The 115,343-nt window shown below is 50.4% G+C and carries 93 protein-coding genes, 1 tRNA gene and 1 other RNA gene (1 of these 95 running past the window's edge); 52 read left to right on the top strand and 43 right to left on the bottom strand.

Features of this window, described 5'->3' with window-relative positions:
- Both FEK66_RS14200 and FEK66_RS14195 read left to right on the top strand, forming a co-directional pair.
- Positions 1 to 531: the 3' portion of an oxidative stress defense protein gene (locus tag FEK66_RS14200; protein WP_064529765.1), read on the top strand. It extends 210 nt beyond the left edge of the window; only the last 531 of its 741 coding nucleotides appear in the window; its start codon lies beyond the left edge, outside the window; it ends in the stop codon at positions 529 to 531.
- Between the two features lie 170 nt (positions 532 to 701).
- Entirely contained in the window at positions 702 to 1,598 is an 897-nt protein-coding gene (locus FEK66_RS14195) for a LysR family transcriptional regulator (RefSeq protein ID WP_130207863.1), read from the top strand.
- On the opposite strand, the gene scpC is transcribed toward FEK66_RS14195, so the two are convergent.
- The 5 genes from scpC to argP form a co-directional block, all read right to left on the bottom strand.
- Positions 1,595 to 3,073, bottom strand: coding sequence for a propionyl-CoA:succinate CoA transferase (gene scpC / locus FEK66_RS14190; protein ID WP_130207861.1), 1,479 nt, complete (start codon positions 3,071 to 3,073; stop codon positions 1,595 to 1,597). The two genes, FEK66_RS14195 and scpC, sit on opposite strands and share 4 nt — an antisense overlap.
- A 25-nt stretch (positions 3,074 to 3,098) precedes the next feature.
- Entirely contained in the window at positions 3,099 to 3,884 is a 786-nt protein-coding gene (gene scpB, locus FEK66_RS14185) for a methylmalonyl-CoA decarboxylase (RefSeq protein ID WP_130207859.1), read from the bottom strand.
- A gap of 10 nt (positions 3,885 to 3,894) precedes the next feature.
- Entirely contained in the window at positions 3,895 to 4,890 is a 996-nt protein-coding gene (gene meaB, locus FEK66_RS14180; RefSeq protein WP_131161975.1) for a methylmalonyl Co-A mutase-associated GTPase MeaB, read from the bottom strand.
- A complete protein-coding gene (gene scpA / locus FEK66_RS14175; protein WP_130207855.1) occupies positions 4,883 to 7,027 on the bottom strand; it encodes a methylmalonyl-CoA mutase in 2,145 nt (714 codons plus the stop codon). Before scpA ends, meaB begins: the two co-directional genes overlap by 8 nt.
- 203 nt (positions 7,028 to 7,230) lie before the next feature.
- Positions 7,231 to 8,124, bottom strand: coding sequence for a DNA-binding transcriptional regulator ArgP (argP, locus tag FEK66_RS14170; RefSeq protein WP_000828349.1), 894 nt, complete (start codon positions 8,122 to 8,124; stop codon positions 7,231 to 7,233).
- A gap of 329 nt (positions 8,125 to 8,453) precedes the next feature.
- Between argP and rpiA the strand changes: the two genes are divergently transcribed.
- From rpiA to ibsC, 3 genes are all read left to right on the top strand, one after another.
- Complete coding sequence (gene rpiA, locus FEK66_RS14165; RefSeq protein WP_130207853.1) at positions 8,454 to 9,113, top strand: ribose-5-phosphate isomerase RpiA; 660 nt, start codon at positions 8,454 to 8,456, stop codon at positions 9,111 to 9,113.
- 254 nt (positions 9,114 to 9,367) lie between these two features.
- Positions 9,368 to 10,600 carry a phosphoglycerate dehydrogenase gene (serA, locus tag FEK66_RS14160; RefSeq protein WP_130217979.1) on the top strand — a complete coding sequence of 411 codons (1,233 nt, stop codon included), beginning with the start codon at positions 9,368 to 9,370 and terminating at the stop codon, positions 10,598 to 10,600.
- A 239-nt stretch (positions 10,601 to 10,839) separates the two neighbouring features.
- The gene (gene ibsC / locus FEK66_RS14155) at positions 10,840 to 10,899 is read left to right on the top strand and encodes a type I toxin-antitoxin system toxin IbsC (RefSeq protein WP_071525914.1); all 60 of its coding nucleotides are present in this window, start codon (positions 10,840 to 10,842) and stop codon (positions 10,897 to 10,899) included.
- A gap of 100 nt (positions 10,900 to 10,999) precedes the next feature.
- Here ibsC and FEK66_RS14150 read toward each other — a convergent pair whose 3' ends face one another.
- The 3 genes from FEK66_RS14150 to zapA all read right to left on the bottom strand — a co-directional run bounded on the left by FEK66_RS14150 (position 11,000) and on the right by zapA (position 12,177).
- Entirely contained in the window at positions 11,000 to 11,602 is a 603-nt protein-coding gene (locus tag FEK66_RS14150) for a 5-formyltetrahydrofolate cyclo-ligase (protein ID WP_130207850.1), read from the bottom strand.
- Positions 11,603 to 11,622: 20 nt separating this feature from the next.
- A non-coding RNA gene (gene ssrS / locus FEK66_RS14145) (6S RNA) lies at positions 11,623 to 11,806 on the bottom strand.
- A gap of 41 nt (positions 11,807 to 11,847) precedes the next feature.
- Positions 11,848 to 12,177, bottom strand: coding sequence for a cell division protein ZapA (gene zapA, locus FEK66_RS14140; RefSeq protein ID WP_001276008.1), 330 nt, complete (start codon positions 12,175 to 12,177; stop codon positions 11,848 to 11,850).
- A 167-nt stretch (positions 12,178 to 12,344) separates the two neighbouring features.
- On the opposite strand from zapA, the gene ygfB reads away from it, so the two are divergent.
- From ygfB to FEK66_RS14090, 8 genes are all read left to right on the top strand, one after another.
- On the top strand, positions 12,345 to 12,923 hold the full coding sequence (gene ygfB / locus FEK66_RS14135) for a UPF0149 family protein YgfB (RefSeq protein WP_135383206.1): 579 nt from the start codon (positions 12,345 to 12,347) through the stop codon (positions 12,921 to 12,923).
- A 25-nt stretch (positions 12,924 to 12,948) separates the two neighbouring features.
- A complete protein-coding gene (gene pepP, locus FEK66_RS14130) occupies positions 12,949 to 14,274 on the top strand; it encodes a Xaa-Pro aminopeptidase (protein ID WP_135495032.1) in 1,326 nt (441 codons plus the stop codon).
- Entirely contained in the window at positions 14,271 to 15,449 is a 1,179-nt protein-coding gene (gene ubiH / locus FEK66_RS14125) for a 2-octaprenyl-6-methoxyphenyl hydroxylase (protein WP_135495031.1), read from the top strand. The genes pepP and ubiH overlap by 4 nt, the downstream gene beginning before the upstream one ends.
- Positions 15,450 to 15,471: 22 nt before the next feature.
- Positions 15,472 to 16,674, top strand: a complete 1,203-nt coding sequence (gene ubiI / locus FEK66_RS14120; RefSeq protein WP_135492965.1) for an FAD-dependent 2-octaprenylphenol hydroxylase — start codon at positions 15,472 to 15,474, stop codon at positions 16,672 to 16,674.
- 444 nt (positions 16,675 to 17,118) lie between these two features.
- Positions 17,119 to 18,213: a glycine cleavage system aminomethyltransferase GcvT gene (gene gcvT, locus FEK66_RS14110; RefSeq protein WP_135495030.1), complete on the top strand. Its 1,095-nt coding sequence runs from the start codon at positions 17,119 to 17,121 to the stop codon at positions 18,211 to 18,213.
- 23 nt (positions 18,214 to 18,236) lie between these two features.
- A complete protein-coding gene (gene gcvH, locus FEK66_RS14105; RefSeq protein WP_001295377.1) occupies positions 18,237 to 18,626 on the top strand; it encodes a glycine cleavage system protein GcvH in 390 nt (129 codons plus the stop codon).
- 118 nt (positions 18,627 to 18,744) lie between these two features.
- Positions 18,745 to 21,618 carry an aminomethyl-transferring glycine dehydrogenase gene (gene gcvP / locus FEK66_RS14100; RefSeq protein WP_131161978.1) on the top strand — a complete coding sequence of 958 codons (2,874 nt, stop codon included), beginning with the start codon at positions 18,745 to 18,747 and terminating at the stop codon, positions 21,616 to 21,618.
- Between the two features lie 458 nt (positions 21,619 to 22,076).
- Entirely contained in the window at positions 22,077 to 22,970 is an 894-nt protein-coding gene (locus FEK66_RS14090) for a transporter (protein ID WP_135405620.1), read from the top strand.
- Positions 22,971 to 23,017: 47 nt separating this feature from the next.
- Here FEK66_RS14090 and bglA read toward each other — a convergent pair whose 3' ends face one another.
- Positions 23,018 to 24,451 carry a 6-phospho-beta-glucosidase BglA gene (gene bglA, locus FEK66_RS14085; RefSeq protein ID WP_138211484.1) on the bottom strand — a complete coding sequence of 478 codons (1,434 nt, stop codon included), beginning with the start codon at positions 24,449 to 24,451 and terminating at the stop codon, positions 23,018 to 23,020.
- A gap of 44 nt (positions 24,452 to 24,495) precedes the next feature.
- Between bglA and yqfB the strand changes: the two genes are divergently transcribed.
- Complete coding sequence (yqfB, locus tag FEK66_RS14080) at positions 24,496 to 24,807, top strand: N(4)-acetylcytidine aminohydrolase (RefSeq protein ID WP_135490304.1); 312 nt, start codon at positions 24,496 to 24,498, stop codon at positions 24,805 to 24,807.
- Between the two features lie 163 nt (positions 24,808 to 24,970).
- On the top strand, positions 24,971 to 25,630 hold the full coding sequence (locus FEK66_RS14075) for a hemolysin III family protein (protein ID WP_130217956.1): 660 nt from the start codon (positions 24,971 to 24,973) through the stop codon (positions 25,628 to 25,630).
- A 314-nt stretch (positions 25,631 to 25,944) separates the two neighbouring features.
- Here FEK66_RS14075 and ygfZ read toward each other — a convergent pair whose 3' ends face one another.
- The gene (gene ygfZ / locus FEK66_RS14070) at positions 25,945 to 26,925 is read right to left on the bottom strand and encodes a tRNA-modifying protein YgfZ (protein ID WP_130207830.1); all 981 of its coding nucleotides are present in this window, start codon (positions 26,923 to 26,925) and stop codon (positions 25,945 to 25,947) included.
- A gap of 251 nt (positions 26,926 to 27,176) precedes the next feature.
- Between ygfZ and sdhE the strand changes: the two genes are divergently transcribed.
- Together sdhE and FEK66_RS14060 are read left to right on the top strand one after the other, a co-directional pair.
- On the top strand, positions 27,177 to 27,443 hold the full coding sequence (sdhE, locus tag FEK66_RS14065) for an FAD assembly factor SdhE (protein ID WP_000354046.1): 267 nt from the start codon (positions 27,177 to 27,179) through the stop codon (positions 27,441 to 27,443).
- Complete coding sequence (locus FEK66_RS14060; RefSeq protein WP_064529790.1) at positions 27,424 to 27,831, top strand: protein YgfX; 408 nt, start codon at positions 27,424 to 27,426, stop codon at positions 27,829 to 27,831. The genes sdhE and FEK66_RS14060 overlap by 20 nt, the downstream gene beginning before the upstream one ends.
- A 39-nt stretch (positions 27,832 to 27,870) precedes the next feature.
- Here the strand turns inward: FEK66_RS14060 and fldB are convergent, their stop codons facing one another.
- Entirely contained in the window at positions 27,871 to 28,392 is a 522-nt protein-coding gene (gene fldB, locus FEK66_RS14055; protein WP_130207828.1) for a flavodoxin FldB, read from the bottom strand.
- 111 nt (positions 28,393 to 28,503) lie between these two features.
- On the opposite strand from fldB, the gene xerD reads away from it, so the two are divergent.
- From xerD to lysS, 5 genes are all read left to right on the top strand, one after another.
- Entirely contained in the window at positions 28,504 to 29,400 is an 897-nt protein-coding gene (xerD, locus tag FEK66_RS14050; protein WP_064529792.1) for a site-specific tyrosine recombinase XerD, read from the top strand.
- Between the two features lie 24 nt (positions 29,401 to 29,424).
- Entirely contained in the window at positions 29,425 to 30,135 is a 711-nt protein-coding gene (gene dsbC, locus FEK66_RS14045) for a bifunctional protein-disulfide isomerase/oxidoreductase DsbC (protein WP_130207826.1), read from the top strand.
- Between the two features lie 5 nt (positions 30,136 to 30,140).
- Positions 30,141 to 31,874: a single-stranded-DNA-specific exonuclease RecJ gene (gene recJ / locus FEK66_RS14040; RefSeq protein WP_135490301.1), complete on the top strand. Its 1,734-nt coding sequence runs from the start codon at positions 30,141 to 30,143 to the stop codon at positions 31,872 to 31,874.
- A 91-nt stretch (positions 31,875 to 31,965) separates the two neighbouring features.
- Positions 31,966 to 33,064, top strand: a protein-coding gene (gene prfB / locus FEK66_RS14035; protein WP_096179399.1) for a peptide chain release factor 2 whose coding sequence is annotated in 2 segments (ribosomal slippage) — positions 31,966 to 32,040 and positions 32,042 to 33,064 — 1,098 coding nt in all. Because the reading frame shifts where the segments join, the coding sequence is not laid out codon by codon here.
- A gap of 9 nt (positions 33,065 to 33,073) precedes the next feature.
- A complete protein-coding gene (lysS, locus tag FEK66_RS14030) occupies positions 33,074 to 34,591 on the top strand; it encodes a lysine--tRNA ligase (protein ID WP_021529652.1) in 1,518 nt (505 codons plus the stop codon).
- A gap of 43 nt (positions 34,592 to 34,634) precedes the next feature.
- Here the strand turns inward: lysS and idi are convergent, their stop codons facing one another.
- Complete coding sequence (gene idi, locus FEK66_RS14025; RefSeq protein ID WP_130207820.1) at positions 34,635 to 35,183, bottom strand: isopentenyl-diphosphate Delta-isomerase; 549 nt, start codon at positions 35,181 to 35,183, stop codon at positions 34,635 to 34,637.
- A gap of 54 nt (positions 35,184 to 35,237) precedes the next feature.
- On the opposite strand from idi, the gene FEK66_RS14020 reads away from it, so the two are divergent.
- Positions 35,238 to 35,291: a hypothetical protein gene (locus tag FEK66_RS14020; RefSeq protein WP_123057966.1), complete on the top strand. Its 54-nt coding sequence runs from the start codon at positions 35,238 to 35,240 to the stop codon at positions 35,289 to 35,291.
- 14 nt (positions 35,292 to 35,305) lie between these two features.
- Here the strand turns inward: FEK66_RS14020 and FEK66_RS14015 are convergent, their stop codons facing one another.
- Positions 35,306 to 35,431: a hypothetical protein gene (locus FEK66_RS14015; protein ID WP_130207818.1), complete on the bottom strand. Its 126-nt coding sequence runs from the start codon at positions 35,429 to 35,431 to the stop codon at positions 35,306 to 35,308.
- Position 35,432: 1 nt separating this feature from the next.
- Entirely contained in the window at positions 35,433 to 36,881 is a 1,449-nt protein-coding gene (gene uacT, locus FEK66_RS14010; protein ID WP_130207816.1) for a urate/proton symporter UacT, read from the bottom strand.
- A 436-nt stretch (positions 36,882 to 37,317) separates the two neighbouring features.
- Here uacT and ygfT point away from each other — a divergent pair, with 436 nt between their 5' ends.
- A complete protein-coding gene (gene ygfT / locus FEK66_RS14005) occupies positions 37,318 to 39,237 on the top strand; it encodes a formate-dependent uric acid utilization protein YgfT (RefSeq protein WP_135495028.1) in 1,920 nt (639 codons plus the stop codon).
- A complete protein-coding gene (locus FEK66_RS14000) occupies positions 39,237 to 39,725 on the top strand; it encodes a 4Fe-4S dicluster domain-containing protein (protein ID WP_130259394.1) in 489 nt (162 codons plus the stop codon). The genes ygfT and FEK66_RS14000 overlap by 1 nt, the downstream gene beginning before the upstream one ends.
- Positions 39,726 to 39,758: 33 nt before the next feature.
- Here the strand turns inward: FEK66_RS14000 and ghxQ are convergent, their stop codons facing one another.
- The 8 genes from ghxQ to mocA all read right to left on the bottom strand — a co-directional run bounded on the left by ghxQ (position 39,759) and on the right by mocA (position 53,090).
- On the bottom strand, positions 39,759 to 41,126 hold the full coding sequence (ghxQ, locus tag FEK66_RS13995) for a guanine/hypoxanthine transporter GhxQ (protein WP_130207810.1): 1,368 nt from the start codon (positions 41,124 to 41,126) through the stop codon (positions 39,759 to 39,761).
- Positions 41,127 to 41,161: 35 nt separating this feature from the next.
- Positions 41,162 to 42,478: a guanine deaminase gene (gene guaD, locus FEK66_RS13990; RefSeq protein WP_135488891.1), complete on the bottom strand. Its 1,317-nt coding sequence runs from the start codon at positions 42,476 to 42,478 to the stop codon at positions 41,162 to 41,164.
- A 17-nt stretch (positions 42,479 to 42,495) separates the two neighbouring features.
- A complete protein-coding gene (gene xanQ, locus FEK66_RS13985) occupies positions 42,496 to 43,896 on the bottom strand; it encodes a xanthine/proton symporter XanQ (protein WP_138211483.1) in 1,401 nt (466 codons plus the stop codon).
- 166 nt (positions 43,897 to 44,062) lie between these two features.
- On the bottom strand, positions 44,063 to 46,933 hold the full coding sequence (locus tag FEK66_RS13980) for a molybdopterin-dependent oxidoreductase Mo/Fe-S-binding subunit (RefSeq protein WP_135495027.1): 2,871 nt from the start codon (positions 46,931 to 46,933) through the stop codon (positions 44,063 to 44,065).
- Positions 46,930 to 47,709 (bottom strand): molybdopterin-dependent oxidoreductase FAD-binding subunit, encoded by a 780-nt coding sequence (gene ygfM, locus FEK66_RS13975; RefSeq protein ID WP_135495026.1) that lies wholly within the window; start codon positions 47,707 to 47,709, stop codon positions 46,930 to 46,932. The genes FEK66_RS13980 and ygfM overlap by 4 nt, the downstream gene beginning before the upstream one ends.
- A 50-nt stretch (positions 47,710 to 47,759) precedes the next feature.
- Positions 47,760 to 49,088: a putative aminohydrolase SsnA gene (gene ssnA / locus FEK66_RS13970; protein WP_130207802.1), complete on the bottom strand. Its 1,329-nt coding sequence runs from the start codon at positions 49,086 to 49,088 to the stop codon at positions 47,760 to 47,762.
- Positions 49,089 to 49,090: 2 nt separating this feature from the next.
- Positions 49,091 to 52,189 (bottom strand): putative selenate reductase subunit YgfK, encoded by a 3,099-nt coding sequence (gene ygfK / locus FEK66_RS13965; RefSeq protein WP_135495025.1) that lies wholly within the window; start codon positions 52,187 to 52,189, stop codon positions 49,091 to 49,093.
- Between the two features lie 322 nt (positions 52,190 to 52,511).
- The gene (mocA, locus tag FEK66_RS13960) at positions 52,512 to 53,090 is read right to left on the bottom strand and encodes a molybdenum cofactor cytidylyltransferase (protein WP_135495024.1); all 579 of its coding nucleotides are present in this window, start codon (positions 53,088 to 53,090) and stop codon (positions 52,512 to 52,514) included.
- A 92-nt stretch (positions 53,091 to 53,182) separates the two neighbouring features.
- On the opposite strand from mocA, the gene yqeC reads away from it, so the two are divergent.
- Positions 53,183 to 53,953, top strand: coding sequence for a selenium cofactor biosynthesis protein YqeC (yqeC, locus tag FEK66_RS13955; RefSeq protein WP_135495023.1), 771 nt, complete (start codon positions 53,183 to 53,185; stop codon positions 53,951 to 53,953).
- 47 nt (positions 53,954 to 54,000) lie between these two features.
- A complete protein-coding gene (gene yqeB / locus FEK66_RS13950) occupies positions 54,001 to 55,626 on the top strand; it encodes a selenium-dependent molybdenum cofactor biosynthesis protein YqeB (RefSeq protein WP_135495022.1) in 1,626 nt (541 codons plus the stop codon).
- Positions 55,627 to 55,845: 219 nt separating this feature from the next.
- On the opposite strand, the gene arcC is transcribed toward yqeB, so the two are convergent.
- From arcC to ygeW, 5 genes are read right to left on the bottom strand one after another with little or no spacing between them, the layout of a single operon-like run.
- A complete protein-coding gene (gene arcC, locus FEK66_RS13945) occupies positions 55,846 to 56,778 on the bottom strand; it encodes a carbamate kinase (RefSeq protein WP_130207792.1) in 933 nt (310 codons plus the stop codon).
- A gap of 47 nt (positions 56,779 to 56,825) precedes the next feature.
- Entirely contained in the window at positions 56,826 to 58,211 is a 1,386-nt protein-coding gene (gene hyuA / locus FEK66_RS13940; RefSeq protein WP_130258070.1) for a D-phenylhydantoinase, read from the bottom strand.
- Positions 58,212 to 58,264: 53 nt separating this feature from the next.
- Entirely contained in the window at positions 58,265 to 59,476 is a 1,212-nt protein-coding gene (locus tag FEK66_RS13935) for a YgeY family selenium metabolism-linked hydrolase (RefSeq protein WP_064529812.1), read from the bottom strand.
- 57 nt (positions 59,477 to 59,533) lie between these two features.
- Positions 59,534 to 60,730, bottom strand: a complete 1,197-nt coding sequence (dpaL, locus tag FEK66_RS13930) for a diaminopropionate ammonia-lyase (protein ID WP_130258072.1) — start codon at positions 60,728 to 60,730, stop codon at positions 59,534 to 59,536.
- A gap of 58 nt (positions 60,731 to 60,788) precedes the next feature.
- On the bottom strand, positions 60,789 to 61,976 hold the full coding sequence (gene ygeW, locus FEK66_RS13925) for a knotted carbamoyltransferase YgeW (protein WP_001360948.1): 1,188 nt from the start codon (positions 61,974 to 61,976) through the stop codon (positions 60,789 to 60,791).
- Positions 61,977 to 62,454: 478 nt separating this feature from the next.
- Between ygeW and FEK66_RS13920 the strand changes: the two genes are divergently transcribed.
- A complete protein-coding gene (locus tag FEK66_RS13920; protein ID WP_130258073.1) occupies positions 62,455 to 64,233 on the top strand; it encodes a sigma-54-dependent Fis family transcriptional regulator in 1,779 nt (592 codons plus the stop codon).
- 40 nt (positions 64,234 to 64,273) lie between these two features.
- On the opposite strand, the gene xdhC is transcribed toward FEK66_RS13920, so the two are convergent.
- The 3 genes from xdhC to xdhA are packed head-to-tail and all read right to left on the bottom strand — an operon-like array spanning position 64,274 to position 67,936.
- Positions 64,274 to 64,753: a xanthine dehydrogenase iron sulfur-binding subunit XdhC gene (xdhC, locus tag FEK66_RS13915; RefSeq protein WP_130207784.1), complete on the bottom strand. Its 480-nt coding sequence runs from the start codon at positions 64,751 to 64,753 to the stop codon at positions 64,274 to 64,276.
- Entirely contained in the window at positions 64,750 to 65,628 is an 879-nt protein-coding gene (gene xdhB / locus FEK66_RS13910) for a xanthine dehydrogenase FAD-binding subunit XdhB (RefSeq protein WP_135495021.1), read from the bottom strand. The genes xdhC and xdhB overlap by 4 nt, the downstream gene beginning before the upstream one ends.
- Before the next feature lie 10 nt (positions 65,629 to 65,638).
- Positions 65,639 to 67,936: a xanthine dehydrogenase molybdenum-binding subunit XdhA gene (gene xdhA / locus FEK66_RS13905; RefSeq protein WP_135495020.1), complete on the bottom strand. Its 2,298-nt coding sequence runs from the start codon at positions 67,934 to 67,936 to the stop codon at positions 65,639 to 65,641.
- A 367-nt stretch (positions 67,937 to 68,303) separates the two neighbouring features.
- Between xdhA and actS the strand changes: the two genes are divergently transcribed.
- Both actS and FEK66_RS13895 read left to right on the top strand, forming a co-directional pair.
- Entirely contained in the window at positions 68,304 to 69,062 is a 759-nt protein-coding gene (actS, locus tag FEK66_RS13900; protein ID WP_130217906.1) for an amidase activator ActS, read from the top strand.
- A 78-nt stretch (positions 69,063 to 69,140) separates the two neighbouring features.
- Positions 69,141 to 69,214 (top strand) — tRNA-Gly (locus FEK66_RS13895).
- 164 nt (positions 69,215 to 69,378) lie between these two features.
- On the opposite strand, the gene FEK66_RS13890 is transcribed toward FEK66_RS13895, so the two are convergent.
- The 5 genes from FEK66_RS13890 to FEK66_RS13870 form a co-directional block, all read right to left on the bottom strand.
- On the bottom strand, positions 69,379 to 70,785 hold the full coding sequence (locus FEK66_RS13890) for a winged helix-turn-helix domain-containing protein (RefSeq protein ID WP_138211482.1): 1,407 nt from the start codon (positions 70,783 to 70,785) through the stop codon (positions 69,379 to 69,381).
- Positions 70,786 to 71,387: 602 nt separating this feature from the next.
- The gene (locus FEK66_RS13885) at positions 71,388 to 71,870 is read right to left on the bottom strand and encodes a hypothetical protein (RefSeq protein WP_130217902.1); all 483 of its coding nucleotides are present in this window, start codon (positions 71,868 to 71,870) and stop codon (positions 71,388 to 71,390) included.
- A complete protein-coding gene (locus FEK66_RS13880; protein WP_130207772.1) occupies positions 71,857 to 72,672 on the bottom strand; it encodes a transcriptional regulator in 816 nt (271 codons plus the stop codon). The genes FEK66_RS13885 and FEK66_RS13880 overlap by 14 nt, the downstream gene beginning before the upstream one ends.
- Before the next feature lie 342 nt (positions 72,673 to 73,014).
- A complete protein-coding gene (locus tag FEK66_RS13875; RefSeq protein WP_130207770.1) occupies positions 73,015 to 73,647 on the bottom strand; it encodes a helix-turn-helix transcriptional regulator in 633 nt (210 codons plus the stop codon).
- 460 nt (positions 73,648 to 74,107) lie between these two features.
- Positions 74,108 to 75,337, bottom strand: a complete 1,230-nt coding sequence (locus tag FEK66_RS13870; protein ID WP_135490292.1) for an amino acid permease — start codon at positions 75,335 to 75,337, stop codon at positions 74,108 to 74,110.
- Between the two features lie 254 nt (positions 75,338 to 75,591).
- Here FEK66_RS13870 and FEK66_RS13865 point away from each other — a divergent pair, with 254 nt between their 5' ends.
- The 5 genes from FEK66_RS13865 to FEK66_RS13845 all read left to right on the top strand — a co-directional run bounded on the left by FEK66_RS13865 (position 75,592) and on the right by FEK66_RS13845 (position 81,228).
- The gene (locus tag FEK66_RS13865; RefSeq protein ID WP_130207766.1) at positions 75,592 to 76,779 is read left to right on the top strand and encodes an acetyl-CoA C-acetyltransferase; all 1,188 of its coding nucleotides are present in this window, start codon (positions 75,592 to 75,594) and stop codon (positions 76,777 to 76,779) included.
- A gap of 278 nt (positions 76,780 to 77,057) precedes the next feature.
- Complete coding sequence (gene kduI, locus FEK66_RS13860) at positions 77,058 to 77,894, top strand: 5-dehydro-4-deoxy-D-glucuronate isomerase (protein WP_130207764.1); 837 nt, start codon at positions 77,058 to 77,060, stop codon at positions 77,892 to 77,894.
- A gap of 28 nt (positions 77,895 to 77,922) precedes the next feature.
- Positions 77,923 to 78,684 (top strand): 2-dehydro-3-deoxy-D-gluconate 5-dehydrogenase KduD, encoded by a 762-nt coding sequence (kduD, locus tag FEK66_RS13855; protein WP_130207762.1) that lies wholly within the window; start codon positions 77,923 to 77,925, stop codon positions 78,682 to 78,684.
- A gap of 314 nt (positions 78,685 to 78,998) precedes the next feature.
- Positions 78,999 to 80,417, top strand: coding sequence for an arabinose-proton symporter AraE (araE, locus tag FEK66_RS13850; RefSeq protein WP_130207760.1), 1,419 nt, complete (start codon positions 78,999 to 79,001; stop codon positions 80,415 to 80,417).
- Between the two features lie 118 nt (positions 80,418 to 80,535).
- Complete coding sequence (locus FEK66_RS13845; protein ID WP_135495019.1) at positions 80,536 to 81,228, top strand: aspartate/glutamate racemase; 693 nt, start codon at positions 80,536 to 80,538, stop codon at positions 81,226 to 81,228.
- 4 nt (positions 81,229 to 81,232) lie between these two features.
- Here FEK66_RS13845 and lysR read toward each other — a convergent pair whose 3' ends face one another.
- Positions 81,233 to 82,150, bottom strand: a complete 918-nt coding sequence (gene lysR / locus FEK66_RS13840; protein ID WP_130217894.1) for a DNA-binding transcriptional regulator LysR — start codon at positions 82,148 to 82,150, stop codon at positions 81,233 to 81,235.
- Positions 82,151 to 82,271: 121 nt separating this feature from the next.
- On the opposite strand from lysR, the gene lysA reads away from it, so the two are divergent.
- Positions 82,272 to 83,534 carry a diaminopimelate decarboxylase gene (gene lysA / locus FEK66_RS13835; protein ID WP_135407737.1) on the top strand — a complete coding sequence of 421 codons (1,263 nt, stop codon included), beginning with the start codon at positions 82,272 to 82,274 and terminating at the stop codon, positions 83,532 to 83,534.
- A 6-nt stretch (positions 83,535 to 83,540) separates the two neighbouring features.
- Here lysA and galR read toward each other — a convergent pair whose 3' ends face one another.
- A complete protein-coding gene (galR, locus tag FEK66_RS13830; RefSeq protein WP_130207752.1) occupies positions 83,541 to 84,572 on the bottom strand; it encodes an HTH-type transcriptional regulator GalR in 1,032 nt (343 codons plus the stop codon).
- Positions 84,573 to 85,157: 585 nt separating this feature from the next.
- Between galR and aas the strand changes: the two genes are divergently transcribed.
- The gene (aas, locus tag FEK66_RS13825) at positions 85,158 to 87,317 is read left to right on the top strand and encodes a bifunctional acyl-ACP--phospholipid O-acyltransferase/long-chain-fatty-acid--ACP ligase (protein WP_135495017.1); all 2,160 of its coding nucleotides are present in this window, start codon (positions 85,158 to 85,160) and stop codon (positions 87,315 to 87,317) included.
- Complete coding sequence (lplT, locus tag FEK66_RS13820; RefSeq protein WP_130221486.1) at positions 87,310 to 88,503, top strand: lysophospholipid transporter LplT; 1,194 nt, start codon at positions 87,310 to 87,312, stop codon at positions 88,501 to 88,503. Before aas ends, lplT begins: the two co-directional genes overlap by 8 nt.
- A 38-nt stretch (positions 88,504 to 88,541) precedes the next feature.
- Here lplT and FEK66_RS13815 read toward each other — a convergent pair whose 3' ends face one another.
- The 5 genes from FEK66_RS13815 to mutH all read right to left on the bottom strand — a co-directional run bounded on the left by FEK66_RS13815 (position 88,542) and on the right by mutH (position 93,327).
- Entirely contained in the window at positions 88,542 to 90,197 is a 1,656-nt protein-coding gene (locus FEK66_RS13815; protein ID WP_135495016.1) for a DUF4139 domain-containing protein, read from the bottom strand.
- A gap of 149 nt (positions 90,198 to 90,346) precedes the next feature.
- Positions 90,347 to 91,387: an NADP(H)-dependent aldo-keto reductase gene (locus tag FEK66_RS13810; RefSeq protein ID WP_130207742.1), complete on the bottom strand. Its 1,041-nt coding sequence runs from the start codon at positions 91,385 to 91,387 to the stop codon at positions 90,347 to 90,349.
- Between the two features lie 107 nt (positions 91,388 to 91,494).
- Positions 91,495 to 91,713 (bottom strand): lipoprotein YgdR, encoded by a 219-nt coding sequence (gene ygdR, locus FEK66_RS13805; protein WP_000758660.1) that lies wholly within the window; start codon positions 91,711 to 91,713, stop codon positions 91,495 to 91,497.
- 141 nt (positions 91,714 to 91,854) lie between these two features.
- A complete protein-coding gene (locus FEK66_RS13800) occupies positions 91,855 to 92,568 on the bottom strand; it encodes a TerC family protein (RefSeq protein WP_064529833.1) in 714 nt (237 codons plus the stop codon).
- Between the two features lie 57 nt (positions 92,569 to 92,625).
- Positions 92,626 to 93,327: a DNA mismatch repair endonuclease MutH gene (gene mutH, locus FEK66_RS13795; RefSeq protein WP_130207740.1), complete on the bottom strand. Its 702-nt coding sequence runs from the start codon at positions 93,325 to 93,327 to the stop codon at positions 92,626 to 92,628.
- A 185-nt stretch (positions 93,328 to 93,512) separates the two neighbouring features.
- Here mutH and FEK66_RS26220 point away from each other — a divergent pair, with 185 nt between their 5' ends.
- From FEK66_RS26220 to recD, 13 genes are all read left to right on the top strand, one after another.
- Positions 93,513 to 93,659 carry a hypothetical protein gene (locus tag FEK66_RS26220; RefSeq protein WP_276319965.1) on the top strand — a complete coding sequence of 49 codons (147 nt, stop codon included), beginning with the start codon at positions 93,513 to 93,515 and terminating at the stop codon, positions 93,657 to 93,659.
- A 352-nt stretch (positions 93,660 to 94,011) separates the two neighbouring features.
- Positions 94,012 to 94,542, top strand: a complete 531-nt coding sequence (gene rppH, locus FEK66_RS13785; protein ID WP_130207736.1) for an RNA pyrophosphohydrolase — start codon at positions 94,012 to 94,014, stop codon at positions 94,540 to 94,542.
- Between the two features lie 12 nt (positions 94,543 to 94,554).
- On the top strand, positions 94,555 to 96,801 hold the full coding sequence (gene ptsP, locus FEK66_RS13780; RefSeq protein ID WP_130207734.1) for a phosphoenolpyruvate--protein phosphotransferase: 2,247 nt from the start codon (positions 94,555 to 94,557) through the stop codon (positions 96,799 to 96,801).
- Positions 96,802 to 96,951: 150 nt separating this feature from the next.
- Positions 96,952 to 97,827 (top strand): prolipoprotein diacylglyceryl transferase, encoded by an 876-nt coding sequence (gene lgt / locus FEK66_RS13775; RefSeq protein WP_032239304.1) that lies wholly within the window; start codon positions 96,952 to 96,954, stop codon positions 97,825 to 97,827.
- Between the two features lie 6 nt (positions 97,828 to 97,833).
- Positions 97,834 to 98,628, top strand: a complete 795-nt coding sequence (gene thyA, locus FEK66_RS13770; protein ID WP_000816232.1) for a thymidylate synthase — start codon at positions 97,834 to 97,836, stop codon at positions 98,626 to 98,628.
- 184 nt (positions 98,629 to 98,812) lie between these two features.
- Positions 98,813 to 99,283: a prepilin peptidase-dependent protein gene (locus FEK66_RS13765; RefSeq protein ID WP_138158379.1), complete on the top strand. Its 471-nt coding sequence runs from the start codon at positions 98,813 to 98,815 to the stop codon at positions 99,281 to 99,283.
- Positions 99,274 to 99,837, top strand: coding sequence for a prepilin peptidase-dependent protein (locus tag FEK66_RS13760; protein ID WP_135492950.1), 564 nt, complete (start codon positions 99,274 to 99,276; stop codon positions 99,835 to 99,837). Before FEK66_RS13765 ends, FEK66_RS13760 begins: the two co-directional genes overlap by 10 nt.
- Positions 99,834 to 100,241, top strand: coding sequence for a DUF2509 family protein (locus FEK66_RS13755; protein WP_135495015.1), 408 nt, complete (start codon positions 99,834 to 99,836; stop codon positions 100,239 to 100,241). The genes FEK66_RS13760 and FEK66_RS13755 overlap by 4 nt, the downstream gene beginning before the upstream one ends.
- The gene (locus tag FEK66_RS13750) at positions 100,226 to 100,549 is read left to right on the top strand and encodes a prepilin-type N-terminal cleavage/methylation domain-containing protein (RefSeq protein WP_130207726.1); all 324 of its coding nucleotides are present in this window, start codon (positions 100,226 to 100,228) and stop codon (positions 100,547 to 100,549) included. The genes FEK66_RS13755 and FEK66_RS13750 overlap by 16 nt, the downstream gene beginning before the upstream one ends.
- Before the next feature lie 12 nt (positions 100,550 to 100,561).
- Positions 100,562 to 103,930, top strand: a complete 3,369-nt coding sequence (gene recC, locus FEK66_RS13745) for an exodeoxyribonuclease V subunit gamma (RefSeq protein ID WP_135495014.1) — start codon at positions 100,562 to 100,564, stop codon at positions 103,928 to 103,930.
- 175 nt (positions 103,931 to 104,105) lie between these two features.
- Entirely contained in the window at positions 104,106 to 106,994 is a 2,889-nt protein-coding gene (ptrA, locus tag FEK66_RS13740) for a pitrilysin (protein WP_135495013.1), read from the top strand.
- Complete coding sequence (gene recB, locus FEK66_RS13735) at positions 106,987 to 110,529, top strand: exodeoxyribonuclease V subunit beta (RefSeq protein ID WP_135495012.1); 3,543 nt, start codon at positions 106,987 to 106,989, stop codon at positions 110,527 to 110,529. The genes ptrA and recB overlap by 8 nt, the downstream gene beginning before the upstream one ends.
- Positions 110,529 to 112,355 (top strand): exodeoxyribonuclease V subunit alpha, encoded by a 1,827-nt coding sequence (gene recD, locus FEK66_RS13730; protein ID WP_131162008.1) that lies wholly within the window; start codon positions 110,529 to 110,531, stop codon positions 112,353 to 112,355. The genes recB and recD overlap by 1 nt, the downstream gene beginning before the upstream one ends.
- Positions 112,356 to 112,436: 81 nt before the next feature.
- Here the strand turns inward: recD and argA are convergent, their stop codons facing one another.
- Positions 112,437 to 113,768, bottom strand: a complete 1,332-nt coding sequence (gene argA, locus FEK66_RS13725) for an amino-acid N-acetyltransferase (RefSeq protein ID WP_130207716.1) — start codon at positions 113,766 to 113,768, stop codon at positions 112,437 to 112,439.
- A gap of 231 nt (positions 113,769 to 113,999) precedes the next feature.
- On the opposite strand from argA, the gene amiC reads away from it, so the two are divergent.
- Positions 114,000 to 115,253 carry an N-acetylmuramoyl-L-alanine amidase AmiC gene (amiC, locus tag FEK66_RS13720; RefSeq protein ID WP_135495011.1) on the top strand — a complete coding sequence of 418 codons (1,254 nt, stop codon included), beginning with the start codon at positions 114,000 to 114,002 and terminating at the stop codon, positions 115,251 to 115,253.
- The last annotated feature ends 90 nt before the right edge of the window (positions 115,254 to 115,343 follow it).

The raw sequence follows: 115,343 nt of genomic DNA, 5'->3' as shown, positions 1-115,343 counted from the left end.
CAATATATCTCTTTCCTTGAACTCAATCAGATCGCGAAAAAAGATATCAGTTCCGCGAATTTGCGTACCCAGCCAGACTACGATTACCAGGATGGTAAAAGTATCCTGAAAGGCTATCGTGCCGTGAGAACGGTGGAAGTCACGCTTCGTCAGTTAGACAAACTGAATTCCTTGCTGGATGGCGCGCTGAAGGCCGGGCTCAACGAAATTCGTTCTGTGTCGTTGGGCGTGGCACAGCCAGATGCCTATAAAGACAAAGCGCGTAAGGCTGCAATTGATAACGCGATTCATCAGGCTCAGGAGCTGGCGAACGGCTTTAATCGCAAACTGGGGCCGGTATATAGCGTGCGCTACCATGTTTCCAATTATCAGCCCAGCCCAATGGTACGCATGATGAAAGCCGATGCCGCGCCGGTTTCCGCCCAGGAAACTTACGAGCAGGCCGCTATTCAGTTTGATGATCAGGTCGATGTGGTCTTCCAGTTAGAACCAGTGGATCAACAACCCGCTAAAACACCTGCCGCACAATAATACCTGTAGCCCGACTCATTTGTCGGGCTAATGTCTTTATCTGATATCGCCTCTTTTTTCTGTAATTTTCTGTAAAACCATGACGTAAACACCTATCTTTGCTTGCGATTTCATTAAGGATTAACTTACTGAAACGGTTAAGCGGACAGGGATGTTTGGAGGAAGCGGCGATGGATATTTTTATTTCGAAAAAGATGCGCAATTTTATTTTATTAGCGCAAACCAATAATATTGCCCGAGCGGCAGAAAAGTTACATATGACTGCTTCACCGTTCGGCAAAAGTATTGCCGCGCTAGAGGAGCAAATTGGTTATACATTATTTACCCGTAAAGATAATAACATCAGCCTTAATAAAGCCGGGCAGGAGCTTTATCAAAAGCTTTTCCCGGTTTACCAACGGCTTTCTGCGATCGATAATGAAATTCATAATTCTGGACGTCGTTCTCGTGAAATTGTGATAGGTATCGATAATACCTATCCGACGATTATTTTTGATCAGTTAATTAGCCTGGGTGATAAGTATGAAGGCGTGACGGCCCAGCCGGTTGAATTCAGCGAAAATGAGGTTATCGACAATCTCTTCTATCGTCAGCTTGATTTTATTATCTCTCCGCAGCATGTTTCCGCTCGTGTACACGGGTTGGATAATCTAACAATGAGTGAACTGCCGCCGCTGCGACTGGGGTTTCTCGTTTCTCGCCGTTATGAAGAGCGTCAGGAGCAGGAGTTGTTACAGGAGTTGCCCTGGTTACAGATGCGCTTTCAAAACCGTGCTAATTATGAAGCGATGATTGATGCGAACATGCGCCCTTGTGGGATCAATCCAACAATTATTTATCGCCCATACAGTTTTATGGCCAAAATCAGCGCCGTTGAGCACGGACATTTTCTTACGGTGATCCCACATTTTGCATGGCGGCTGGTGAACCCAGCTACGTTGAAATATTTTGATGCACCGCATACGCCAATGTATATGCAGGAATACCTTTATTCACTGAAAAATCATCGCTATACCGCCACGCTGCTACAGCAAATTGCTGAAGATCGTGACGGTACGAGCGATTAACCTAGCATTGAGCCCGTTTCGATCAAATTGCGATGCAGATCGAAAACGTGGCTAAGATCGTGGTGAATATGCCCGCCGGGTGCATTCTCCAGATAGCGATGCAGATAGTCACGGTACATCGGATGTGCGCAGTTATCGATGATAGTGCGCGCGCGCTGAAGTGGGGAGAGGCCACGTAAGTCGGCGATCCCTTGTTCTGTGATGATCACTTTCACGCTGTGTTCGCTGTGATCAACATGGCTGCACATAGGCACGATGGTTGAGATCTTGCCTTCTTTAGCAATCGACGGTGCCATAAAGATCGACAGATACGCGTTGCGTTCAAAATCACCGCTACCGCCGATACCATTCATTAAATTAACGCCGACGACGTGCGTGGAGTTGGCGTGTCCGTAAATATCAAACTCGAGGCCGACATTCAGAGCGATAACACCAAGGCGGCGGATAATTTCTGGGTTATTGGAAATTTCTTGCGGACGTAACACAATGCGACTGGCGAAGTAATCCATATTGGCGTAAATCTTGCGCAGTGAATCGGCAGAAATTGTCAGACTGGAGGCGCTGGCCCCGGTAATTTTGCCGGTTTCCAGAAGATGAACCACAGACTCCTGTAGCACTTCCGAATACATCATAAACGGAGGAATTTCCGGGTTTTCCCCCAGACGCGCCATTACCGCATTATTGATGTTGCCTACCCCGCTTTGCAGTGGCAGAAATTCCCGTGGAATACGCCCCTGCGCCATTTCACGCAACAAGAAGGTGACCACATTGTCGGCGATTTGCTGGCACACAGGATTTTGTTTATCCAGCGAGTTACCTGCATCAGGTAAGTTAGTTTCCACGACGGCGACAATTTTTTTCGGATCGATTTGTACATAGCGGGTACCGACGCGATCCATCGCATGGAAGATCGACACGCTATTGCGCCGCGGTGGTGCGCCAGGAGTCACAATATCTGCCAGTTCTGCAACGCGCGGATCGTGATAATGATTGAGTTCAATGATCACTTTCTTTGCGTGCAGCAACCAGGTCGGGGCATTACCGATCCCACTGGTTAACCAGACGCGACCATCCGGAGCGAGGGCTGAGGCTTCAATTACCGCAACATCGATGTCGCCGAAAAAGCCGTAGTTGACCATTTGCGCAACTTCGCTCAAATGCAGATCAACAAAACTAACCGATCCCTGATTGATCTTTTTACGCAATCCCAATGATGTCTGGTATGGCGCGCGCCATGAAACGGCGTCAGCTTCAGAGAGTATGTCATCGGCGGCGGCGCTAATCGACGCTCCGGTCAGCAGGCGAATTTGATACGGTTTTTTCGCCTCATGTTGTTCATTGGCGCGACGGGCAATGGCAACAGGAAGAGCCTTGGGCGAACCCGCAGGGGTAAAACCACTGAATGCCACCATATCGTTGTGCTGGATAATTTCCGCCGCTTCATCGGCGGTCATCCTTGTCCGGGTAATATTCATCCTTTGCTCCTTAGTTCGTGGATCATTAATGACCGACGAAATTAGGTTTACGTTTTTCCAGGAAGGCGTTCATACCTTCCTGATAATCTTCGCTGTCATAAACCGCCCGGCGCATCCCTTGAATACGCTCAAATTCATCTGAATTCATAGTGTGCGCTTCACCCAACACGCGCAGCTCTTCCTTGATTACTGCAATGGCTAACGGTGCTTTTTCGGAAATGTGGTGAGCCGTTTGTAAGGTGAAATCTTCAAGTTCATCGGCCTCAACAACGTGGTTAAGAATGCCAACAGCCAGCGCGCGTTGGGCGGTGATTGGCGAAGCGGTAAAAATCAGCTCTTTGACAATGTGGAAGCCCGCGTCGCGAGTCAGGTTGTGGATCCCCACCAGGTTATACGGTACGCCCAGGTTGACTGGCGTCATTGAGAAGGTAGAGGTACTGGCGGCGATGATCAGATCAGAGCTCATGATCATTTCAAATGCGCCACCCCAGACGCTACCTTCGACCATCGAAATTACTGGTTTAGGGCATTTTTGGATCACGCGGGTAATTTGACGTAGCGGATCATCGTAAGAGAGCGGATCGCGACCTCCTGACGGTAACTCATGAATGTCGTGACCTGCGGAAAAGACTTTGGAACCACTTGGGGCGCGCAGAATGATGCAGCGGATTTCTGGACGATTGAGATCGTTTAATGCCTGAATAAGGTCATCAATAAAGACTTTACTTAACGCATTGAGTTTGCGGGCATAGTTAAACTCAATGACCGCCACTTTGTTGATGATGGCTACATTAACATACTGATAAGACATAAAAATTCCCTTAATTAAAATATTGAGTCTGGATAAAATCACTGAGCTGCCGCAAACCTGTGCGCGGCGAGAGCATATTATTTTTGACCGCTAATAGCGTTTGGCTGTAATAGCGATCGAAATCTTTATTAGTGAACAGGTGGTGCAGTACCTCTTCTTCGGTCTGTTTACGCAGCCATTCCACCGACTGTTGTTGCCGCACCTGTTGTAAACGACCGCTGGTAGTCAGTGCGGTTTTGAAATCGATAATTGCGCGCCAAATTTCATCGATGCCGCATTTTTCCAGTGCACTACAGGTGAGGACCTGTGGCTGCCATTCGTCATATTTGCGGCGCAAAATATGCAGAGCGCTTTCGTACATATGGCGGGTAATGGCGACATTGGTGTGGTTATCACCATCATCTTTGTTGATGACAATCAGATCCGCCATCTCCATCAAACCCTTTTTAATGCCCTGGAGATCATCGCCACCACCGGCAATTTGCAGCGAGATAAAGCAGTCCACCATGCGGGCGACTTCCGTTTCTGACTGTCCGACACCGACGGTTTCAACGATCACCACGTCATAACCCGCCGCTTCACATAACAGCATTAACTCCCGCGCTCGCTGGCTGGCGCCGCCAAGGTGACCAGATGACGGAACCGGGCGAATAAACGCTGCATCGGCACGCGCCAGTTCGGTCATGCGAGTCTTATCCCCAAGGATGCTGCCACCGGTTACTGGACTGCTGGGATCGACGGCAATCACCGCGACTTTCAGCCCCTGGCGAATCAGTAACATGCCAAAGGCTTCAAGAAAGGTACTTTTTCCTGCTCCTGGCGTGCCGGTAACGCCCAGTCGCAGGGCGTTACCACAAAACGGCATGATGGCATCAAGCAGTTGAGTGCTGAGTGCCTGATGGCGAGGGTGACGGCTCTCAACCAGCGTCATGGCCTGGGCGAGCGTGGCTCGCTCACCCAGACGTAGGCGTCGAATGCTGTCTGCCAGCGTGGCTTCGTTAATCATGATGTTGGCTAATCCGGTTCAGCACATCACGCACGCTGTCGAGCATGGGAGTACCAGGACCATAAATCGCCGCCACGCCACGCTCTTGCAGGAAGGCATAATCTTGCGGCGGAATAACGCCACCGGCGACCACGCAAATATCTTCGCGCCCCCATTTTTTCAGGGCTTCAACCAGTTCCGGGATCAGCGTTTTATGTCCTGCTGCAAGCGAGGATGCGCCCACCACATGAACGTCGTTTTCCACTGCCAGGCGGGCGATCTCTTCCGGCGTGGAGAACATGGGACTCAAATCAACGTCGAAACCAAGATCGGAATAGGCGCTGGCAATGACTTTCGCTCCGCGATCGTGTCCATCTTGTCCCATTTTGGCGATCAGAATGCGCGGGCGACGACCATTGTCGGCAAGGAACAGCTCCGTTTGCGCAACAATGGCATCAAACTCGAAGGCTGATTTTTCCGACTGATGATAGCTTTGCGCAATGACACCGGTAACACACTGGCTCGGTACCAGATAACGGTCAAAAGCGGCTTCCAGCGCATCGGATATTTCACCCAGCGTCGCGCGAACGCGAGCCGCATTAACAGCGGCAGCCAGCAGGTTTTCGTTATGCTGTGCAGCGTGAGTCAGAGCGTTCAACGCGGCGGTTACGGCGGCATCATCACGGGTGGCGCGAATGCGTTCCAGCGAAGCAATTTGCTCGTTACGCACCATCACGTTGTCGATTTCAAGGACATCAGTTTCATCTTCGTGATCCAGTTTGTACTTGTTGACGCCGACGATCACGCGTTTGCCCTGGTCGATCAACGACTGTTCACGAGCAGACGCTTCTTCGATCATCCTTTTTGGCAGACCTGCTTCGATCGCCTTCGCCATGCCTCCGGCTTCGTCGATCTGATCAATGATGGCTCTGGCCTGTTTCACGATCTGATCGGTTAGTGACTCAACGTAATAAGAACCGGCCAGCGGATCGACGGTGCGACAGAGTTCTGACTCTTCCTGAATAATGATCTGGGTGTTACGGGCAATACGTGCCGAAAAATCGGTCGGCAAACCAAGCGCTTCATCAAAGGCATTTGTATGCAGCGACTGGGTTCCGCCAAGGGTAGCTGCCAACGCTTCAATGGTGGTGCGGATAACGTTGTTATACGGATCCTGTTCGGTGAGACTCCAGCCGGAGGTTTGACAGTGGGTGCGTAGCGCCAGCGATTTCGGATCTTTAGCACCAAACCCGCTTACTGCTTCGCTCCAGAGATAGCGTGCGGCGCGCAGCATGGCGACGTTCATAAACAGGTCCATGCCGATACCAAAGAAGAACGACAGGCGCGGGGCGAAGTCATCAATTTTTAAGCCAGCAGAGAGAGCTGCTTTGATGTACTCAATCCCATCGGCGAGAGTAAACGCCACCTGTTGCACACAGTTCGCACCGGCTTCGCCCATGTGGTAGCCGCTGATGCTAATGGTATTGAAGCGCGGCATATTGCCGGAACACCAGGCGATAATGTCAGCGATAATGCGCATAGAAGGTTTCGGTGGGTAAATATAGGTATTGCGGCAGAGGTACTCTTTGAGGATATCGTTCTGAATTGTACCCGTCAGTTTATCGGGGGGAACGCCTTGCTCTTCTGCCGCCACGATATAAAAGGCCAGCACTGGCAGGACTGCGCCGTTCATGGTCATCGAAACCGACATTTTATCCAGCGGGATTTGGTCGAAGAGCACTTTCATATCTTCTACGGTGTCGATAGCGACGCCCGCTTTGCCAACATCGCCCGCCACGCGCGGGTTATCGGAGTCGTAGCCACGGTGGGTGGCAAGGTCAAACGCCACGGAAAGACCTTTTTGCCCGGCAGCCAGGTTACGGCGATAAAAAGCGTTGGACTCTTTGGCTGTCGAGAAACCGGCATACTGACGGATGGTCCACGGTTGGGCGGTATACATGGTGGCGCGGGGACCACGAACGTAAGGCGGCAAGCCAGGAAGGGTACCGGTCACTTCCAGATTGTCGAGATCGGCTTCGGTATACAGTGGCTTGATGGCGATCCCTTCCGCCGTTTGCTGAACCAGTGAGTCGACGGTTTTCTCCCGACGGCTCAACTCCTTGTTGGCAAGCTGTTGCCACTCTTGCACGTTTGACATTATTTGCTCCATAAAACGCAATAAAAATGAGGGTGTTTGCGCTTACGGTGAGCTTTTTATACGGGTTTGTCGCCAGCAAAAAAAATGGAATGGGGCGTCGTTTTTTGCCGTGTGAGATTTGTCTGTTTTGTGACGTTATTCAAAGAATAAAAAAGAAAAAAAGAAAAACGCCTGATATGTGCTATCAGGCGTTAACTGATTGATTAATCCTGACGAAGCACTTTGTGACCATAGTCGAGCAAAGCATCAGTGACTTTACGCATCATGCGGCTTTCAGGGGCAAAGCGATGCCAGTAGAGCATTCGCCGTTGGAATAGCCCGGGCGTCAGATCAATCAACTCTCCGCTGGCCAATTCTTTTTCAATTTGCAGGTGTGGGATCATACAGCAGGTTGTACCCTGGCGAGCGAGCTGCACGAAGGCTTCGGACGAGTTAACGATATGGCACGGTACGCTACCAGGCGGCAGATCGAAGTTTTGCTGCAAAAATGCCTGGTGCATATCGTCAAGATGGTCAAACGCGACTACTGGTGCTTTGAGCAGCGCAGAACGACTTACTCCGTTGGGGAAGTATTTCTCGGCAAACGGTTTGGAGCTGACGAACAGATAGTCGAGCGCGCCAAGTTTATCGACCAGGCAACTGGGCAGCGCCTGATGTTGAATACTCACCGCGCCGACCACTTCACCTCGACGCAGACGCTCCTGGGTGCGAGTTTCATCTTCCACCTGTAAGTTCAGGCGAATAGGTGAATCAGCCAGTACAGGAGCCAGTGCCGGAAGCAACCAGGTTGCCAGACTGTCGGCGTTGACTGCCAGCGAGAGCAGTAGTGGGGTGGAACCGGTTTGTTCATCGCCCAGCCACTCTTCTTCCAGCAGCTCGACCTGGCGAAGCAGTGCCAGTAATTTTTGCCCTTGTTCCGTCGGGCGCGGGGGAACCGTTCGCACCAACAGCGGCTGCCCGAACATATTTTCCAGCTGCTTAATGCGCTGTGAGACGGCTGATTGCGTAATGCACAATTTCTGTGCCGCGCGCTCAAATCCTCGTTCACGTATCACCGCATCCAGTGCCTGTAATGTCCTGTAGTCCGGGCGTTTCATTGCTTTAACCTGCTCCTCAAATTTTCTTATGCCGAACTATGACATAATTTTGCTTTGGGTACAGAGCATTTAACGTATGCAAAAGCAGTCATAATGGAAATTTTGGTTGGCTTTATCGTGCTTTTTTAGTCTTTGTGAGGCGCGAAACCCGCAATGGATATTATTCATATTCGTCATATTATCAAGCCTCTGGCTTACTAGGGCAAAAGAGGATGTCCGGTGTTACCTGTTATTTCATGGATAAATGCGTCGCCGACTTGCTGACGGGGTCCGGGTCGCTTTTTTTGTATATAATGCGTGTGAAATTTCATACCACAGGCGAAACGATCATGACGCAGGATGAATTGAAAAAAGCAGTAGGATGGGCGGCACTTCAGTATGTTCAGCCCGGTACCATTGTTGGCGTAGGTACAGGTTCCACCGCCGCACACTTTATTGATGCGCTCGGCACGATGAAAGATCAGATTGAAGGGGCAGTTTCCAGCTCGGATGCATCCACTGAAAAACTGAAGAGCCTCGGCATTCACGTTTTTGATCTCAATGAAGTAGACAGCCTCGGCATCTACGTTGATGGCGCAGATGAAATCAACGGCCACATGCAAATGATCAAAGGCGGCGGCGCGGCTCTGACCCGTGAAAAAATCATTGCTTCGGTTGCGGAAAAATTTATCTGTATTGCAGACGCTTCCAAGCAGGTTGATATTCTGGGCAAATTCCCGCTGCCAGTAGAAGTTATTCCGATGGCACGTAGTGCAGTGGCGCGCCAGCTGGTGAAACTGGGCGGTCGTCCGGAATACCGTCAGGGTGTGGTGACCGATAATGGCAACGTGATCCTCGACGTCCATGGCATGGAAATCCTTGACCCGATCGCGATGGAAAACGCTATAAATGCGATTCCTGGCGTGGTGACCGTTGGCTTGTTTGCTAACCGTGGCGCGGACGTTGCGCTGATTGGCACACCTGACGGTGTCAAAACCATTGTGAAATGATCTGACGGGGGAACCTCCCCCGTTAAAAAAATTCTCTTCATTAAATTTAGTGACATGTGTCACGTTTTTACCAGGCTATTGTCGATTGCTCTGAATAAATCCTCTAAACCAGCATATTCATCCAAGAAATACCTTTGCGTGATATTTCCTCAACATCGCGACGCAAACGTTCATATTGCCGCAATATTATTTTTTGATATGTTGAAAGGCGGACGCAAATCCGCACACAACATTTCAAAGACAGGATTGGGTAAATGGCAAAGGTATCGCTGGAGAAAGACAAGATTAAGTTTCTGCTGGTAGAAGGCGTGCATCAAAAGGCGCTCGAAAGCCTTCGTGCGGCAGGTTATACCAACATCGAATTTCACAAAGGCGCGCTGGATGATGAACAATTAAAAGAATCCATCCGCGATGCCCACTTCATCGGCTTGCGATCCCGTACCCATCTGACCGAAGACGTGATCAACGCTGCTGAAAAACTGGTCGCTATTGGCTGTTTCTGCATTGGGACCAACCAGGTTGATTTGAATGCTGCGGCAAAACGCGGGATCCCGGTATTTAATGCCCCGTTTTCAAATACGCGTTCCGTTGCTGAGCTGGTGATTGGCGAACTTCTGCTGCTATTACGCGGAGTGCCGGAAGCCAACGCCAAAGCGCACCGTGGCGTATGGAACAAGCTGGCCGCAGGTTCTTTTGAAGCGCGCGGCAAAAAGCTGGGCATTATTGGTTATGGTCATATTGGTACACAACTGGGCATTCTGGCGGAATCGCTGGGGATGTATGTTTACTTCTATGATATTGAAAACAAACTGCCGTTGGGCAACGCCACTCAGGTGCAACATCTTTCCGACCTGCTGAATATGAGCGATGTAGTGAGTCTGCATGTGCCAGAGAATGCGTCTACCAAAAATATGATGGGCGCGAAAGAGATCTCGCTGATGAAGCCCGGCTCGCTACTGATTAACGCTTCGCGCGGAACGGTGGTTGATATTCCGGCGCTGTGTGACGCTCTGGCGAGCAAACATCTGGCAGGGGCCGCAATCGACGTGTTCCCGACGGAACCGGCGACTAACAGCGATCCATTTACCTCTCCGTTGTGCGAATTCGACAATGTTCTGCTGACGCCACACATTGGCGGTTCGACTCAGGAAGCACAGGAGAATATCGGCCTGGAAGTTGCGGGCAAATTAATCAAGTACTCTGACAATGGCTCAACGCTCTCTGCGGTGAACTTCCCGGAAGTCTCTCTGCCACTGCACGGTGGGCGTCGTCTGATGCACATCCACGAAAACCGTCCGGGCGTGCTGACTGCGCTGAACAAAATATTTGCCGAGCAGGGCGTCAACATTGCCGCGCAATATCTGCAAACTTCTGCCCAGATGGGTTACGTCGTTATTGATATTGAAGCTGACGAAGACGTTGCTGAAAAAGCGTTACAGGCCATGAAAGCTATTCCGGGTACTGTTCGCGCCCGTCTGCTGTACTAATCCCCCTTCTCTGATAATCAACGGGCAGGTCACTGACTTGCCCGTTTTTTTATCTCTTTTACCGCGCTAATTACGGCATTTGCATCGCTGTGTAATCGCCTTTGCGAGCCTGCTCGAAGAAATAAATTAAAGCCAGATCAATGCGTTGTGTTTATTCAAAGAGGATTTACGATGGCGGGGCAGCACAGGGCTGTAACGGTAAAGCCCTCACCGAAGCGAGGGCTTAAAGGAGAAGGGTTATGATGCGACTTGTCATCATACTGATTGTACTGTTACTCATAAGTTTCCCAGCTTATTAACAGTCAGTCTCAGGGGAGGAGCAATCCTCCCTTACCCTTACTCACTAAATTAGGTTAAAGAATCAACTATGTCAATCAGGGCGATGCAGGCGCGTCGCTCTCACCACTCCCAGATTTTCGATGGCGTAACCACCGCAGGCAGCGGGACGTCCCATTCTTCTACGGGGAGTTTTTCCACCAACTGGCAATCATGGGCATAACCTACTGGCTGCATGTTGTAGTGCTGCCAGTTTTGCAATGTCCGATCATAAAATCCACCGCCCATTCCCAGCCGTTGACCGAACTCATCAAAGGCGACCAGCGGCGTTATCAGGACGTCTAATCGGGAAAGGGGTAGCACGTCACGCACGTCCAGTTTTGGCTCGTGGATCTTCAACCTGTTCATCACCAGTTCACTCTTAGGGTGGTAATTCAGGAACAGTAAATTACCGGCACTAAAGGGATGCAAAACGGGAAGATACACGCGCTTACCTGCGCGCCAGAGTTGCTCTATGAGCGGCTGGGTGTCGAGTTCGCCATCAAAAGAGAGGAATACAGCGACCGTATGCGCCATCACAACAGGGGGATAACTCATCATCCGCATGGCAGCCTGCTGGCCCATTTCACGTTGTTGCTCCGGCGTTAACGCACGACGACGCTGCCGAATCATTTTACGGATTTCTTGTCGGGATAATGTCAGTGGGAGTTCTGGTAGTTGCGTCATGGCTGGTGCCAGATAAGAAGGGAATCTCCGAGATGCCGCCGCAGGCTGTAACCCTTGAACCCTTGGTTCAAGGTGAATGTGTCGTCGCAGTTTTAAGGCTTCTCGGACGGACCGAGCATGCTCACCAACCACGGAGCGCCACATTCTTGTGGTATGAAATATCGGCTCAGGGGACTGGCCCGCTTGCGAACATCTCAGAGAAATTTTGTCTTCACGGTTACTCTACCACAGTAAACCGGAAAGTGTCATTCAAAGTTTTGGTTCGTTTTTTCGGTGATGCGACCTTGTTCAAGTAACGCTTGTTCTATGGTCTGTTGCAGCATCCGAATACGCTGTTCCATACTTGCCGCGTAGTCACGAGTCTTCGCTTTTTCTTGCGCTAACTCGTAGCTGATATTCAATGCGGCAATGAAAACCAACTGTTCAGTATTTGTGACTCTAGTGCGTTCTTTCAGATCTTGCAACCGTTGGTTCAGATCGTCCGCAGCCTGATTCAACGCATCCCTTTGGTCAGGCGGGCAGTTCACACGTAGTGAACGGCCAAAAATTTGGATATCGACGGGTTGTGCAGACATGCCACCTTCCTGCTGATTGACTGCGCTGCCTTCGCCTTCAGACCTTTGGTCTGCGAAGGGGCGAAACTATAGCTACCCTGGTGCAATGAGACAAGCCCTTTTCTGGTCCACCAGGGTCCAAAGTGATAGCATATCATGAATCTTCCTCCCTTTGATGCCGAATGCTTATGTCAATACAGAACGAAATGCCTGGTTACAATGAAATGAACCAGTATCTGAACCAACAAGGGACAGGTCTGACCCCTGCTGAGATGCATGGTTTAATCAGTGGGATGATATGTGGCGGTAATGATGACAGCTCCTGGCTGCCGCTGCTTCACGACCTGACGAACGAAGGTATGGCTTTCGGGCATGAACTTGCCCAAGCATTGCGCAAAATGCACTCTGCCACCAGTGATGCCTTGCAGGATGACGGCTTCCTTTTTCAGCTTTATCTGCCTGATGGCGATGGCGTCAGCGTTTTCGATCGCGCTGATGCGTTGGCAGGCTGGGTAAATCACTTCCTGCTCGGTCTTGGCGTCACTCAGCCGAAGCTGGATAAAGTGACTGGCGAAACTGGTGAAGCCATTGACGATCTGCGTAACATCGCGCAACTGGGCTACGACGAAGACGAAGATCAAGAAGAGCTGGAAATGTCGCTTGAAGAGATCATCGAGTACGTCCGTGTTGCTGCGCTGTTATGCCATGACACCTTTACTCATCCGCAACCGACCGCACCAGAAGTACAAAAACCGACTCTACACTAAAAACAAAAAACGTAAGGAGAGTGTTATGAGTGAGATATCTCAGCAGGAATTTCAGCGCCGCCGTCAGGCCCTGGTGGAGCAAATGCAACCCGGCAGCGCCGCGCTGATTTTTGCGGCACCAGAAGTGACCCGAAGCGCCGACAGCGAATACCCCTATCGTCAGAACAGCGACTTCTGGTACTTCACCGGCTTTAATGAACCGGAAGCGGTGCTGGTGCTGATTAAAAGCGATGACACTCATAACCACAGCGTTTTGTTTAACCGCGTGCGCGACCTGACGGCGGAGATCTGGTTTGGCCGTCGTTTAGGTCAGGATGCCGCGCCAGAGAAACTGGGCGTTGATCGCGCTCTGGCGTTCAGTGAAATTAATCAGCAACTTTATCAACTGCTTAATGGTCTGGATGTGGTTTACCACGCCCAGGGCGAATATGCATATGCTGATGAAATCGTGAATAGTGCGCTGGAAAAACTGCGTAAAGGCTCGCGGCAAAATCTCACCGCGCCAGCAACGATGATCGACTGGCGTCCCATTGTTCATGAAATGCGCCTGTTCAAATCGCCGGAAGAGATTGCCGTACTTCGCCGCGCGGGTGAAATCAGCGCACTGGCGCATACCCGGGCGATGGAAAAATGTCGTCCGGGGATGTTCGAGTACCATCTAGAAGGCGAAATTCACCACGAATTCAACCGCCACGGTGCGCGCTATCCTTCCTATAACACTATTGTCGGCAGCGGTGAAAACGGCTGCATTCTTCATTACACCGAAAACGAGTGTGAATTGCGCGACGGCGACCTGGTGTTGATTGACGCAGGTTGTGAATATAAAGGTTACGCGGGCGATATCACCCGTACCTTCCCGGTCAATGGCAAATTCACCCAGGCCCAGCGCGAAATCTACGACATTGTGCTGGAATCTCTCGAAACCAGCTTGCGCCTGTATCGTCCGGGAACATCCATTCAGGAAGTCACCGGTGAAGTGGTGCGCATCATGATTAGCGGCCTGGTAAAACTCGGCATCTTGAAAGGTGATGTTGATGAACTGATCGCTCAGAACGCACATCGTCCTTTCTTTATGCATGGCCTTAGCCACTGGTTAGGACTGGATGTCCATGACGTTGGCGTTTATGGCCAGGAGCGCTCGCGCATTCTGGAACCGGGCATGGTACTGACCGTAGAGCCAGGGCTGTATATTGCGCCGGATGCAGAAGTGCCAGAACAATATCGCGGTATCGGCATTCGTATTGAAGACGACATTGTGATTACCGAAAACGGCAACGAAAACCTCACCGCCAGCGTGGTGAAAAAGCCGGAAGAAATCGAAGCATTGATGGCAGCTGCGAGAAAGCAATGAGCGTAATCATCGTCGGTGGCGGCATGGCTGGCGCGACGCTGGCGCTGGCTATTTCCCGGTTAAGTCACGGGACGCTGCCGGTACATTTGATTGAAGCGACCGCGCCAGAGTCTCATGCTCATCCGGGCTTTGATGGACGGGCTATTGCGCTGGCGGCGGGCACCTGTCAGCAGCTGGCGCGCATCGGTGTCTGGCAATCTCTGGCTGATTGCGCAACCGCCATCACCACCGTGCATGTCAGCGATCGTGGTCATGCCGGATTCGTCACCCTCGCCGCAGAAGATTACCAACTGGCGGCGCTGGGGCAGGTTGTCGAATTGCACAATGTCGGGCAACGGCTGTTTGCGCTGTTGCGCAAAGCGCCTGGCGTAACGCTGCATTGCCCGGATCGCATTGCTAATGTTGTTCGTACCCCAGCTAACGTTGAAGTGACGCTGGAGAGTGGCGAGACGCTGACGGGCCGCGTGCTGGTGGCGGCTGACGGTACGCATTCCTCGTTAGCTACTACCTGTGGCGTTGACTGGCAGCAGGAGCCCTACGAACAACTGGCTGTGATTGCGAACGTTGCGACTTCCGTTGCGCACGAAGGCCGCGCTTTTGAACGCTTTACGCAACATGGTCCACTGGCGATGTTGCCGATGTCTGAAGGACGCTGTTCGCTGGTCTGGTGTCATCCACTGGAACGGCGCGAAGAAGTGTTGGCGTGGAGCGACGAGAAGTTTTGCCGTGAACTCCAGTCAGCCTTTGGCTGGCGACTGGGGCAAATTACCCACGCCGGTAAACGCAGTGCTTATCCGCTGGCGTTAACCCGCGCCGCCAGACCGATTACCCATCGCACCGTGCTGGTGGGCAATGCGGCGCAAACCCTGCACCCGATTGCCGGGCAAGGATTTAACCTCGGTATGCGTGATGTGATGAGCCTTGCGGAAACCCTGACCCAGGCGCAGGAGCGCGCAGAAGACATTGGTGATTACGGCGTATTGTGCCGTTATCAGCAGCGTCGACAGAGCGATCGCGAAGCAACCATCGGCGTCACGGACAGTCTGGTACATCTTTTTGCCAACCGTTGGGCGCCGTTGGTTGTCGGGCGCAACATCGGGCTGATGACGATGGAATTATTCACCCCGGCACGCGATGTGCTGGCGCAGCGCACCCTCGGTTGGGTGGCGCGTTGAAGGCGGTTTTAAGGAATAAACAATGCAAAGTGTTGATGTAGCCATTGTTGGCGGCGGCATGGTGGGGCTGGCGGTTGCCTGCGGCTTACAGGGGAGCGGCTTACGCGTTGCCGTACTGGAGCAGCGCATACCGGAACCTCTGGCGGCGGATGCACCACCACAACTGCGCGTTTCGGCTATCAATGCCGCCAGCGAAAAATTACTCACCCGTCTTGGCGTCTGGCAGGACATCCTCTCTCGCAGAGCCAGCTGTTATCACGGTATGGAAGTGTGGGATAAAGACAGTTTTGGTCACATCTCGTTTGACGATCAAAGCATGGGTTATAGCCATCTTGGGCATATCGTTGAAAACTCAGTGATTCACTACGCGCTGTGGAACAAAGCGCTGCAGTCGTCAGATATCACCCTGCTGGCCCCCGCAGAATTACAACAGGTCGCCTGGGGGGAAAACGAAACCTTCCTGACGCTGAAAGATGGCAGCATGTTAACGGCGCGTCTGGTAATTGGTGCGGACGGCGCTAATTCCTGGTTGCGCAACAAAGCCGATATCCCGCTGACTTTCTGGGATTATCAGCATCACGCGCTGGTGGCGACCATTCGCACGGAAGAACCGCATGATGCGGTGGCGCGCCAGGTTTTCCATGGCGAAGGCATTCTGGCCTTTTTACCGCTTAGCGATCCGCATCTTTGCTCGATTGTCTGGTCACTGTCGCCAGAGGAAGCGCAGCGGATGCAGCAGGCAGGGGAAGACGAATTTAATCGCGCGTTAAATATCGCTTTTGATAATCGACTGGGCTTATGCAAGGTTGAGAGCGAGCGTCAGGTGTTCCCGCTGACGGGGCGTTATGCGCGCCAGTTTGCCGCGCACCGTCTGGCGCTGGTGGGCGACGCCGCGCATACCATCCACCCGCTGGCGGGGCAGGGGGTAAATCTCGGCTTTATGGATGCTGCAGAGCTGATTGCTGAACTGAAACGACTGCATCGTCAGGGTAAAGACATCGGGCAGTACATTTACCTGCGTCGCTATGAGCGTAGCCGCAAGCACAGCGCGGCACTGATGCTGGCAGGTATGCAAGGATTCCGCGATCTGTTTTCTGGAGCTAATCCAGCGAAAAAACTGCTGCGTGATATTGGTCTGAAACTGGCCGATACGCTTCCTGGCGTTAAACCGCAACTTATTCGTCAGGCAATGGGATTAAACGATTTGCCTGAATGGCTGCGTTAAAAATTTCTCCTCTTTTGTTTATTTGATACCCATCACACTTTCATCTCCCGGTTTTTCGCCGGGAGATTTTCCTCATTTGAAATAAACTAATTTCACCCGTAATTTCGCATTATATTTTCTAATGCCGTGAATTTTTGATTTAGCGATTTTTGACAATTTTTTAGTTCTTAATATCGCTTTATTCAAAACTGTTTTATTAACTCGTTATGTTTGTTTGCGTGTATCGCGTTATTTGGTTTTTTGTCCTGTTGTCATTTTTGAGATTTTTAACCATAAGCTAATGTGATGATCAATTTTTCCTTATGGTTAACCGTCTGTTTCGGTGGTAAGTTCAGGGAAAAGAGAACGATTGCGTTGGGGACCGGGAGTGGCTCCAGTGCTGGGTTTCGTGGTGACAATTTCACCACGAAAAGTTGTCAGCCCCGCTTATTCAATGAGGACAAGATGGCACAACAGACTCCTTTGTACGAACAACACACGCTTTGCGGCGCTCGCATGGTGGATTTCCACGGCTGGATGATGCCGCTGCATTACGGTTCGCAAATCGACGAACATCATGCGGTACGTACCGATGCCGGAATGTTTGATGTGTCGCATATGACCATCGTCGATCTCCGCGGCAGCCGCACCCGGGAGTTTCTGCGTTATCTGCTGGCGAACGATGTGGCGAAGCTCACCAAAAGCGGCAAAGCCCTTTACTCGGGGATGTTGAATGCCTCTGGCGGTGTGATAGATGACCTCATCGTCTACTACTTTACTGAAGATTTCTTCCGCCTCGTTGTTAACTCCGCCACCCGCGAAAAAGACCTCTCCTGGATTACCCAACACGCTGAACCTTTCGGCATCGAAATTACCGTTCGTGATGACCTTTCCATGATTGCCGTACAAGGGCCGAATGCTCAGGCAAAAGCTGCCACACTGTTTAATGACGCCCAGCGTCAGGCGGTGGAAGGGATGAAACCGTTCTTTGGCGTGCAGGCGGGCGATCTGTTTATTGCCACCACCGGTTACACCGGTGAAGCGGGCTACGAAATTGCGCTGCCCAATGAAAAAGCGGCCGATTTCTGGCGCGCGCTGGTGGAAGCGGGCGTTAAGCCATGTGGCCTGGGCGCGCGTGACACGCTGCGTCTGGAAGCGGGTATGAATCTTTATGGTCAGGAGATGGACGAAACCATCTCTCCTTTAGCCGCCAACATGGGCTGGACTATCGCCTGGGAACCGTCAGATCGTGACTTTATCGGTCGTGAAGCCCTGGAAGTGCAGCGTGAACATGGCACAGAAAAATTAGTTGGCCTGGTGATGACCGAAAAAGGCGTGCTGCGTAATGAACTGCCGGTACGTTTTACCGACGCACAGGGCAACCAGCAAGAAGGCATTATCACCAGCGGTACTTTTTCCCCGACGCTGGGCTACAGCATTGCGCTGGCGCGTGTGCCGGAGGGCATTGGCGAAACAGCGATTGTGCAAATTCGCAACCGTGAAATGCCGGTAAAAGTGACGAAACCTGTTTTTGTGCGTAACGGCAAAGCCGTCGCGTGATTTACTTTTTTGGAGATTGATTGATGAGCAACGTACCAGCAGAACTGAAATACAGCAAAGAACACGAATGGCTGCGTAAAGAAGCCGACGGCACTTACACCGTTGGCATCACCGAACACGCTCAGGAGCTGTTAGGCGATATGGTGTTTGTTGACCTGCCGGAAGTCGGCGCAACGGTTAGCGCGGGTGATGACTGCGCGGTTGCCGAATCAGTAAAAGCAGCGTCAGACATTTATGCGCCAGTAAGCGGTGAAATTGTGGCGGTAAACGACGCACTGAGCGATTCCCCGGAACTGGTGAACAGCGAACCGTATGCAGGCGGCTGGATCTTTAAAATCAAAGCCAGTGATGAAAGCGAACTGGAATCACTGCTGGATGCGACCGCATACGAAGCATTGTTAGAAGACGAGTAACGGCTTTAATCCTCTTCTGCGGGAGAGGATCAGGGTGAGGAAAATTTACGCCTCACCCTCACTCTCTTCGCAAGGAGAGAGGTTCACAATTCACTGCACGTTTCAGGAACCATCACTCATGACACAGACGTTAAGCCAGCTTGAAAACAGCGGCGCTTTTATTGAACGCCATATCGGACCGGACGCCGCGCAACAGCAAGAAATGCTGAATGCCGTTGGCGCACAATCGTTAAACGCGCTGACCGGCCAGATTGTGCCGAAAGATATTCAGCTTGCGACCCCGCCGCAGGTTGGCGCACCGGCGACCGAATACGCCGCGCTGGCTGAACTCAAGGCTATTGCCAGTCGCAATAAACGCTTCACGTCTTACATTGGCATGGGTTACACCGCCGTGCAGTTGCCGCCGGTTATTCTGCGTAACATGCTGGAAAATCCGGGCTGGTATACCGCGTATACTCCGTATCAACCTGAAGTCTCCCAGGGCCGCCTCGAAGCACTGCTCAACTTCCAGCAGGTAACGCTGGATTTAACCGGGCTGGATATGGCTTCGGCTTCTCTTCTGGACGAGGCCACCGCTGCCGCCGAAGCAATGGCGATGGCGAAACGCGTCAGCAAACTGAAAAATGCCAACCGCTTCTTTGTTGCTTCTGACGTTCATCCGCAAACGCTGGATGTGGTACGTACTCGTGCCGAAACCTTTGGTTTTGAAGTGATTGTCGATGACGCGCAAAAAGTGCTCGAGCATCAGGATGTGTTCGGCGTGCTGTTACAGCAGGTCGGCACTACTGGTGAAATTCACGACTACACAGCGCTTATCAGCGAACTGAAATCACGCAAAATTGTGGTCAGCGTCGCCGCCGATATTATGGCGCTGGTGCTGTTAACCGCGCCGGGTAAACAGGGCGCGGATATTGTTTTTGGTTCGGCGCAACGCTTTGGCGTACCGATGGGCTACGGTGGCCCGCACGCAGCATTCTTTGCGGCGAAAGATGAATACAAACGCTCAATGCCGGGTCGCATTATCGGTGTATCGAAAGATGCAGCTGGCAATACCGCTCTGCGCATGGCGATGCAGACTCGCGAGCAACATATTCGCCGTGAGAAAGCGAACTCCAACATTTGTACTTCCCAGGTACTGCTGGCAAACATCGCCAGCCTGTATGCTGTTTATCATGGTCCGGTTGGCCTGAAACGTATCGCTAACCGCATCCACCGCCTGACCGATATCCTGGCGGCGGGCCTGCAACAAAAAGGTCTGAAGCTGCGCCATGCGCACTATTTCGACACTTTGTGTGTGGAAGTGACCGACAAAGCGGGCGTACTGGCGCGTGCCGAAGCGGCTGAAATCAACCTGCGTAGCGATATTCTGAACGCGGTTGGGATCACCCTTGATGAAACCACCACGCGCGAAAACGTGATGCAGCTTTTCAGCGTGCTGTTGGGCGATAACCACGGGCTTGAGATCGACACGCTGGACAAAGACGTGGCTCACGACAGTCGCTCTATTCAACCTGCGATGCTGCGTGATGACGAAATCCTCACCCATCCGGTGTTTAATCGCTACCACAGCGAAACCGAAATGATGCGCTATATGCACTCGCTGGAGCGTAAAGATCTGGCGCTGAATCAGGCGATGATTCCGCTGGGTTCCTGTACCATGAAACTGAACGCCGCCGCCGAGATGATCCCGATCACCTGGCCGGAATTTGCCGAACTGCACCCGTTCTGCCCGCCGGAACAGGCCGAAGGTTATCAGCAGATGATCGCGCAGCTGGCTGACTGGCTGGTGAAATTGACCGGTTACGACACCGTTTGTATGCAGCCGAACTCTGGTGCACAGGGCGAATACGCGGGCCTGCTGGCGATTCGTCATTATCATGAAAGCCGCAACGAAGGGCATCGCGATATCTGCCTGATCCCGGCTTCTGCGCACGGAACTAACCCTGCTTCTGCACATATGGCAGGAATGCAGGTGGTAGTTGTGGCGTGTGATAAAAACGGCAACATCGATCTGACTGATCTGCGCGCGAAAGCGGAACAGGCGGGCGATAACCTCTCCTGTATCATGGTGACCTATCCTTCCACCCACGGCGTGTACGAAGAAACGATCCGTGAGGTGTGTGAAGTCGTGCATCAGTTCGGCGGTCAGGTTTACCTTGATGGCGCGAACATGAACGCCCAGGTTGGCATCACCTCGCCGGGCTTTATTGGCGCGGATGTTTCGCACCTCAACCTGCATAAAACTTTCTGCATTCCGCACGGCGGTGGTGGTCCGGGTATGGGACCGATCGGCGTGAAAGCGCATCTGGCGCCGTTTGTGCCGGGCCATAGCGTGGTACAAATCGAAGGCATGTTAACCCGTCAGGGCGCGGTTTCTGCGGCACCGTTCGGTAGCGCATCCATTCTGCCAATCAGCTGGATGTACATCCGCATGATGGGCGCAGAAGGGCTGAAAAAAGCAAGCCAGGTGGCAATTCTTAACGCCAACTATATTGCCAGCCGCCTGCAGGATGCCTTCCCGGTGCTGTATACCGGTCGCGACGGTCGCGTGGCGCACGAATGTATTCTCGATATTCGCCCGCTGAAAGAAGAAACCGGCATCAGCGAGCTGGATATTGCCAAGCGCCTGATCGACTACGGTTTCCACGCGCCGACGATGTCGTTCCCGGTGGCGGGTACGCTGATGGTTGAACCGACTGAATCTGAAAGCAAAGTGGAACTGGATCGCTTTATCGACGCGATGCTGGCAATTCGTGCGGAGATTGACCAGGTGAAAGCCGGTGTCTGGCCGCTGGAAGATAACCCGCTGGTGAACGCTCCGCACATTCAGAGCGAACTGGTCGCCGAGTGGGCGCATCCGTACAGCCGTGAAGTTGCAGTATTCCCGGCAGGCGTGGCAGACAAATACTGGCCGACGGTGAAACGTCTGGATGATGTTTACGGCGACCGTAACCTGTTCTGCTCCTGCGTACCGATTAGCGAATACCAGTAATTCACTGATTCGACTATCTTCTAAAGGCGCTTCGGCGCCTTTTCGTGCTTTGTTTATGCCGGATGCGACGTGAGTGTCTTACCCGCCCCACAGCATTTTAAAATTAAATATATTGCAGTAAAAACAAGCCTGGTAATCGCAACTCATTAGGCAACTTTTCGTTTCTCATTAGTCTGTTAGCCTAAATTTAATTTTCCTGTTTTTATTGCGCTTCTTGCTAATTATTTATCGAGAATTATTTTTATCGTGTCGTTATTTAATAAAAACAACACACTATGTTTACATGTAATTACAAATAGTTTCTCTCCGGAATCGTTATTTAGCTCTCAATATAATTGAAAAACTTTCCGTATATTAACTCCATTAAGTTATTTGCCTAAATAATAAAAGCAAAACAAATATAAATAACAAGAATGATTCTTAATTTAACGCTTTGTTTTTCATACCTGGAGGGAATGATGAAACGATTTATATTTCTACCATTAATATCATGCTTTTTATCAATGAATGCAGTGGCAGTTGAAGGAGAAAACAGGCCCAGCAATCTGTTAGGTGCGCCAGTTAATACCGCTATTTCTGGAGGTTCAGTATTGCCAGAAGGAATGCTATTAACCGCCGTGAATAGCTCATTCCGTGATAAAGACCATCAAATCGAGGGACACGGGAGTCCGGATGTTTACTCCCAAATATGGTTATTGAAGATTCGTTATGGTCTGACCGACAGACTGGAATTATCAACTGTGGGCTCTTATATCAATAACAAACGAGACAATCTGTCTCCTGAACATATAGAGGGAATGGGCGACCAATCGGTGGGGGCAACTTATGCTTTAATGAGCCAGCGAAGAGGGGATCCGTTTTGGGTTACGGTAGGTGGGGCGTTATTACTACCCACCGGGCAAGATGGAGATAATCATTTGCCTGGGAACAGCGCCTGGGGAGGGCGGGTATCACTCTCTTTAACAAAATCATTCACGCCCAATATTAAAGGAGATATGGATTTTGTTTATCAAGGGCCATTTGAGCGTGGAAACCAGGATGTGAAGCGCGGCAGTGAATTTCAATGGAATACCCAGGTGCGTTATATGTTCAGTGATTTACCGCTGGATATTGGTCTGGAAAGTGCCTACAGCAATAACGCTTCAGGTACAAAAAAATTGCCTAATGGCAGCACCATTAATAACCACTCAGGTACTACCGAATGGGTTGTTGGCCCGTCATTTAACGTTGCCGTTGATTCACTGAAGTTATGGTTTGGTGCCGGGGCTTTCTTTCCGGTAATGCAGGAAGCGAAGTCGCCAGCTAAGATGGAAGATGTTCGCTGGGAATTTAAAATCGGTAAGACCTGGTAAATCAGGTGCAGAATGTTACCCGCCTGCTGGCGGGTAACATGCGGGAATTACAGTTTCTCGCCGTTGCTGGCAATCACTTCTTTGTACCAGTCAAAGCTCTTCTTACGTGAACGCGACATATCGCCAGTACCGTCGTCATGTTTATTCACATAGATAAAGCCGTAGCGTTTGCTGTACTGCCCGGTAGTGAATGACACGCAGTCGATGCAGCCCCACGGTGTGTAGCCCATCAGATCCACGCCATCGTAAGTCACCGCTTTTTTCATCTCTTCGATATGGGCGCGCAGGTAATCAATACGGTAGTCGTCGTTGATGCTGCCGTCTTCTTCCACTTTGTCGTAAGCGCCAAAACCGTTTTCGACAATAAACAGCGGCTTCTGATAACGCTCATACAATTCGCATAGTGCATAGCGCAGACCCACCGGATCAATCTGCCATCCCCAGTCCGACGCTTTAACAAATGGGTTCGGTACACTGCCTTCAAAACCAGAGATCGCATCGCCGGTGCCGCCTTCGGCCTTCACCGCGTTGGTCATGTAATAACTGAAGCCAAGATAATCGCAGGTGCCTTCGCGTAGCACTTCAAAATCGCCATCTTCCATTTTGATGTTAAATCCGCGACGCTCCCACTCGTTCAATACATAGGACGGGTAATAGCCACGCAGCTGCACATCGGTAAAGACGTAGCGCTCGCGCATCGACTCCTGAGCGAACATCACATCGTCCGGGTTACAGGAGTAAGGATAGAGCGGCACCATCGCCAGCATACAACCGACTTTCATCTCCGGGTTGATGCGATGCGCGGCTTTCACCGCCAGGGCGCTGGCGACAAACTGATGATGCAGCACCTGATACATCGTCTCTTCCGGGTTTTCATGCTCGGTATACACCACGCCGGAGCAGCAGTAACCGAACAGCGGCGCACGCCAGTTACGCTGGTTGTTAATTTCGTTGAAGGTCATCCAGTATTTGACTTTATGCTTATAGCGTTCAAATACCACTTCCGCGAAACGCACAAAGAAATCAACCACTTTACGGTTGGTCCAGCTACCGTATTGCTGCACCAGATGCAGTGGCATTTCAAAGTGGGAGAGGGTGATCACCGGTTCGATGTTGTATTTTAGCAGCTCATCGAACATATCATCGTAGAACTTCAGCCCTTCTTCGTTTGGCTGTGTTTCATCGCCTTTTGGAAAAATGCGCGTCCAGGCGATGGAAGTACGAAAACATTTGAAGCCCATTTCAGCAAACAGCTTAATGTCTTCTTTGTAGTGGCCATAAAAATCAACGGCTTCATGGTTCGGATAGTATTTGCCGGGCAAAACTTCTTTGGTGATTTCGCGCGGCACGCCGTGTGCGCCACTGGTCAGTACGTCACAAATACTCGGCCCTTTGCCGCCTTTGTTCCAACCGCCTTCGACCTGATGAGCGGCAACTGCGCCACCCCATAAGAAATCTTTCGGTAAGGTGAGTTTTTTCACTATCATAAGCTCCAAATGAGTCAATTCTTACAGGAAATAGTACCATGCAGCCAAACGACATCACTTTTTTTCAACGTTTCCAGGATGACATTCTGGCTGGGCGTAAAACCATCACTATTCGCGACGAGTCTGAATCGCACTATAAACCGGGCGATGTGCTCCGCGTCGGGCGCTTTGAAGATGACGGCTATTTTTGCACCATTGAAGTTACCGCAACTTCAACCGTAACGCTGGATACTCTCACAGAAAAACATGCACAACAGGAAAATATGACCCTGCCTGAACTGAAAAAAGTCATTGCCGACATCTATCCTGGTCAGACACAGTTTTATGTAATTGAATTTAAATGCCTTTAAGTTGAACTCACGCCTGTTAGTTGAAATTTAACATTTAATTTCATGATTTTTCGGAGATTACTCTCAAATCAGAATTTATTTTAGCTAACAGGTGTTCACTGGAACTATTCTCAGTTACGCTGGAGAAGTGTTCACGTGCGTGTACGTTTCTCCGGAGTAAGTTATGGTTCAGAAGCCTCTCATTAAGCAGGGATATTCGCTGGCAGAGGAAATTGCCAACAGCATCAGTCACGGCATCGGGCTGGTGTTTGGTATCGTCGGGTTGGTATTGCTACTGGTTCAGGCGGTGGATCTTAATGCCAGCGCCACGGCGATAACCAGTTACAGCCTTTATGGCGGCAGTATGATCCTGCTGTTTCTCGCTTCGACGCTCTATCACGCCATTCCCCATCAACGGGCAAAAATGTGGCTGAAGAAATTTGACCATTGCGCCATTTACCTGTTGATTGCCGGAACCTACACGCCGTTTTTGCTGGTGGGGCTGGATTCTCCGTTAGCGCGCGGGTTGATGATTGTTATCTGGAGCCTGGCATTGCTGGGGATTCTGTTCAAACTGACCATCGCGCACCGATTCAAAATTTTATCTCTGGTGACTTATCTGGCGATGGGTTGGCTGTCACTGGTGGTGATTTATGAAATGGCAGTTAAACTCGCGGCGGGCAGCGTTACCTTACTGGCAGTAGGCGGTGTGGTTTACTCGCTTGGGGTGATTTTCTACGTCTGCAAACGCATCCCCTACAACCACGCCATCTGGCACGGCTTTGTGCTCGGCGGCAGTGTGTGCCATTTCCTGGCGATCTATTTGTATATTGGACAGCCGTAATGGCTGTGTCTTTGTCGGCATGAAAAGACGCACCAGCGTCGCATCAGGCATCGGAGCGCAACTGCCGGATGCGGCGTGAACGCCTTATCCGGCCTACGGGCCGCTTCCCACTTGTGAAAAAGGCACCAAATCCCAGGCCTGAAAAGACGCGCCAGCGTCGCATCAGGCATCGGAGCGCAACTGCCGGATGTGGTGTGAACGCCTTATCCGGCCTACGGGCCGCTTCCCATTTGTGAAAAAGGCACCAAATCCCATGCCTGATAAGACGCGCCAGCGTCGCATCAGGCAATAGATGCCCGAAGCGATACAGCGATTTACTCTTCCAGCGAATACGGCAGCGGCTCGATACGCAATGTATTCGCATCATCACGAACGCGGAAGATGCTGTCCGGTTCCATATCGTTATTCATGACGACCTGAACCACTACCTGACCATCTTCCAGTTTTACCGCAGCCAGCACCGTACCGGTACGACGCCAGTTTTCGCCCATTTTCAGCTCTAAGTCTTCACCAGCTGCCGGCAAACGGCTGGCGCTACCCGCCAGCAACCAGAGCGCGCGTTTGTTGGCTCCGCGGAACTTAGCTCGTGCCACCATCTCTTGCCCGGTATAGCAGCCTTTCTTAAAGCTGATACCGCCCAGCGCCTGAAGGTTAGTCGCCTGCGGGATAAACTGCCCACTGTTAGCAGCGTCAATAACAGGGAAACCCGCTTCAATGTTTAATGCCAGCCACTGTTGGCTATTGTTCAGTTCCGCTTCACCGCGCAGTTTATCGGTCAAAGTATTAGCGGTAGCTTCATCGGTTACGATCAGAAAACGTTCTGCCGGATGTTCAAACCATAGCAGTGTGGTCGCACCTTCTCTAACTACCTGTTTTTCCTTCGAAGGCATTTCGCTGAAGAGATTTTCCAGCGCGGCGCGTGCCTGAAAACCGGCAACACCGAGCAGCACACGTTCATCGTCCGGCACGATGGTCACTTTAGAAAACACCGCATATTTTTTCAGTTCAGTCAGCTGCGAATCACGCACGCTGCGGCGTTCAATCCACGCAAAGCCATCGCCGTCGCGGAACAGACGTAAATTGCTCCACATTTTACCTTTGGCGTCGCAATGCGCGGCGAGCAAATGCTGGTCTTCTGACATCTGGCTGACGTCTGCTGTCACCTGACCCTGCATATATTTTTCGCTGTCCGCGCCAGTAATGGTGGCAAGCGCCCAGTCATCAAGCGTCATCAGCGTCAGTGGTAAACGGGCAGAAGCCGTAGGCTGACGGGGAGGAAAAGGTGTAAAAGCCATAATGGAGTCCTGTGTAACAAACGGCGTATTAATGACTAATGGTAAAAGAGCTATGAGGCAATGCAAGTGCTTTCACTACGCGATCTGTGCCTTCTGATATGCTTTGCGAGGCGACATCCAAAAAAATGAAGCCATTGAATTGTTGCGGATTAATTTCGCGATCGCGATTGTGTTTACCGATATTCCCGCAAAAGAAGTCGAAAAACACGTTACAATAGCCTGGTACTGGATTTTCGTGAGACAGGAAGAAGATGGACATTAACAACAAAGCCCGCATTCATTGGGCATGCCGCCGTGGTATGCGCGAACTCGATATTTCAATCATGCCGTTTTTCGAACATGAGTACGACAGCTTAAGTGATGACGAAAAACGCATCTTTATTCGTCTGCTGGAATGCGACGACCCGGACCTGTTCAACTGGCTGATGAATCACGGTAAACCGGCCGATGCAGAACTGGAAATGATGGTCCGACTTATCCAGACACGGAACCGGGAACGTGGTCCTGTGGCAATCTGATCTGCGCGTCTCCTGGCGCGCACAGTGGCTTTCCTTGCTGATTCATGGGCTGGTTGCCGCTGTTATTTTACTCATGCCCTGGCCGCTCAGTTACACCCCGTTATGGATGGTGTTGCTTTCGCTGGTGGTGTTTGATTGCGTTCGCAGCCAGCGGCGCATTAATGCTCGTCAGGGGGAAATTCGCCTGTTGATGGACGGGCGTTTGCGTTGGCAAGGACAGGAGTGGAGCATCGTCAAAGCGCCATGGATGATTAAAAGCGGTATGATGTTGCGTTTACGCGCTGATAGTGGCAAACGTCAACATTTATGGCTGGCAGCAGACAGCATGGACGAAGCCGAATGGCGGGATTTACGGCGAATTTTGTTGCAACAAGAGACGCAAAGGTAAACATGACGGCAACGCTAATGCGCAAAGCCGTCAGTCACATCAGGCGTAATACTCTGCCATTTCGTTAAGGATTTGCTCACACCAGCTCTGAATACGCTCGTCGCTAAGGTCATACTGGTTAGTTTCATCCAGCGCCAGACCCACGAACAGCTGTCCGTCAGCAATCACCGGTTTCGGGCTGGTAAACTCATATCCTTCCGTTGGCCAGTAGCCGACGAACTTCACGCCTTTGGTCGAGAGTTTGTCATGCAGCATGCCGAGCGCATCAAGGAACCACTCGCCGTATCCCAGCTGATCGCCAAGCCCATATAACGCAACAATTTTACCTTCGAGGTTCAGGTCGTCGAGCTGATCCCAGACGGCTTCCCAGTCTTCCTGGATTTCGCCAAAATCCCAGGTCGGGATACCCAGAATGAGCACATCGTACTGCTCCATTAATTTCGGGGAGTCGTCCTTGAGGTTATGTAAGGTCACCAGTTCTGGGCCGATAATATCGCGGATTTTTTCCGCCGCCATTTCGGTGTAACAGGTGCTGGAACCGTAAAAAAGACCCATATTCATAACGTAAGCTTCTCGATTCTGCTGTGGCTTTTGCGGCTAGTGTATCAGAATCGCTTTAGTCACGGCACAATAAGGCATAATGGATCAAACGAGTAACGATAAGGGGCGCAAGTGAAACAAGATCTGGCACGCATCGAGCAGTTTCTGGATGCCCTGTGGCTGGAAAAAAATCTCGCCGAAAATACGTTGAACGCATACCGTCGCGATCTGTCAATGATGGTGGAGTGGTTGCATCATCGTGGGCTGACGCTGGCAACGGCACAAAGTGACGATTTGCAGGCATTACTGGCAGAACGGCTGGAGGGCGGGTATAAAGCCACCAGTTCAGCACGTTTGCTGAGTGCGGTGCGCCGATTGTTCCAGTATCTTTATCGCGAAAAGTTTCGTGAAGACGATCCCAGTGCGCATCTGGCTTCGCCGAAATTGCCCCAGCGTTTGCCGAAAGATTTAAGCGAAGCGCAGGTTGAAAGATTATTACAGGCACCTTTAGTCGATCAGCCTCTGGAGCTTCGCGACAAAGCCATGCTTGAAGTGTTGTATGCTACCGGGCTGCGTGTCTCGGAACTGGTCGGGCTGACAATGAGTGATATCAGCCTGCGCCAGGGCGTGGTACGGGTCATTGGTAAAGGCAACAAAGAACGCCTGGTGCCGTTAGGTGAAGAGGCGGTCTACTGGCTGGAAAACTATCTGGAACACGGGCGGCCATGGCTATTGAACGGTGTGTCGATTGATGTGCTGTTTCCCAGCCAGCGCGCGCAGCAGATGACGCGCCAGACCTTTTGGCACCGCATTAAACATTATGCCGTGCTGGCGGGTATCGATAGCGAAAAGCTGTCACCGCATGTGTTGCGTCATGCCTTTGCCACTCATTTGTTAAATCATGGTGCGGACTTACGCGTGGTGCAGATGTTGTTGGGCCATAGCGATCTCTCCACCACGCAAATTTATACGCATGTCGCTACCGAGCGTCTGCGGCAACTTCATCAACAGCATCACCCACGGGCGTGATGTCTGAAAAGAACGGGAAGGTTTATGAAGAAAGGTTTTATGTTGTTTACTTTGTTGGCGGCGTTTTCAGGCTTTGTTCAGGCGGATGACGCGGCAATTCAACAAACGTTAGCCAAAATGGGCATCAAAAGCAGCGATATCCAGCCCGCGCCCGTGGCTGGCATGAAGACAGTTCTGACTAACAGCGGTGTGTTGTACATCACCGATGATGGTAAACATATCATTCAGGGGCCAATGTATGACGTTAGCGGCACGGCTCCGGTCAATGTCACCAATAAGATGCTGTTAAAGCAACTGAACGCGCTTGAAAAAGATATGATTGTTTATAAAGCGCCGCAGGAAAAACACGTCATCACCGTGTTCACCGATATTACTTGTGGCTACTGCCACAAGCTGCATGAGCAGATGGCAGACTACAACGCGCTGGGGATCACCGTGCGTTATCTCGCTTTCCCGCGCCAGGGGTTGGAGAGCCAGGCTGAGCAACAAATGAAAGCCATCTGGTGTGCGAAAGATAAAAACAAAGCGTTTGATGATGTGATGGCGGGTAAAAGCGTCGCGCCAGCCAGTTGCGACGTGGATATTGCCAACCATTACGCGCTTGGCGTCCAGCTTGGCGTCAGCGGTACTCCGGCGATTGTGCTGAGCAACGGTACTCTGGTGCCAGGCTACCAGCCGCCGAAAGACATGAAAGAATTCCTCGACGAACACCAAAAAATGACCAGCGGTAAATAATTCGCGTGAAACAACAGATAAAACTTCGTCGCCGTGAAATCGATGAAACGGCAGACCTGCCTGCTGATCTGCCGCCCTTGCTGCGTCGTTTATACGCCAGCCGGGGCGTGCGTAGCGCGCAGGAACTGGAACGCGGTGTTAAAGGGATGCTGCCCTGGCAGCAACTGAGCGGCGTCGAAAAGGCCGTTGAGATCCTTTACAACGCTTTTCGCGAAGGAACGCGGATAATTGTGGTCGGAGATTTCGACGCCGACGGCGCCACCAGTACCGCCCTTAGCGTGCTGGCGATGCGTTCGCTTGGCTGCGCCAACATCGACTTCCTGGTGCCGAACCGTTTTGAAGACGGTTACGGCTTAAGCCCGGAAGTGGTTGAGCAGGCGCATGCCCGTGGCGCGCAGTTGATTGTGACGGTGGATAACGGCATTTCCTCTCACGCGGGCGTTGAACACGCTCGCACGCTGGGCATTCCGGTTATTGTTACCGATCACCATTTGCCGGGCGATACGTTACCCGCGGCGGAAGCCATTATTAACCCTAACTTGCGTGACTGCGACTTTCCATCGAAGTCACTGGCAGGCGTAGGCGTCGCATTTTATCTGATGCTGGCGCTACGCACCTTTTTGCGCGATCAGGGCTGGTTTGATGACCGTGGCATTGCAATCCCTAATCTGGCGGAATTGCTGGATCTGGTGGCGCTCGGGACGGTGGCGGACGTGGTGCCGCTGGATGCGAATAACCGTATCCTGACCTGGCAGGGCATGAGCCGAATCCGCGCCGGGAAGTGCCGCCCAGGGATTAAAGCGCTGCTGGAAGTGGCAAACCGCGATCCGCAAAAACTCGCCGCCAGCGATTTAGGTTTTGCGCTGGGGCCACGTCTCAATGCTGCCGGGCGACTGGATGATATGTCCGTCGGAGTGGCGCTGTTACTGTGCGACAACATCGGCGAAGCGCGTGTGCTGGCAAATGAACTCGACGCCCTAAACCAGACACGCAAAGAGATTGAACAGGGAATGCAGGTTGAGGCGCTAACTCTGTGCGAGAAACTGGAGCGAAGTCGCGACACGCTGCCCGGCGGGCTGGCAATGTATCATCCTGAATGGCATCAGGGGGTTGTCGGTATTCTGGCTTCGCGTATTAAAGAGCGTTTTCACCGTCCGGTTATTGCGTTTGCGCCAGCGGGAGACGGTACGTTAAAAGGTTCTGGACGCTCCATTCAGGGGCTGCATATGCGCGATGCGCTGGAGCGCTTAGACACGCTCTATCCGGGCATGATGCTCAAGTTTGGCGGCCATGCGATGGCGGCAGGCCTGTCGCTGGAAGAGGATAAATTCGAACTTTTTCAGCAACGCTTTGGCGAACTGGTTACCGAGTGGCTGGACCCCGCATTATTACAGGGTGAAGTCGTCTCCGACGGCCCGTTAAGCGCTGAAGAGATGACCATGGAAGTGGCGCAGCTGCTACGTGATGCTGGCCCGTGGGGGCAGATGTTCCCGGAACCACTGTTTGATGGCCATTTCCGCCTGTTGCAACAGCGGTTGGTAGGCGAGCGTCATCTGAAAGTGATGGTCGAACCGGTCGGTGGTGGCCCGTTGCTGGATGGTATTGCGTTTAACGTTGATACAGCCCTCTGGCCGGATAACGGTGTGCGTGAAGTGCAACTAGCCTACAAACTGGATATCAACGAGTTTCGCGGCAACCGCAGCCTGCAAATTATCATCGACAATATCTGGCCTGTCTGACGAATTTAGTATGTATAAAATTGAGCCGGGATCCGGTACAATCCCGCTCTTATCACCGCATTTTGACTAGCTCAATAAAAGAAATCAGACCATGTTTGAAATTAATCCGGTAAATAATCGCATTCAGGACCTCACGGAACGCTCCGACGTTCTTAGGGGGTATCTTTGACTACGACGCCAAGAAAGAGCGTCTGGAAGAAGTAAACGCCGAGCTGGAACAGCCGGATGTCTGGAACGAACCCGAACGCGCACAGGCGCTGGGTAAAGAGCGTTCCTCCCTCGAAGCCGTTGTCGACACCCTCGACCAAATGAAACAGGGGCTGGAAGATGTTTCTGGTCTGCTGGAACTGGCTGTAGAAGCTGACGACGAAGAAACCTTTAACGAAGCCGTTGCTGAACTCGACGCTCTGGAAGAAAAACTGGCGCAGCTTGAGTTCCGCCGCATGTTCTCTGGCGAATATGACAGCGCCGACTGCTACCTCGATATTCAGGCGGGGTCTGGCGGTACGGAAGCACAGGACTGGGCGAGCATGCTTGAGCGTATGTATCTGCGCTGGGCAGAATCACGTGGTTTCAAAACTGAAATCATCGAAGAGTCGGAAGGTGAAGTGGCGGGTATTAAATCCGTGACGATCAAAATCTCCGGCGATTACGCTTACGGCTGGCTGCGTACAGAAACAGGTGTTCACCGCCTGGTGCGTAAGAGTCCGTTTGACTCCGGCGGTCGCCGCCACACGTCGTTCAGCTCCGCGTTTGTTTACCCGGAAGTTGATGATGATATTGATATCGAAATCAATCCGGCGGATCTGCGCATTGACGTTTATCGCGCGTCCGGCGCGGGCGGTCAGCACGTTAACCGTACCGAATCTGCGGTGCGTATTACTCACATCCCAACCGGGATCGTGACCCAGTGCCAGAACGACCGTTCCCAGCACAAGAACAAAGACCAGGCCATGAAGCAGATGAAAGCGAAGCTTTATGAACTGGAGATGCAGAAGAAGAATGCCGAGAAACAGGCGATGGAAGACACCAAGTCCGACATCGGCTGGGGCAGCCAGATTCGTTCTTATGTCCTTGATGACTCCCGCATTAAAGATCTGCGTACCGGGGTAGAAACCCGCAACACGCAGGCCGTGCTGGACGGCAGCCTGGATCAATTTATCGAAGCAAGTTTGAAAGCAGGGTTATGAGGAACCAACATGTCTGAACAACACGCACAGGGCGCTGACGCGGTAGTCGATCTTAACAATGAACTGAAAACGCGTCGTGAGAAGCTGGCGAACCTGCGCGAGCAGGGGATTGCCTTCCCGAACGATTTCCGTCGCGATCATACCTCTGACCAATTGCACGCAGAATTCGACGGTAAAGAGAACGAAGAACTGGAAGCGCTGAACATCGAAGTTGCCGTTGCTGGCCGCATGATGACCCGCCGTATTATGGGTAAAGCGTCTTTCGTTACCCTGCAGGATGTGGGTGGCCGCATTCAGCTGTACGTTGCCCGTGACGATCTGCCGGAAGGCGTTTACAACGAGCAGTTCAAAAAATGGGACCTCGGCGATATCCTCGGCGCGAAAGGTAAACTGTTCAAAACCAAAACCGGCGAACTGTCTATCCACTGTACCGAGCTGCGTCTGCTGACCAAAGCACTGCGTCCGCTGCCGGATAAATTCCACGGCTTGCAGGATCAGGAAGCGCGCTATCGTCAGCGTTATCTGGATCTCATCTCTAACGATGAATCCCGCAACACCTTTAAAGTGCGTTCGCAAATTCTGTCCGGTATTCGCCAGTTCATGGTGAATCGCGGCTTTATGGAAGTTGAAACCCCGATGATGCAGGTGATCCCGGGTGGTGCCGCTGCGCGTCCGTTTATCACCCATCACAATGCGCTGGATCTCGACATGTACCTGCGTATCGCGCCGGAACTGTACCTCAAGCGTCTGGTGGTCGGTGGCTTCGAGCGTGTATTCGAAATCAACCGTAACTTCCGTAACGAAGGTATCTCCGTACGTCATAACCCAGAGTTCACCATGATGGAACTCTACATGGCTTACGCAGATTACAAAGATCTGATCGAACTGACTGAATCGCTGTTCCGTACTCTGGCACAGAATATTCTCGGTAAGACGGAAGTGACCTACGGCGACGTAACGCTGGACTTCGGTAAACCGTTCGAAAAACTGACCATGCGTGAAGCGATCAAGAAATATCGCCCGGAAACCGACATGGCAGATCTGGACAACTTCGACTCTGCGAAAGCGATTGCTGAATCTATCGGTATCCACGTTGAGAAGAGCTGGGGTCTGGGCCGTATCGTTACCGAGATCTTCGAAGAAGTGGCAGAAGCACATCTGATTCAGCCGACCTTCATTACTGAATATCCGGCAGAAGTTTCTCCGCTGGCGCGTCGTAACGACGTTAACCCGGAAATCACTGACCGCTTTGAGTTCTTCATTGGCGGTCGTGAAATCGGTAACGGCTTTAGCGAGCTGAACGATGCCGAAGATCAGGCGCAGCGCTTCCTGGATCAGGTTGCAGCGAAAGATGCAGGCGACGACGAAGCAATGTTCTACGACGAAGATTACGTCACCGCACTGGAACATGGTTTGCCGCCGACAGCTGGTCTGGGAATTGGTATCGACCGTATGGTAATGCTGTTCACCAACAGCCATACCATCCGCGACGTTATTCTGTTCCCGGCAATGCGTCCGGTAAAATAAGCGTTACGCGTATGCACTTAACCCCGGCATTTGTCGGGGTTTTTTATTCTCTCTTTGCGAAAACAGATAATACATTTCTGGCTTTGCTATTGGCTGCCTGCATCACCATCCACGGACTAAACGCCCACGACGTAGCATCAATAGCGCGCAAAACATCTGATAAATCACACCATTGATAATCCATCACTTCATCACCGTTGGGCTGTAACGCGCTGGTAATTCGTGCGGCAAAGACTGGACACATTTCATTTTCGACAATGCCATTCGGGTCAGTGGCGCGATAGTGGAAGTCTGGATAAACCGATTCGGGTGACGTTATTTCCACGCCCAGTTCATAGCGGCAACGGCGGATTACCGCCTCTTCATTGCTTTCGCCCAGTTGTGGATGACCGCACACCGAGTTAGTCCACACGCCTGGCCACGCTTTTTTGCTAAGTGCGCGGCGGGTAACCAGCAGTTGTCCCTTAGCATTAAACAGCCAGCAGGAGAACGCGAGATGTAAGGGGGTGTCTGCCGTGTGTGCGGCATATTTTTCCAGCGTACCCGAGGGGACTCCCTGTGCATTCAGTAAAATGACGTGTTCCGTTTGCATAATTTCTCACATGTAATTCTAATCACTCGTCATTATAGATAACTGAAGAGTCAAATGATTAACCAAGTGAGTGTTTATCGGCATCCGCCCGTTTTGAGCGGATGCTGACAGAGAAAGGTCATTTAAAAAAGCAGCATCATATAGTTGAAGCGACTTTCAATAGCCATTGCCACGCAGTCAGAAATGACAGGGATGGAGATCATTAAGAGTAATAACAGACTGAATATAGTGCGTATTAATAGGTTCATATCATTCACCATGCTCATTTTTCTTTAGCTTGCGCATCAAAAGCCACATACGCACTGTTCTGACTTTTAAATCTTTATCAGAAACAGATTCCTTCACCAGATCGGCATGATGCTGATAACCATTGAAAAAGACGTTCAGCACCACCGCACTGATAGTCGCCAACATAATGCCGCTATGTAACAACGGTTGCAGTACAGCCGGTAACTTAGAAAAGAAATCATGAGAAAGCGTCGGGGTCATACCCACGCCAAGGCTAATAGCCACGATATACAGGTTGTACCGGTTGGTGGTGTAGTTACAGCGCGACAGAATGCGGATCCCCGTCGCCAGCACCATACCGAACATGACTAATCCTGCACCGCCTAGTACAAATTGCGGAATGGAAGCCACCAGCACCGCCATTTTGGGTACCATCCCGAACATGATTAATATAATCCCGGAAGAGATACACACCCAGCGACTGTGAACGCGCGTCACGCTGACCAGGCCAACGTTTTGCGAAAAGGAAGTATGCGGGAAGCTGTTAAACGTGCCGCCAATCATTGTCCCTATGCCATCTACGCGTAGCCCGCGAATAATGTCTTGTGAAGAAAGTTTTCTACCGACAATTTCCCCCAAGGCCAGGAACATCCCCATCGATTCAATAAATACGATGATTAACACTGCGGTCATGGTCAGAATGGAAACCGGATCGAAAACTGGCGTACCAAACGACATTGGCGTGACAATGGCGAACCACGAAGCATCATTCAGCCCAGACAGATTCACTTCATTCATCATCCACGACAACAAGAAGCCAAATACAATCCCCAGTAATACGGCGACATTGGACATAAATCCTTTGGCGTAACGGGTGATAAGCAAGATGAAAATTAAGACGGCGAAGGAAATGGTTAAATAAACCGGATTGCCATATTGTGGATTTCCTTTACCGCCAGCAGCCCAGTCAATGCCTACCTGAATAATACTCAGGCCGATAGAGGTAATAACCACACCGGTAACTAACGGTGGGAATAAAGGCATTAAGCGACCAATAAGTGGTGCTAATAGCGTGGTGATAAAACCGGCCGCAATGGTCGCGCCAAAAATCCCCAGCAGACCGATATCCGGGTTCATCCCAATGGCAATCATTGGCGTTACAGCCGCAAAGGTCACCGACATAATCACCGGCAGGCGAATTCCCATAAAGCGACCAATGCCGATACATTGCAATAATGTGACGATACCGCAGCAAAAGAGATCGGAGCTAATCAGCATTGCGATAGCTTCTTTCGAGAGTCCGAGTCTGTCACCAATCATAAGTGGGACGGCGACTGCGCCTGCGTACATAACAAGGACGTGTTGCAGACCGAGTATGATCAGCTTTCCTGGTGATAATATGCGGTCCACCTCATCCGTTGGGCGGTCTTGCCCTGAAGATGAGGGAATTTGAGAATCTATGGCGCTCATCAGTCTTTCTCCTTTCGCTCGCCAGAGTAAAAAGCAACCGTTTACGTTCACTAAAACTCTTTAATGACATGCTCGTGGGATGCCAGTTTTCACAAGGAGGGGACGTTACAAGATGGAAATGCGGGGGCAATCACATAATCGGGATTAAACCGAGAAAATGAGAATAAAAATAGACAATGAAATTATCTTTAATTTTCTCATATTGATATTTCATTAATCATTCTGGCATGTCGCACTCTCGTATTTAATACTTTTTATCCGGATGGCATTTTTTTGAACGGCGATGTTTAAATCTTGAAAACGGCACAGATTGAGGGGCGATAATTTGATATCTCTCACAAAATTATAATTAAAACTGACTCGTTTCCTCATATATGCCCGTTTATTGCATTGCGACATTTGAGAAGACATAACTCATCAAATGAAAGGGATGCAAATGAACAAGTTTATCGCTGCTGATGCTGCGGAATGTATAGGCTGTCATGCCTGTGAAATTGCCTGTGCGGTGGCTCATAATCAAGAAAACTGGCCGCAGAGTCATGGTGATTTTCGACCCCGTATCCACGTTGTTGGGAAAGGTCTGGCTGCAAATCCAGTGGCTTGCCATCATTGCAACAATGCCCCCTGCGTTACGGCTTGCCCTGTAAATGCTCTGACTTTCCAGCCCGATAGCGTACAACTGGACGAACAAAAATGCATTGGTTGTAAAAGATGCGCAATCGCTTGCCCCTTTGGGGTAATTGAGATGGTCGATGCTATTGCGCAGAAATGTGACCTTTGTAACCAGCGCAATTCCGGCGCGCAAGCCTGTATTGAAGTCTGCCCAACCCAGGCGTTGCGGCTGATGGATGAGAGCGGTTTGCAGCAGATGAAAACGCTGCGACAGCGCAGGACGGCGGAGGGAAAAGCATCGGAAAAACCACAATCATCGCGTCGCGAGGCATTGCTCCCTGTCACTCCACGCAAAGGGGCGGATAAAGTTACAGCAAGCGAGCGGAAGACCCACTTTGGCGAAATTTATTGCGGCCTTGATCAAAAACAAGCGGCGTATGAAAGCGACCGTTGTGTCTATTGCGCCGAAAAAGCCAACTGTAACTGGCATTGCCCGCTGCATAACGCTATCCCTGATTACGTCCGCCTGGTGCAGGAAGGGAAGATTATTGAAGCGGCAGAACTCTGCCACCAGATCAGTTCATTACCGGAAATTTGCGGTAGGGTGTGTCCGCAGGACCGGCTTTGTGAAGGCGCATGTACTTTAAAAGATCACTCTGGCGCAGTCTCTATCGGTAATCTGGAACGCTATATTACTGATACTGCGCTGGCGATGGGCTGGCGTCCTGATGTCAGCCAGGTTGTTCCCCGCATAGAAAAAGTGGCGGTGATTGGCGCAGGACCCGCGGGGCTGGGATGTGCCGACATTCTGGCGAGGGCGGGTGTTCATGTTGATGTCTTTGATCGCCATCCAGAAATTGGCGGTATGCTGACTTTTGGCATTCCTCCGTTCAAGCTCGATAAAATGGTATTAAGCCAGCGGCGGGAGATATTCACCGCAATGGGAATCGACTTTCATCTCAATTGTGAAATTGGTCGCGATATCTCTTTCAACGAATTAACGGCGGAATATGATGCTGTTTTCCTCGGCGTGGGGACTTACGGCATGATGCGTGCAGATCTGCCGCATGAAGATGCGCCGGGCGTCATTCAGGCGCTACCGTTCCTGACTGCCCATACCCGCCAGCTTATGGGACTGCCGGAGTCTGAAGAGTATCCGCTGACGGATGTTGAAGGTAAACGCGTCGTGGTTTTGGGTGGCGGCGATACGACAATGGATTGTTTGCGTACTTCCATCCGCCTCAATGCTGCCAGTGTGACCTGCGCGTATCGCCGTGATGAAGTCAGTATGCCCGGTTCGCGTAAAGAGGTAGTCAACGCGCGCGAGGAAGGCGTTGAGTTTCAGTTCAATGTTCAGCCGCAATATATTGCTTGTGACGATGATGGGCGTTTAACTGCGGTGGGCCTGATTCGTACCGCAATGGGCGAGCCGGGACCAGATGGGCGCCGTCGTCCACGTCCGGTGGCGGGCTCTGAGTTTGAACTGCCCGCCGATGTTCTGATTATGGCGTTTGGTTTTCAGGCACATGCAATGCCGTGGTTACAGGGGAGTGGAATAAAACTCGATAAATGGGGACTGATTAAAACCGGTGACGCGGGATATTTCGCTACTCAGACGCATCTGAAAAAGGTCTTTGCCGGGGGGGACGCGGTTCATGGTGCGGATCTCGTTGTCACTGCAATGGCGGCAGGACGGCAGGCGGCGCGCGATATGTTAACTATGTTTGATACGAAGGCATCGTGATGAAATCGTTAATTATCGTTAATCCGGCTGACTGTATTGGCTGTCGCACTTGTGAAGTAGCCTGTGTTGTCGCCCATCCGTCAGAGCAGACTTTAAATGCCAGCTTCTTTTTGCCTCGCTTAAAGGTGCAGCGTTTGGATCGAATTAGTGCTCCGGTGATGTGTCACCAGTGCGAAAATGCGCCTTGCGTTGGGGCCTGCCCCGTGCAGGCGCTGACGATGGGTGAGCAGGTGGTGCAGGCAAATTCTGCCCGTTGTATCGGCTGCCAGAGTTGCGTCAGCGCGTGTCCGTTTGGGATGATCACAATTCAAATGTTGCCGGGAAATGTTCGGCCAGAAATCGTGAAATGTGACCTTTGCGAACAGCGGGAAGAGGGACCGGCTTGCGTTGCATCTTGCCCGACGCAGGCGTTGCAGTTGTTAACCGAAGGAGAACTCAGGCGAGTCCGCCAGCAGCGTATTGCTGCCAGCGGCAAGAATCCACTCTGACAAAACTCCGCGCTGTATGGCGCGGAGGTTCTTCTAGATAGCCCAGCCACCCGCGTAAAATGCGACCAGGGCGACAGTTATGATGACAGTACCAATATTGAGTTTGTTCCATTCGCGAGCAAAAACACGACCCACTACGAGAGTTACAAAGCCCAGCATAATGCCGGTGACGATATTACAGGTCAGGACGATAAAGACAGCGCAAACCAAGCCCGCCATCGCATCAATAAAGTCATTGAAGTCCAGTTTTGAGACGTTACTTAGCATCAGCAGACCCACGTACATCAGTGCGGGCGCTGTGGCATAACCGGGGATCAGAAACGATAACGGTGATAAAAACAGAATCAACAGGAACAGTAAGCCAACAATCGTCGCTGTCAGACCTGTTTTGCCACCCGCAGCTGTTCCTGCAGCAGATTCGATATAGACCGCCGCAGGCGCAGCGCCCACCAGCCCAGAAAATATCGAGCTGACGGAATCGCTGGTCAGGGCTTTACCACCGTTGATTATCTGGTTGTCTTTATCCAGGAGATTCGCCTGACCGGCTACTGCGCGGATGGTGCCGGTGGCATCAAATACGGCGGTCATCACCAGTGCCAGTACACTCGGGAGAACGGTTGGCTGGAGTGCACCCATAATGTCGAGGCTGAAAATTAGCGACTTACCATCTTCTCCTGTCAGGCTCGGCATCGCCACCAGACCGTGGTATTCCACCGCGGGGTCAAAGATTAAGCCGATTATCGAGATGGCGATAATTACCAGTAAGATCCCTCCTGGTACGCGGCACTTCTCCAGACCAAAAATTACCGCTAATCCCAGCAAGCTCATCATCACAGGGAAAGAGGTAAATGCCCCGAGCGCTACCGGTAAACCTTCAATCGGGTTTTTGATAACCATACCAACGCCGTTAGCTGCAATCAGCAGCAGGAACAGGCCGATACCAATGCCTGTTCCGTGGGCGATACCCATCGGTAAATTGCGTAAGATCCAGGTTCGTATACCGGTTACCGAGATGGCGGTGAAGATGAGGCCCATCAGGAAGACCGCGCCCAGCGCGACGGGAACGCTAATTTGTTGCCCGAGTACCAGACTGAATGCGGTAAATGCCGTCAAGGAGATGGCGCAGCCGATCGCCATTGGCAAATTGGCCCACAGTCCCATTAGCAGCGAACCGAAGCCCGCGACCAGACAAGTAGCAACAAAGACTGCAGCAGGGGGAAAACCAGCTTTGCCCAACATGCCGGGAACCACGATTACAGAATAAACCATGGCCAGAAAGGTGGTTAAGCCTGCCAGTACTTCCTGGCGAACGGTACTGCCACGAGCGGTTATTTTAAAATAACTATCCAGCGCGCCCTGTGGCTTTGGTGCGACCGGTGTTTGTAGGATGTCTCCAGACATAATGATGTCCTCACGAGGATGTTAAGGTTTTATTATTAGTTGCGTTCGTACACCAGACGACCATCAACGTAGGTGCGGTAGATCGAACGGTCATCGCCCAACGTCATCATCACGAACAATTTGTCGACTAAAGAAACAGAGTTGTCATAGCGCAGTTGCTGTAGTGGTGTGGCCGTGGGTTCCATCACCACAAAATCAGCCTCTTTGCCAGGTAAAAAGTTGCCAATCAAATCGTCAAGGCCCAGAGATTTCGCTCCGCCGAGCGTGGCCAGGTAAAACGCTTCATATGCCGAGAGGCGATAGCCTTGTAATTGCAACACTTTGTAGGCTTCGTTCAGCGTTTGCAGCATGTTGAAGGTGGTTCCGGCACCGATATCCGTTCCCATGCCCACTTTGACTTTCTTCTGCCATGCTTTTTTCAAGTTGAATAAGCCGCTGCCGAGGTAAAGGTTGGAGGTTGGGCAGAAAGCGATGCTGGATTTGGTTTCGCTAAGACGATCCCACTCTTTTTCTTCCAGATGGACGCAGTGAGCAAAGACGCAGTTTTTTCCTGTCAGGCCGTACTGGTGGTAAACATCCAGATAACCATCATGTTCAGGATAGAGTGATTTCACCCAGGCAATTTCATCTTTGTTTTCACAGAGATGGGTATGTACCCACGTATCTGGATACTCTTCTTTCAGGCGTTGCGCCATCGCCATCTGTTCAGGTGAAGATGTTGGGGCGAAGCGTGGTGTAATGGCATATAACAGACGACCATTTTTGTGCCAGCGTTCGATCAGTTCTTTGCTTTGGTGATAGCTGCTTTCGGCAGTATCGAGCAGATAATCCGGTGCGTTGCGGTCCATCATCACCTTACCGGCAATCATGCGCATATTGATATGACTGGCGGCTTCAAACAGCGCATCAACGGATTGCGGATGGACGGTACCAAACACCAGCGCCGTGGTGGTTCCGTTACGTAAAAGCTGCTTGATGAAGAACGCCGACATTTCGCGGGCGTACTCTAAATCCTCATAACGGCGCTCAGTAGGGAAGGTGTGTTTATTCAGCCATTCCAGTAACTGCTCGCCATAGGCACCGACCATTTCACTTTGCGGATAATGAATATGCGTATCGACAAAGCCCGGTACTATCAGTTTGCCGCGATAATCACGGACGCGAATGGTGTCCGGGATTTGATGCTTGCCCTGTTCCCATTCACCAAACCATTCCACTTTCCCCTGTTTAATGAGTAATAAACCATCCTCAATAAATCGCAGCGCAGAAGCGATCTCTTCTGGATTATCGACCGTACGGATGACATCAATAAAACTGCCTCGTACTGCTTTTAACGTGTGTTCCCCTGACATCATTGACTCCTTTACTGTTAATCCATCTCTTCCGCAGAGGTAATACCCGGCAGAACGTTTTCCTGTCGGTAGCCACCAGGGAGGATAATATTTAATAAAATCGCAGTTAGGCCTCCGGCACAAATAGGATTTTCAACTAATACATATATTGAGGCGGGCAATATTTTAAAAATTTCGGGGTCATAAGAAACACCAAGTCCTAAACCTAAAGAAGTGGCGACAATAAGTGTTTCACGGCGCTTTAATCCGTTGGTAATAATGATGCGGATACCCGCAATGGCAATCATGGAAAACATCAACGTCATTGCACCACCCAGAACTGCCGAGGGAATAGTGGTGAAGAAGCCGCCGATCATCGGAAATAATCCAAGGATAACCAGCATTACCGCAATGGTGCGCCCGATATAACGTGAAGCGACGCCAGTCATCTGTATTACGCCATTATTTTGTGCAAAAGTGGTTAATGGTAATGAACCGACGGCGGAGGCGATAACCGAAACCAGACCATCTGCCAGCACGCCGCCTTTCAGGCGTGACTGATATTCTTCTCCCTGGATAGGGCGGCGGGAAACCATTGCTGTGGCGGTGATATCCCCTACCGCTTCCAGCACACTAAGCAGATAAATGGTGCCGACCACCAGGAACTGATGGAGGTTGAAATTAAATCCGTATTTGAAAGGATGGGGAATAGTAATGAGGGGGAGATTGCGTAAACTGCTGAAGTCCACCATGCCAAGGCATAATGAAACCGCATAACCCACGCACAGACCAATGGCGATTCCGCCCATACGTAGTAGCGGACTGCGACAACAGTTAAAGCCAATAACCACAATCAGCACCAGTAAACCAACGCCAAGGTGCTCGTAGTTGCCGAACGTGCCACTGCTCTTGGCGGCAAAACCACCGCCAAAATCAATAATGCCAACTTTAATCAGGCTTAAGCCGATCATCAGTACAACAATACCACTGACAGTGGGAGTAATTACTCTGCGTAAATAAGGAAGAATAAAAGAGGCTCCGACCACCAGAAAGGCACCAACGAAGGAGACGCCGAGGAGTGACGACATGATTAATTCTTCATGAAAACCGTCGCTTTTCATGCTGCTACCCAGCGCAATCATGACTGTCACAAATGAAAAATTGACTGACTGAATTGAGAGTAGACCAGAACCGACGATGCCATAACGATTTACCTGCAACCAGGTACCAATACCAGAAGCGATCATCGCCATGGAAACCAGGTAGGCAGTGGTTTCTGCGGAAAGTTGTAAGGCCGCCCCCACAATTAGCGCGGGTGTTACCATTGGGACGAAAATTGCCAATAGATGGGTAATGGCACCAACGACAGCCTGATGAAAAGGAGGGCGATCCTCCAGTTCAAATATAAGGTCAGAACCTGCATGGTTTATATCAGACATCCCTTCACTCCTTTATAAAGTAAATTTGATCATCTGAATCAGTAAAATAAATTCCCACGAATTTGGGGCGCAGGACGCCTTGAGAACGGCTTATCTCATTTTCGCAGTTACTAATTAGTTATCTTTAATACAAGGGAAACTGGCCGCCGAAGCGGCCATTTATTATTTATATTTTTTTCAGTGCGGTGAGTATTTTCTCCGGTGTGAAATGCCATTCGCGTAACCAAATGCCGCAAGCATCGTGAATTGCGGTAGCAATTGCCGGTGCTGCACCGTTCACGCCGATCTCCGAGATTGATTTCGCCCCGAATGGGCCGACTTTATCGTCACTCGGCACCAGCACAGCGCGGAAATCACGCGGAATGTCGCCAATTTTCGGCGCGCCATAGCTGCGTAAATCACGCGTTAATGGGTGTCCTTTGGCGTCATAAATGATCTCTTCGCTCATGCTGTGGCCGATAGCTCGGAGGGTAGCACCGTAGATCTGCCCCAACGCTAACTCCGGGTTGACTGGAGTACCGCAATCCAGCAAGGCGTAGAATTTATCCAGGCGGATTTCACCGGTACGTGTATTGACGGCCACTTCAGCGAAGTTTGCCCCATACGGGAAGGCGAAATCAGGCGTGATGTAACTGGCTGTTCCCACCAGTGAACCAAAGCCAGTACCAGTTTCGCCTTTATGGGCAATATCCCCGAAACTGACTTCGCCTTTCTTGCCGCGAACGACACCCGGCGTTGCCAGTTGAACATCTTCCAGTGGCTCACCCAACATTTGCGCGCCGTGGAAAAGGATTTTGTCGCGTAAATTTTCCGCTGCCATACGTGCGGCGTTGCCTGAGAAGCAAGTGCCGGACGAGGCATACGCGCCTTTATCAAACAACGCATGATCGGTATCACCGGAGATAACATGCACGTCCTGCGGTGGACAATGCAGCACTTCGGCCGCCAGTTTAGTGACTACAGTATCCAGACCCGTACCGATGTCAGCACCACCAGAATGGACGATAAATGTACCGTCTGATTCCAGTTTGATCATGCAGTTAGCCTGATCGATATCAGGGATGCCTGATTTCTGCATAATAATGGCGACGCCACGACCCACGCACCAGTCACCTTCCTGCGCTTTAGGTGAAGACCATTGGATCATCTCACGCCCCTGACGCAGGATCTCTTCCAGTGCGCAGCTGGCAGCAGAAGGAACGGAGGTCGGTGCTTTACCTTCGCCAATTGCGCCGAGAATCTTCAGCTCTTGCCCTTCGTGTACCCGGTTACGTTCGATAATTTCCAGCTGGTCGATCTGCAACTGTTCAGCCAGTTCTGCTAATGCCATAGTGATAGCGAAGTTACCTTTCGGTGCGCCATAACCCTGATAAGCACCATTTGGGCAGATGTTGCTGTAGTAGGTGGTGACCTGGAAATCGACGTTATCGCACGGATATAACGGCAGTGATAGCGCCGGTCCGTTACACGGTACGGTGAGTGAGTGGTTGCCGTAAGGTCCTGTGTTGGCGCGGAAATCCATCTTCACTGCCGTCAGGCGACCATCTTTTTTGGCCCCCAGTTTGACGGTGACTTTCGCGACGTGACGAGAGGTGTTAGCAATAAACTCTTCTTCACGGGTGTAGCGGAACAGTACCGGACGCCCGGTCACGCAGGTTGCCCAGGCGCACACTTCTTCCAGCAGGATGTCCTGTTTAGACCCAAAACCGCCGCCTACGCGTTCTTTAATGACATGAACTTTATGCTGTTTCATGCCCACGAGACGCGCAACCTGGCGACGCAGGTGCCACGGTACTTGAGTGGACGCGTGGATAACCAGACGATCGCCGTCCATGCGGGTAAAGCAGATGTGTGTTTCAGTCGGGCACTGTTGTGCCTGAGTTGAATTATAGGTTCGTTCAATGATCACATCGGCGTCGGCAAAGCCTTTGTCCATATCACCAATATGACCATGAATACTGGCGGCGATATTTTTGCGAGGGCGAGAACCGATAGGGAAGTTGATGATCATATGCTCGCCGCGCTGGGCTGCATGGCTGTTATCGTCTTCCAGAGTATCTGGCGCACCAGCAACATACACCACCGGTTCATCGTGTACGACAGGCGCATCTTCCGCCATTGCCTCGTCAATCGACATTACTGGCTTAAGCACCTCATATTCAACGTCGATGAGCTTCAGTGCTTCGAGCGCAATTTCTTCATTTTCAGCTACGACCGCAGCCACGCGATCGCCGACGTGGCGCATTTTCTTGCCGAACATACGGCGGTCAAGCGGTGACGGTTCCGGTGCGCTCTGACCACCAGGTGTGTAGTAGATATCCGGGCAATTCAGGTGAGTAATAACGTGAACAACGCCCGGTAAAGCCTCGGCTTTACTGACATCCAGATGGGTAATCAGTGCGTGAGCGTGTGGGCTACGTAACATTTTAATGACGCAGGCGTCAGCGGTTACGCGGTCTTCAACATAGCAGGGTTTCGCCTGCACCATTTTGGCAGCGTCGGTTTTCGGGTAATGTTTACCAATAACTTCAAGGTCATCGCGGAAAGTTGGGGCGATATCAATCGTAGCCTGTGGGTTATTTTTACGTGCAACCGCCAGTTCAATGACCTGGTAGTATTGCTGCCAGCCAGCATCGCGGCTGAACAGACCAGAAAGCGCGTCGTCGATCTCTTCGCGGGTTGGTGTGGCGATGCGATCGAGAAGATCGGTGATAATCAGAGCCGCAGCCGGATCGTTATAACCGGACTGCACCACGCCGACATCAACCATTGCCTGTTGAACCAGACTTAATTCATTCCATTTGCCTAAGGATTCAGTGGTGAGAATGTCTGCGTTTTCTAACTGTGCTGCTATCAACAGGGAGGCGTTAAGGATATTACCGTTAAAAAGAATCGAGTCAGAACCGGCAAAACCGAAGCCATCATCACTGTTGCGCACAGAGTGCATACCCATGCCAAACAACAGCTTTTGCACGTTCTCACCAGGATTGGCCTTTAGCTCCTGGGGCGCGCCATTTAAAGTAAAGTGGATATTCATACGGCTTCCTCCCCAGCCTGTTGGCAGTCGGCATACAGGTCGGCTACCAGAACTCCCGTGATATAGCGTTTATAGGCCACGCTGCCCCGCAAATCTTCCTGCGGGAAAATGGCGTTGGCGATAGCCTGTTCAAGTGCATAGCCTTCCAAATTTTGTTTTTCGACATCGTGCAGACGCAGTGCTTTACTGGTGACGCCATCCAGCGCAATTCGCATACCGTCGTGGTCGGTTAACGCTACGGCTGCTGTCACTACCGTTAATCCAGCCTGGGAACGGCTAATTTTGCGAGTCGCACAGGTGCGGTACGGATCTTTAATGATGATTTCGGTTAGCAGGCGATCGCATGGGCAGGCCAGGTACTCTTCGATTGACAGTGTTTCACCATTGCCAAAAACCAGTTCAGCATCCAGAGCCAGCAGAACGGGAAGCAACACCGATTCTTCCTGCTGGGCGGCGATTTCGCCACCAATAGTCGACTGATTACGAACATGGCGAGAGTAAACAAAACCGAGTGCTTCGCGCAGTGCCGCAGGAATAAAGCGCGCATCACGCAGTGGCTGTAAGCGAGACATTGCACCAATACGCAGTGCGCCGTTATCCCAGTCAACCCAGTCCAGTTCCAGATCCTGTAAGGAAATGGCAATCTTTTTATCGGTGCGGGTTGGCGTGGCGTTGAGTTTGCTGCCGCCGGCAAACCAGACGGCTTCATCCTGGTAGCGGCGCTTCAGTTCCAGCGCCTGTTCGACAGAGTCGGGCCTGAAAAATTGTTCAATCATCTTCTTTCCTTATTTAACCCTCTTCCCTGAAGGAAGAGGGTTTTTGTCATTTATGCCAATGCATCCATACGACGCCACATACTGGCAGCGGCTTTTCTGGCTTGCGCATAAATGGAATCGCAATCGAAGTTAAACTGACGATCTTCATAGACCATCACGCCGTTGACCATCACGCTGTGAACGCTGCCTGACCCCATACCAAAGGCGATATGCCCAGCGATATTGTCTGCCAGCAGCGGCGTCGGCGAGTTGTAATCGCAAATGGTTAAATCTGCTTTATAACCGGCTTCCAGGAGGCCAAATTTCGCGCCAAAGTTGCGGCTTATCAGTTCGTTGCCGTTAGTCAGGGCTTTGGCAAAACTGTCAGGCCATAGCGGACCACCCGCATCGCGATGTTTAAAGAAGGCGAATTTCATCTCTTCAAACATGTCTGAACCAATGCCGTCGGTTCCCAACGCCAGATTGCGAATATCGCTAAGGTGATGGTTGTAGCCGACGTGGTTGTTCATGTTGGAACGAGCGTTATGCACCAGGAACGCATCGCGCTGATTGAGCAGAGCAATGTCTTCTTTTGACAAATACAGACCGTGAGCAACCAGCGTTTTGCTGTCGATGAGATCGTATTCTGCCAGCCGTACCAGCAGGTCTTTGCCGTACCAGTGGTGACTGTGAGACACGTCGTAAAGGTCCTCAGCGGCGTGAATGTGTAAACCACGCCCGGTAGCTTTCACTGCTTCGCGCAGCATTTCCAGTCCAGCATCCGGCACGGTAAACGGGGCGTGAGCGCCGATATGCGCTTCTACCAGATACGGCTCGGTTGCCGCTTTCTTCGCATCATCAATCTGACGGGCGAAGCGGATATTTTCTTCTACCCCTTCCTGTAACTCTTTAATGCCGTTGTTACGGTCAGTGGTTTCAAAACAGGTCATCGCGCGCAGGCCAACTTTTAAAAATGCGTTGCGCAGCGTTGAGAGCGACCCGCCGATATACGCCGGAGAAGCATGGTGATCGATAACCGATGTACATCCGCTTTTGATTGCTTCCAGTGAACAAATCAGTCCGCTGTAGTAGAGAGATTCTTCATCAAGGGCGCGATCGAGCCGCCACCACAGGTTTTTCAGCGTCGAGATGAAGTCCGGGCAGGGGGCGATGTTTGCCATAATTCCGCGGGAAAGCCCCGAGTAAAAATGATTATGCGAGCAGACAATCCCCGGCATTACAATCCGACCATGCATCTCTTTGTAGTTGGCTTCAGGGTAGCGGTGTGTCAGGGCGTTGCCGATAGCGATAATCACATCATTTTCGATGGCGATATCGACGCCTTCCTGCACTTTCGCCGGGTGTAGCTGTACTGCGGTGACATTCTTCAGAATCAACATGATTACACCTCCACGCGGCCCAGCAGATAATGATGATGCTGGTGGACATGGCTAATGATGCGGCACATATCGTTCAGCTCTGGCGGTACGTTGTTGAACTGGCCTTCGCTGTCGATGTTTAACACCCAGCTTTGGTTATTCAGACGCACGCGTACTCGGCAATCTTCCACCAGGAAGCCTGGGTTGCTGCTGTTATCAAAATCTTGCGACAGGCTAAAGACGGTGATTTTGTCTTTGTACGGTTTACCGTTCCACGGGCAGAACTGGGCGCAGTTGCCGCATTCGTTGCAGTAGGCGTCCAGGTGCAGTGTCTGGAAACGGTTCTGGAATCCAGGGACCGCAATTGACACGTTGGCGCGGTTCGGGCAGACATCCACACACTTGCTGCAAACGTAGTTACATTCAAGGCAACGTGCGGCTTCCTGAGCGACAAACGCGTCACGATCATCGCTGTTCACCAGGGTGACAGAGATATCGCCTTTGCGTTGGTAGATTTCCGTCGGGTTGACGTTGTTCCAGTATTTATCGCTTTGGTGTGAACGGATATTTTCCCGGCTAAGAATGGCATCCGATGCCCGACGAGCTGTGCCGACAGCTGCGACAATGGAGGACGGTCCGCGCTGTACGTCACCGATCATAAAGACATTAGTCAGGCGGGTTTCACCGTTATGGTCGACGTCTGGCCAGCCGTTGTTGTCCAGCGGCACGCCCATCGTATTCAGGGCTTCAGTATCCTGTTGTTCGCCAATGGCGGTAATCAAACTGTCTACGTGCAGTGTTACCGTTTCGTTGGTTTCTACCGGGCGGCGACGACCTTTCTCATCAGGTTCGCCAAGTGACATGACGCGCAACGTTAAGGTGCCATCAGCATCGAAGCGTTCAGGATTGTTCAGGAAACGGAACTCCACGCCATCGTGCAGTGCTTCTTCATACTCTTCGCGCCATGCTGGCATCTCTTGCAGTGAACGACGGTAAACGACGGTTGCTTTTTCAACGCCAGGCACGCGTAATGCCGCACGGGCGCAGTCCATTGCGGTGTTACCCGCCCCGACAACCACCACATGTTTACCCAGCTTGAGCGCAGTACCCTTGTTGTACTCGCGCAGGAAGGGGAGAGATTTCCAGACATTCTGGTTGTCGCCCGCCAGTTTCACACCGCTATTTTTATCAGTACCTGTGGCAATCAGAACGTAGTGGAAGCCCTGATTTTTTAACTGTTCGACGGTCAGGTCCGGCGAGCAACCGTACTCAAATTTCACGCCGTGATCGGCAACAAAATCGATATCGTGCTGAATTAACTCAGCCGGGATACGGAACTGAGGAATGATATTTTTCACCACGCCGCCCGCGTTAGCTTCGCGTTCAAACAGCGTGACCGGATGACCTGCTCTGGCAAGGAAGTAACCTGCAGCCAGGCCCGCCGGACCGGCGCCAATTACAGCAACCGGATGACGAGAACCAGAACCGGCTGGTTTGTGCCAGCGTTGCTTATATTCATCCCAGCCTTTTTCCAGGGCGACTTTTTTCAGTTCGCGGATATTCAACGCACTGTCGTAATCCAGACGAGTACAGTTGTACTGGCACTGGTGATCGCAAATATGGCCGGTAATCGCGGGCAGGGCGTTGCGTTGGTAGATAAGTTCCAGCGCGTCGGCATAGCGATGTTCCCCCAGCAGGCGAATATATTCCGGAATATCCTGTTTGATGGCACAAGCAGTAACACAGGGGGCAACGTAGCAGTCGGTCAGTGGCAGGTCTTCTGCCACTTCAATACGCTCTTCTGGCTTCCAGTGTTTCTGGGTGTATTCCATAGTTAGCGCATCTGCTGCCAGCCTGTTTAGCCGTTCGACGTCAACACGGTTAAGCTCCCAGGCGTCTGACCCTTCCAGTTCGCGCATGCAAGCGCTTAAGCGCAGATAGCCACCAGGTTTCAGCAGGTCAGTTGCCATGGTTATCGGGCGAATACCGGTATCGAAAATATCGCGGATAGTTAACTGGCTGGCGCCACCGGAATAAGAGATAGGCAGTTTGCCGTCAAAGGCGCGGGAAAGAACTGCAGCGACATTGATGGAGAGCGGGAACAGCGCACGCCCGGACATATACATCTCTTCGCCAGGCAGTGCGCCTTTATTGTTGATGGTGCCGAGGGTGTTAGTCAGTTTGACGCCAAAGCCGAGCGATTTTTCTTTCGCCAGCGCCATCAGGCGTTCCAGCATTTCCAGCGCCTGGGTTAGCTTGAGATCGTGATCAAATGACTCTTCTTTTAAGCCAATGTAATCGAAACCACAGCTATCGAGAATCTCGCGCACTCGCGCGTAACCCAATAAAGTTGGATTGAGTTTCACGAAGGTATTGAGCTCTTTTTCTTCCAGCATGTAACGGCAAATGGCTTCGATTTCATTTGGAGGGCAGCCGTGCATCGTGGAGAGGGTAACGCCTTGTACCATGCTGGTGGGGATACGTGCCGATAAGGCCTGCAAGCTTTCACGTTTTTCCTGCAAACCGTGGCGGGCTAAAAATGCGTCATCCTGGAGTAGTTTATGAAGCGTATCGCGGTATTGTGCGAACTTCGGATGTGCAGACGCGTCCATCATATTATCGATGAACTGCTGCATGGGTGGTTGTTTAATGCCTTCGAGGTTGTAACCGACGCTCATATTAAAGATGAATGATTTACCGGACTCGGACGGTTGGAACATAGCTTCGAGAAGATGCAGGGCGAACCAGGCTTTGAGGTATTCATCCCACGCTTTAAGCAGGGTAAATTCGGTGGACCATTCGGTGTTAAAACACTCGTCTTCGGCGTCGATACAGGGCTTTTCCAGCTCCAGACGATCGAGGATTTGTACTGTTTTAAGTTCGATGAAGCGTCCGCCAGTCAGCCAGGAAGTGACGATGTTTTGTGCGAGTTGCGTGTGCGGACCTGCGGCGGGGCCGACTGGTGTCGCACAGGTTTCACCGAAAACACCGACAGATTTACCTTTTGCGGGTGAGTAAAACTGTTGCTCGGGAATACCAAAGATTGAGCGTTGTTGTTGGTATTCATCAAATATGCGCGTCAAAAGTTCCTCAAACGGAATGGGACGCATAATATCCCCCATAACCCTCTCCTTAGCTTACACAGATATCATTGAGTGACCGGTATTGAGAAATCCGGTGGTTTAGGGGGATAGAGCAACAATCACACCACTCTTGCCAGGTTTGGCGGGAAATATAAAAAAATGTGAGGCGGCTCGAAACTTAATGGCTTTTTGTGAATGAACTCACAGGTGCCAAATGAGAATTAAAATCACTCCTGGGTATTATTGTTGTCAGGAGTTTTATCACTTTTTCTCATTTCTCAAAATCAGTGATTCTGTATCATTATGATAAAGACGTACTGAGTGGGTTTTATATTTGAACGCAATCGTTTAACTGGCTTTTCTAAATTTTAGTATGCTTTTTTTGCGCATTAATAAAGTCATTTGGAGTATCAATATCTAAAATTATTTCTTCATTTTCCATTTCGACGAAATAATGTTCACCCATGAGTAATGCCTGGCGCATATGGGTAACATTAGGTTGTTTGACCGCCTGCATCAGGCAGGATTTTGACACTAAAATCGGATGGCCAGGCGTACCATTATGGAGCGGGAGTATGGCTCCGTTGTTTCGTAAGTTCCAGATTTTTAGGAAGATATCTCTGTTAATGGTTGGCATATCACCATGAGTGAGAAAACAATGTTCTGTTTGTACCGCTGGCGCTGCGGCTTTTACCGAAGTCAGTAACCCCTGCGCATAATCTGGATTGTAGATAATAGTAATGTTGCTATGGCTTGCGTAGCGATTATGCAGTTCATTACCGCGATAACCAGTGACTAAAATAATTCGGCTACAAAACTGCAACGCATTTTTGATACTCGCGTCAAGAATTGTTCCCTGTTGCCAGGGTAACATCATTTTCCATTGCCCCATTCTTGATGATAATCCGGCCGCGGTAATTATACAGTCGATGGCTGACATAGTGGTTCCATTATTATATGGGCTAATAACGCCTGAAAATGTGTTACTCCCTGATTAATGCGTACTTATCCCAGAGAGGTCCATGAAGACTCGTGAAAAGTATAATTGACCCATCGGCGTTATTCATTGATTTAGGCGCGCAGAAACACCCCACTGTGATTTCTGTTGTTGGCGCCGGGGGGAAAACCAGTCTGCTTTTTTGGTTGGCGCAGTTATTTCAGTCCATCGGTAGACGCGTGTTAATCACTACGACCACACATATGTTTATGCCAGATTCACACTGGCCCGTGGTTTTCTGCCGTGATCCCGCAATGCTTCCTCACTCGTCTCTCAAATTCCCCATTTCATTTTGTTTTCACCGCTGGAAAGCGAACCAGGGAAAAGTGCAGGGATTTACGCCAGAAGTGATTGATGCACTGGTGCAACGACCAGAGTGTGACGTAATTCTCATTGAGGCAGATGGCTCGCGTGGAATGCCGTTAAAAGCGCCTGATGAGCACGAACCTTGCATACCCAAAAGCAGTTGCTGCGTGATTGCTGTGATGGGAGGGCATATTTTGGGCGCGCAAGTTGGCACGGAAAATGTCCATCGCTGGTCGCAGTTTGCTGATATTACCGGATTAACACCTGATGCAACCTTGCAACTGAGCGATCTCGTTACGCTGGTTCGCCACCCTCAGGGCGCGTTTAAAAACGTACCACAAGGCTGTCGGCGAATCTGGTTCATTAACCGCTTTTCTCAATGTGAGAATGCGATTGCGCAAAGCGAGCTACTTCAGCCGCTGCAACAACATGACGTAGAGGCAATCTGGCTGGGCGATATACAAGAACATCCTGCAATCGCGCGCAGATTTGTGAATTAGCGGCCCGGGCCTTCCGGGTTACTGAATGGATATCGATTGAGGTTGGTATGAATATTTTCACAGAGGCTGCAAAACTCGAAGAGCAAAATTGTCCTTTTGCAATAGCGCAAATTGTAGATAGCCGAGGCTCTACTCCCCGCCATTCTGCACAAATGTTAGTGCGCGCCGATGGTTCTATCGTCGGTACAATTGGTGGGGGAATGGTTGAGCGGAAGGTGATTGAAGAGTCGCTTCAGGCATTGCAGGAACGTAAGCCACGATTATTCCATGGACGCATGGCGCGTAACGGCACGGATGCCGTCGGCTCAGATTGCGGAGGCGCAATGTCAGTGTTTATCAGCGTACATGGTATGCGACCCCGGCTGGTGTTGATCGGCGCGGGGCATGTTAACCGGGCGATAGCCCAAAGCGCAGCACTGCTGGGGTTTGATATTGCTGTTGCCGATATTTATCGCGAAAGCCTGAATCCTGAACTTTTCCCGCCATCAACTGCGCTTGTTCATGCTGAGTCGTTTGGCGCGGCCGTGGAAGCACTGGATATTCGCCCTGATAATTTTGTCCTGATTGCCACGAATAATCAGGATCGTGAAGCCCTCGATAAACTCATTGAACAACCCATTGCATGGTTGGGGTTGCTGGCAAGTCGCCGCAAGGTTCAGCTTTTCCTGCGTCAATTGCGTGAGAAAGGCGTGGCTGAAGAACATATTGCCCGTTTGCACGCACCGGTGGGCTACAACATAGGTGCTGAAACGCCGCAGGAGATCGCTATCAGCGTTCTGGCAGAAATATTACAGGTGAAAAATAACGCGCCGGGTGGGCTGATGATGAAACCTTCTCATCCTTCCGGACACCAGCTGGTGGTGATTCGCGGTGCGGGGGATATCGCCAGTGGTGTGGCGCTACGTCTGTATCATGCGGGTTTTAAAGTGATCATGCTGGAAGTGGAAAAACCGACGGTGATTCGTTGTACCGTGGCGTTTGCCCAGGCCGTGTTCGATGACGAAATGACGGTTGAAGGCGTCACCGCGCGACTGGCAACCAGCGCTGTAGAGGCGATGAAACTGACTGAGCGTGGGTTTATTCCCGTGATGGTAGACCCCGACTGTTTACTGCTTGATGAGCTGAAACCACTTTGTGTGGTGGATGCTATTCTGGCGAAACAGAATTTGGGTACGCGTGCAGACATGGCTCCAGTGACGATCGCGCTTGGGCCGGGCTTTACCGCAGGTAAAGATTGTCATGCGGTGATTGAAACAAATCGTGGGCATTGGTTGGGACAGGTTATTTACTCTGGTTGCGCACAGGAGAACACTGGCGTTCCCGGTAATATTATGGGGCATACCACCCGGCGAGTTATTCGCGCTCCGGCGGCAGGTATCATGCGGTCCAACGTGAAGTTAGGCGATCTGGTACAAGAGGGCGATGTTATTGCCTGGATTGGCGAGCATGAAATAAAAGCGCCGCTGACGGGAATGGTGCGTGGTTTACTTAATGACGGGCTGGCGGTGGTCGGTGGCTTTAAAATCGGTGATATCGATCCTCGTGGTGAAACGGCTGATTTCACCAGCGTTTCTGACAAAGCCCGAGCGATTGGTGGTGGCGTACTTGAGGCGTTAATGATGTTGATGCATCAGGGCGTTAAAGCGACGAAAGAAGTACTGGAAGTGGCTTAAATGCAAATGGCCGGATGGTATTACCCACCCGGCCTGAGACTGATGACAAACGCCAAATTGCCTGATGCGCTGTGCTTATCAGGCCTACAAATGCTTTGCAACTCATTGAATATTAGATGTTTTGTAGAGTGGGTAAGGCGTTCACGCCGCATCCGGCATCAATAACGCGCACTTTGTTAACAATCTTTGGCCGAATGGCATCGCCACCCGGCCAATAAATTACTGAGAAATCACCGTTCCGGTTTTTCCTTCAATCCCTTCTTTCGCTTTGCTCAACACGGTAATCAGTGCTTCGCGACCTGCGCGAGAGCGGGCAAATGATGCGGCGGCTTCCACTTTCGGCAGCATAGAACCTTTTGCAAAATGCCCTTCTTCGATAAAGCGTTCTGCATCGGCCAATGACAGGCGATCGAGCCACTGCTCATTCTCTTTACCGAAGTTAATCGCCACTTTTTCTACAGCAGTCAGAATGATCAGCATATCGGCATCGATCATTTCTGCTAAACGGGCGCTGGCCCAGTCTTTATCGATAACCGCACTGGCGCCGCGCAGATGGTTACCTTCTCGAATCACAGGAATACCGCCACCGCCAACGGTGATCACAACCTGTCCTGCATCTACCAGCGCTTTAACTGTCTCTTTTTCAACAATATCTACCGGCTTAGGCGAAGCAACGACACGACGATAGCCGCGACCCGCATCTTCTTTCAGGGTATAGCCCTGTTTTGTCAGTTGCTCTGCTTCCTGCTCGGTAAAGAACGAACCGATCGGTTTGGTTGGGTTGAGGAAGGCCGGATCGTTAGCGTCGACTTCGACCTGGGTAACCAGCGTTGCAACGGGTTTATTAATGCCACGAGAAAGCAGTTCTTCTCTTAAGGCGTTTTGCAGATCGTAACCAATATATCCCTGACTCAACGCAACACAGACAGACATTGGCAGCATCGGTGAATGCGCTTCAGTTTTTGCAGCGGCTTCGAATGCCTGGTTAATCATGCCTACCTGCGGTCCATTACCATGAGTGACGATAACTTCATGTCCCTGGGCAATTAAATCAACAATTGCCTGAGACGTAATTTTTACCGCTTTCATTTGTCCAGCCAGATCGTCGCCCAGCGCATTCCCGCCGAGGGCGAGAACAATTTTCTTACTCATTTTTCCTCACTCATCATTCTTGATTGTGTATAGATCCCTGGCAGTGGTTAGAGCACGGGAGGGACAAACGGTTTGCGTCGCAGGAAACGTCCTCGTCCGGCTTTGCCTGTAAAGGTGCCGTCACAGAAAATCGTTTCACCACGGGATAAGGTTCTGACAATCGCGCCCTGACAGGTAAAGCCCTCCCAGGGAGAGTAGTCGGCGTTGTCGTGGAGATGGCGATGCTGAATTTGTTGGCTCTGGCGTGGGTCGATAATCACCACGTCGCCATCGGAACCGGGTGCTAATAATCCTTTTTGTGGCCACAGGCCAAACAGCCTTGCGGGCATCGCACTGGTTAATTCAACAAAACGCTCCGGTGTGATACGTCCCGTCATTACGCCACTGGAGAACAGCAACTGCATGCGATTTTCCACACCGGGCAAGCCATTTGGACAGCGGCTGAAATCGCCTTTAGAAATTTGTTGGCGCTGGGCCATCGAGAAGGTGCAGTGATCGGTCGCCACCACGTCAATCGCACCATCGCTGATGCCACACCACAGCTTGTCCTGCTCGCGAACGTTGCGCAGCGGTGGGCTAAGAATGAACTTCATGCCATCTTCTGTATCGTAACTGCGTTCGTCCAGCAGGAGATATTGCGGGCAGGTTTCAACCCAGACTGGCTGGTGATTCGCGCGAGCAAGGCGCAGATAATCCAGACCTAAGCCGTTAGACAGGTGCACGATATAGAGCGGGGCGTTACCGGCAATTTGTGCCAGGTTAATCATTCTGGCGATGGCTTCGGCTTCGCATTCCAGAGGTCGGCTCAAGGCGTGGTAGCGCGGCGCGGTTAACCCGGCGGCGATAAACTCCGCTCGCTTACTGGCGATTGCAGCGTCATTTTCTGGGTGTACAGTGGTCAGCGCGCCGGATTCATGCAGGCGGCGTAATGCCTGTAGGACTTCATCATCGTTGAGTTTGTATTGATAGGTTAAATAGAGTTTAAAACTGCTCAGCCCTTCTTCTACCATCATCGGAATTTCGTCGAGTATGGCGTGATTAATATGCTGGATAACACCGTGAAAGCTGTAGTCGATGACCGCTTTATGGGCGGCATAACCACGATAAACTTCCAGTTGATGGCGTAATCGGCAGCCATTCGGGCCAAATCCCATATGATCAATAATGGTTGTTGTACCGCCACACGCGGCTGCGCGGGTACCGGTAAAAAAATCATCACAACTGCGCGCGATGCCGACATCAATATTGAAATGTGTATGGACATCTACGCCGCCAGGGAAAACGTAACAGCCAGTGGCATCAATTTCTTCACAGGGGAGTTGCGGCGAAATATCTTTGCCTAACTGGCGGACAATACCGCTTTCAATCAGCAAGTCCTGTTTGGCTTGTCCATCTGCGTTAACGACAGTGCCGTTTTTGATCAATACGCGCATAGCAAACTCCAAAAAACCCTCCGGCGAACCGGAGGGAAATAGGTGAAGAGTAATTATTCTGTTGCCAGCCAGCTTAACGGGATTGCAGCGTACATAGCGGCACAAGTCACCAGGTGAGATTTCCAGGTTTTTTCGTTTGGCGCGTGTGCTTCAGGTTCTTTACCTGGTCCAAAGCCGATGACCGGAATGCCGTGACGGCCCATGATGGATACGCCGTTAGTTGAGAACGTCCACTTATCAACGACCGGTGCTTTGCCAAACAGACCTTCGTAGGCATTCACCAGCGTTTTAACGGTGAAATGATCTTCTTCCACTTTCCAGGTCGGGAAGTAGCATTCGGTTGGGTAAACCAGGCCAGTCCAGGACGGACGGTCGTAGTTGTACATAGAAACGACAGCATTGGCTTTCTGCACCGCAGGCAGGGCGCGGATTTCATCCAGCGCGCCTTCCCAGGTTTCGCCCCAGGTCAGGCGACGGTCGATGGAAACGGCACAGCTGTCTGCTACTGCGCAACGACTTGGTGAGGTGAAGAAAATTTCGGAAACAGTCAGAGTACCTTTGCCGAGGAATTCGTCATAGCCCAGACGTTGGGACAGTTCTTGTAATTCGCCAAGAATCGGGCCCATTTTGAAAATGGCGTTATCACCGCGTTCTGGTGCTGAACCATGGCAGCTAACGCCCTGAACATCAATGCGAATTTCCATACGACCGCGCTGACCACGATATACCTGGCAGTCGGTTGGTTCGGTACTGACCACAAATTCCGGGCGAATGCCGGATTGTTCAATAATGTACTGCCAGCACAGACCGTCGCAGTCTTCTTCTTGCACAGTACCGGTGACCAGCAGGGTATATTCATCTTCCAGACCGAGGTCTTTAATGATCTTACCGGCATAAACCATTGATGCCATGCCGCCTTCCTGGTCGGAAGTACCACGGCCACCGATCAGCTCGTCGGTTTCCATGCCTTCGTACGGGTCGAATTCCCAGTTTTTGATGTTACCAATGCCTACGGTGTCGATGTGAGCGTCCATTGCAACCAGACGCGGACCGTGGCCGATATAGCCGAGAACGTTACCCATCGGATCGATTTCAACTTTATCGAAGCCGACTTTTTCCATCTCTTCTTTAATACGATGTACTACACGTTTTTCGTCGCAGCTTTCACTGGGAATAGCAACCATATCGCGCAGGAAGCGAGTCATGTCTGCCTGGTAATCTTTTGCTTTTTCAAGAATCAGTTTGAATGGAATATTCTTAGCCATTATTTTTCTCCAGATTTTTTACTCCCCGTTTGGCGGGGAGTTGTTCCAATAGGGTGATTAAGGTGCTACAGAGTGTTTGCCTTCCCAGACAACTTCGCGGTAGTGCTTCACGTCGGTATCGCCTTCGGTGCTGATAACCAGGACGACGGCATCTTTGTTCAGAGCCAGTTTTTCCATCAGGCTTTGACGTTGCGGGTGATAATGAACAGCCGCGAGAACGCCCAAACCGACAGCGCCGGATTCACCAGAAATGATGCGTGGATCGTTGCCGTATGGATTACCCAGCACGCGCATACCTAATGCGGCAACGCTGTCCTGACAGGAGATAAATTGGGTGGCACAGTTACGTAAGATTTCCCAGCCCAGAGGGTTAGGTTCGCCGCAAGCCAGGCCCGCCATAATCGTGGCCATATCGCCGCCAACGTTGACGATGTCACCTTTGACGCCGGAGCGATAAATACAGTCAGCTTTGTCAGGTTCAACAATGATGCTGTGCAGATTTTGCGGGGTGTAAACATCCACCAAATAACCTAGTACGCCGCCGGCCATAGCGCCGACACCGGCTTGCAGCAGAACGTGAGTTGGTGTTACGCCCATTTCACGCATTTGCTCGACGGCTTCATCTGCCAGAGTGGCGTAGCCCTGCATGATCCAGGTTGGAATTTTGGTGTAACCTTCCCAGGCGGTATCTTGCACCACTTCCCAGCCGTGTTGCTGCGCGTGTTGCATGGTCAGGCGAACGGTATCGTCATAGTTCATATCAGTGACGATGCACTCGGCTCCGAGGTTCAGAATGGCGTCAACGCGTTCTTGAGCGGAACCTTTCGGCATGTAAATTACCGCGTTCTGACCGAGTTGCTGTGCTGCCCAGGCAACACCGCGCCCGTGGTTGCCGTCGGTCGTTGTAGCAAATGTCATTTTTTCGCCGATGGCATTTTTCAGATGCTCGAATGACAGCGTTTCGATATCAAGATGATATTTTTCGCACAATAATTGAGCGATGGCGTACGCACCGCCGAGCATTTTGAAGGCGTTCAGACCGAATCGTTTTGATTCGTCCTTAACGAGAATTTTCTTCACACCAAAAAGGTTTGCGAGATCGTCCAGCGCACAAAGCGGTGTTGGGCGATAGCCAGCAATTTTCTGGTGGAACTGGCGCGCCAGTTTTGCCTGGCTTTGCGAAAAGAGCGGTGATGTTTCGCCGTTGAAAAATTTGTTATCGGCGATATCAATCTTCAATGAGAAAACGGACATATCCTATCCTTTTGGCCTCTGAAAATAGAGAGCCGACCTGTCGATCGGCCCGAGGGGGTTATTTCACGCGTTCTTGTGCTTCTTTCAGCAGTTGTTCGAGCAGTGCGCCTGGTTTGGAATATTTACGGGACAGGATCATCGCTGCGATGATGTATGGCTTCCAGCTGGCTTCTTTGTAGGTTGCGATACGGTATTTTTCGAATACACCTTCAGTAACTTCACCTTCTTTGCAGGATACGCCGCTGATATCGGCTGGCAGGCAGTGCATATACAGGGCTTCGCCGTCGCGGGTCAGCTCCATCATCTCTTCAGTACAATGCCAGTCTTTGTGCTGTGCGTTCTGTGCCAGACACTGTTTTTCCAGCGCTTTCAGTCCTTCGTGATCATTAGCGCGCAGCAGTTCAGTACGCTCTTCCATCACTTTGTAAGGTGCCCAGGACTTCGGATAAACGATGTCAGCGTCTTTGAATGCTTCTTCCATGCTTGTTACCTGACGGAAGCTGCCGCCGGATGCTTTAGCATTGTTTTTAGCGACTTCAACGACATCCGGGATCAGGTCATAACCTTCTGGATGGGCAAGGGTGACATCCATACCGAAGCGGGTCATCAGACCGATGATGCCTTGTGGTACAGACAGCGGTTTGCCATAGCTTGGGGAGTAGGCCCAGGTCATGGCGATTTTTTTACCTTTCAGGTTTTCCAGTGAACCAAAGTGTTCACGTAACCATGCCAGGTCAGCCATTGATTGAGTCGGATGGTCAATATCGCATTGCAGGTTAACTAAAGCCGGGCGCTGCGGCAGTACGCCTTGCTTGTAGCCATCGTCGAGTGCCGCGCCAACTTCACGCATATAGGCGTTACCCGCGCCCAGATACATATCGTCACGAATACCGATAGCGTCAGCGCAGAAGGAGATCATATTAGCGGTTTCACGGACAGTTTCGCCGTGCGCAATCTGTGATTTACCTTCATCAAGATCCTGCTGTGCAAGGCCGAGCAGGTTAAGCGCAGAAGCATAAGAGAAGCGGGTACGAGTGGAGTTGTCGCGGAATACGGAAATACCTAATCCACTATTAAAGACTTTGGTAGAGATGTTTTCAGCACGCAGTGCTTTTAATGCTGCGGCAACGTCCAGTACTTGTTTCAGTTCATCTGGCGTCTGTTCCCACGTTAACAAAAAATCTTTCTCGTGCAGGTGAGAGGTCAGCGAATTGATATCCTTAATCAGCTCATTAACAGTTTTCATCATAAAGTCCCGGTAGTGGAATGACAGGCAAAGTGGTTTATTTCACTGTGACTTGCCAAAGTGATTGGTGTTTTCACAGCTATACCAGGGACTAACAATAAACATGCCAGAATTATCTACGCGGTCACGAAACGCTAATCTGACAGGGGATATGTGGGATTGATCACAAATTATCGCCACACTACGGAAGTTAAAAATATACGGAAACGTTTGGCTTTTTTAACGCAGTTATTTATTTGCTGCTAAGTATCAGAAATAAGATAAAGGGACAGGTGAAAACTCGTCAGTTTGATAAACTCACTCCCGTAATTCTCATATTGATATAGAAATGTGATATCACTTCCATAATTTCATTAGAAAGTGATAAAAATCTTATGTTTTTAGCAAAGCGATTTTTGCCTGAGTTAATATCGTTATGATCTGTGAACCATCAACGTCTTCAATGATCGACTTTTAAGTGATTCTGGAAGGTAAAGCTATGGAGCTTGCTAATACGCAGTCAGTTTTGATGCAAATTCAACCAACAATTCAGCGTTTTGCCAGAATGCTAGCCAGCGTTTTGCAGCTTGAGGTTGAGATCGTTGATGAAAACTTGTGTCGCGTCGCTGGAACCGGCGCTTATGGGAAATTTCTTGGTCGCCAGTTGAGTGGCAACTCACGCTTGCTCCGCTATGTCCTCGAAACGAAAACCGAAAAGGTCGTGACACATTCTCGCTTCGATCCCCTTTGTGAAGGCTGCGACAGTAAAGAGAGTTGTCGTGAGAAGGCGTTCCTGGGGACGCCCGTTATTCTGCAGGATCGTTGTGTCGGAGTGATAAGTTTGATTGCTGTTACTCATGAGCAACAAGAACATATCAGTGATAATTTACGCGAATTTTCAGATTACGTTCGCCATATATCGACTATTTTTGTCTCGAAACTCCTGGAAGATCAGGGGCCGGGAGATAACATCAGTAAAATATTTGCTACCATGATCGATAATATGGATCAAGGTGTATTAGTTATTGATGAGGAAAATCGTGTTCAGTTCGTTAATCAGACTGCATTAAAAACACTTGGCGTTGTGCAAAATAATATGGTTGGGAAACTTATTCGTTTCAGGCCATTAACATTTGAGAGTAATTTTACTCATGGGCATATGCAACATATTGTCTCGTGGGATGATAAAAGTGAATTGATAATTGGTCAGTTGCATAACATTCAGGGACGACAGCTATTTTTAATGGCGTTTCACCAATCCCATACCAGTTTTTCCGTGGCAAATGCATCTGATGAACCGCATATTGAACAATTGGTTGGCGAGTGCCGTGTTATGCGGCAATTAAAACGGCTGATTAGCCGCATCGCACCTAGCCCCTCCAGCGTCATGGTCGTTGGTGAAAGCGGGACCGGAAAAGAAGTGGTGGCCCGTGCTATTCATAAGTTGAGTGGGCGACGGAACAAACCCTTTATCGCTATCAACTGCGCGGCGATTCCGGAACAGCTTCTGGAGAGTGAGCTGTTTGGTTATGTTAAAGGCGCATTTACTGGCGCTTCTGCCAACGGTAAAACAGGGCTGATTCAGGCAGCAAACACGGGAACGCTGTTTCTTGATGAAATTGGCGATATGCCTTTAATGCTTCAGGCAAAACTGCTGCGGGCGATTGAAGCGCGTGAGATCCTGCCTATTGGCGCCAGTAGCCCAATACAGGTCGACATCCGCATCATTTCTGCAACAAACCAGAATCTGGCTCAGTTCATAGCCGAAGGTAAATTCCGCGAAGATCTTTTCTACCGACTTAACGTTATTCCTATCACTCTGCCACCGCTACGTGAGCGTCAGGAAGATATTGAACTGCTGGTGCATTACTTTTTACATCTCCATACCCGTCGTCTGGGATCGGTTTACCCGGGTATTGCTCCCGATGTTGTTGAGTTACTGCGTAAGCATCGTTGGCCAGGAAACCTGCGAGAGTTAAGTAATTTGATGGAGTATCTGGTCAACGTCGTTCCTTCGGGCGAAGTCATCGACAGTACGCTACTACCACCAAATCTGGTTAATAACGGTACGGCGGAGCAAAGTGAGATGCCAGAAGCCAGCGAGGCACATTTGGCTCTTGATGATGCTGGCGGCACAGCGCTGGAGGAGATGGAAAAGCAGATGATTCGCGAAGCGCTCTCACGGCATAACAGTAAGAAGCAAGTCGCTGATGAGCTTGGTATTGGCATCGCCACGCTTTATCGTAAAATTAAGAAATATGAATTGTTAAGCGCATAGTCATCAAAAAATCCGGCCTGAATTCAGGCCGGATTGCGTTTTACTTCGTTTCTTCACAGTCCAGAACAGTATTCACAATCATTTGATATCCGGTACAGCGACACAGATTCCCGGCCAAGCCACGGCGAATTTCCGTAATGGTTAACGGTTTCTCTCGAGGTTTTGCCAGCATTGCCGTAGTGGCCATAATCAGCCCCGGCGTACAAAAACCACACTGTACAGCGCCAGATTTCGCATAAGCCTGTTGTACATGAGAAAGTTTGCCGCCTTTCGCTTCGCCTTCCAGCGTGCGGATCTGTTTTCCTTCAGCCCATGCGGCCAGGTATAAGCAGCTGTCTATCGCGGTTCCGTCAACCAGCACCGTACAGGCACCGCATTCGCCAACGCAGCATCCTTGTTTGACACTAAGCAGCCCTTGTTCGCGGAGCAGTTCCGAAAGCGGCATACCTGGCGCGGCGTGAAGCTGAAAAGGCATATCGTTAATGATGCATTCAATAGTAATACTTTCGCTGTGATTCATTGCAATTTTCCCCCCGCCGCAGCGACGGCTTCGCTAATCACTTTTTTGGTCATCGTCTGAATGAGATGCAGACGGAACTCTTTACTTGCTCGCCATGAAGAACGCGGTGCGACATCCTGTAGGACAGATTCGCAGATGGCCTCCAGTGTTTGCTGGTTTAATGGCGCATTTTGTGCAGCCTGTTCGGCATGTTGGCAGCGAACCGGCGTTGGTGCGGCAACACCAAATGCCAGACGCAACTCGCTGAAGTAGCCGTTGTTCAATCGACAGTGAGCGGCACACCCGATTGTTGAAATATCCATCGCATCGCGCATGGCATATTTATAATGTGCGCTACCTGCGTGTTCTTTTGGCTGCGGAGGAAAATGAAACGCGACCAGAATTTCATCATACTCAAGGGAAACCTTGCCTGGTCCGGTATGAAAACCATTAATCGAGACGAAACGAACCCCACGCGGTGAATGGATTTCCAGCTTCGCGTCATAAATCAGTGTTGGTGTTGCTGAATCTGCGCTGGTGGCGCCGTTGCAAATATTTCCGCCGTAGGTCGCGACGTTACGGATTTGCGGGCCGGCAATAGACGAAGCCGCAGCGCATAATGCCGGGAGATGATGTTGCGTTAACTGATTTTCTATTAACTGAGTAAAGGTCGTCGCAGAGCCGATGCGTAGTGCACCATCTTCCGCCAGCGTAATACCCCGAAGCTCCGCCAGATTGTGGATATCAACAATATGGCGATAGCGATCATTGTGGTGGTGGAGTTGAATCAGTACGTCAGTGCCACCGGCGAGCAGTTTGGCCTGCGGATTTAGAGCCAGCAGGTTGGTTGCATCGGCAACGGTCGTTGCGCGATGGTAAGAAGCAAAATCAAACATGATGTTATCCTCAAATCAATCCTGCCAGATGGAACTCTTCATATAACCGTTTTGGTGTCAGCGGCAGCGTATTGATTGCGACACCGGTAGCCATCTTCACCGCATTACGAATTGCAGCGGCAACAGGAATAATTGGCGGCTCACCCAGTGACTTATGTCCGTATGCAGATTGTGGTTCATTAATTTCGACAAACGCACTTTCCAGTTGTGGCAGATCCGGCATGGTCGGCATTTTGTAATCCAGTAAATTTGGGTTACGCACCACGCCACTTTTCGCGTCGATGATCATCTCTTCAAAAAGCGCCCAGCCGATGCCCATCCCCATCCCGCCGTGTACCTGACCTTCAGCCAGCAGCGGATTAAGAATATGGCCCGAATCATGAACGTTGAGGATGCGGTTGATGGTGACCTTACACAGCGCGATATCGACTGTCAGATCAACAAAGGTACAGCCAAACGCAGGTGGGTTCGTGGTGGTTTTGATCGAGCTTTCGGCAGAAAGTTGCCCGCCACGTTCAGGATGATAAAACGCATCCATTGCCAGGTCTTTTAACGACAGTAACGCCTCTTCCGGTCTTTCAACCAGTACGATATGGCCTTTTATCAGGGTTAGATTCATCGCCGACAGATGCAGCATTACTGCGGCGTGAGCGATGATTTTCTCTTTTAATAACAGTGCCGCACTGCGCAGCGCAGGCGCGGCAACATAGCTCTGACGTGAGGCAAATGCGCCTGGATCGAATGGCGTAATATCGGTATCTTGCGTCGAAATTACGCGTACATCACTGACCGGAACGCCCACGGTTTCAGCCACCATTTGCGAGAACACGGTATCGGCACCCTGACCGATTTCCGTCGCGCCGCTCTGCACGTTGATGGTTCCATCCTGATTCATCAACAGGCGCGCGCCAGCGATTTCTACACCGACAGGCCAGGTATTCGAGGTGTAACTAAAACAGGCAACGCCAACGCCGCGGCGTAAATTGCCCTGCGGGTTCTGGCACCCTGCACGGCGTTTTTCCCATTCAAAGATTTCCCGCCCTTTTTCCAGGCACTCTGGCAATCCGGCACTGTATATGCGTTTGCCTGTGAGTGGATTTGTATCGCCTTCGCGGGCGGCATTGCGTAAACGAATTTCAACCGGGTCAATGCCCAGCGCTTCAGCAGCGTCATCCAGCATAGATTCAACAGCAAAAACCACCTGCGGTGCGCCATAGCCACGCATCGCACCCGCTGAGGGTAGATTGGTATAGCAAGTCTTTGAGCTATAAGAATAGGCACAGCGCGGGTAGAGATAAGCAACTTTATTGCCGCCTGCAGAAGCGATGGAATGACCGTGTGAAGCGTAAGCGCCGGTGTTAGACAGAACATCCAGGCTATAGCCTTTTAGCGTACCATCGCGGTTGACGCCCATTTGTCCGTCAATGGTAAAAGCGTGGCGAGTGCGGGTCGCCAGAAAACATTCTTCGCGGCTTAGGGAAACTTTAACCGGAATGCCGCCGAGTTTACTGGTCAGAAATGCCGCCATCGGTTCTTCCAGGACATCTTGTTTATTACCAAAACCACCGCCGACAAAGGGCTTGATAACCCGCACGCACGACCAGGGAATATCCAGCGCCTGACCGACAACGCGGCGGACAATGTGCGGGATTTGGGTGCTGGAAACGATGGTAATTCGTGAATCGTCTTCCATCCACGCCAATGAGGTCACACTTTCCATATGACAATGTTGAATGACCGGCGTCTGATAATGCCCCTGCACCTGGTAATCGGCAGCGTCGATTGCTTGCTGGACATTACCTGTCGACATTGTGCTTTGTTTCAGTAAATTGCCACCGCTATGGATTGGCGCTGCGTCTTCTGCCAGTGCCGCTTCTGGCGTGGTAATGACGGGTAATTCTTGCCATTCGATGTGAACAAGTTGCGCTGCTTTTTCCGCTGTGAGTTCATCACGGGCAACGACAATAGCAACCGCATCGCCATGATGGCGGACGTGGCGTGTTAACAGGGCGCGATCGGCGGTATCGCGTTTATTCTCATCCAGAGTCCAGGCATGGCCCGCCGTGGCAAAGGAAATATCAGGAACATCTTCCCAGGTAAATACGGCCAGTACGCCTGGTAAACTTCTGGCTTGTTCATCGTTAATGCTCACCGCATAACCATGTGCAATTGGGCTACGTACATATTTCGCGTAACACATGCCCGCCATAACATAATCGTCAGTATATCGTGCCCGCCCGGTGACCTTCGCAATGGCATCGACGCGCATGCATGATTCACCTGTAGCGGTTGCTTCCCGCGCTTCCATAGAAATCCCCTTGATTTGAACATTTGGTTCTTATGGCAATGATTAAGTCTTTGCAGGCAAGAATTACGCCAGAAACGACTATAAACACGAGGGGAGAGGGGAAGTGTGATGTCGTTAAAAAAACGCTACGGATGATGCATTTTTATCAGCAAAGAAAGTGAGTGCAGTTTATCAATATGAGCGTGATAAAAATCATTGTGATAAATGAGTATTAGAGGTCAATCAGGATGGTTCCGATGTTTGCCAATGGTGCTAATTGATTCTTTAACAGTTATTGATTCGTACATGCCTGTTCCCACGCAATGGATTGGGGATCTGACGGGGGGCTGCTATGATATAGCGTCTTGTTTTTTAGCGAGGAAAGATTTTGAGCGCAGGACGCCTGAATAAAAAAACTCTGGGTATCGTGATGCTGTTATCGGTAGGGCTGCTTCTGGCTGGCTGCTCGGGTAGCAAATCATCAGATACAGGAACGTATTCCGGCTCCGTTTACACCGTGAAACGGGGGGATACGCTTTATCGTATTTCACGCACCACGGGAACCAGCGTAAAAGAGCTAGCCCGACTCAACGACATCTCCCCCCCCTATACCATAGAAATCGGCCAAAAGCTGAAACTGGGTGGGGCGAAAAAAAGTAGTAACGGCACGCGCAAATCCACCGGCAAATCGACGACAAAAACAGCGTCAGTGACACCGTCTTCGGCCGTTTCGAAATCTTCATGGCCGCCGGTTGGGCAACGTTGCTGGTTATGGCCAACGAGCGGAAAGGTTATTATGCCTTACTCAATGGCAGATGGCGGCAATAAAGGGATTGATATTGCGGCGGCACGCGGGACGCCAATATACGCTGCAGGTGCCGGGAAAGTGGTATATGTGGGTAATCAGCTGCGTGGTTACGGTAATCTTATAATGATTAAACACAGTGAAGATTACATTACTGCTTATGCCCATAACGACACGATGCTGGTGAACAATGGGCAAAGTGTTAAAGCCGGGCAAAAGATAGCGACTATGGGAAGTACTGATGCGGAATCCGTGCGGCTACATTTCCAGATTCGCTACCGTGCTACGGCAATAGATCCTTTGCGCTACTTGCCGCCACAGGGTAGCAAGCCAAAGTGCTGATGGCGAATTAATCAGCAGTCAGTAGCAAGGCACTTGCTTAGGAGAGCGTAAGGTTTATAATGCCTTACGCATCTCGAAGCGGGCGTAGTTCAATGGTAGAACGAGAGCTTCCCAAGCTCTATACGAGGGTTCGATTCCCTTCGCCCGCTCCAGTTTCTTACTTTTTCTCTTTCTCAGTTTTTTTCGTAGTCATCGAATTCTTCCGTTATTGTTGATACGTTCACGTCAGATGTTGATAAATCCAATATCCCCTATAAAAATAGAGTGTATACCTCAAAATATAGAGCGCTATTCTGCTTATGATATTTATTGCAGATCAAGCGACCTCATATTGAGCATTAAAATCAATAATGCTATTAACTTTTGTCAATTGCTTCAATTTTTGAATGTTATTGATAATAACTAAATGATATTCTTTCTCTGTTCCGTGATAAGAGAACGCATTTCTTTCATTGTGTGTTGTAGAAACATATACATCAATGCATTTTTTTATTATAGCGGCTTTATGTCTTTTTGGTTCAAGTAGCAGTGACTGGTCTATACAAGCGATAGCATCTTCAATTCTTTCATTATATATATTTACCAGTGTCTTATAGTAATACAAGGAGGCTACATCTAATACTTGTGTCTGTGCATGGTCAAAAAAAATGCGTGATGCAGTCGTTTGTCCGGAAAGACCGGTTATCAGTCCCATAATTCCTAAAATATTTCCATCGAAAATATTTTTATCAGATACCTTATCTATAAAGGCCAATGCTTTTTGAGTTGCATGTTTAAGTTCGTATAGACCATGAAGTGCCATAGACATATGACACTCAGCCAACAGGCAGTAGCATTCATTGGTTATTGACTGAGCATTAGATTTATTTTTAACACTTTCAAATATAGTTATTGCATTGGCAATGCTTTCAGGCGTGAATTCATTCAGTTCATTTTTCCCGGCAGACATTTCGGCTGATAAAATATTTTCATCAGAAGGTACGTGTCGGGACATAAAACCTGGTTCTACTTTAGTTTTCTTCATTGCCAGATATAAGTTACTAATTATAAAGTGTGAGATTTTTTGTATGTCATCTGCCTCAAGATGTGTGCTGGCAATAAGATAAAAACTTTTTGCATCGATTACTTCAATATATAAACTATTAGAAGCATCATATTTGCTGATTCTTCCTGTGACAAAATAATCGGGTTTGAACCTGGCCAGGAAGGCTGTCTGAGATTTATTATCTATGCAATACTGGGTTGCAGCCATTGGATATATATATAGATCATCGGTTTTTTTATTTGAGATTAGTTGTACAAGTTCCTGATTAAGTGCTAATGGATCCCGACTGCTGTGAGATATTGTAAATGGAAATAAAGCAATAGTGCTGCCTGGAACATTATCTTGATTTTCTTTTATCTTGAATACTTGCCCACTGAATCGATAACCTTTTCTATATATGGTTTCAATGCAACGGTTGTAGCCAATTCTTTCAAAAATACATCTTAATGAATAGATGCATCGTGTAAGGGATTCGTCACTTACAATTACATTTTTCCATACAGATTCGATGATCGCATCTTTGGATACAACATTTCCCGCCGATTCAAGCAATACAAATAATACACCGAGTTCTTTCGGCGGGATGTAAAATTCCTCATTCCCTTTTGTAAGAATGCCATCTTCTGTAAGTATGATTCCATCAGGGAAATGATATGAGAACTTATTTTCTAAATCCATTAGCTCACCTCTATTAAGTTTGTGGTTTTTGGCATCCTGCATGAGTAACAGATATAACTGATATTCATATATTTCATTTAATATTTCTTTTTGCTAAATTCATCATGATTGTTTAAGTTAATTTATATTAGCTTGATGTGATTGTAATCTGAAATATTCTTAATTAATGATTTGTTAATCATGTAAGTATATAACCAATTGAAAATAATCGATAAAGTTATGATTATCACATTTCTTAATTTAATGTGATTGTTCATTTAAGATAAAATGATAGGCTGTGAGGAATAGCTATGCGTCGACTTACAATCTGGTGTGAAAGAATTATTGCAAGAGTAATTTTATTTATTAGCAACTATTATGTTTATGTGCTCTATTAAATATCTCTGTGCGAACCAGCGTTTATTTTTACACCATTATTGTCATAGTGGAGTGCGGAAGGGTTTTTTAATGACGGATGTAATTTGAATGGGGGAGGGGATTACCGCATAAACTGTCAGGGATGAAGATGGATATAAGAATATATAAAGATTATATTCCAATGCCTGAAATGTTACATTTGTTGTTTGGACCTTTAATTACAGATGCATCATCAAGTTGTTTTGTTACCTTGCGCAATACATAATTGCTCTATTGCCAATGCTTAAAAGAAAATCATGATTGTTCTGTTTTTGAACATTATAGCTTATCATTTTTCCCGGAAATATATAAAAATCAGGCAGGAGTTGTGCAAGATTATCGTCTGAAATTTGATCGATAATATCAAATTTATTTATTTTGGTAGAGGTAAGATGCAAAGTGTCATAATTTTCGATCCACGTATATTCAATATCTCGGCGAAATGATTTATAAGTGTTCGTGTTTTGTTTCCAGGTACCGCTAAGTGCAACAGTTCCTGTCTTTTTATTTTTATTATACATAAAGTCAATAGTGAGATTAGCCCTCCCTTGGTCATTAAATATAATCCAATTGGCCGTGCATTTCTCATTGTATACTATTTGTTCTTTGGAATAATGATAGGCAATAAAAAAAATGAAGCCACTGAGAAAGCATAAAATAATAAACAGCGTTTTTTTATAACGAATCATGGTTAACTCCGCGATACGATAGAGTTAAACAGTCTGCAACTGTGTTATTACTATGGTTCTTTTTGCATGCCATAACAATCAATCCGGGAGATGACTTATCGAGAGGGAAATATAGCCAGGGGTATTTTTTACAATCAATTCCAGATCCTAATATACGGTTCTTATATTTATCGAGATCTTTCAACCCATCAATGCTATCTTCTGTAACATTGAAATGACAACCATTTATTTGTGCAACAGTTTTGTAATCTTTAAAGAATGATTTGGGTTGACTATTGTGCCAGAGAAAAAATGCGGTAAGCAAACCTACGGCAAATGCACTTAGCATGGGTAAATAATTTTTAGATAGCCTGACTATATTTCTGAGATAATTATCTGGATGAGCACTTGTCTCTTTAAACTCATCTTTAACGTTCAAGCATTGGGGAGATATGGTCTTTTGTGCATCTGCAGAAGGGATTATTACATGGTTTTCTATGTTTATATCATTACTGAGCTTAAAACCTTTTCTCGGCACGGTTGCAATAAGCGAATGGTTGGTTTCACCAACCGTGCGAAACCCGCGTCTGATAATCGATATATTTTGATATAACGTGTTGACCGGTACTCGCATGCCTTCTTCTTCCCAGACTCTGGAGAAAAAATCCTGTTGTGCAACCACATCAGGAAAGGCTTCAAGTAGCAGCGATAAGCACCTGCTTGCTGGCGTTGTCAGAACGGCGTTAAGCTCGGCGTCATGTACCGAAATTAATTTTCTGTGCTCTGGCCAGAACTCAATATTATCGTTAATAATCCAGTACATACGTCAATGAAACATAAAATTAAGTAAATTGAAATTATATAGTTTGATAAGTATATTAGTATTCATGGAATAAATATATATTAATTTTATATTTATCATGCAAACTATAGTTGTAGCATATCAATGCAACTTAAAATTCCATGTGAATTAACAAATTTAACACTCTTAACCGTTGTCTTTATGCCTTCTTCTCTCAATATCTTTTCATTTTTGCGGTAGCGCGTAAGGTGACATAATTAAATAAGCGCTCAAATAAACTGAATTAAAAGTTCATGTGATAAAATACGGGCATCTTTATAAGTGCCCGTATATACAATGCTTATTATTATCGACAGTTATGTTTCAGTGCTGAACGGAGTGTGAACGGATAAATAATTCGTTTATTTTACCACCCATCCTTTTTTCAATTCTTTGCTTGTAGGCGTAGATGCTACGGATATCCATATCAAGAACCTCTGCAATCTGATATGGATTATAACCAGAAACCATATGTCCCATAATGGTGAATTCCATTTGAGTTAACGTATTGCCTCTGGTAAATGACAAATAACGACCAATGAATAGTTGCCTGATCTTTTCGTTAGCAATATCCAGTCCATCATCATTATATATAATGGCTGATATCGCGGAGTTGTGTTTCCTCCAGTAATTAGCAAGAGATTGCATATTTCGATCGCTTACTAACACTATTCCCATCTCAGTACTCGTAAGATAGTCGATCCAGTCACTCTCTAAAAAAAGGCGTAAAAAGCTTACTGAAAAATCTACAAAAATATATCCACTTAATCGAGCGTTGTGGTTTTTACTTAATATACCTTCAACCACGCCACGATTAAAATACGAACTCTCTTCGGGCCACATACAAAAACATGCATTTGCACAATACTGCAAACGTGGTGATTTTTCTGGCATTATTTGGCAATGCATTGAGCAACTATTGCATGTAAGACTTTTATAGCGACTACAAAGCCTCATGTTAATAACCTCCCTATTCATAGATAATTGCATAATTTCATTGGTTATTGATGATGTCAATACACTCTGATTTAGTAAGCTTTTTATGAAAAATTGTGTTTAATCCGTATTTGTCATTATTCTTAATGGTATATTTAAGCGTGCATCATTAAGCTTTAAATGTGATTGGATTTCACTCAGTTAATCATATTGGCCTTATTGCAAATCAGACAAGTGCCTAATGTATTAAGAATATCTATACTGCAAATTGTTTTCGAATGACCAGAAGATATCTTGTAAATCTAAGTGATGCATCTTAAATAGTCTTAATTAAGATGTTCAGATTTTTATTTAGGATAACAGCTTGATAATGCTCGTTTAAGTTATGGAGCGTTTGGAGGGTGTGAACAAAGCAAGATGTGCATTGTAAGAATTGGAATGGTTCAAAATAGTGGTTATTTTGAACCATTCACATCAGTGATTAGCTAAAGAACATTACCGATACGCACAGGATACCGACGATCAACGTAATTAGATTTCCGATGGAACGCCAGGGCTTAAGTGCCGGGATGAGATATGTTGACAGCGTTGGCATGATAAAAAGAATCATGGCAATAAGTGGACCACTGATCGCATAAATCATCGAAATTGCATTAGGGTTGATGCAGCAAACGATGAAAGTAATCAGTGATACTAACATAATTGACAGCGCGCGGTTAAATGCACGGCTTTTTTTAACCCCTGCCTGCTGTAGCGTTGTTTTGACTAATTCCGTTGCACCTTCAATAACACCAAAGTAGGTACCTAAAAATGATTTAGACATTGCTACAACCGCGACAATTATTCCCGAAATCGACAACCATGTAGGGGCATTTGGCAGCATAGAAAGTGCCGATAAAATGGTAACACCCTCTTCTTTAGCTGTTTCAATATAAGATGGTGGTATTGATAACAGGCAGCTAAAGACGAAGAAAAGCACGCTCACACAAATGATGAGATAAGCGATTTTCATAATTTTTTTGCATTTATCCATAGCGTGTTCGCCATATTTTTCACGTCTATCAATAGCAAACGTAGAAATAATGGGCGTATGGCTAAAGGCGAAAACCATCACGGGAATCGATATCCATATCTGGTGAAGGGTATTCTGATTGAACTCTACTTGGGTAGTTAATAGAGCTGGTTGCCAGCTACCGACGAGGTAGAAAGAAAGAAATAAGAAATAGGCAATTAGTGGAAACACCAAAAATCCCATTACCCGAATTGTGGCATGGCGCCCCATCAGAAAAATGAGATTCAGAATTAACACAACACCCAGACTCACCAGCATACGAATGCGCAGGTCGATGACCATATGCTTTGCCAGCTGTTCTGTCAGCGAATTGGTGATCGCCACTGCATATATCAACACGACGACAAAAAAAGCAATGAAGTAAAGAGTGGTAATCAGATTGCCGATCTTCTTGCCATAGTAATGAGTTACTGCGCCAGTAATCCCTTCGCCTGCGGATGTTTTTGAAGAAAGGATGAACTGGCACAGGGCCTTATGTGGCCAATATGTTAAAGGCCATGCGACCAGTGCTGTAATAAACAGGACTACCGCTCCCGCTGAACCTAGCTGAATAGGGAGAAAGAGCGTGCCTGCGCCAACGGCTGTGCCGTAAAGTGCGAAGCTCCAGAGAGTTTCTTCTTTTGACCAAATTTTAGACATTATTTGAACGTATCATCTACAAATTAAGAAAAATGGAGGGCAATTTACCATAAACCAGGACAAACATGGGAGATTAACGCTATATCAGCTCATGGATTCATGGGTTAGTAGATGCAAACATTGCGTGCCAGTTGGGTATCCATCCCTCATTCCGGTGAATTTCCTTTGTGATAAAAATCACTATTTTTAAACATTTAAAATAATTTTTATTAACAATCATTTACTATTGCGCTGTTAATCTGTGCGAGGTTGTGATGAAAGACGTTGTGATTGTCGGTGCGTTACGAACACCTATCGGCTGCTTTCGTGGGGCGTTGGCTGGCCATTCTGCCGTAGAACTTGGTAGCCTGGTCGTGAAAGCGTTATTAGAACGCACTGGCGTTGCTGCACATGCGGTGGATGAAGTGATTCTGGGGCAGGTTCTGACCGCAGGGGCTGGGCAGAATCCAGCACGGCAATCGGCCATTAAAGGTGGTCTACCCAACAGTGTTTCGGCAATTACGATTAATGATGTTTGTGGTTCCGGGTTAAAAGCACTGCATCTTGCCACACAAGCGATCCAGTGTGGCGAGGCTGATATTGTCATCGCCGGTGGTCAGGAAAACATGAGTCGCGCACCACATGTCCTGACTGATAGCCGTACCGGAGCACAGCTTGGCGATAGCCAACTGGTTGATAGTCTGGTGCATGATGGCTTATGGGACGCGTTCAATGATTACCATATTGGTGTCACTGCCGAAAATCTGGCGCGTGAATATGGCATCAGCCGTCAATTACAAGATGCCTATGCACTTAGTTCACAACAAAAAGCGCGGGCGGCCATTGACGCTGGACGATTCAACGATGAGATTGTCCCGGTAAGAACGCAAAACAATGGGCAGCTGCTGATTGTTGATACCGATGAACAGCCGCGTACGGATGCCAGTGCAGAAGGGCTGGCTAGCTTAAACCCATCATTTGATAGCCACGGTTCTGTTACTGCGGGTAATGCTTCATCTATTAATGATGGTGCTGCTGCAGTAATGATGATGAGCGAAGCCAAAGCGCGAGCATTGAATTTACCCGTGCTGGCACGTATTCGCGCCTTTGCCAGTGTTGGTGTCGATCCTGCGCTGATGGGGATTGCTCCGGTATATGCGACTCGCCGTTGCCTTGAGCGTGTGGGCTGGCAGCTTTCTGATGTCGATCTTATTGAGGCTAATGAAGCGTTTGCCGCGCAGGCGCTTTCTGTTGGCAAAATGCTCGAATGGGATGAACGTAGGGTCAATGTTAACGGTGGCGCAATTGCGTTGGGTCACCCGATTGGCGCATCCGGTTGCCGTATTCTGGTTTCTTTGGTCCATGAAATGGTAAAACGCAACGCGCGTAAAGGGCTGGCTACACTTTGTATTGGCGGTGGTCAGGGCGTGGCGTTAACTATTGAACGTGACGACCCGATCTAAATTCCTTTCTATTCGTTAAACATCTGCCGCCATCAAGCCATTTCATGATGATGGTTGGCACGTCTGCGCGCATACTCCATAGACGCTGAGTTTTGCCTTCACCTGACTTATTCGTGATCGACGCGACACTTTTCTCAATCCCTTATCTAAAAATGAAACAATGTTTTATTTTTGATTGAAAAGCGCACTGTGCAGGCATATCATCCTTTAAAGAATAAAACGAAACGATGTTTCACAATCGTTGTAATTTTACAGTTCAATGATTATCGGAGGTTGATGTGGACGTAAGACAGAGCATCCACAGTGCGCATGCAAAAACGCTGGATACACAGGGGCTGCGCAATGAATTTTTGGTTGAAAAGGTATTCGTCGCGGATGAGTACACGATGGTTTACAGCCACATTGACCGCATTATTGTTGGCGGCATTATGCCGGTAGCAAAAACGGTTTCTGTTGGCGGGGAAGTTGGAAAACAACTGGGCGTGAGCTACTTCCTGGAGCGTCGCGAGCTGGGCGTTATTAATATTGGCGGCGCTGGTACGATTACCGTCGATGGTCAATGCTACGAAATCGGTCACCGCGACGCTCTCTATGTTGGCAAAGGTGCAAAAGAAGTGGTCTTTGCCAGCATTGATAGTGCCACTCCGGCGAAGTTTTATTACAACTGCGCACCTGCTCATACGACGTATCCCACTAAAAAAGTGACCCCGGCTGAAGTCGCTCCGGTTACGCTGGGCGATAACATCACCAGTAATCGTCGCACAATTAACAAATATTTTGTGCCAGATGTGCTGGAAACCTGCCAGTTGAGCATGGGGCTAACGGAGCTGGCTCCGGGAAACCTGTGGAATACCATGCCATGCCACACCCACGAGCGTCGGATGGAAGTTTACTTCTATTTCAACATGGATGATGACGCCTGCGTTTTCCACATGATGGGGCAACCGCAAGAAACGCGTCACATTGTGATGCATAACGAGCAGGCAGTCATTTCCCCGAGTTGGTCTATCCACTCCGGCGTAGGGACCAAAGCTTATACCTTTATCTGGGGCATGGTCGGTGAAAACCAGGTCTTCGATGATATGGACCACGTTGCCGTTAAAGACCTGCGCTAGTTGCGGGCAAAATGAATAAGGTATTATCATGATTTTAAAAGAATTTTCTCTTGATGGTAAAGTCGCGGTAGTCACTGGCTGTGACACTGGACTGGGGCAGGGGATGGCGCTGGGACTGGCGCAAGCGGGCTGTGATATCGTCGGCATTAATATCGTTGAACCGACAGAAACCATTGAACAGGTCACGGCGCTGGGGCGTCGCTTTTTAAGCCTGAACGCCGATCTACGTCAGATTGATGGCATTCCTGCACTGCTGGATCGTGCAGTAGCAGAGTTCGGCCATATTGATATCCTGGTCAATAACGCCGGATTGATTCGCCGTGAAGATGCACTCGATTTCAGTGAAAAAGACTGGGATGATGTGATGAACCTGAACATCAAAAGTGTATTCTTCATGTCTCAGGCGGCGGCGAAACACTTCATCGCACAGGGCAACGGTGGCAAGATTATCAATATCGCGTCCATGCTCTCATTCCAGGGGGGGATCCGCGTACCTTCGTATACTGCATCAAAAAGCGGCGTGATGGGCGTGACCCGTCTGATGGCGAACGAATGGGCAAAACATAACATCAACGTTAATGCGATTGCTCCGGGCTATATGGCGACCAACAATACCCAACAACTGCGGGCTGATGAACAGCGTAGTGCGGAAATTCTTGACCGCATTCCTGCCGGACGCTGGGGGCTACCGAGCGATCTGATGGGGCCGGTGGTATTCCTTGCCTCGAGTGCTTCAGACTATGTGAATGGTTATACCATCGCCGTAGATGGCGGCTGGCTGGCGCGTTAAGTTATTCAATTCACTTTTATGGCCCTGCCGTATGGCAGGGTTTTTTATACCTGCAGATCATCATAATCCATATCTCGGTTATGAAATAATCCATATCAATTATCAATTAATAAATTTTATGAGTTTTATCTGCTTTAAAATTATGTAGTTAATAATAACGTCAATAATTTTACTTAATTTGAAAATTGGAATGTCCATCACATAACCGCATGTCGTAGCAATTTAATCCATATTTATGCTAATTCCGACCTGACACCTGTATGAGTTGTTCACGTATTTTTTCACTATGTCTTATTCTCTGCTGGCAGGAAAAAATGGTGACTATCAATACGGAATCTGCTTTAACGCCGCGTCCTCTGCGAGATACGCGTCGTATGAATATGTTTGTTTCGGTAGCTGCTGCGGTTGCAGGATTGTTATTTGGTCTTGATATCGGGGTTATCGCCGGAGCGTTGCCGTTCATTACCGATCACTTTGTGCTAACCAGTCGATTACAGGAATGGGTGGTCAGTAGCATGATGCTCGGCGCGGCAATTGGTGCACTGTTCAATGGTTGGCTGTCGTTCCGCCTGGGGCGTAAATACAGTTTGATGGCAGGGGCCATCCTGTTTGTGCTCGGTTCGATAGGGTCGGCTTTTGCGACCAGCGTAGAAATGTTAATCGCCGCTCGTGTGGTGCTTGGTATTGCCGTGGGGATTGCCTCTTATACAGCTCCACTGTACCTCTCTGAAATGGCGAGTGAAAACGTACGTGGCAAGATGATCAGTATGTACCAGTTGATGGTAACGCTGGGCATCGTGCTGGCGTTTTTATCCGACACGGCATTCAGCTATAGCGGTAACTGGCGTGCAATGTTAGGTGTTCTTGCCTTACCGGCAGTCCTGCTGATTATTCTGGTTGTTTTCCTGCCAAATAGCCCGCGCTGGCTGGCGGAGAAAGGGCGTCATATCGAGGCGGAAGAAGTGCTGCGTATGCTGCGCGATACATCAGAAAAAGCGCGAGAAGAACTTAACGAAATTCGTGAAAGCCTGAAATTAAAACAGGGCGGTTGGGCGCTGTTTAAGATCAACCGTAACGTCCGTCGCGCGGTGTTCCTCGGTATGTTGTTGCAGGCGATGCAGCAATTTACCGGTATGAACATCATCATGTACTACGCGCCGCGTATCTTCAAAATGGCGGGCTTTACGACGACCGAACAGCAGATGATTGCGACTCTGGTCGTAGGGCTAACCTTTATGTTTGCTACTTTTATTGCGGTGTTTACGGTAGATAAAGCCGGGCGTAAACCGGCACTGAAAATTGGTTTCAGCGTGATGGCGTTAGGCACTCTGGTGCTGGGCTATTGCCTGATGCAGTTTGATAACGGTACGGCTTCCAGTGGTTTGTCCTGGCTCTCTGTTGGCATGACGATGATGTGTATTGCCGGTTATGCGATGAGCGCCGCGCCAGTGGTGTGGATCCTGTGCTCTGAAATTCAGCCGCTGAAATGCCGCGATTTTGGTATTACCTGTTCGACCACCACGAACTGGGTGTCGAACATGATTATCGGCGCGACCTTCCTGACGCTGCTCGACAGCATTGGTGCTGCCGGTACGTTCTGGCTCTACACCGCGCTGAACATTGCGTTTGTGGGCATTACCTTCTGGCTCATTCCGGAAACCAAGAATGTCACGCTGGAGCATATCGAACGTAAACTGATGGCAGGCGAGAAATTGAGAAATATCGGCATCTGATGTCTCTGGCCGGATGTGCTGTACATCTGGCCTTTTTTTCGCTAATAGAGATCGGGGGCCAGGCCGTTGAGTTCCTTATTCAGCCTTGCTGCATTAACTCACTAGTCAGGAGAAAGGAATGAAAACAATTGGTCTGCTAGGGGGGATGAGCTGGGAATCCACTATTCCTTACTATCGTCTGATAAATGAAGGCATTAAACAGCGACTTGGTGGGCTTCACTCTGCGCAAGTGCTGCTACATAGCGTTGATTTTCATGAAATAGAAGAGTGTCAACGTCGCGGGGAGTGGGATAAAGCAGGAGAAATTCTGGCTGAAGCGGCACTTGGCTTACAGCGGGCGGGGGCTGAAGGCATTGTGTTATGTACCAATACGATGCACAAAGTAGCGGATGCTATCGAATCCCGTTGTTCACTGCCTTTCTTACATATTGCGGATGCCACTGGACGTGCAATTACCCGTGCCGGAATAACTCGTGTGGCGCTGCTGGGGACACGCTACACCATGGAACAGGATTTTTATCGTGGGCGACTGGCGGCGCAATTTTCCATCGACTGTCTGATCCCTGAAGCGGATGAACGGGCGAAAATTAACCAGATTATTTTTGAAGAACTGTGTCTGGGGCATTTTAGCAAAACATCACGCACTTATTATGCGCAAGTGATTGCTCGCCTCGCAGAACAGGGCGCGCAGGGCGTCATTTTTGGCTGTACGGAAATTGGTTTACTGGTGCCAGAAGAGCGCAGTGTTCTGCCTGTGTTTGATACTGCGGCTATTCATGCCGAGGATGCAGTAGCCTTTATGCTGTCGTAATTCACTACAAAATAGCCTCAAGAGCGGCAACCAGTTTTGGTAAACCGGTTTGTAAATGCTTGCTGAATGCCTGCACCAGTGCTGATGACGGACGATGTAGAGGGCGAATCAGGCTGACGGTGAAGGGAACCGCAATACTAAATCGCCGCACCACTAACCCACTTGCCGCATAATCCAGAGCGGTGAGTGGGTTAACTACCGAAACTCCCGCTCCCGCCCGTACCATCGCGCAAACTGACGCGGCGCTATGGGTTTCTACTATCATGCGTCGTTTAACCTGATTCTCACTAAACAACTGATCCAACAGCTGGCGATAGCTGTCAGTGCGGGAAAGGCTGATGTAGTTCTCACCGTGAAAATCTTCCGGTGTTAATACCTTTTTTGCCGCCAGCGGATGGCCCGGCGGTAAAACACACACTTCGTCTAAAGACAGTAATTCGGTGCGTTCCGTACCCGCAGGCGTATGCAGCGTTTCGGTGAGCCCTAGATCATGACGCTGTGCCGAAAGCCACTCTTCAAGTAGCGGTGATTCCTGCGGGACAATGTTTAAGCTGACTTCAGGATAACGGGCCAGAAACGGTTGTAGCAGCGGCGGCAAAAAAGACTGCGAAAAGACCGGCAGGCAGGCAATAGACAGTTCTCCCTGGCGAAACTCGCGCAGACTTTCGGCGGCACTGACGATGCGATCCAGCCCGTACCAGGAGCGCTGCACCTCTTCAAACAGACGCAGCCCTTGAACGGTAGGGTGTAATCGACCGCGTACGCGTTCAAACAGTTTCAACCCGATCACCTTTTCAAAGCGCGCCAGTTCGCGGCTGACGGTTGGCTGTGAAGTGTGCAGCAGTTGTGCCGCCTCAGTCAGGCTTCCGGCGGTCATAACCGCATGAAAAATTTCAATATGACGTAAGTTAACGGCGGCCATTAGCATTCTCTCGCAATCCGGTAATCCATATCATTTTTGCATAGACTCGACATAAATCGATATTTTTTATTCTTTTTATGATGTGGCGTAATCATAAAAAAGCACTTATCTGGAGTTTGTTATGCCACATTCACTGTTCAGCACCGATACCGATCTCACCGCCGAAAATCTACTACGTTTGCCCTCAGAATTTGGCTGCCCGGTGTGGGTTTACGATGCGCAAATTATTCGTCGGCAGATTGCAGCGCTGAAACAGTTTGATGTGGTGCGATTCGCGCAGAAAGCCTGTTCCAATATTCATATTTTGCGCTTAATGCGTGAGCAGGGTGTGAAAGTAGATTCCGTCTCATTGGGTGAAATCGAGCGTGCGCTGGCGGCGGGATATAATCCGCAAACGCATCCCGATGACATCGTCTTTACCGCGGATGTTATCGATCAGGCAACGCTTGAGCGCGTCAGTGAATTGCAAATTCCGGTGAATGCGGGGTCTGTTGATATGCTCGATCAACTGGGTCAGGTTTCGCCAGGACATCGGGTATGGCTGCGCGTTAACCCGGGGTTTGGTCACGGACACAGCCAAAAAACCAATACCGGTGGTGAAAACAGCAAGCACGGCATCTGGTATACCGATCTTCCGGCTGCGCTGGAAGTCATACAACGTCATCATCTGCAACTGGTTGGCATTCACATGCACATCGGTTCTGGTGTTGATTATGCGCATCTGGAGCAGGTGTGTGGCGCGATGGTGCATCAGGTCATCGAATTCGGTCAGGATTTACAGGCTATTTCTGCGGGGGGCGGGCTTTCTGTTCCGTATCAGCAGGGAGAAGAGGCGGTTGATACTGAACATTATTATGGTCTGTGGCATGCTGCGCGTGAGCAAATCGCCCGCCATCTCGGTCACCCTGTGAAACTGGAAATCGAACCGGGCCGCTTCCTGGTAGCGCAGTCTGGTGTGTTAATTACCCAGGTGCGGAGCGTCAAACAAATGGGGAGTCGCCACTTTGTGCTGGTTGACGCTGGATTTAACGATCTGATGCGCCCGGCAATGTATGGCAGTTATCACCATATTAGCGCGCTGGCGGCTGATGGTCGCTCTCTTGAACATGCGCCAACGGTGGAAACCGTTGTCGCAGGGCCATTATGTGAATCGGGCGATGTCTTTACCCAGCAGGAAGGGGGGAATGTCGAAACCCGTGCCTTACCGGAAGTGAAGGCTGGCGATTATCTGGTGCTGCATGATACCGGTGCATATGGTGCGTCAATGTCATCTAACTACAATAGTCGCCCACTGTTGCCAGAAGTTCTGTTTGATAATGGTCAGGCGCGGTTGATTCGCCGCCGCCAGACCATTGAGGAATTACTGGCGCTCGAGTTGCTTTAATCGAGGCTAGTCGCTGGCTGCGTTATGACTTGCATCCAGCGACGGTGTTGAAACTGAATGGCGACGTACCAGCGTAGGACTAAAAACGTTGGTGATTTCTGGCAGTGGGCGATTATCCGCCAGCGCCAATGCCAGTTCTGCAGCCTGGGTCGCCATTGTCACTATTGGGTAACGGACCGTGGTCAGCCGTGGGCGTACATAACGTGACACCAGCACATCATCAAAACCAATCAGCGAAATTTCACCTGGTACATCAATCCCATTGTCATTGAGCACGCCCATCGCGCCTGCCGCCATTGAGTCGTTATAACAAGCCACGGCGGTGAAATTTCTGCCTCTTCCCAACAGTTCTGTCATCGCCTGTTCGCCACCGCTTTCGTCCGGTTCGCCGAAAGTCACCAGCCGATCATTAGCCGGAATACCGCTTTCGGCAAGGGCATCGTAATACCCTCGCAGACGATCTTCGGCATCAGAAATAGAGTGGTTAGAGCAGAGATAACCAATGCGTGTATGACCCTGCTGAATTAAATGGCGCGTCGCCAGCCAGGCACCGTAGCGATCGTCCAGAGCGATACAACGACTCTCAAAACCCGGAAGGATCCGGTTGATTAACACCATGCCGGGTATTTGCTTCATCAATGAGGACAAATCGGCATCCGGGATCATTTTGGCATGGACGACCAGCGCGGCGCAGCGATGGCGAATCAACTGCTCAATGGCCTGGCGCTCTTTTTGTTCGTTGTGGTAACCGTTGCCAATTAATAAGAAATTACCGGTATGGTAAGCCACCTGTTCGACCGCTTTCACCATTGCACCGAAAAACGGATCGGAAACATCACCAACGACCAGGCCAACCGTTTCAGTGGTCTGTTGCGCCAACGCGCGGGCGTTAGCGTTCGGGTGATAACTCAGAGATTCCATTGCGCTATGCACAGCCAGACGAGAAGCTTCGCTGGCTTTTGGAGAGTTATTAATGACGCGGGAAACGGTGGCGACTGAAACGCCTGCCAGTCGGGCTACATCCTTAATGGTCGCCATGAAAATACCTTTGTGGGTAAACGCTTACATTCTGCCAGTGTTACGGAAAACGCCCGTTGGTTCAAGGGGCGTTGTGATTTCAGCGTGGGAAGTGTGCGCGAAGCGAGAATACGTAAGGAAAAAAAGAGATTGCAAACCTTTGGTTACACTTTGCGAAACGCTGTTGCGATTGACTGCTGGTGGCATTTGTCTACAGGTTGATAAAGTGGTGATCCCAGAGGTATTGATAGGTGAAGTCAACTTCGGGTTGAGCACATGAATTACACCAGCCTGCGCAGATGCGCAGGTTTTTTTTGCCTGTCGCAAATCTGTAACAGTAACCGACAATTTACACACCTCGTTGCATTTCCCTTCATTCCTTTGCTTTTTCTCGCTGGCGAAGCGTCGTCGTGCGGACCACAATCAAGATCCCAGAGGTATTGATTGGTGAGATTATTCGGTACGCTCTTCGTACCCTGTCTCTTGCACCAACCTGCGCGGATGCGCAGGTTTTTTTTCGCACCGACTTTACTGTCGCTCGAGCTCTTCATCTCGTGTAATCTCACCGCATTCGCATTTAATGAATGATGAGCAAAGGGAGTTGAAATGCTTTTTAGCTTTTTTCGAAATTTGTGCCTTGCTCTGTACCGCGTTCGCGTGACAGGTGACACCCAGGCGCTGAAGGGCGAGCGCGTTCTTATCACGCCCAATCACGTCTCTTTTATTGATGGCATTCTGTTGGCGCTATTTTTACCCGTTCGCCCAGTGTTTGCTGTTTACACCTCCATCAGCCAGCAGTGGTATATGCGTTGGTTGAAATCATTTATCGACTTCGTTCCTCTCGATCCGACACAGCCGATGGCAATCAAACATCTGGTTCGTTTGGTGGAACAAGGCCGTCCAGTAGTGATTTTCCCTGAGGGGCGCATCACGACCACCGGTTCGCTGATGAAAATTTACGATGGCGCCGGTTTTGTGGCGGCGAAGTCAGGCGCGACGGTTATTCCGGTGCGAATTGAAGGGGCGGAGCTTACGCACTTCAGTCGCTTGAAAGGTCTGGTTAAACGGCGCTTGTTCCCGCAAATTCATCTGCATATTTTGCCTCCCACGCAGGTGCCGATGCCAGATGCACCGCGCGCCCGTGACCGCCGTAAAATCGCGGGGGAAATGCTGCACCAAATTATGATGGAAGCGCGTATGGCGGTACGCCCAAGTGAAACGCTGTACGAATCACTACTGAGCGCAATGTACCGTTTTGGGGCCAGGAAAAAGTGTGTCGAAGACGTCAACTTTACCCCAGATACCTATCGCAAGTTGCTCACTAAAACACTGTTTGTTGGTCGCATCCTCGAAAAATATAGCGTTGAAGGGGAAAGAATCGGCTTAATGCTGCCCAATGCAGGCATCAGTGCGGCAGTGATTTTTGGGGCCATCGCCCGTCGCCGTATTCCGGCAATGATGAACTACACCGCCGGGGTAAAAGGGCTGACCAGCGCCATTACGGCGGCTGAAATCAAAACTATCTTCACTTCTCGTCAGTTCCTCGACAAAGGCAAACTCTGGCATCTGCCGGAGCAGCTGACTCAGGTACGCTGGGTGTATCTGGAAGATTTAAAAGCGGATGTCACCACTGCCGACAAAGTGTGGATCTTCGCCCATCTGTTGATGCCGCGTCTGGCACAGGTAAAACAGCAACCAGAAGAAGAGGCGCTGATCCTCTTTACCTCCGGTTCTGAAGGCCATCCGAAAGGCGTCGTCCATAGCCATAAAAGCATTCTGGCGAACGTCGAGCAGATTAAAACGATTGCCGATTTCACCACCAACGATCGCTTTATGTCGGCGTTACCGTTGTTTCACTCCTTTGGTTTAACTGTTGGCTTGTTTACACCCCTGCTGACGGGCGCAGAAGTCTTCCTTTACCCCAGTCCATTGCATTACCGCATTGTGCCTGAACTGGTGTACGACCGCAGTTGTACGGTGCTTTTCGGTACTTCGACCTTCCTTGGTCATTACGCGCGCTTCGCCAACCCGTATGACTTCTATCGTCTACGCTATGTGGTGGCTGGCGCGGAGAAACTACAAGAAAGCACCAAACGACTTTGGCAGGATAAATTTGGCCTGCGTATTCTTGAAGGCTACGGCGTGACTGAATGCGCGCCAGTGGTGTCCATCAACGTACCGATGGCAGCGAAACCTGGCACCGTCGGGCGTATTTTGCCGGGGATGGATGCACGTCTGCTGGCGGTTCCGGGTATTGAAGAAGGTGGTCGCCTGCAACTAAAAGGGCCGAACATAATGAACGGCTACCTGCGGGTGGAGAAACCAGGCGTGCTGGAAGTGCCAACGGCTGAGAACATACTCGGTGAGATGGAGCGCGGCTGGTATGACACTGGCGATATCGTGCGTTTTGATGAACAGGGATTTGTGCAGATTCAGGGGCGGGCAAAACGCTTCGCCAAAATTGCCGGAGAGATGGTTTCACTGGAAATGGTGGAACAACTGGCACTTGGTGTTTCGCCAGATAAAGTCCATGCCACCGCGATTAAGAGCGACGCCAGTAAAGGCGAGGCGCTGGTATTGTTCACTACAGACAGCGAACTGACGCGCGATAAACTACAGCAATACGCCCGCGAGCACGGCGTACCGGAACTTGCCGTACCGCGTGACATTCGCTATCTGAAGCAGATGCCATTACTGGGCAGCGGCAAGCCTGACTTTGTCACGTTGAAAAGTTGGGTAGACGAAGCGGAAAAACACGATGAGTGAGTCAGTGCACACTAACACTTCGCTATGGTCGAAGGGAATGAAAGCAGTTATTGCCGCGCAGTTTCTCTCTGCGTTTGGCGATAACGCGCTGCTGTTTGCCACTCTGGCGCTACTGAAAGCCCAGTTCTACCCGGACTGGAGTCAGCCAATCCTGCAAATGGTGTTTGTGGGCGCTTACATTCTTTTTGCGCCATTTGTCGGTCAGGTGGCGGATAGCTTTGCGAAAGGCCGGGTAATGATGTTTGCCAACGGCCTTAAGTTGCTGGGGGCTGCCAGTATCTGTTTTGGCATTAATCCGTTTCTCGGTTATACGCTGGTGGGCGTCGGTGCAGCGGCTTATTCTCCGGCGAAATACGGTATTCTTGGCGAGTTAACAACCGGTAATCAGTTAGTGAAGGCTAACGGCTTGATGGAAGCCTCCACTATTGCGGCGATTTTGCTCGGTTCCGTAGCCGGTGGCGTGCTGGCGGACTGGCATGTTCTTGCCGCACTGGCGGCCTGTGCGCTGGCTTATGCTGGCGCGGTAGCCGCAAATCTCTATATTCCGAAACTGGCGGCGGCGCGTCCGGGACAGTCGTGGAATCTCATCAACATGGCCCGCAGTTTTATCTCTGCTTGCGCCGTATTATGGCACAACGGTGAAACACGATTTTCGCTGGTGGGAACCAGTTTATTCTGGGGCGCGGGTGTCACGTTGCGTTTCCTGTTGGTGCTGTGGGTGCCGGTGGCGCTGGGCATTACCGATAACGCGACCCCGACCTACCTCAACGCGATGGTAGCGATTGGCATCGTGGTTGGTGCGGGGGCGGCAGCAAAACTGGTCACCCTGGAAACCGTATCACGCTGCATGCCAGCCGGCATTTTGATTGGCGTGGTGGTGCTGATTTTCTCCCTGCAACACGAACTTCTGCCAGCCTATGCCTTGTTGATGTTGATTGGCGTACTTGGAGGCTTTTTTGTGGTACCGCTCAATGCATTATTACAGGAGCGAGGCAAAAAAAGCGTCGGGGCGGGGAATGCGATAGCAGTACAGAATCTCGGCGAAAACAGCGCCATGCTGCTGATGTTGGGAATTTACTCGCTGGCAGTAATGGTTGGCATCCCAGTCGTGCCCATAGGCATTGGCTTTGGTGCGTTGTTTGCGCTGGCAATAACGGCGCTGTGGATTTGGCAACGCCGTCATTAATCTTTTGCCTGATGGCACATTCAGCCATCTGGCGAAGGTCACATTCCCGAAGGGTGCATACCTTTCGGATACTTCACGCTGTAAGAGAATGGCAGACTCACGTTCTCTTTGCCTGACAGTTTCAGCGTCCAGGTCAGTTCACCCGTTTTTGCATCAAACTGCGCCTGCCCGTACTGCATTTTTTCTACCGTAATATCACTATTAGCACTGACTGGGATCTGGTCGAGCAGAGTAATATCCACCGCTTCGCCGTAGCTGTTCTTCACATTAAGGGTGTAACTGAAGTTACGTATTGCGCTGTCATTAAAGATAGATAACGCATTCTCTTTTTTGAGTGCGGCTTTACGCTGAATAATCAACTTAGGATCGCGGTTAAGCTGAATATCCAGCGATTTGCCATCTTCCGGCGGCTGTAAATAACCCACGCCGGTACGGTTATTGCCAAAGAAGATCTGACTTTCGCCGGGGATTAAATTTAACTGTTCCCACTCTTTAATTTGCACCTGGAGCCAGGCGTCATTACTGATCTTTGGAATAGCAAAGAAGCGATATTTACCGTTGACCGACTCTTCCTTAATGACCACCGTGCGCGCGGTATTATCGCTGTCGATTTGCCACGGCAGCGAAAGTGCATAGCGAACATTTTGCGCGGTGAAACTTTCTGGTTGCGGTGAAACGGGCGCTGCCGATGCCGCATACATGCGCCCGGCTCGTTGCTCCCTTGTTTTTTGCATCTCTGTCTTCAGGGCTTTCTGCAATTCTGAGGCATCCTGGTCAGACGAATTTTCCGAACGCTGTTTCATCACAGGTGATTCTGAAAGCGAGCCGTTTACACCTCCATACTCCGGTACATCCACATACTGTGTTTCCAGTTGCGGCAAGGTGAGATGAGTATCAGGTTCATTGGTCGAGAGCACGAGATTAACGTTTTTCCATGTAAGCCCGGTATACTGGCGAATATTAGCCTTATAAACCAGACGAAGCGGTTGGTTTATGGCCGTGGCGTGAATATCATAGAGCGGCGTCCATGTAGCATCAGGGGTCATATAACGCACCACCGCTTTCGCAGTGACGGCTTTTGGGACATATACCTTAGCGATGATAACCTGTGGATCATTGGCAGCTTCTGAATCGCCGTTACTCATGCTCTCGCGTTGCTCCAGCTTTTCAATTTCCAGCTGGTTATCAGCAAGTTTCTGCGTCAGTTCATTGTCAACACGTAATAGCTCACCATTTTTCTCTTTCACCATCTGCAGATACTTGCCAACTTCGGCGGCACTTTTATTTGTTAATGTGCTATTTGCCTCTAATACCTTAATTTGAGCCGCGATATTGTCTTTCTCGGCGGTCAGTTTTGCCTGTTCCTGTCTGGCAGCTTTTAACTGTTGCTGAATATCTGACGGCAGCGTATTCGGTTGTGTTCCCTGTAACTCAATACGTGAGGAAAGCACAGTCACTCCGTTATCGATAGAGATGGCGATGCTGTCGTCGGTTACCGAATTGGCGATATTAGTGAAGATAATTTCGCTTTCTCCGGCTGGTAAATTAAGTGTCTCTTCACCTTGCAGGCTGGCACCATGCAGATAAACCGTGACGTCTTTCAGCGTTAACGGTTGGGTTAATTGCGCACCCCAAACGGAAGAAACGCAACCGACAAACAGCATAGCGAGAGGAAGTGGTCTTAGAATCAACATGGTTATCCTTAACAAGCATTGAAACGCGCGCTGGCGTTGACCGAAAGAGTCTATTGCGCTTTGTCAGGAGAGAGGCGGCGAAAAGTAGTGAATATATTCTGAAAAAGTTGTGACAAGAGATGCCTGGCGCAGAACGCCAGGCGGAAGATTTAAGGTGCCGGATAAGTATAAACCTGATGCACTGCTTCAATTTCTGACAACACGTCTTCGCTTAACTCCAGATGCAAACTTTCGACGTTAGTTTTCAGCTGTTCCATCGTTGTTGCGCCCAGCAGAGTGCTGGCAACAAACGGTTGACGACGCACAAAGGCCAGCGCCATCTGAGCAGGATCCAGACCATGACGTTTGGCGATATCAACATACGCCGCGACGGCTTTTTGCGTTTGCTCACCGCTGTAGCGAGTGAAGCGGCTAAAGAGTGTATTGCGCGCGCCAGCCGGTTTTGCGCCGTTGAGATATTTCCCGCTCAACGTGCCAAATCCCAGACACGAATAAGCCAGTAACTCGACGCCTTCATATTGGCTGACTTCCGCCAGACCCACTTCAAAGCTGCGATTTAACAAGCTGTAGGGGTTTTGAATGGTGACGATACGCGGCAGGTCGTGTTTATCCGCGAGATGTAAATAGCGCATTACGCCAAATGCGGTTTCATTCGACACGCCGATATAACGAATTTTCCCCGCGCGTTGGTACTCTGCCAGTGCGTCCAGCGTATCCAGCAGAGAGACCGCGGGTGCGGAATCAGTCCAGCTATAACCGAGCTTGCCAAAGCAATTGGTCGGGCGCTGTGGCCAGTGCACCTGATAGAGATCGAGATAATCAGTCTGCAGACGCTTGAGGCTGTCATGCAGAGCTTCGCGGATATTCTTCCTGTCCAGCGCCTGATCCGGGCGGATCCCCTTGTCATTATTACGCGACGGTCCGCTCACTTTGGAGGCAATAATTAACTTTTCGCGGTTGCCATGTTTTGCCAGCCAGTTACCGACATAGGTTTCGGTTAACCCCTGAGTTTCGGGGCGTGGCGGTACCGGGTACATCTCGGCAACGTCGATAAGGTTAATGCCCTGAGCAACGGCATAGTCGAGTTGTGCGTGGGCGTCGGCTTCGCTGTTCTGTTCACCAAACGTCATCGTGCCAAGCCCCAGCGTGCTGACTTCCAGCGAGCTGTGGGGTATACGGTGATATTGCATAGCCGTTTCCTTTTTATAATCACGACATAAGGAATATAAAAATGGCAGAGGGAAGGGAAAAGGGAAAGAGAAAAATCTTAAGGCCAGCCGGATGCTGACCTTATTTTTTAACGTTCAATAATTTGCGAAACATCATCACGGTTTATTTGCATCGCGTTACCTTGCTGATCGTGATAACTCACCAGCCCGGTGTCATCATCAATTTCCGGTTTTCCATCTGTCAAAATCATACGGCCATCTTTGGTCGCCATGACGTAATCACTGGAACAGCCGGAAACGGCAAATGCCAGTCCGACTGCAGAAATTAATACTGCCCATTTTTTCATCCGGTCATCCTCACCTATTTTGCCCATTAATGATAATAGACTGTTTATAATCTGACGTTATACATCATGAAAGCAGGAAAATCTTAAACTGTGAGGAGGAGATCTGGCCGAACGCTCTCCCGCAGGAGAGCGAACGGAATATCAGAGCGGATTCTTTTTGTTGCGAATCAGGTTGAGGCTTTCAACCGCAATAGAGAAGAACATCGCGAAGTAGATGTAACCTTTCGGTACGTGGATATCGAAACTTTCCAGAATCAGGGTAAAGCCCACCAGAATCAGGAAAGAGAGCGCCAGCATTTTTACCGAAGGGTGGCGTTCGACAAAATCACCAATCGAGCGCGCGGCGAACATCATCACGCCTACGGCAATTACCACTGCTGCCATCATTATGAATAAGTGATCTGACAGGCCCACAGCGGTAATCACCGAGTCGAGGCTGAAAATAATATCCAGCAGCATAATCTGCACGATAGCGCCGAGGAATGATGAAACGCGAGTTTTCAACCCTTCTTCTTCGCCTTCAATGGATTCGTGGATTTCCTTGCTGGCTTTCCAGATAAGGAACAGACCGCCGAGTAACAAAATTAAATCGCGAGCGGAAATTTCCTGACTGAATATTGTAAAAAGCGGATTCGTCAGACGTGTGACCCAGGCAATAGACGCCAGCAGCGCCAGACGCATGACCATCGCCGCTGCCAAACCCAGACGCCGCGCGTGGCCACGTTGTGCTGTAGGTAGTTTTGCCACCACCAGCGAGAGGAAAATAATATTATCGATCCCAAGAACGATCTCCAGCAGCGTCAGCGTACCGAGCGCAAGCCAGGCGTTAGGATCGGTTACCCATGCAAATAACATCAAACAAAGCCCTGCCAAAAAAATGAAGCGGTAATTATATGCCCGGAATGCGGCAGGTCAAAGCGATGGGTGCTGGATCAAAAAATGACGAGCCAATAGCGCACTGGTGAAATTCTTCTTTAAATAAAAGCCGCGTGGCAGTGTCAGAATCGGTTCACCCTGGGCGCCAATGGCTTCGGTGAGCGCTTTCGCATTCGCCGCTTTAGGTCTTATCTGTAAATATTCCCCGTGACGAGCGGTAATTCTTTCAACCTGACCAAGAACAATCATATCCATCAATTCTTCCCAGTCTTCGCGTAACTGCCGTTCCTCTTCGTCATTTGGACTCCACAGTAATGGTGACCCTACGCGCCGCTGCGCCAGAGGAATACTGCGCTCGCCTTCTACAGGTATCCACAGCACGCGTTTTAACTTGTGACGTACATGGCTGGTTTCCCAGGTGACGCCGCTATTGCCGGTTAAAGGCGCCACGCAAACGAAAGTGGTTTCCAGAGGACGGCCAAGGCTATCCACAGGAATCGTTTTTAGCTCTACGCCCAGGGCCGCAAAATCTTGTTCAGGTTTACTGCCCGCGCTGGCGCCAAGCCAAATTTCCAGCAACACGCCTATCCAGCCTTTATCGCGCTTTAAATTCTCCGGTGCAACCAGCCCGGCAAGTGCCGCCAGCTCACCCAATGTGTAACCGGAAAGTTGCTGTGCTTGCGCAAATAACTGCGCTTCAGTTTCTGGTGGAGAGAGCAATGGGCGAGGCTGGAGCATGGTGTTATACCTTGATTAAAAATTGAGCAGCAATTTTATACCGGATATACCAAGTGTAACTTTTTCCACGCGTGTTATTCAATTGCATGATTTATATTGCTTTTTAGGTTTCAGATAACCACGTTGCGCAACGTATGTGGAGGTTTTCCAAATCTGGTCACTGAAAATAAACAGGATCTTACACCATGTTATCCACAGAAAGCTGGGATAACTGTGAAAAACCCTCACTACTGTTTCCATTTACAGCCTTGACGTGCGACGAAACTCCAATTTTTAGTGATGCGGTGCTTAACTTATTGGCACATTCTGTGGATAAATACGACATTGGTTGATCTTTCACCACCTCGTATACAGTGAGTGTGATACAGGTCACGATTTTACCTGTTTGGTAGCGATTTAAGCACCTAGTTCATTGATTAGTAACTATTATTTTGTAATGCCTGAATCGGGGTTGTTCAGAATGCTCTGGGTTTTCCCGCAGTAATTCCGTACTTCTTCACAACTCTATCCACAGAAAAGGTGAATAAAAACGGTGATGTTCCCCCTCTGCTGTTTATAACTCTGCACTTAACTGTGAGTTATTCAATTGTTATTAGTGTGTAATGCCTTGCAGAGAGTGGTTTACCGCCTTCCAGGAGTATGAAACAATCATTCGCATATAAAGTTTTATTTTGAGGTAGTCCGGTGATTGATGACGATGGCTACCGCCCAAACGTAGGTATCGTGATTTGTAATCGTCAGGGGCAAGTAATGTGGGCCCGTCGATTTGGTCAGCACTCCTGGCAATTTCCGCAAGGCGGAATTAACCCCGGAGAATCCGCAGAACAGGCGATGTACCGTGAATTGTTTGAAGAAGTAGGATTAAGCCGCAAAGACGTTCGAATCCTTGCTTCAACGCGTAACTGGTTGCGCTACAAATTACCAAAACGTTTGGTGCGTTGGGACACGAAGCCGGTGTGTATCGGCCAAAAACAAAAATGGTTTCTCTTGCAGCTGGTGAGCGGCGATGCGGAAATCAATATGCAAACCAGCAGTACACCAGAGTTTGACGGCTGGCGTTGGGTAAGTTACTGGTATCCGGTCAGACAGGTGGTGTCATTTAAACGTGATGTCTACCGCAGGGTAATGAAAGAGTTTGCGAGTGTTGTGATGGCGCTACAGGACAATACGCCTAAACCACAAAACGCATCTACTTATCGACGTAAAAGAGGTTAAGTCACGCCAATTATGCTCACTCGCCTGCGCGAAATAGTCGAAAAGGTAGCCAGTGCTCCCCGCCTTAACGAGGCGTTGAATATACTGGTTACCGACATCTGTCTTGCGATGGATACCGAAGTCTGTTCGGTCTACCTGGCCGATCACGACCGACGTTGTTACTACCTGATGGCGACTCGGGGGCTGAAAAAACCGCGAGGTCGCACCGTAACGCTCGCGTTTGATGAAGGGATCGTCGGCCTGGTTGGCAGGCTGGCGGAACCGATAAACCTTGCGGATGCGCAAAAACACCCCAGCTTCAAATATGTCCCCTCCGTAAAAGAAGAGCGTTTCCGTGCTTTCTTAGGCGTTCCGATTATTCAGCGTCGCCAATTGCTTGGCGTGCTGGTGGTGCAGCAACGAGAGCTACGCCAGTACGATGAAAGCGAAGAATCCTTTCTGGTGACGCTCGCTACCCAGATGGCGGCCATTCTTTCCCAGTCGCAGTTGACTGCCTTATTCGGACAATATCGCCAGACGCGAATCCGCGCATTACCGGCTGCACCCGGCGTGGCGATTGCCGAAGGTTGGCAGGATGCCACTTTACCCTTAATGGAACAGGTGTATCAGGCATCAACGCTGGATCCAGCGCTGGAACGTGAGCGCCTGACCGGAGCGCTGGAAGAGGCAGCTAACGAATTTCGTCGTTACAGCAAACGCTTTGCTGCCGGGGCGCAGAAAGAAACTGCGGCCATTTTCGATCTTTACTCGCACCTGCTTTCCGACACCCGTCTGCGCCGCGAACTGTTTGCCGAGGTGGATAAAGGCTCGGTCGCAGAGTGGGCTGTGAAAACGGTCATTGAAAAATTTGCTGAACAGTTTGCCGCGCTAAGTGATAACTATCTCAAAGAGCGCGCTGGCGATTTACGCGCGCTGGGCCAGCGGTTGCTGTTTCACCTTGATGATGCAAATCAGGGGCCGAACGCCTGGCCGGAACGTTTCATTCTGGTGGCAGATGAATTGTCGGCGACGACCCTTGCGGAGTTGCCCCAGGATCGGTTAGTCGGCGTCGTCGTACGCGATGGTGCGGCCAACTCCCATGCGGCGATTATGGTGCGCGCGCTGGGTATTCCTACCGTGATGGGGGCGGACATTCAACCTTCAGTGCTGCATCATCGGACGCTGATTGTTGATGGTTATCGCGGGGAATTACTGGTCGACCCGGAACCGGTGTTGCTACAAGAATACCAACGGCTAATTAGCGAAGAAAATGAGCTAAGCCGGCTGGCGGAAGATGACGTCAATTTACCCGCACAGTTAAAAAGCGGTGAGCGCATTAAAGTCATGCTTAATGCGGGTTTAAGCCCGGAACATGAAGAAAAACTGGGCAGTCGCATTGATGGTATCGGCCTTTATCGCACTGAAATTCCTTTCATGTTGCAAAGCGGTTTCCCGTCGGAAGAAGAGCAGGTGGCGCAATATCAGGGCATGTTGCAAATGTTCAATGATAAGCCTGTCACGCTGCGCACGCTGGATGTTGGTGCTGATAAGCAACTTCCTTACATGCCTATCAGCGAAGAGAATCCATGTCTGGGTTGGCGTGGGATCCGCATTACGCTCGATCAGCCGGAGATCTTTTTGATCCAGGTGCGGGCGATGCTGCGTGCTAATGCAGCAACGGGCAACCTGAACATCTTATTGCCGATGGTCACAAGCCTCGATGAAGTTGACGAAGCACGCCGCCTGATTGAACGTGCCGGACGTGAAGTCGAGGAGATGATCGGCTATGCGATCCCGAAACCGCGCATCGGTATCATGCTGGAAGTGCCATCGATGGTGTTTATGTTGCCTCACCTGGTAAACCGGGTCGATTTTATCTCTGTTGGCACCAACGATCTGACTCAATACATTCTGGCTGTTGATCGTAACAACACGCGAGTTGCGAACATTTATGACAGCCTGCATCCTGCGATGTTACGTGCGCTGGCAATGATCGCCCGGGAAGCGGAAACGCAAGGGATAGATCTCCGTTTGTGTGGCGAAATGGCGGGAGATCCTATGTGCGTAGCAATCCTCATTGGGCTTGGGTATCGCCATCTGTCTATGAACGGGCGTTCTGTCGCGCGCGTAAAATATTTGCTGCGGCGCATTGATTTTGCCGAAGCGGAAAACCTTGCGCAGCGCAGCCTGGAAGCACAACTGGCGACTGAAGTTCGTCATCAGGTTGCGGCATTTATGGAGCGTCGCGGCATGGGCGGGCTGATTCGCGGGGGGCTATAGCGCGGATCGTATACATATCTTTTAACGGTATCCGGCAACCAGCCTGGTCCCCTTGTGCTATTATTCGCACCTTTGGAGCGCCTGGAACCTGCGGCGCGCATTTCAATCGCTGTTCTCTTTCAGCGAAATAACAAGAACTTGTGGTGACAGATGACCAGTAGCTATCTGCATTTTCCGGAATTCGATCCGGTCATTTTCTCAATAGGACCCGTTGCGCTTCACTGGTACGGCCTGATGTATTTGGTAGGTTTCATTTTTGCGATGTGGCTGGCAACACGTCGGGCGAACCGTCCGGGGAGCGGCTGGACCAAAAATGAAGTTGAAAACTTACTCTATGCGGGTTTCCTTGGCGTTTTCCTTGGCGGACGTATTGGGTATGTTCTGTTCTACAATTTCCCGCAGTTTATGGCCGATCCGCTGTATCTGTTCCGTGTCTGGGACGGCGGCATGTCCTTCCACGGCGGCCTGATTGGCGTGATTGTGGTGATGATTATCTTCGCCCGCCGCACCAAACGTTCCTTCTTCCAGGTCTCTGATTTTATCGCACCGCTTATTCCGTTTGGTCTTGGCGCCGGGCGTCTGGGCAACTTTATTAACGGTGAGTTGTGGGGCCGCGTTGACCCGAACTTCCCGTTTGCCATGCTGTTCCCGGGTTCCCGTACCGAAGATATTCTGTTGCTGCAAAACAATCCGCAGTGGCAGTCCATTTTTGATACTTACGGCGTGCTGCCTCGCCACCCGTCACAGTTGTACGAACTGCTGCTGGAAGGTGTGGTGCTGTTTATTATCCTCAACTTGTATATTCGTAAACCGCGCCCGATGGGGGCCGTGTCTGGCTTGTTCCTGATTGGCTACGGCGCGTTTCGCATCATTGTTGAGTTTTTCCGCCAGCCCGACGCGCAGTTTACCGGTGCCTGGGTGCAGTACATCAGCATGGGGCAAATTCTTTCCATCCCGATGATCGTCGCGGGTGTGATCATGATGGTCTGGGCATATCGTCGCAGCCCACAGCAACACGTTTCCTGAGGAACCATGAAACAGTATTTAGAACTGATGCAAAAAGTGCTCGACGAAGGCACACAGAAAAACGACCGTACCGGAACCGGAACGCTTTCCATTTTTGGTCATCAGATGCGTTTTAACCTGCAGGATGGATTCCCGCTGGTGACAACCAAACGTTGCCACCTGCGTTCCATCATCCACGAACTACTGTGGTTCCTGCAGGGCGACACCAACATTGCTTATCTGCACGAAAACAATGTCACCATCTGGGACGAATGGGCTGATGAAAACGGTGACCTCGGCCCGGTATATGGCAAACAGTGGCGCGCCTGGCCAACGCCGGATGGACGTCATATTGACCAGATAACCACAGTGCTGAACCAGTTGAAAAACGACCCGGATTCCCGCCGCATTATTGTTTCGGCGTGGAACGTGGGGGAACTGGATAAAATGGCACTGGCTCCATGCCATGCGTTCTTCCAGTTCTATGTCGCAGACGGCAAACTCTCTTGCCAGCTTTATCAACGCTCCTGTGACGTCTTCCTGGGGCTGCCGTTTAACATTGCCAGCTATGCGTTACTGGTGCATATGATGGCGCAGCAGTGCGATCTTGAAGTGGGTGATTTTGTCTGGACCGGTGGCGACACGCACCTGTACAGCAACCATATGGATCAAACCCATCTGCAATTAAGTCGCGAACCGCGTCCGCTGCCGAAGCTGATTATTAAACGTAAACCCGAATCCATCTTCGACTACCGTTTCGAAGACTTTGAGATTGAAGGCTACGATCCGCATCCGGGCATTAAAGCGCCGGTGGCTATCTAATTACGAAACATCCTGCCAGAGCCGACGCCAGTGTGCGTCGGTTTTTTTTACCCTCCGTTAAATTCTTCGAGACGCCTTCCCGAAATTTTGCAACGCCCTGCAACAGGGTAAATAGTCCGGAAGACGGGCCGAAGAAATAGAAACTGGCACTCGTCTTTTTTTCTCCGCGCCGCATACTGCCGGCATGAAAAAACAACGTGGTTATACGCTGATTGAAACGCTGGTCGCGATGCTGATTTTGGTCATGCTAAGTGCAAGTGGACTCTATGGCTGGCAGTACTGGCAGCAGTCGCAACGGTTATGGCAAACCGCCAGCCTGGCGCGAGACTATTTGCTCTATTTACGTGAGGATGCCAACTGGCATAACCGCGACCACAGTATCAGTGTCATCAGGGAGGGAACGTCATGGTGTCTTGCGAGTGCCGCCGCTGGGGCGAATACCTGTCATGGCAGTTCACCGCTGGTCTTTGTGCCTCGCTGGCCCGAAGTCGAAATGAGCGACCTGACACCTTCGCTCACTTTCTTTGGCCTACGCAATACTGCATGGGCCGGACATATTCGCTTCAAAAATTCAGCGGGCGAGTGGTGGTTGGTCGTTTCGCCATGGGGAAGGCTCCGGCTTTGTCAGCAAGGAGAAACAGAAGGATGCTTATAAAAGAGCAAGGTTTTTCTCTACTGGAAGTGCTGATTGCTATGGCAATCAGTAGCGTACTGCTGCTGGGAGCTGCGCGATTTCTGCCCGCATTACAGCGTGAAAGTTTGATTACTACTCGCAAGCTGGCGCTGGAAGATGAAATCTGGCTGCGGGTATTTACAGTCGCGAAGCATCTCCAGAGAGCAGGTTATTGTCATGGAACCTGTCCCGGTGAAGGTCTGAAAATTGTTGGGCAGGGTGACTGCATCATTGTGCAGTGGGATGCGAACAGTAACGGTATCTGGGAGCATGAGCCGGGAAAAGAATCCGACCAGATTGGATTTCGGCTAAAAGACAATGTCCTGGAAACGCTACGCGGCACGACATCCTGTGAAGGTAAGGGCTGGGATAAATTGACCAATCCAGATGCCGTCGTTATCGACACTTTTCAGGTTACCCGACAGGATAACAGCGGTTTCCCGCCGGTGCTGACGGTTAATATGCACGCTGCCAGCAAGGCTGATCCACAAACCGTGGTACTTGCCAGCTATAGCGTGACAGGATTCAACCTGTGAACCGCGAAAAGGGTGTTTCATCGCTGGCACTGGTCCTGATGCTGCTGGTTTTGGGCAGCTTGCTGCTACAAGGAATGAGCCAGCAGGATCGTAGTTTTGCCTCTCGCGTGACTATGGAAAGCCAGTCATTACGCCGTCAGGCCATTGTGCAGTCGGCGCTTGAGTGGGGGAAAATGCATGCCTGGCAGGTACAGCAAGCTGTTCAGTGTTCGCAATATGCCGCAACGGGTGCTCGAGCTTGCCTGCGAAGACTTGCGGATAATAAAGCCTTGCTAATAGCCGGTTATGAAGACGTTTCATTATGGCGAATGGGGGAAGCCATCGATGGGAATATCGTATTTTCGCCACATGGCTGGAGTGATTTTTGTCCGCTGAAAGAGGAGGAGTTATGTCAGCTTCCCTGAAGAATCAGCAAGGTTTTAGCCTGCCGGAGGTGATGTTGGCGATGGTACTGATGGTGATGATTGTCACTGCGTTATCTGGTTACCAGCGAACATTAAGCACCAGTCTTGCCAGCAGAAACCAGTACCAGCAGCTCTGGCGGCACGCCTGGCAGCAAGCACAACTGCGCGCGATTTCGCCACCTGCAAACTGGCAGGTCAACCGAATGCAGACATCGCAGGCGGGATGTGTCAGCATCAGCGTTACGCTATTTTCACCCGGGGGCAGAGAAGGCGAGATGACCCGCCTGCATTGCCCGAATCGTCAGTAGTCAGGAGCCGCTATGTTAAGGGTCTACCATTCCAATCGTCTGGACGTACTGGAAGCGTTGATGGAGTTTATTGTCGAACGCGAACGGCTGGACGATCCTTTCGAGCCAGAAATGATTCTGGTGCAAAGTACCGGTATGGCGCAGTGGCTGCAAATGACCCTGTCGCAGAAATTCGGCATTGCGGCAAACATTGATTTTCCGCTGCCTGCGAGCTTTATCTGGGATATGTTTGTCCGGGTATTACCAGAGATCCCCAAAGAGAGCGCCTTTAACAAGCGGAGTATGAGCTGGAAACTGATGACTCTGCTGCCGCAACTGCTGGATCGCGAAGATTTTACACTATTGCGTCATTACCTGACTGACGATAGCGACAAGCGAAAACTGTTTCAGCTTTCCTCAAAAGCGGCGGACCTGTTTGACCAATATCTGGTCTATCGCCCGGACTGGCTGGCGCAGTGGGAAGCCGGGCATCTGGTTGAAGGGCTGGGAGAAGCGCAGGCCTGGCAAGCGCCGTTGTGGAAGGTGCTGGTGGAATATACCCATGAACTCGGGCAACCGCGCTGGCACCGTGCCAATCTCTATCAACGCTTTATCGAAACACTGGAGTCTGCGACGACCTGCCCACCCGGCTTACCTTCGCGCGTCTTTATATGCGGTATTTCCGCGTTACCGCCTGTTTATCTCCAGGCGCTACAGGCGCTGGGTAAACATATTGAAATCCATCTCCTGTTTACCAACCCTTGCCGTTATTACTGGGGCGATATTAAAGATCCTGCTTATCTGGCGAAACTGCTGACCCGCCAGCGTCGACACAGTTTTGAAGATCGCGAATTGCCGCTATTTCGCGATAGCGAAAATGCAGGACAGCTCTTTAACAGCGACGGTGAACAGGATGTCGGCAACCCGCTACTGGCCTCCTGGGGTAAGTTGGGGCGCGACTACATCTATCTCCTTTCTGACCTGGAGAGCAGCCAGGAGCTGGACGCTTTTGTCGATGTTACGCCAGATAACCTGCTGCATAACATACAGTCCGACATTCTGGAACTGGAAAACCACGCCGTTGCGGGCGTGAACCTCGAAGAGTTTTCCCGTAGCGATAACAAACGCCCGCTTGACCCGCAGGATAGCAGTATCACCTTCCACGTTTGCCATAGCCCGCAGCGTGAAGTTGAAGTTTTGCACGATCGCTTACTGGCGATGCTGGAGGAAGATCCGACACTTACTCCGCGAGATATCATCGTGATGGTGGCCGACATCGACAGCTACAGTCCGTTTATTCAGGCCGTGTTTGGCAGTGCGCCAGCGGATCGGTATCTGCCATATGCCATTTCCGACCGTCGGGCGCGGCAGTCGCATCCGGTACTGGAAGCGTTTATCAGCCTGTTATCGTTGCCGGACAGCCGCTTTGTGTCGGAGGATGTGCTGGCATTACTGGATGTGCCGGTGCTGGCGGCGCGGTTTGACATTACCGAAGAAGGGCTGCGTTACTTGCGCCAGTGGGTCAACGAATCCGGCATTCGTTGGGGCATAGATGACGATAACGTTCGTGAGCTGGAACTCCCCGCCACCGGACAACACACCTGGCGATTTGGCCTGACGCGCATGTTGCTGGGCTACGCGATGGAAAGTGCTCAGGGGGAATGGCAATCGGTTCTACCTTACGATGAATCGAGCGGCCTGATTGCAGAGCTGGTAGGACACCTGGCGTCACTGCTAATGCAGCTAAACATCTGGCGTCGCGGGCTGGCGCAGGAGCGCCCGCTTGAGGAGTGGCTGCCGGTTTGCCGCGATATGCTCAATGCCTTCTTCCTGCCGGATGCGGAAACCGAAGCGGCGATGACGCTTATTGAGCAACAATGGCAGGCGATTATCGCTGAAGGTTTAGGTGCGCAGTATGGCGACGCAGTGCCGCTATCGTTGTTGCGTGATGAACTGGCACAACGCCTGGATCAGGAACGTATCAGCCAGCGTTTTCTCGCGGGGCCAGTTAACATTTGTACTCTGATGCCGATGCGTTCAATTCCGTTCAAAGTGGTTTGCCTGCTGGGAATGAACGACGGCGTTTACCCGCGCCAGCTTGCACCATTAGGCTTTGACCTGATGAGTCAGAAACCGAAGCGCGGTGACCGTAGCCGTCGCGATGATGACCGCTATCTGTTCCTGGAAGCGTTAATATCCGCGCAGCAAAAACTCTATATCAGCTATATCGGCCGCTCTATTCAGGATAACAGTGAACGATTCCCGTCAGTTCTGGTGCAGGAACTGATCGACTACATCGGGCAAAGCCATTATCTACCGGGCGATGAAGCGCTTAACTGTGATGAAAGCGAGGCAAGGGTAAAAGCGCATCTTACTTGCCACCATACCCGGATGCCGTTTGACCCGCAAAACTACCAGCCCGGTAACTTACAAAGCTATGCGCGCGAGTGGCTACCCGCGGCCAGCCAGGCAGGTAAGGCACATTCTGAATTTGTTCAGCCGCTACCGTTTACCTTGCCGGAAACCGTGCCGTTGGAAACGCTACAACGATTCTGGGCGCATCCGGTGCGGGCGTTTTTCCAGATGCGTTTGCAAGTGAACTTCCGTACCGAAGACAGCGAAATTCCCGATACCGAACCTTTTATTCTTGAAGGGATTAGTCGTTATCAAATCAACCAGCAGTTATTAAATGCACTGGTCGAGCAGGATGATGCCGAACGCTTGTTCCGTCGCTTCCGGGCGGCAGGTGATTTGCCGTATGGTGCCTTTGGTGAAATTTTCTGGGAAACACAGTGCCAGGAGATGCAGCAGCTTGCAGACAGAGTCATTGCCTGCCGTCAGCCGGGCCAGAGCATGGAAATCGATCTCGCCTGTAACGGCGTGCAAATAACGGGCTGGTTGCCGCAGGTCCAGTCAGATGGCCTGTTGCGCTGGCGTCCCTCTTTATTAAGTGTGGCGCAGGGAATGCAACTTTGGCTGGAACACCTTGTCTACTGTGCCAGCGGTGGTAATGGTGAAAGTCGCCTTTTTCTACGCAAAGACGGCGAGTGGCGTTTTCCGCCGCTTGCTGCCGAACAGGCTTTGCATTACCTCTCACAGCTGATTGAAGGGTATCGTGAAGGTATGTCCGCGCCATTGCTGGTGTTACCTGAAAGTGGCGGTGCATGGCTAAAAACCTGTTATGACGCAGAAAACGATGCCATGCTGGACGACGAATCCACGTTGCAAAAAGCTCGTTCGAAATTCCTTCAGGCTTACGAAGGCAACATGATGGTGCGTGGCGAAGGTGATGATATCTGGTATCAACGGCTATGGCGGCAATTAACGCCAGAGACAATGGAAGCCATCATTGAACAGTCGCAACGTTTCCTGTTACCGCTGTTTCGCTTTAATCAGTCATGAGTGTTGTATAAAAATTGCGCAATTCATTTGCTTACTTTATGATGCGCACCAGTCACGGACTGATGGTTATATAGACATAGGCTGACTCGTGCAGCACAAGATTAAGTCCTGCCAGATGATTTTCGTTAACGTGTTGAATCTGGGTGGAAAATAAAGTTGATAATGAGGTCCGTGAATGCCCCGCAGCACCTGGTTCAAAGCATTATTGTTGTTTGTTGCCCTTTGGGCACCCTTAAGTCAGGCAGAAACGGGATGGCAGCCGATTCAGGAAACCATCCGTAAAAGCGATAAAGATAACCGCCAGTATCAGGCTATACGTCTGGATAACGGTATGGTGGTATTGCTGGTTTCAGATCCGCAGGCGGTTAAATCGCTTTCGGCGCTGGTAGTGCCCGTTGGGTCGCTGGAAGATCCTGAGGCTTATCAGGGGCTGGCGCATTACCTTGAACATATGAGTCTGATGGGATCGAAAAAGTACCCGCAGGCTGACAGTCTGGCTGAATACCTCAAAATGCACGGCGGCAGTCACAATGCCAGCACCGCGCCGTATCGCACGGCTTTCTATCTGGAAGTTGAGAACGACGCCTTGCCTGGTGCGGTAGACCGCCTGGCCGATGCTATCGCTGAACCCTTGCTCGACAAGAAATATGCCGAACGTGAGCGTAATGCGGTGAACGCCGAACTGACTATGGCACGCACACGTGACGGGATGCGCATGGCGCAGGTCAGCGCAGAAACGATCAACCCGGCGCACCCTGGTTCAAAGTTTTCTGGCGGTAACCTGGAAACCTTAAGCGACAAACCCGGTAATCCGGTGCAGCAGGCGCTGAAAGATTTCCATGAGAAATATTATTCTGCCAATCTGATGAAAGCGGTTATTTACAGCAATAAACCGCTACCAGAACTGGCGAAGATGGCGGCAGACACCTTCGGTCGCGTGCCGGACAAAGAGAGCAAAAAACCGGAAATCACCGTACCGGTAGTCACCGACGCGCAAAAGGGCATTATCATTCATTATGTTCCGGCGTTGCCGCGTAAAGTGCTGCGCGTCGAGTTTCGTATTGATAACAACTCGGCGAAATTCCGTAGTAAAACCGATGAATTGATTACCTATCTGATTGGCAATCGCAGCCCAGGTACACTTTCTGACTGGCTGCAAAAACAGGGATTAGTTGAGGGCATTAGCGCCAACTCCGATCCTATCGTCAACGGCAACAGCGGCGTTTTAGCGATCTCTGCGTCTTTAACCGATAAAGGCCTGGCGAATCGCGATCAGGTTGTGGCGGCAATTTTTAGCTATCTCAATCTGTTACGTGAAAAAGGCATTGATAAACAATACTTCGATGAACTGGCGAATGTGCTGGATATCGACTTCCGTTATCCGTCAATCACCCGTGATATGGATTACGTCGAATGGCTGGCGGACACCATGATTCGCGTTCCTGTGGCGCATACGTTGGACGCGGTCAATATTGCCGATCGGTATGATGCTAAAGCAGTAAAAGAACGTCTGGCGATGATGACGCCACAGAATGCGCGTATCTGGTATATCAGCCCGAAAGAGCCGCACAATAAAACGGCTTATTTTGTCGATGCGCCTTATCAGGTCGATAAAATCAGCGAACAAACTTTCGCTGACTGGCAGCAAAAAGCCGCCAATATTGCGCTCTCCTTACCGGAGCTTAACCCCTATATTCCTGACGATTTCTCGCTGATTAAGTCAGAGAAGAAATACGACCATCCAGAGTTGATCGTGGATGAATCGAACCTGCGTGTGGTGTATGCGCCGAGCCGTTATTTTGCCAGCGAGCCAAAAGCCGATGTCAGCCTGATTTTGCGTAATCCGAAAGCCATGGACAGCGCCCGCAATCAGGTGATGTTTGCGCTCAATGATTATCTCGCAGGGCTGTCGCTTGATCAGTTAAGCAACCAGGCGTCGGTTGGCGGCATTAGTTTTTCCACCAATGCTAACAACGGCCTAATGGTTAATGCTAATGGTTACACCCAGCGTCTGCCGCAGCTGTTCCAGGCATTGCTCGAGGGGTACTTTAGCTATACCGCTACGGAAGATCAGCTTGAGCAGGCAAAATCCTGGTATAACCAGATGATGGATTCCGCAGAAAAGGGCAAAGCGTTTGAGCAGGCGATTATGCCTGCGCAGATGCTCTCCCAGGTGCCTTACTTCTCGCGTGATGAAAGGCGCAAAATTTTGCCTTCCATTACCTTGAAAGAGGTGCTGGCCTATCGCGACGCCTTAAAATCAGGGGCTCGACCAGAGTTTATGGTTATTGGCAACATGACTGAAGCCCAGGCAACAACGCTGGCGCGCGATGTGCAAAAACAGCTGGGCGCTGATGGCTCAGAGTGGTGTCGTAACAAAGATGTACTGGTTGATAAAAAACAATCCGTCATCTTTGAAAAAGCCGGTAACAGCACCGACTCTGCGCTGGCAGCGGTATTTGTACCGACTGGCTACGATGAATACACCAGTTCAGCATATAGTTCTCTGCTGGGGCAGATAGTACAGCCGTGGTTCTACAATCAGCTGCGTACCGAAGAACAGTTGGGCTATGCCGTGTTCGCGTTCCCAATGAGCGTAGGGCGTCAGTGGGGCATGGGCTTCCTGCTTCAAAGCAACGAAAAACAGCCATCGTACCTGTGGGAGCGTTACAAGGCGTTTTTCCCGACAGCAGAAGCGAAATTGCGGGCGATGAAGCCAGAAGAGTTTGCGCAAATCCAGCAGGCGGTTATTACCCAGATGCTGCAGGCACCGCAAACACTCGGCGAAGAAGCATCGAAGTTAAGTAAAGATTTCGATCGCGGCAATATGCGCTTCGATTCGCGTGATAAAATCGTAGCCCAGATTAAACTGCTGACGCCGCAAAAACTGGCCGATTTCTTCCATCAGGCGGTAGTCGAGCCGCAAGGCATGGCTATCCTGTCGCAGATTTCCGGCAGCCAGAATGGGAAAGCAGAATATGTACACCCTGAAGGCTGGAAAGTGTGGGAGAACGTCAGCGCGTTGCAGCAAACAATGCCCCTGATGAGTGAAAAGAATGAGTGATGTCGCCGAGACTCTAGATCCTTTGCGCTTGCCCTTACAGGGCGAGCGCCTGATTGAAGCCTCTGCCGGCACAGGCAAAACCTTTACGATTGCGGCGCTCTATTTGCGCCTGTTACTTGGACTAGGCGGTTCTGCCGCCTTTCCCCGCCCGCTGACCGTTGAAGAACTGCTGGTGGTGACCTTTACCGAGGCTGCCACTGCAGAATTGCGCGGTCGTATCCGTAGCAATATCCACGAGTTGCGCATCGCCTGTTTGCGTGAAACCACCGACAATCCTCTTTATGCACGCCTTCTGGAAGAGATCGACGATAAAGCACAGGCCGCGCAGTGGTTGCTGTTAGCCGAACGGCAGATGGATGAAGCGGCAGTCTTTACCATTCACGGTTTTTGCCAGCGTATGCTCAACCTGAATGCCTTTGAATCCGGCATGTTGTTTGAGCAGCAACTGATTGAAGATGAATCGCTACTGCGCTACCAGGCCTGCGCCGATTTCTGGCGTCGCCATTGCTACCCGTTACCGCGTGAAATTGCTCAGGTAGTGTTTGAAACCTGGAAAGGGCCGCAGGCGTTACTGCGCGATATTAATCGTTATTTGCAAGGCGAAGCGCCGGTTATCAAAGCACCGCCGCCCGATGATGAAACGCTGGTTTCCCGCCACGCGCAAATTGTGGCGCGTATTGATACGGTAAAACAGCAGTGGCGCGACGCAGTGGGTGAACTGGATGCGCTGATCGAATCTTCTGGCATTGATCGACGCAAGTTTAACCGTAGCAATCAGGCTAAATGGATAGACAAGATTAGTGCCTGGGCAGAAGAAGAGACAAACAGTTATCAGTTGCCAGAGTCGCTGGAAAAATTCTCTCAGCGTTTCTTAGAAGATCGCACGAAAGCCGGGGGAGAAACCCCGCGACATCCGCTGTTTGAGGCGATCGATCAACTGCTTGCAGAACCATTGTCGATCCGCGACCTGGTGATCACCCGCGCGTTGGCTGAGATCCGCGAAACGGTAGCGCGTGAAAAACGTCGCCGTGGCGAACTGGGTTTTGACGACATGTTAAGTCGGCTCGATTCCGCGCTGCGTAGCGAAAGCGGTGAGGCTCTGGCGACAGCGATCCGTACGCGATTCCCGGTGGCAATGATCGACGAATTTCAGGATACGGACCCGCAGCAGTACCGGATTTTTCGCCGTATCTGGCACCATCAGCCGGAAACCGCATTGCTGCTAATTGGCGACCCGAAACAGGCCATTTATGCGTTCCGTGGTGCGGATATCTTCACTTATATGAAGGCGCGTAGCGAAGTTCACGCGCACTACACCTTAGATACCAACTGGCGTTCCGCACCAGGAATGGTGAACAGCGTAAATAAGCTTTTCAGCCAGACTGATGACGCGTTCATGTTTCGCGAAATACCGTTTATTCCTGTGAAATCTGCTGGGAAAAATCAGGCACTGCGTTTTGTATTTAAAGGTGAAACGCAGCCAGCGATGAAAATGTGGTTGATGGAAGGCGAAAGCTGCGGCGTTGGCGATTATCAAAGTACGATGGCGCAGGTATGTGCCGCGCAAATCCGCGACTGGTTACAGGCCGGGCAGCGCGGGGAAGCGTTGCTGATGAACGGCGATGATGCACGTCCGGTACGAGCCTCGGACATCAGTGTGCTGGTGCGCAGCCGCCAGGAGGCCGCCCAGGTGCGCGATGCCTTAACGTTGCTGGAAATCCCTTCCGTTTACCTTTCGAACCGCGACAGTGTTTTTGAAACTCTGGAAGCGCAGGAAATGCTTTGGTTGTTGCAGGCGGTGATGACGCCCGAACGTGAGAATACCCTGCGCAGTGCGCTGGCAACGTCAATGATGGGGCTGAATGCGCTGGATATCGAAACGCTGAACAATGACGAAAATGCGTGGGACGCGGTGGTTGAAGAGTTCGATGGTTATCGGCAAATCTGGCGCAAACGCGGCGTCATGCCAATGCTGCGAGCGCTGATGTCGGCGCGCAACATTGCAGAAAACCTGCTGGCAACGGCCGGTGGCGAGCGGCGTCTTACTGACATCTTGCATATCAGCGAACTGCTACAAGAAGCGGGAACGCAGCTGGAAAGTGAACATGCTTTGGTACGTTGGTTATCGCAACATATCCTTGAGCCAGACAGTAATGCCTCCAGCCAACAAATGCGCCTCGAAAGCGACAAACATTTGGTGCAGATCGTCACGATCCACAAATCGAAAGGGCTGGAATATCCGCTGGTCTGGCTGCCGTTTATCACCAATTTCCGTGTACAGGATCAGGCGTTCTATCACGATCGAGGCTCGTTTGAAGCAGTTCTGGATCTTAACGCTGCGCCAGAAAGCGTAGATCTTGCTGAAGCAGAACGTCTGGCTGAAGATCTGCGTTTGCTTTACGTGGCGCTCACGCGTTCGGTCTGGCATTGCAGTCTCGGTGTTGCGCCGCTGGTGCGCCGTCGTGGCGATAAAAAAGGTGACACCGACGTTCATCAAAGTGCGCTCGGGCGCTTGCTGCAAAAAGGAGAACCGCAAGATGCGGCAGGGCTTCGCGCCTGTATTGAAGCATTGTGCGATGATGACATAGCCTGGCAAACGGCACAAACCAGTGATAACCAGCCATGGCAGGTTAATGATGCTTTAACTGCAGAACTGAATGCCAGGACGTTACAACGATTGCCCGGCGATAACTGGCGCGTCACCAGCTACTCTGGTTTGCAACAGCGTGGTCACGGTATCGCCCAGGATCTGATGCCTCGGCTGGATGTCGATGCTGCAGGCGTTGCCAGCGTCGTTGAAGAACCGACGTTAACACCACATCAGTTTCCGCGCGGTGCGTCACCGGGGACGTTCTTGCACAGTTTGTTTGAAGACCTGGATTTTACCCAGCCGGTTGACCCGAACTGGGTGCGGGAAAAACTGGAGCTTGGCGGTTTTGAAGCGCACTGGGAACCTGTGTTAACTGAGTGGATCACCGCTATTCTTCAGGCACCACTCAATGAAACGGGTGTTAGCCTGAATCAGCTTTCCGACCGCGATAAACAGGTGGAGATGGAGTTTTATCTGCCGATTAGTGAACCGCTTATCGCCAGTCAGCTTGATACGTTAATCCGCCAGTTTGACCCGCTATCCGCAGGCTGCCCGCCGCTGGAGTTCATGCAGGTGCGCGGCATGTTAAAAGGTTTTATTGACCTGGTGTTTCGCCACGAAGGGCGTTATTACCTGCTCGACTATAAATCCAACTGGTTGGGTGAAGACAGTTCGGCTTACACCCAACAGGCTATGGCAGCGGCGATGCAGGCACACCGCTATGATCTGCAATATCAGCTTTATACCCTGGCGCTGCACCGTTATCTGCGCCATCGCATTGCTGATTACAACTATGATCGTCACTTTGGCGGCGTTATCTATCTGTTCCTGCGTGGCGTTGATAAAGAACATCCGCAACAAGGGATCTACGCGACCCGACCCAACGCCGAGTTGATTGACCTGATGGATGAGATGTTTGCCGGTATGACCCTGGAGGAGGCGTAATGAAATTGCAAAAGCAATTACTGGAAGCTGTGGAGCACAAACAGCTACGCCCGCTGGATGTGCAATTTGCCCTGACCGTGGCGGGAGATGAACATCCTGCCGTCACCCTCGCGGCGGCACTGTTAAGTCATGATGCCGGAGAGGGACACGTCTGTTTGCCGCTTTCACGACTGGAAAATAACGAGGCGTCGCATCCGCTGTTGGCGACCTGTGTCAGTGAAATCGGTGAGCTACAAAATTGGGAAGAATGCTTGCTGGCTTCACAAGCGGTCAGCCGGGGAGATGAACCAACGCCGATGATCCTCTGTGGCGATCGCCTTTATCTGAATCGCATGTGGTGTAACGAGCGTACGGTGGCGCGCTTCTTCAATGAGGTGAATCATGCCATCGAGGTGGATGAAGCGTTGCTGGCGCAAACGCTGGATAAACTCTTTCCGCCTGGTGATGAAGTTAACTGGCAAAAAGTGGCGGCAGCAGTGGCACTGACGCGGCGCATTTCGGTAATTTCCGGCGGCCCCGGCACAGGTAAAACGACGACCGTGGCGAAGTTGTTGGCTGCGTTAATTCAGATGGCCGACGGTGAACGCTGTCGTATCCGCCTGGCTGCGCCAACGGGGAAAGCTGCCGCACGCTTAACAGAATCTCTCGGCAAGGCTCTGCGCCAGTTACCGCTGACCGATGAACAAAAGAAACGCATACCAGAAGACGCCAGCACCTTGCACCGCCTCCTGGGCGCGCAGCCAGGTAGCCAGCGTTTACGCCATCATGCGGGTAACCCGCTGCATCTTGATGTGCTGGTGGTGGATGAAGCGTCAATGATTGATCTGCCTATGATGTCTCGGCTGATCGATGCCTTGCCCGATCATGCGCGAGTGATCTTCCTCGGCGATCGCGATCAACTGGCCTCGGTTGAGGCTGGAGCTGTGCTGGGCGATATCTGTGCTTATGCCAATGCGGGCTTTACCGCAGAGCGTGCCGGGCAGTTGAGCCGCCTGACGGGAAGCCACGTTCCGGCGGGAAGCGGCACAGAAGCGGCATCATTGCGCGATAGTCTCTGCCTGCTGCAAAAGAGTTACCGTTTCGGCAGCAACTCTGGCATTGGTCAGCTTGCGGCGGCTATTAATCGTGGCGATAAGACGGCAGTGAAAACAGTTTTTCAGCAGGATTTTACTGATATCGAAAAACGGCTTTTACAGAGCGGCGAAGATTATATTGCGATGCTTGAGGAAGCTCTTGCGGGTTACGGACGCTATCTGGATCTGCTTCAGGCACGTGCCGAGCCGGATTTAATCATTCAGGCGTTCAATGAGTATCAGCTTTTGTGCGCCCTGCGGGAAGGGCCGTTTGGCGTGGCAGGACTGAATGAGCGAATTGAACAGTTTATGCAACAGAAGCGCAAAATTCATCGTCATCCGCACTCGCGCTGGTACGAAGGCCGGCCGGTGATGATTGCCCGTAATGACAGTGCGCTTGGGTTGTTTAATGGTGATATCGGTGTCGCTCTGGATCGCGGGCAGGGGACGCGCGTCTGGTTTGCAATGCCGGATGGCAATATCAAGTCGGTGCAACCGAGTCGCCTGCCGGAGCACGAAACCACGTGGGCGATGACAGTACATAAATCGCAGGGATCGGAGTTCGACCATGCGGCGTTGATTTTACCGAGCCAACGCACGCCGGTAGTAACGCGAGAGCTGGTTTACACCGCGGTGACCCGCGCGCGTCGGCGTTTGTCATTGTATGCCGATGAACGCATTTTAAGTGCGGCAATCGCTACGCGCACCGAGCGGCGTAGCGGGCTGGCAGCGTTGTTTGGTTCGCGGGGATAAATGTGATTGCCTGATGCGACGCATGTGCGTCTTATCATGCCTACGAGTGTTACGCATGTCGCATCTGGCGATTTCCATCGCTTACCCTAAATCCGCCATCAACACCTTTGATTTACGCTGGTAGTTGTACAACTGCTTTTTGCTCTCCGGCAGCAAATCAATATCCACCGGGGTAAATCCGCGTTCCTGGAACCAGTGAATACTGCGCGTAGTCAGTACAAACAATTTGCTTAAGCCGCTCTGCTTCGCCTGGGCTGCAATGCGTTCCAGCAAAACCTCGCCCCTTGATGAACTGCGGTAATCCGGGTGAACTGCCACACAGGCCATTTCACCTATCTTCTCTTCCGGGAATGGATAGAGCGCGGCGCAGGCAATAGTCGTGTTATCGCGCTGAATAATAGTGAATTTGTCGATTTCCATCTCCAGTTGCTCGCGAGAACGACGCACCAGAATACCTTGCTGCTCCAGTGGGCGAATCAACTCCAGAATACCGCCAATATCGTTGATTGTTGCGCGACGAATCTGCTCGGCGCTTTCCATCACAATCTGCGTACCGATACCGTCGCGTGAGAACAACTCTTGCAACAGCGCGCCATCTTCCTGATAACTGATTAAATGACAGCGACGCACGCCGCTGCGGCAGGCTTTCACTGCGCCACGCAAAAAGCGCACCGTACCGGAGTTGTAATCGCCTTTCTCTTCCTGGACTTCTACCCGCGCTTGCGCTTCGTTAGGGAAAAGTTCGGAGACAATATCACCGTCGTCATTAGTGACACCCTGTGAAGAGCAAAAACCAATCATCTTCTCAGCTTTCAGTTTGATGGCCAGTTGAGTGGCAATCTCTTCCGAGGTCAGGTTAAAGCTCTCGCCAGTGACCGAAACCGCCACCGGCCCCATCAGCACAATCGCACCGCTGTCCAGTTGGCGATGAATCGCTTCTTCATCAATCCGCCGGATGCGCCCGCTATGGCAGTAATCCACACCATCATCCACGCCCAGCGGCTGGGCAATAATAAAATTGCCGCTGACGACGTTGATATGCGCGCCTTGCAACGGCGTGTTGTTGAGGCTCATTGACAGGCGAGCGGTAATATCCAGTTGTAACGTACCCGCAGCCTGCTTCACCAGCTCCAGCGTTTTGGCGTCGGTCACGCGCGTATTCTTGTGATATAGCGGCTCGTGGTGATGCGCTGCAAGATTTGCGTCGATCTGGGGACGTGCGCCATAAACCACCACCAGACGGATGCCGAGGCTGTGCAACAACCCAATATCATTGACAATACTGGAGAAATTTTCATGCTCAATGGCTTCTCCGCCGAGCATGATGACAAACGTTTTTCCCCGGTGGGTATTGATATAGGGAACCGAATGGCGGAATCCCTCGACCAGCTCGGTTTTACGTTCCTTTACCACGGCACACCTCTTTGCATGATTATTCGAAATTATTGTATTTTTATTCTGTTTTTTCGCCGTGCGCAAGTGCAAATTTTATGCGAGTGCGACTTTTTTATCAGTAATACCGTGAATATAAATAGAATGTTTACCGTTTAATAGATGACAGATTATGCGTCTTTCGCTAAAGTTTCCGGTCAAATTGTTCGTTTACTTGTTACACAGCTTAGATTTCTTTTGCTCGGGAGAGGCATGTCAGGATCCAACACTGCAATCAGCCGTCGTCGTTTACTGCAAGGCGCGGGCGCCATGTGGCTATTGAGCGTAAGCCAGGTGAGTCTGGCTGCGGTCAGCCAGGTCGTGGCGGTGCGCGTCTGGCCTGCGTCCAGCTACACCCGCGTGACGGTAGAATCAAATCGTCAGCTGAAATATAAGCAGTTCGCGTTGAGTAACCCAGAACGCGTGGTGGTGGATATCGAAGATGTAAACCTGAACTCGGTGCTCAAAGGGATGGCTGCGCAAATCCGCGCTGACGACCCGTTCATCAAGTCGGCACGCGTCGGCCAATTTGATCCGCAAACCGTGCGGATGGTTTTTGAGTTAAAGCAAAATGTAAAACCGCAGATGTTTGCCCTCGCGCCGGTCGCCGGGTTTAAAGAACGTCTGGTGATGGACCTTTATCCGGCCAATGCTCAGGACATGCAGGACCCATTGCTGGCGCTGCTGGAAGATTACAACAAAGGCGACCTCGAAAAGCAGGTGCCGCCAGCGCAGAGTGGCCCACAGCCAGGCAAGGCCGGGCGCGATCGTCCGATTGTCATTATGCTCGACCCTGGCCACGGCGGCGAAGACTCCGGCGCGGTGGGGAAATACAAAACGCGCGAAAAAGACGTGGTATTGCAAATAGCTCGCCGTCTGCGCTCTCTGATCGAGAAAGAGGGCAATATGAAGGTTTACATGACGCGTAATGAAGACATCTTCATTCCGTTGCAAGTGCGCGTAGCAAAAGCACAGAAACAGCGTGCTGATTTGTTTGTCTCTATTCATGCCGACGCCTTTACCAGTCGCCAGCCGAGCGGTTCCTCGGTGTTTGCGCTCTCTACCAAAGGCGCAACCAGTACTGCGGCAAAATATCTGGCACAAACCCAGAACGCCTCGGACTTGATTGGTGGTGTGAGCAAAAGCGGCGACCGCTATGTCGACCACACCATGTTCGATATGGTGCAGTCGTTGACCATTGCCGACAGCCTGAAGTTTGGTAAGGCCGTGCTAAATAAGCTGGGGAAAATCAACAAACTGCATAAGAATAAGGTTGAGCAGGCCGGGTTTGCTGTGCTGAAAGCGCCAGATATTCCTTCCATTCTGGTCGAAACGGCGTTTATCAGTAACGTTGAGGAAGAACGCAAATTGAAAACGGCGACTTTCCAGCAGGAAGTTGCGGAGTCTATTCTTGCGGGAATTAAAGCGTATTTTGCCGATGGGGCGACGCTGGCGAGAAGAGGATGATAAAAAGGCGCTGAATGGCGCTTTTTTTATGGGAGAATAGAAACAAAAAAACACCCGTTAGGGTGTTCAATAATTGGTTGCGGGGGCCGG

Source organism: Escherichia sp. E1130 (assembly GCF_005781065.1).
Lineage (GTDB): Bacteria > Pseudomonadota > Gammaproteobacteria > Enterobacterales > Enterobacteriaceae > Escherichia.
The sequence above is the reverse complement of the archived record's forward strand: the minus strand, read 5'-3'. Positions and strand labels throughout refer to the sequence as shown.

Excerpts from the sequence above, each read along its gene's own strand:
- mocA (WP_135495024.1), bottom strand. The coding sequence starts at position 53,090 with ATGTCAGCCATCGACTGTATAATTACCGCGGCCGGATTATCATCAAGA.
- uacT (WP_130207816.1), bottom strand. The coding sequence starts at position 36,881 with ATGAGCGCCATAGATTCTCAAATTCCCTCATCTTCAGGGCAAGACCGC.
- xdhC (WP_130207784.1), bottom strand. The coding sequence starts at position 64,753 with ATGAATCACAGCGAAAGTATTACTATTGAATGCATCATTAACGATATG.
- gcvH (WP_001295377.1), top strand. The coding sequence starts at position 18,237 with ATGAGCAACGTACCAGCAGAACTGAAATACAGCAAAGAACACGAATGG.
- dsbC (WP_130207826.1), top strand. The coding sequence starts at position 29,425 with ATGAAGAAAGGTTTTATGTTGTTTACTTTGTTGGCGGCGTTTTCAGGC.
- FEK66_RS13890 (WP_138211482.1), bottom strand. The coding sequence starts at position 70,785 with ATGGATTTAGAAAATAAGTTCTCATATCATTTCCCTGATGGAATCATA.
- lysR (WP_130217894.1), bottom strand. The coding sequence starts at position 82,150 with ATGGCCGCCGTTAACTTACGTCATATTGAAATTTTTCATGCGGTTATG.
- argP (WP_000828349.1), bottom strand. The coding sequence starts at position 8,124 with ATGAAACGCCCGGACTACAGGACATTACAGGCACTGGATGCGGTGATA.
- FEK66_RS13870 (WP_135490292.1), bottom strand. The coding sequence starts at position 75,337 with ATGTCTAAAATTTGGTCAAAAGAAGAAACTCTCTGGAGCTTCGCACTT.
- thyA (WP_000816232.1), top strand. The coding sequence starts at position 97,834 with ATGAAACAGTATTTAGAACTGATGCAAAAAGTGCTCGACGAAGGCACA.
- sdhE (WP_000354046.1), top strand. The coding sequence starts at position 27,177 with ATGGACATTAACAACAAAGCCCGCATTCATTGGGCATGCCGCCGTGGT.
- recD (WP_131162008.1), top strand. The coding sequence starts at position 110,529 with ATGAAATTGCAAAAGCAATTACTGGAAGCTGTGGAGCACAAACAGCTA.
- recC (WP_135495014.1), top strand. The coding sequence starts at position 100,562 with ATGTTAAGGGTCTACCATTCCAATCGTCTGGACGTACTGGAAGCGTTG.
- ygfZ (WP_130207830.1), bottom strand. The coding sequence starts at position 26,925 with ATGGCTTTTACACCTTTTCCTCCCCGTCAGCCTACGGCTTCTGCCCGT.
- FEK66_RS13880 (WP_130207772.1), bottom strand. The coding sequence starts at position 72,672 with ATGTACTGGATTATTAACGATAATATTGAGTTCTGGCCAGAGCACAGA.
- lplT (WP_130221486.1), top strand. The coding sequence starts at position 87,310 with ATGAGTGAGTCAGTGCACACTAACACTTCGCTATGGTCGAAGGGAATG.
- gcvP (WP_131161978.1), top strand. The coding sequence starts at position 18,745 with ATGACACAGACGTTAAGCCAGCTTGAAAACAGCGGCGCTTTTATTGAA.
- rpiA (WP_130207853.1), top strand. The coding sequence starts at position 8,454 with ATGACGCAGGATGAATTGAAAAAAGCAGTAGGATGGGCGGCACTTCAG.
- FEK66_RS13810 (WP_130207742.1), bottom strand. The coding sequence starts at position 91,387 with ATGCAATATCACCGTATACCCCACAGCTCGCTGGAAGTCAGCACGCTG.
- mutH (WP_130207740.1), bottom strand. The coding sequence starts at position 93,327 with ATGCTCCAGCCTCGCCCATTGCTCTCTCCACCAGAAACTGAAGCGCAG.
- zapA (WP_001276008.1), bottom strand. The coding sequence starts at position 12,177 with ATGTCTGCACAACCCGTCGATATCCAAATTTTTGGCCGTTCACTACGT.
- idi (WP_130207820.1), bottom strand. The coding sequence starts at position 35,183 with ATGCAAACGGAACACGTCATTTTACTGAATGCACAGGGAGTCCCCTCG.
- FEK66_RS14075 (WP_130217956.1), top strand. The coding sequence starts at position 24,971 with ATGGTTCAGAAGCCTCTCATTAAGCAGGGATATTCGCTGGCAGAGGAA.
- ygdR (WP_000758660.1), bottom strand. The coding sequence starts at position 91,713 with ATGAAAAAATGGGCAGTATTAATTTCTGCAGTCGGACTGGCATTTGCC.
- xdhA (WP_135495020.1), bottom strand. The coding sequence starts at position 67,936 with ATGGAAGCGCGGGAAGCAACCGCTACAGGTGAATCATGCATGCGCGTC.
- FEK66_RS13980 (WP_135495027.1), bottom strand. The coding sequence starts at position 46,933 with ATGAATATCCACTTTACTTTAAATGGCGCGCCCCAGGAGCTAAAGGCC.
- pepP (WP_135495032.1), top strand. The coding sequence starts at position 12,949 with ATGAGTGAGATATCTCAGCAGGAATTTCAGCGCCGCCGTCAGGCCCTG.
- yqfB (WP_135490304.1), top strand. The coding sequence starts at position 24,496 with ATGCAGCCAAACGACATCACTTTTTTTCAACGTTTCCAGGATGACATT.
- FEK66_RS13815 (WP_135495016.1), bottom strand. The coding sequence starts at position 90,197 with ATGTTGATTCTAAGACCACTTCCTCTCGCTATGCTGTTTGTCGGTTGC.
- araE (WP_130207760.1), top strand. The coding sequence starts at position 78,999 with ATGGTGACTATCAATACGGAATCTGCTTTAACGCCGCGTCCTCTGCGA.
- ptrA (WP_135495013.1), top strand. The coding sequence starts at position 104,106 with ATGCCCCGCAGCACCTGGTTCAAAGCATTATTGTTGTTTGTTGCCCTT.
- FEK66_RS13760 (WP_135492950.1), top strand. The coding sequence starts at position 99,274 with ATGCTTATAAAAGAGCAAGGTTTTTCTCTACTGGAAGTGCTGATTGCT.
- FEK66_RS14195 (WP_130207863.1), top strand. The coding sequence starts at position 702 with ATGGATATTTTTATTTCGAAAAAGATGCGCAATTTTATTTTATTAGCG.
- meaB (WP_131161975.1), bottom strand. The coding sequence starts at position 4,890 with ATGATTAACGAAGCCACGCTGGCAGACAGCATTCGACGCCTACGTCTG.
- FEK66_RS13750 (WP_130207726.1), top strand. The coding sequence starts at position 100,226 with ATGTCAGCTTCCCTGAAGAATCAGCAAGGTTTTAGCCTGCCGGAGGTG.
- FEK66_RS14000 (WP_130259394.1), top strand. The coding sequence starts at position 39,237 with ATGAAATCGTTAATTATCGTTAATCCGGCTGACTGTATTGGCTGTCGC.
- FEK66_RS13845 (WP_135495019.1), top strand. The coding sequence starts at position 80,536 with ATGAAAACAATTGGTCTGCTAGGGGGGATGAGCTGGGAATCCACTATT.
- lysA (WP_135407737.1), top strand. The coding sequence starts at position 82,272 with ATGCCACATTCACTGTTCAGCACCGATACCGATCTCACCGCCGAAAAT.
- FEK66_RS14150 (WP_130207850.1), bottom strand. The coding sequence starts at position 11,602 with ATGACGCAACTACCAGAACTCCCACTGACATTATCCCGACAAGAAATC.
- xanQ (WP_138211483.1), bottom strand. The coding sequence starts at position 43,896 with ATGTCTGATATAAACCATGCAGGTTCTGACCTTATATTTGAACTGGAG.
- xdhB (WP_135495021.1), bottom strand. The coding sequence starts at position 65,628 with ATGTTTGATTTTGCTTCTTACCATCGCGCAACGACCGTTGCCGATGCA.
- scpC (WP_130207861.1), bottom strand. The coding sequence starts at position 3,073 with ATGAATATTACCCGGACAAGGATGACCGCCGATGAAGCGGCGGAAATT.
- guaD (WP_135488891.1), bottom strand. The coding sequence starts at position 42,478 with ATGTCAGGGGAACACACGTTAAAAGCAGTACGAGGCAGTTTTATTGAT.
- fldB (WP_130207828.1), bottom strand. The coding sequence starts at position 28,392 with ATGAATATGGGTCTTTTTTACGGTTCCAGCACCTGTTACACCGAAATG.
- galR (WP_130207752.1), bottom strand. The coding sequence starts at position 84,572 with ATGGCGACCATTAAGGATGTAGCCCGACTGGCAGGCGTTTCAGTCGCC.
- FEK66_RS26220 (WP_276319965.1), top strand. The coding sequence starts at position 93,513 with ATGTTATCCACAGAAAGCTGGGATAACTGTGAAAAACCCTCACTACTG.
- ghxQ (WP_130207810.1), bottom strand. The coding sequence starts at position 41,126 with ATGTCTGGAGACATCCTACAAACACCGGTCGCACCAAAGCCACAGGGC.
- lysS (WP_021529652.1), top strand. The coding sequence starts at position 33,074 with ATGTCTGAACAACACGCACAGGGCGCTGACGCGGTAGTCGATCTTAAC.
- dpaL (WP_130258072.1), bottom strand. The coding sequence starts at position 60,730 with ATGTCCGTTTTCTCATTGAAGATTGATATCGCCGATAACAAATTTTTC.
- scpB (WP_130207859.1), bottom strand. The coding sequence starts at position 3,884 with ATGTCTTATCAGTATGTTAATGTAGCCATCATCAACAAAGTGGCGGTC.
- FEK66_RS13885 (WP_130217902.1), bottom strand. The coding sequence starts at position 71,870 with ATGATTCGTTATAAAAAAACGCTGTTTATTATTTTATGCTTTCTCAGT.
- serA (WP_130217979.1), top strand. The coding sequence starts at position 9,368 with ATGGCAAAGGTATCGCTGGAGAAAGACAAGATTAAGTTTCTGCTGGTA.
- gcvT (WP_135495030.1), top strand. The coding sequence starts at position 17,119 with ATGGCACAACAGACTCCTTTGTACGAACAACACACGCTTTGCGGCGCT.
- FEK66_RS14090 (WP_135405620.1), top strand. The coding sequence starts at position 22,077 with ATGAAACGATTTATATTTCTACCATTAATATCATGCTTTTTATCAATG.
- ssnA (WP_130207802.1), bottom strand. The coding sequence starts at position 49,088 with ATGTTGATTCTGAAGAATGTCACCGCAGTACAGCTACACCCGGCGAAA.
- FEK66_RS13935 (WP_064529812.1), bottom strand. The coding sequence starts at position 59,476 with ATGGCTAAGAATATTCCATTCAAACTGATTCTTGAAAAAGCAAAAGAT.
- amiC (WP_135495011.1), top strand. The coding sequence starts at position 114,000 with ATGTCAGGATCCAACACTGCAATCAGCCGTCGTCGTTTACTGCAAGGC.
- FEK66_RS13800 (WP_064529833.1), bottom strand. The coding sequence starts at position 92,568 with ATGTTATTTGCATGGGTAACCGATCCTAACGCCTGGCTTGCGCTCGGT.
- FEK66_RS13765 (WP_138158379.1), top strand. The coding sequence starts at position 98,813 with ATGAAAAAACAACGTGGTTATACGCTGATTGAAACGCTGGTCGCGATG.
- recB (WP_135495012.1), top strand. The coding sequence starts at position 106,987 with ATGAGTGATGTCGCCGAGACTCTAGATCCTTTGCGCTTGCCCTTACAG.
- hyuA (WP_130258070.1), bottom strand. The coding sequence starts at position 58,211 with ATGCGCGTATTGATCAAAAACGGCACTGTCGTTAACGCAGATGGACAA.
- FEK66_RS13920 (WP_130258073.1), top strand. The coding sequence starts at position 62,455 with ATGGAGCTTGCTAATACGCAGTCAGTTTTGATGCAAATTCAACCAACA.
- ygfM (WP_135495026.1), bottom strand. The coding sequence starts at position 47,709 with ATGATTGAACAATTTTTCAGGCCCGACTCTGTCGAACAGGCGCTGGAA.
- arcC (WP_130207792.1), bottom strand. The coding sequence starts at position 56,778 with ATGAGTAAGAAAATTGTTCTCGCCCTCGGCGGGAATGCGCTGGGCGAC.
- aas (WP_135495017.1), top strand. The coding sequence starts at position 85,158 with ATGCTTTTTAGCTTTTTTCGAAATTTGTGCCTTGCTCTGTACCGCGTT.
- FEK66_RS13875 (WP_130207770.1), bottom strand. The coding sequence starts at position 73,647 with ATGAGGCTTTGTAGTCGCTATAAAAGTCTTACATGCAATAGTTGCTCA.
- ubiI (WP_135492965.1), top strand. The coding sequence starts at position 15,472 with ATGCAAAGTGTTGATGTAGCCATTGTTGGCGGCGGCATGGTGGGGCTG.
- ygfT (WP_135495028.1), top strand. The coding sequence starts at position 37,318 with ATGAACAAGTTTATCGCTGCTGATGCTGCGGAATGTATAGGCTGTCAT.
- yqeB (WP_135495022.1), top strand. The coding sequence starts at position 54,001 with ATGAATATTTTCACAGAGGCTGCAAAACTCGAAGAGCAAAATTGTCCT.
- ygfB (WP_135383206.1), top strand. The coding sequence starts at position 12,345 with ATGTCAATACAGAACGAAATGCCTGGTTACAATGAAATGAACCAGTAT.
- kduD (WP_130207762.1), top strand. The coding sequence starts at position 77,923 with ATGATTTTAAAAGAATTTTCTCTTGATGGTAAAGTCGCGGTAGTCACT.
- ptsP (WP_130207734.1), top strand. The coding sequence starts at position 94,555 with ATGCTCACTCGCCTGCGCGAAATAGTCGAAAAGGTAGCCAGTGCTCCC.
- scpA (WP_130207855.1), bottom strand. The coding sequence starts at position 7,027 with ATGTCAAACGTGCAAGAGTGGCAACAGCTTGCCAACAAGGAGTTGAGC.
- FEK66_RS13865 (WP_130207766.1), top strand. The coding sequence starts at position 75,592 with ATGAAAGACGTTGTGATTGTCGGTGCGTTACGAACACCTATCGGCTGC.
- ygeW (WP_001360948.1), bottom strand. The coding sequence starts at position 61,976 with ATGAAAACTGTTAATGAGCTGATTAAGGATATCAATTCGCTGACCTCT.
- lgt (WP_032239304.1), top strand. The coding sequence starts at position 96,952 with ATGACCAGTAGCTATCTGCATTTTCCGGAATTCGATCCGGTCATTTTC.
- ygfK (WP_135495025.1), bottom strand. The coding sequence starts at position 52,189 with ATGGGGGATATTATGCGTCCCATTCCGTTTGAGGAACTTTTGACGCGC.
- FEK66_RS14015 (WP_130207818.1), bottom strand. The coding sequence starts at position 35,431 with ATGAACCTATTAATACGCACTATATTCAGTCTGTTATTACTCTTAATG.
- ubiH (WP_135495031.1), top strand. The coding sequence starts at position 14,271 with ATGAGCGTAATCATCGTCGGTGGCGGCATGGCTGGCGCGACGCTGGCG.